The organism is Dysgonomonas sp. UBA7710 (assembly GCF_002482385.1).
Lineage (GTDB): Bacteria > Bacteroidota > Bacteroidia > Bacteroidales > Dysgonomonadaceae > Dysgonomonas.
In genome coordinates, this window is sequence record NZ_DLFW01000009.1 from 1 (window position 1) to 85,862 (window position 85,862).

The 85,862-nt window shown below is 40.3% G+C and carries 62 protein-coding genes and 3 pseudogenes; 38 read left to right on the plus strand and 27 right to left on the minus strand.

What is annotated here, in order from left to right:
• Positions 1-83: 83 nt before the first annotated feature.
• Both istB and istA read right to left on the minus strand, forming a co-directional pair.
• Positions 84-887, minus strand: a complete 804-nt coding sequence (istB, locus tag B3317_RS03890) for an IS21-like element helper ATPase IstB (RefSeq protein ID WP_291108834.1) — start codon at positions 885-887, stop codon at positions 84-86.
• 9 nt (positions 888-896) lie between these two features.
• Positions 897-2,501, minus strand: a complete 1,605-nt coding sequence (gene istA / locus B3317_RS03895) for an IS21 family transposase (protein ID WP_291108836.1) — start codon at positions 2,499-2,501, stop codon at positions 897-899.
• A gap of 139 nt (positions 2,502-2,640) precedes the next feature.
• On the opposite strand from istA, the gene B3317_RS03900 reads away from it, so the two are divergent.
• The 4 genes from B3317_RS03900 (at position 2,641) to B3317_RS03915 (ending at position 5,126) form a co-directional block, all read left to right on the plus strand.
• Positions 2,641-2,865: a helix-turn-helix domain-containing protein gene (locus B3317_RS03900; protein ID WP_291108838.1), complete on the plus strand. Its 225-nt coding sequence runs from the start codon at positions 2,641-2,643 to the stop codon at positions 2,863-2,865.
• Positions 2,866-2,943: 78 nt separating this feature from the next.
• Positions 2,944-3,504 carry a sugar O-acetyltransferase gene (locus tag B3317_RS03905; protein WP_291108840.1) on the plus strand — a complete coding sequence of 187 codons (561 nt, stop codon included), beginning with the start codon at positions 2,944-2,946 and terminating at the stop codon, positions 3,502-3,504.
• 11 nt (positions 3,505-3,515) lie between these two features.
• On the plus strand, positions 3,516-4,010 hold the full coding sequence (locus tag B3317_RS03910; protein WP_291108842.1) for a cyclophilin-like fold protein: 495 nt from the start codon (positions 3,516-3,518) through the stop codon (positions 4,008-4,010).
• 147 nt (positions 4,011-4,157) lie between these two features.
• Positions 4,158-5,126 carry an alpha/beta hydrolase gene (locus B3317_RS03915; RefSeq protein WP_291108945.1) on the plus strand — a complete coding sequence of 323 codons (969 nt, stop codon included), beginning with the start codon at positions 4,158-4,160 and terminating at the stop codon, positions 5,124-5,126.
• Between the two features lie 58 nt (positions 5,127-5,184).
• Here the strand turns inward: B3317_RS03915 and B3317_RS03920 are convergent, their stop codons facing one another.
• On the minus strand, positions 5,185-6,084 hold the full coding sequence (locus B3317_RS03920; protein WP_291108843.1) for a helix-turn-helix domain-containing protein: 900 nt from the start codon (positions 6,082-6,084) through the stop codon (positions 5,185-5,187).
• A 234-nt stretch (positions 6,085-6,318) separates the two neighbouring features.
• On the opposite strand from B3317_RS03920, the gene B3317_RS03925 reads away from it, so the two are divergent.
• The 3 genes from B3317_RS03925 to B3317_RS03935 all read left to right on the plus strand — a co-directional run bounded on the left by B3317_RS03925 (position 6,319) and on the right by B3317_RS03935 (position 9,703).
• The gene (locus B3317_RS03925; protein WP_291108845.1) at positions 6,319-7,407 is read left to right on the plus strand and encodes an alpha/beta hydrolase; all 1,089 of its coding nucleotides are present in this window, start codon (positions 6,319-6,321) and stop codon (positions 7,405-7,407) included.
• A gap of 96 nt (positions 7,408-7,503) precedes the next feature.
• The gene (locus B3317_RS03930) at positions 7,504-9,177 is read left to right on the plus strand and encodes a carboxymuconolactone decarboxylase family protein (RefSeq protein WP_414647437.1); all 1,674 of its coding nucleotides are present in this window, start codon (positions 7,504-7,506) and stop codon (positions 9,175-9,177) included.
• Positions 9,178-9,193: 16 nt separating this feature from the next.
• Positions 9,194-9,703: a cupin domain-containing protein gene (locus B3317_RS03935; RefSeq protein WP_291108847.1), complete on the plus strand. Its 510-nt coding sequence runs from the start codon at positions 9,194-9,196 to the stop codon at positions 9,701-9,703.
• A gap of 144 nt (positions 9,704-9,847) precedes the next feature.
• Here the strand turns inward: B3317_RS03935 and B3317_RS03940 are convergent, their stop codons facing one another.
• From B3317_RS03940 to B3317_RS03950, 3 genes are all read right to left on the minus strand, one after another.
• Positions 9,848-10,957 (minus strand): ABC transporter permease, encoded by a 1,110-nt coding sequence (locus tag B3317_RS03940; protein WP_291108849.1) that lies wholly within the window; start codon positions 10,955-10,957, stop codon positions 9,848-9,850.
• A gap of 32 nt (positions 10,958-10,989) precedes the next feature.
• The gene (locus tag B3317_RS03945) at positions 10,990-11,730 is read right to left on the minus strand and encodes an ABC transporter ATP-binding protein (protein WP_291108851.1); all 741 of its coding nucleotides are present in this window, start codon (positions 11,728-11,730) and stop codon (positions 10,990-10,992) included.
• 278 nt (positions 11,731-12,008) lie between these two features.
• Complete coding sequence (locus tag B3317_RS03950) at positions 12,009-16,268, minus strand: two-component regulator propeller domain-containing protein (protein WP_291108854.1); 4,260 nt, start codon at positions 16,266-16,268, stop codon at positions 12,009-12,011.
• Positions 16,269-16,588: 320 nt separating this feature from the next.
• Here B3317_RS03950 and B3317_RS03955 point away from each other — a divergent pair, with 320 nt between their 5' ends.
• From B3317_RS03955 to B3317_RS04030, 16 genes and pseudogenes are all read left to right on the plus strand, one after another.
• The gene (locus B3317_RS03955; RefSeq protein WP_291108856.1) at positions 16,589-19,840 is read left to right on the plus strand and encodes a SusC/RagA family TonB-linked outer membrane protein; all 3,252 of its coding nucleotides are present in this window, start codon (positions 16,589-16,591) and stop codon (positions 19,838-19,840) included.
• Between the two features lie 13 nt (positions 19,841-19,853).
• Complete coding sequence (locus B3317_RS03960) at positions 19,854-21,827, plus strand: RagB/SusD family nutrient uptake outer membrane protein (protein ID WP_291108858.1); 1,974 nt, start codon at positions 19,854-19,856, stop codon at positions 21,825-21,827.
• Positions 21,828-21,838: 11 nt separating this feature from the next.
• Positions 21,839-24,199 carry a family 43 glycosylhydrolase gene (locus B3317_RS18170; protein ID WP_324354360.1) on the plus strand — a complete coding sequence of 787 codons (2,361 nt, stop codon included), beginning with the start codon at positions 21,839-21,841 and terminating at the stop codon, positions 24,197-24,199.
• A gap of 10 nt (positions 24,200-24,209) precedes the next feature.
• The gene (locus tag B3317_RS03970) at positions 24,210-26,336 is read left to right on the plus strand and encodes a hypothetical protein (protein WP_291108948.1); all 2,127 of its coding nucleotides are present in this window, start codon (positions 24,210-24,212) and stop codon (positions 26,334-26,336) included.
• 72 nt (positions 26,337-26,408) lie between these two features.
• A complete protein-coding gene (locus tag B3317_RS03975; protein WP_291108860.1) occupies positions 26,409-30,038 on the plus strand; it encodes a DUF4450 domain-containing protein in 3,630 nt (1,209 codons plus the stop codon).
• 87 nt (positions 30,039-30,125) lie between these two features.
• Positions 30,126-31,205, plus strand: a pseudogene (locus B3317_RS03980) (glycoside hydrolase family 88/105 protein); the annotation flags it as partial.
• A 17-nt stretch (positions 31,206-31,222) separates the two neighbouring features.
• Positions 31,223-32,908 (plus strand): glycoside hydrolase family 28 protein, encoded by a 1,686-nt coding sequence (locus B3317_RS03985; protein ID WP_291108862.1) that lies wholly within the window; start codon positions 31,223-31,225, stop codon positions 32,906-32,908.
• 70 nt (positions 32,909-32,978) lie between these two features.
• Entirely contained in the window at positions 32,979-34,295 is a 1,317-nt protein-coding gene (locus B3317_RS03990; protein ID WP_291108864.1) for a rhamnogalacturonidase, read from the plus strand.
• 146 nt (positions 34,296-34,441) lie between these two features.
• Positions 34,442-35,737 carry a glycoside hydrolase family 88/105 protein gene (locus tag B3317_RS03995; RefSeq protein ID WP_291108866.1) on the plus strand — a complete coding sequence of 432 codons (1,296 nt, stop codon included), beginning with the start codon at positions 34,442-34,444 and terminating at the stop codon, positions 35,735-35,737.
• Positions 35,738-36,342: 605 nt separating this feature from the next.
• The gene (locus B3317_RS04000; RefSeq protein ID WP_291108868.1) at positions 36,343-36,912 is read left to right on the plus strand and encodes an RNA polymerase sigma-70 factor; all 570 of its coding nucleotides are present in this window, start codon (positions 36,343-36,345) and stop codon (positions 36,910-36,912) included.
• 69 nt (positions 36,913-36,981) lie between these two features.
• Entirely contained in the window at positions 36,982-37,950 is a 969-nt protein-coding gene (locus tag B3317_RS04005) for a FecR family protein (RefSeq protein ID WP_291108870.1), read from the plus strand.
• Positions 37,951-38,110: 160 nt separating this feature from the next.
• Positions 38,111-41,485: a SusC/RagA family TonB-linked outer membrane protein gene (locus tag B3317_RS04010; RefSeq protein ID WP_291108872.1), complete on the plus strand. Its 3,375-nt coding sequence runs from the start codon at positions 38,111-38,113 to the stop codon at positions 41,483-41,485.
• A gap of 20 nt (positions 41,486-41,505) precedes the next feature.
• Positions 41,506-43,122 carry a RagB/SusD family nutrient uptake outer membrane protein gene (locus tag B3317_RS04015; protein ID WP_291108874.1) on the plus strand — a complete coding sequence of 539 codons (1,617 nt, stop codon included), beginning with the start codon at positions 41,506-41,508 and terminating at the stop codon, positions 43,120-43,122.
• A 25-nt stretch (positions 43,123-43,147) separates the two neighbouring features.
• The gene (locus B3317_RS04020; RefSeq protein ID WP_291108876.1) at positions 43,148-44,149 is read left to right on the plus strand and encodes a glycoside hydrolase family 18; all 1,002 of its coding nucleotides are present in this window, start codon (positions 43,148-43,150) and stop codon (positions 44,147-44,149) included.
• Positions 44,150-44,183: 34 nt separating this feature from the next.
• A complete protein-coding gene (locus B3317_RS04025; RefSeq protein WP_291108878.1) occupies positions 44,184-45,191 on the plus strand; it encodes a BT_3987 domain-containing protein in 1,008 nt (335 codons plus the stop codon).
• Positions 45,192-45,207: 16 nt separating this feature from the next.
• A complete protein-coding gene (locus tag B3317_RS04030) occupies positions 45,208-46,362 on the plus strand; it encodes a DUF1735 and LamG domain-containing protein (RefSeq protein WP_291108880.1) in 1,155 nt (384 codons plus the stop codon).
• A gap of 102 nt (positions 46,363-46,464) precedes the next feature.
• Here B3317_RS04030 and B3317_RS04035 read toward each other — a convergent pair whose 3' ends face one another.
• The 5 genes from B3317_RS04035 to B3317_RS04055 form a co-directional block, all read right to left on the minus strand.
• Positions 46,465-47,460: a helix-turn-helix domain-containing protein gene (locus B3317_RS04035; RefSeq protein ID WP_291108882.1), complete on the minus strand. Its 996-nt coding sequence runs from the start codon at positions 47,458-47,460 to the stop codon at positions 46,465-46,467.
• A 179-nt stretch (positions 47,461-47,639) separates the two neighbouring features.
• On the minus strand, positions 47,640-48,545 hold the full coding sequence (locus B3317_RS04040) for a hypothetical protein (protein WP_291108884.1): 906 nt from the start codon (positions 48,543-48,545) through the stop codon (positions 47,640-47,642).
• Positions 48,546-48,553: 8 nt separating this feature from the next.
• Positions 48,554-49,357, minus strand: coding sequence for a hypothetical protein (locus B3317_RS04045; protein WP_291108885.1), 804 nt, complete (start codon positions 49,355-49,357; stop codon positions 48,554-48,556).
• 8 nt (positions 49,358-49,365) lie between these two features.
• Complete coding sequence (locus B3317_RS04050; RefSeq protein ID WP_291108887.1) at positions 49,366-50,211, minus strand: hypothetical protein; 846 nt, start codon at positions 50,209-50,211, stop codon at positions 49,366-49,368.
• Between the two features lie 880 nt (positions 50,212-51,091).
• Positions 51,092-51,835 (minus strand): alpha/beta hydrolase, encoded by a 744-nt coding sequence (locus B3317_RS04055; RefSeq protein WP_291108889.1) that lies wholly within the window; start codon positions 51,833-51,835, stop codon positions 51,092-51,094.
• 226 nt (positions 51,836-52,061) lie between these two features.
• Here B3317_RS04055 and B3317_RS04060 point away from each other — a divergent pair, with 226 nt between their 5' ends.
• From B3317_RS04060 to B3317_RS04075, 4 genes are all read left to right on the plus strand, one after another.
• Entirely contained in the window at positions 52,062-52,667 is a 606-nt protein-coding gene (locus tag B3317_RS04060; protein WP_291108891.1) for a hypothetical protein, read from the plus strand.
• A gap of 19 nt (positions 52,668-52,686) precedes the next feature.
• Complete coding sequence (locus B3317_RS04065; RefSeq protein WP_291108892.1) at positions 52,687-54,105, plus strand: DUF5723 family protein; 1,419 nt, start codon at positions 52,687-52,689, stop codon at positions 54,103-54,105.
• 203 nt (positions 54,106-54,308) lie between these two features.
• Entirely contained in the window at positions 54,309-54,746 is a 438-nt protein-coding gene (locus B3317_RS04070; RefSeq protein ID WP_291108894.1) for a VOC family protein, read from the plus strand.
• A gap of 110 nt (positions 54,747-54,856) precedes the next feature.
• Positions 54,857-55,411, plus strand: coding sequence for a DUF1697 domain-containing protein (locus B3317_RS04075; RefSeq protein WP_291108896.1), 555 nt, complete (start codon positions 54,857-54,859; stop codon positions 55,409-55,411).
• Positions 55,412-55,518: 107 nt separating this feature from the next.
• Here B3317_RS04075 and B3317_RS04080 read toward each other — a convergent pair whose 3' ends face one another.
• Positions 55,519-56,073 carry a porin family protein gene (locus B3317_RS04080; RefSeq protein WP_291108898.1) on the minus strand — a complete coding sequence of 185 codons (555 nt, stop codon included), beginning with the start codon at positions 56,071-56,073 and terminating at the stop codon, positions 55,519-55,521.
• 442 nt (positions 56,074-56,515) lie between these two features.
• Between B3317_RS04080 and B3317_RS04085 the strand changes: the two genes are divergently transcribed.
• Positions 56,516-57,409, plus strand: coding sequence for an AraC family transcriptional regulator (locus B3317_RS04085; protein ID WP_291108900.1), 894 nt, complete (start codon positions 56,516-56,518; stop codon positions 57,407-57,409).
• Between the two features lie 143 nt (positions 57,410-57,552).
• On the opposite strand, the gene B3317_RS04090 is transcribed toward B3317_RS04085, so the two are convergent.
• From B3317_RS04090 to B3317_RS04100, 3 genes are all read right to left on the minus strand, one after another.
• Complete coding sequence (locus B3317_RS04090) at positions 57,553-57,846, minus strand: hypothetical protein (RefSeq protein WP_291108902.1); 294 nt, start codon at positions 57,844-57,846, stop codon at positions 57,553-57,555.
• Between the two features lie 23 nt (positions 57,847-57,869).
• A complete protein-coding gene (locus tag B3317_RS04095; protein WP_291108904.1) occupies positions 57,870-58,115 on the minus strand; it encodes a hypothetical protein in 246 nt (81 codons plus the stop codon).
• A 438-nt stretch (positions 58,116-58,553) separates the two neighbouring features.
• Positions 58,554-59,507 (minus strand): alpha/beta hydrolase, encoded by a 954-nt coding sequence (locus tag B3317_RS04100; RefSeq protein WP_291108906.1) that lies wholly within the window; start codon positions 59,505-59,507, stop codon positions 58,554-58,556.
• 295 nt (positions 59,508-59,802) lie between these two features.
• Between B3317_RS04100 and B3317_RS04105 the strand changes: the two genes are divergently transcribed.
• The 7 genes and pseudogenes from B3317_RS04105 to B3317_RS04135 form a co-directional block, all read left to right on the plus strand.
• On the plus strand, positions 59,803-60,399 hold the full coding sequence (locus tag B3317_RS04105) for a LemA family protein (RefSeq protein WP_291108908.1): 597 nt from the start codon (positions 59,803-59,805) through the stop codon (positions 60,397-60,399).
• Between the two features lie 39 nt (positions 60,400-60,438).
• Complete coding sequence (locus B3317_RS04110; RefSeq protein WP_291108910.1) at positions 60,439-61,206, plus strand: TPM domain-containing protein; 768 nt, start codon at positions 60,439-60,441, stop codon at positions 61,204-61,206.
• Between the two features lie 855 nt (positions 61,207-62,061).
• The gene (locus B3317_RS04115; RefSeq protein WP_291108911.1) at positions 62,062-62,820 is read left to right on the plus strand and encodes a hypothetical protein; all 759 of its coding nucleotides are present in this window, start codon (positions 62,062-62,064) and stop codon (positions 62,818-62,820) included.
• A gap of 27 nt (positions 62,821-62,847) precedes the next feature.
• A complete protein-coding gene (locus tag B3317_RS04120; protein WP_291108912.1) occupies positions 62,848-63,747 on the plus strand; it encodes a hypothetical protein in 900 nt (299 codons plus the stop codon).
• 11 nt (positions 63,748-63,758) lie between these two features.
• Entirely contained in the window at positions 63,759-64,652 is an 894-nt protein-coding gene (locus tag B3317_RS04125; RefSeq protein WP_291108914.1) for a hypothetical protein, read from the plus strand.
• 21 nt (positions 64,653-64,673) lie between these two features.
• The gene (locus B3317_RS04130; RefSeq protein ID WP_291108916.1) at positions 64,674-65,633 is read left to right on the plus strand and encodes a hypothetical protein; all 960 of its coding nucleotides are present in this window, start codon (positions 64,674-64,676) and stop codon (positions 65,631-65,633) included.
• 151 nt (positions 65,634-65,784) lie between these two features.
• Positions 65,785-65,901: pseudogene (locus B3317_RS04135) on the plus strand (aspartate dehydrogenase); the annotation flags it as partial.
• A gap of 15 nt (positions 65,902-65,916) precedes the next feature.
• Here the strand turns inward: B3317_RS04135 and B3317_RS04140 are convergent.
• Positions 65,917-66,219, minus strand: a pseudogene (locus B3317_RS04140) (dihydrofolate reductase); the annotation flags it as partial.
• 108 nt (positions 66,220-66,327) lie between these two features.
• On the opposite strand from B3317_RS04140, the gene B3317_RS04145 reads away from it, so the two are divergent.
• Complete coding sequence (locus tag B3317_RS04145) at positions 66,328-68,343, plus strand: AAA family ATPase (protein ID WP_291108918.1); 2,016 nt, start codon at positions 66,328-66,330, stop codon at positions 68,341-68,343.
• A gap of 24 nt (positions 68,344-68,367) precedes the next feature.
• On the opposite strand, the gene B3317_RS04150 is transcribed toward B3317_RS04145, so the two are convergent.
• The 8 genes from B3317_RS04150 to B3317_RS04185 form a co-directional block, all read right to left on the minus strand.
• Positions 68,368-70,302, minus strand: coding sequence for a heavy metal translocating P-type ATPase (locus tag B3317_RS04150; protein WP_291108920.1), 1,935 nt, complete (start codon positions 70,300-70,302; stop codon positions 68,368-68,370).
• 80 nt (positions 70,303-70,382) lie between these two features.
• Positions 70,383-70,709: a YnfA family protein gene (locus B3317_RS04155; protein WP_291108922.1), complete on the minus strand. Its 327-nt coding sequence runs from the start codon at positions 70,707-70,709 to the stop codon at positions 70,383-70,385.
• Between the two features lie 180 nt (positions 70,710-70,889).
• On the minus strand, positions 70,890-71,312 hold the full coding sequence (locus B3317_RS04160; RefSeq protein ID WP_291108924.1) for a Fur family transcriptional regulator: 423 nt from the start codon (positions 71,310-71,312) through the stop codon (positions 70,890-70,892).
• Between the two features lie 135 nt (positions 71,313-71,447).
• Positions 71,448-72,635, minus strand: coding sequence for a DUF418 domain-containing protein (locus B3317_RS04165; protein ID WP_291108926.1), 1,188 nt, complete (start codon positions 72,633-72,635; stop codon positions 71,448-71,450).
• Between the two features lie 336 nt (positions 72,636-72,971).
• Positions 72,972-74,123: a PepSY-associated TM helix domain-containing protein gene (locus tag B3317_RS04170; RefSeq protein WP_291108927.1), complete on the minus strand. Its 1,152-nt coding sequence runs from the start codon at positions 74,121-74,123 to the stop codon at positions 72,972-72,974.
• Positions 74,124-74,143: 20 nt separating this feature from the next.
• Positions 74,144-75,232: an alpha/beta hydrolase gene (locus tag B3317_RS04175; RefSeq protein WP_291108929.1), complete on the minus strand. Its 1,089-nt coding sequence runs from the start codon at positions 75,230-75,232 to the stop codon at positions 74,144-74,146.
• A 76-nt stretch (positions 75,233-75,308) separates the two neighbouring features.
• Positions 75,309-77,669 (minus strand): TonB-dependent receptor, encoded by a 2,361-nt coding sequence (locus B3317_RS04180; protein WP_291108931.1) that lies wholly within the window; start codon positions 77,667-77,669, stop codon positions 75,309-75,311.
• A gap of 404 nt (positions 77,670-78,073) precedes the next feature.
• Positions 78,074-80,083, minus strand: coding sequence for an FISUMP domain-containing protein (locus B3317_RS04185; RefSeq protein WP_291108933.1), 2,010 nt, complete (start codon positions 80,081-80,083; stop codon positions 78,074-78,076).
• A gap of 639 nt (positions 80,084-80,722) precedes the next feature.
• On the opposite strand from B3317_RS04185, the gene B3317_RS04190 reads away from it, so the two are divergent.
• The gene (locus tag B3317_RS04190; RefSeq protein ID WP_291108935.1) at positions 80,723-82,126 is read left to right on the plus strand and encodes a cation:proton antiporter; all 1,404 of its coding nucleotides are present in this window, start codon (positions 80,723-80,725) and stop codon (positions 82,124-82,126) included.
• 86 nt (positions 82,127-82,212) lie between these two features.
• Here the strand turns inward: B3317_RS04190 and B3317_RS04195 are convergent, their stop codons facing one another.
• From B3317_RS04195 to B3317_RS04205, 3 genes are read right to left on the minus strand one after another with little or no spacing between them, the layout of a single operon-like run.
• Positions 82,213-82,575, minus strand: a complete 363-nt coding sequence (locus tag B3317_RS04195; protein ID WP_291108937.1) for a terminase small subunit — start codon at positions 82,573-82,575, stop codon at positions 82,213-82,215.
• Positions 82,576-82,620: 45 nt separating this feature from the next.
• Positions 82,621-82,875 carry a hypothetical protein gene (locus tag B3317_RS04200; RefSeq protein ID WP_291108939.1) on the minus strand — a complete coding sequence of 85 codons (255 nt, stop codon included), beginning with the start codon at positions 82,873-82,875 and terminating at the stop codon, positions 82,621-82,623.
• Positions 82,872-83,150, minus strand: coding sequence for a hypothetical protein (locus B3317_RS04205; protein WP_291108941.1), 279 nt, complete (start codon positions 83,148-83,150; stop codon positions 82,872-82,874). Before B3317_RS04205 ends, B3317_RS04200 begins: the two co-directional genes overlap by 4 nt.
• A gap of 593 nt (positions 83,151-83,743) precedes the next feature.
• Between B3317_RS04205 and B3317_RS04210 the strand changes: the two genes are divergently transcribed.
• The gene (locus B3317_RS04210; RefSeq protein ID WP_291108943.1) at positions 83,744-85,051 is read left to right on the plus strand and encodes an alpha-L-fucosidase; all 1,308 of its coding nucleotides are present in this window, start codon (positions 83,744-83,746) and stop codon (positions 85,049-85,051) included.
• Positions 85,052-85,862: the final 811 nt, after the last annotated feature.

Below are 85,862 nucleotides of genomic sequence, written 5' to 3' on the forward strand. Positions count from 1 at the left end.
TGTATAATATAATTGAAAAGTAGTCCACTTAGTAATTGAAAAGTATACCACTAAGTGTCTCGGCTGAGATTGTTTAAAGATATCTATTCTTCATTAGATTGTAACATTTTTTGAGTTTCTTTAACACGATAAGACTGTCCGTTCATGTTAATCAGATATGCTTTATGAGTTAGCCTGTCTACCATTGCAGCTACCAGAACTTTGTCCTTGACGATCTCCCCCCACCTGCTAAAAGCCAGGTTTGTAGTAATAATAGTTGTTTTCTTACCAGCCCTTAGCGATAAATGATTAAATAATAGTTCCCCGCCTTCTTTATCACAACTGACATATCCGAACTCGTCACAGATGACCATATCATACCTTTGGAAGCGTAGTTCAAGCTGGCGTAGGCTTTTCTGTGAGCGGCATTCCCTGATTTGCGTAAGCAGGCGAGGCACGGAAGTAAAAAAGACCGTATAACCCTCCAGGCAAGCTTTAATACCGAGCCCTATTGACATATGCGTCTTGCCTGTTCCCGGGTTGCCGCAAAATACGATATTGCGCCCATCCTTGATAAATTCCAGCGTTTCAAGTTCCGGCAGTGCTGTTTGTGCATCTTTAGGCAGCTCTTCCCTTACCAGTTCCTGAAGGTACTTTAGTTCAGGGAACCCGGCTATCCTGATTCGCTGCTTGCGGCGTGCCTCGATCCGCATGTCCATTTCCTTGGTTAAGAGCCGGCATATCAATGCCCGGTATGACCAGTTTTCATCGGTTGCCAAGGTGATAAAGTCATCGAGTTCATCCCGCAGGACAGGCAACTTAAGCTCTTTGGCATAGTTAAACACTTTTTCTTTTTCGTTCAGATTTTCCATTTGCATACTATTTATATTAAATACTTCTTGTCTCATAACTGATTATTAATTTTTGGTGATTATTTTTATATTGTTCTCTGTGTCCATTATGCGTGACAGATCCATCAGTATCCTCATGGCTCCGTCTTCAATCAGGGCAGAGCCGCTCTTATGGCTTTCATCCAGATAGATGGGTTCATCCTGGGTCGCCAGGGGCTCGTCATTGGCATAGAGCATGGCTTTGATCTGGTCTGCCGATATACTTCTCAGGCCTCGTGCTTTTAATGATGTGTATGCTTCTATTATATCGTTGTCGCTAAAATTGTTTTCCCTGGCATACTGTAAAAGGAAGACAAAATCCCTGGCCTTGTCCGTAAAATGTTTATTGAATAAAGCCTGTATCTGCTGTGGCATTTGCTTTAATGCCAGCGAAGTGTTCAGTGCTCCGGGTTTGCGCAAAAGGGTGTTCAGGTAGTGTTCCAGTTTGATAGACCATCCCTTTTGCCTTGAGTAGATGCGTTCATGTACGGCTATCTTGTCATTATTATAGAGGATGACAATCTTCTCGGAGTACATCTTAACGGTAACCATTTTGCCTACCAGCGTATCGGGAACCGAGTAGTGGGAGCAGTTCATACAGATGGTCGACCACTTGTCCACCTTGTACTCAGCCATCTGGAAGCATCCCATCTCATTGGTATAGGGTTTTAGTGCAGCAAGATCGGCTGCCAGTTCTTCCACTTTATTGATCGTTGAAGGACTGCCGCTGCGTGAGTTAATCTTTTCACAGATAGCCAGCAGGTGCTCCTGGGCATCTTTTAATGAAGCATAATGCAGATTGATGCTGAAAGCCTTACGCCTGACATACTCTACCGAACGTTCCACATGACCCTTTTCCCAACCGGCACGGGCATTACAGAAGCGATAGTGGTAACGGTAGAAGTTGCTCATGCGAAGAAGTGTTTCTGTGGGCTTCTTCTCCTCTCCTGCAAACTTTTTGATGGCCACACGCATATTATCATAGACCATAATCGAGGGAACACCTTTTACCTGGCGAAAGAAGTTGCGGTGCGACTCCATGAAGGCTAACTGGTCCTGATGATGGAATAGCCAGGCATAACGCCCGTTGCTATGGCTCAGGGTAAAGACGGCCATCTGGATACGTTGAAGCTTACCGTTTAAGTAAAGCTTGACTTCACCCCAATCAAACTCACAGGACTCTCCCGGAGGATAGTAACCACGGATAAAGGCTTCCTTGGATGATTTATCTTCTTTCTTCTCGACAGCAACAGAGGCGATGTATTTACAAACTCCCGTATAGCTGACCTGAAAGCCTTTGTCTATCAACAGTTCGTAGATATCCTTACCCCGCATACACTGCTTCTTCAGGCCCATAGCGCGTTTACGGACGTTCTTCTCTAAACAATCATCTATTAAATCTTTCAGGCTACCGGTAATAACACGGCGGCCTCGTTTGGAACAGTTATATCGGGGTTGTACGGTTAATACCGATTCCAGTGAAGCTTCAGGATCTGGACAGTTTAAAGCGGCTTCATACTCGGATATGACTTTATGAACGGTCTTACGGCTGATATCCAACTCCCTGGCTATAGCACGTTTGCTGTACCCAACCGTACGGTACATGTGAATAATTGCTTGTTTTTCCACCATTGTTATCATTTTAACCTCTGTGTTAGTGTTCTATACACAAAGGAATTTATAATGTTAATATTTGTTAGTAAAATACAGAGCTTTATTACATGTGCTCTCACATTTTACTTAACTGGTGGTATACTTTTCAATTATTTTAGTGGACTACTTTTCAATTATATTATACAAAATTACCGGTAAATCAACCACTACACACATCACCGAACGCATTATTGCCGAAGCAAAAGCCCTCTTGCAGCATACAGACTGGAATATTGCAGAGATCGCTTACGCGCTCGGTTTTGAATATCCTACCTACTTCAATAACTTCTTTAAAAGGCAAACAGGCACTAATCCGAAGTCACTTCGACAAGAGATGGTTTGAATATCTTAATTATCGGTTTGAATATTGTTAACAGGTAAAGCCGATAAGCCCCGATCTTTGTATCAAAAAAATACAGAGATGGATAAAACAGATATTTTTGAACGGCTCAGAGACGGAGAAACCATTCCGTCCGGCGATCCTCAGCGATATAAAATGAGGGAAGCATCATACAACACTAAAGAATTGTTGATCCAAATGAATAATTCTGCCGATCCGGCAGAAATAAGGACTCTTTTAAGTCAAATTACAGGCAGTGAAATCGACGAAAGCGTTGCCGTATTTACCCCCTTATATATCAATTACGGGAAGCATACTAAAATTGGTAAAAACGTATTTATCAACTTTAATTGCACTCTTCTGGATTTGGGTGGCATCACCATCGAAGACAACGTACTGATAGGTCCCAACGTCAGCATATTATCCGAAGGGCATCCCATTGAGCCGAAAGAACGGCATTCACTCAAACCCAAATCCATCCATATCAAGAACAACGCTTGGATTGGCGCAGGAGCAACCATTCTGCAAGGGGTAACAATCGGAGAAAACGCTATTGTAGCCGCAGGAGCAGTTGTATCTAAAGATGTTCCCAATAATGTGATTGTCGGTGGTATTCCTGCTAAAATCATCAATACAATTTAAACAGAACAATTATGAAAAAGCTTATAATAATAATTTTCTCTTTGATGGTAATAACAGGACTTTCAGCCTGTGATACCGATGAGATAAGAAGTCCCGAACCACCTCAGCAACCGGAGAACACGGGCAACGATAATGAAAACGAAAATCCGCAAGAGAATATGAAAATGAAAATAACAATAGGCTCAACCGTATTTACCGCCACCCTTGAGAATACTGCTACGGCAACCGCTTTCAAGAAACTGTTACCCATAACAATCACAATGTCCGAGTTAAACAATAATGAAAAGTATTACAGCCTGCCAAACAGCTTACCTACCAATCCTACTAATCCGAAAACGATACAAAACGGCGATTTAATGCTGTACGGCTCGCAAACATTGGTATTGTTCTACAAAAGTTTTTCTACATCGTACAGCTATACCCGATTGGGAAAAGTAGATGATACAACAGGCTTAGCCTCCGCATTAGGTTCGGAAAATGTCACCGTAATTTTTGAAATGGAATAAAAAAAAGAATCATATATAACAGATAAATAGTTACAGAAAATGAAGAAAATAATACTCATGGCTTTGCTCGTAATAGGAACAATCACAGCAGAAGCAATAAACGGAACAACCGTATTAACCGAAAATAATCAAGCAAACGATAAAAATATGGATAAGCCAGAATTAACAATTGAATGGGACAAAGTATTCCCCAAAAGCGATAAAGTCGATCATCGCAAAGTAACCTTCCGCAACCGTTACGGTATCACCCTTGCTGCCGATATGTATATACCTAAAAATCCAACCGGAAAATTGGCAGCTATTGCCGTGAGTGGACCTTTCGGCGCAGTAAAAGAACAATCATCGGGACTCTATGCACAGACAATGGCCGAACGTGGTTTCCTGACTATTGCTTTTGACCCCTCATATACAGGTGAGAGTGGCGGTGAACCCCGCTATGTAGCTTCACCCGACATTAATACGGAGGATTTCAGTGCTGCCGTCGATTTTCTTTCCACACGTGATGATGTAGACTATGAACGGATCGGAATCATCGGTATTTGTGGCTGGGGTGGTCTGGCTATCAACGCAGCCGCTATGGATACCCGAATCAAGGCAACTGCCACATCTACCATGTACAACATGAGCCGTGTAAATGCCAACGGTTATTTTGATTCTATGGATGCGGACGCACGTTATAAACTCCGTGAGCAACTGAATACCCAGCGCATAATCGACGCAAAAAACGGCACATATGCACTTGCCGGAGGCGTTATTGATCCGTTACCGGACGATGCTCCTTGGTTCGTGAAAGATTACCACAGTTACTACAAAACTGAACGGGGCTATCATGAGCGTTCACTCAATTCGAATGGTGGTTGGAATATAACATCGTCTCTTTCGTTTATCAATATGCCGCAACTTTCCTATGCCGACGAAATCCGTAACGCCGTACTGGTTATTCATGGTGAAAAAGCACATTCCCGCTATTTCAGTGAAGATGCTTTCAAAAAGTTAAAGGGCGATAATAAGGAACTGATGATTATTCCCAATGCTACTCATGTGGATTTATATGACCGTATGGATATTATACCATTTGACAAACTGGAATCTTTCTTTAAGGAATATTTGAAATAGAGTGGATATAAACATACGATATATAACGAGAGAATTTTTACGGATTCTCTCGTTTTTATTAATTCATCAACCGATAATCACTTGGCGAACTACCCACAATCTTCTTAAACATCCGGCTGAAATGATGCGGATATTTAAACCCTAATTCATAAGCAATTTCATTTACCGACTTATCCGGGTGGTACAGTTTATCCTTTGCCTTTTCAATAACCTTTATCTGGATATATTCCTGAGCCGATTTACCTGTTTCTTTTTTGATTAAATCCCCGAAATAATTGGCTGACAAATGAAGTTCATCCGCAAAATACTGCACAGAGGGCAAACCTATTGTTTGCGGTTTATCAGAATCAAAGTAACCGTTCAGTAATTCTTCAAACCGAGTAAGTACATCTTTATTAACGTTTTCGCGAGTAATAAACTGACGGTCGTAAAAGCGCAGGCAATGATTAAGAAAAACTTCGATGTTAGCGGTGATAATCGATTTACTGTGTTTGTCAATGGAATGAGCCAGTTCATCCTTTATCTCCTGAAAGCAATTCACGATAATCTGCCGTTCACGTTCCGACATATGCAGCGATTCATTCGATTCGTAAGAAAAAAACGAATAATCATTCATTTTCTGTCCGAGCAGTGTACCCCGAAGCAAATCGGGATGAAAACACAACCCCCAGCCCTGCATTTTAAAAGTATCGCCCGTATCATCTTTTCCGGCCACTTGTCCCGGAGCAATAAAAACAAGCGTACCTTCCTGATAGTCGTATGTATGGCGGCCATAAATCAAATCGCCGCATTTAACATCTTTCAGGAAAATGAAATAGAAACCATATCTTTTACGGATATGATGAAATTCTTTTGTGACTGTGGAAAAGTCGATAGAACTCACCAAAGGGTGCAGTGTTTCTATTCCCAGAAAGCTGTTATAATCGTGTATCGTATCAAAATTCAATATTTCGCTCATAATTCCTGATTTTATGTATAACAAATATAGTGAAAGCCGAAAGCAATCAAATTTATTTGAATTGCTGAGGCACATCCTATATTCTGTAAAAATAAGGCTTCTTGTTTGAAATCTACCATTCCATCTCTCAAATCAGTAATAATGGTAGAAGAAACAGTAATCTGTCTATTTACATGGGGTATTATTCACCGTAAGTTTGTAACATGAAAATTATAAACTTTTAATTGGTAAAATATGAAGCAAAGGAATGGCACCAAAGAGATAGTATTTATAATAAGTATCCTCCTTATTTTCTCGGCTTGTAATCAAAATAAGGAAAAAGATATGAACGGACTACTTGTGATAAAAGAACAGGGCAGTTTTGCCGTAGGCGGTTCGGTTATAATCAACCCCGGCACATTCAATCCCATTACACGTACTCCCGAGGGGCAAACCTACCACGGCGACCATGCCTATATTGTTTATCAGATACCCGATAATGCCCGCAAATTACCACTAGTATTCTGGCATGGCATCGGACAATTTTCAAAGACATGGGAAACTACACCCGACGGTCGTGAAGGATTCCGGAATATATTTCTTAGACGAAATTTCGGTGTATATCTCATTAATCAGCCAAGAAGGGGAAACGCAGGGCGAAGTACTGTAGAAGCCACAATAAAAACAATACCCGACGAACAGGAATGGTTCAGCACTTTCCGGCTGGGTGTATGGCCCGAATATTTTGAAGGCGTACAATTCGATAAAAGTCCGGAAACATTGAATCAGTATTTTCGTCAGATGACACCCAATATCGGAGGATTTGATACCGAAGTAATCACTTCAGCCGCAATTGAACTTTTCAATAAGATAGGTGACGGTATACTTGTCACTCACTCTCATTCGGGCGGTTTTGGCTGGTTGACGGCAATAGGTAGCGATAATGTAAAAGCAATTGCATCCTATGAACCCGGCAGCGGTTTTGTTTTTCCCGAAGGAGAAGTCCCCGAACCCCTTTCAAGTTCAGCAGGAGTGTTAGTAGCCAATAGCGTGCAGATGTCCGACTTTATGAAACTCACCAAAATCCCCATTATTATTTACTACGGTGATTTCATCCCTGAAAAACAAGTAGAAAATCCCGGAATCGACGGCTGGCGTGTACGGCTCGAAATGGCAAGGAAATGGAGAGATGTCGTCAATAAGTATGGAGGAGATGTTACTGTTATACACTTGCCCGAAATAGGGATTCATGGCAATACTCATTTCCCTTTCTCCGACCTCAATAATATAGAAATAGCCGGTTTGCTTTCGGACTGGTTCAAAGAAAAAGGACTCGATAAATAGAACAAGATATGAAGAATTTAATTTTAAGCCTAATCATAATTTTAGTAATATTCCCCGTGTCGGCATATTCGAATAATAAGTAATAGAAATATAACAATGAAAAAGATTATATATATCACAATGACAACCTTGTTGCTGGGAATATCCGTCAACATATATGCACAAGAGAATAATATGCTAAGCAAAAAACAAGAAAAAATAGTAATCATATCTTCCTTTACCGCAAGGGGAGAATTGGAAAAACTGAAACCGGAACTGATTGCCGGACTCGAAGCCGGATTAACCGTAAACGAAATAAAAGAAGTATTGGTCCATCTGTATGCTTACAGCGGATTTCCCCGGAGCCTGCGAGGACTGCAAACTTTTATGAGCGTGCTGGATGAACGGAAAGCCGCAGGAATAACCGATAATTGGGGGCATGAAGCCTCACCCGTTACCGATACCCGCGATAAGTACGAGCGTGGAAAAGAAATCCTTTCCGAACTGCAAGGTATCACACCGCCCGAAGGACGAGAAACCGCAGGCTATGCAGGTTTCAGTCCCGAAATAGAAACATTCCTGAAAGAACACCTTTTTGCAGATATTTTTGAACGTGATGTACTTACCTATGCGCAGCGTGAAATGGTAACTGTTTCGGTACTGATGGGATTAGGAGGTGTCGAACCGATGTTGAATTCCCACATGAACCTCTCGCTGAACGTAGGTATAACCCCTGCCCAATTACAGCAAATAATAAACATCATTGAAATAAACGTAAGTAAAGAAAATGCGGAAGCAGCTAAAGTCGTACTGCATGAATTACTTCAAACAAAAGGATTGAGCACAGAAACAAAAATTTCCGAAATGGTAAACGGTGTGAAAATAGAGAAAGTATCCTTTCCGAACCGGTTTTATAACAACGTGGCAGGTAATCTCTACTTTCCACCTAATTATGATACCAATAAGAAATATTCAGCTATTGTGATCGGTCATCCGTTTGGTGGAGTAAAAGAACAAACGTCAGGACTTCATGCTCAAAAAATGGCGGAACTCGGTTACATTACCCTTGCATTTGATGCCACACATTATGGCGAAAGCGGCGGATATCCACGATATATAGAATCACCCGAAGCACGGGTAGAAGATTTCAGTGCAGCGGTAGATTATCTCAGTAACCATAAAAATATAAATCCACAGGCAATCGGAGTTATCGGCATTTGCGGCGGTGGAGGTTATTCCGTTAGTGCGGCACAAATCGACCATAGGATAAAAGCAGTAGCAACAATCAGCATGTACGACATGGGACGCGCCCGTCGTCAAGGATTAGGCGATGTGATAACGTATGAGCAGCGCATGAAAACATTGGATGATATAGGGGAACAACGCACAAAAGAGCTCGGTGGCGCAGCCAGAAAAGATATCGCGGCTATTCCTACTCAATTGAGCGACAGCGATACGGAAAATACCCGTGAATTTTTCGACTATTACCGTACGTCACGTGGAGGGCATCCAAACTCGACTACCAGCTATTCCTATACAAGCCTTGCACCGATGATGAATTTCTTCCCTTTTGCGCAAATAGAAACTATCTCACCAAGACCCCTGTTATTTATCGTTGGTGAACGTGCCGTGTCAGCTTATTTCAGTGAAGATGCGTATAGCAAAGCAGCAGAGCCTAAAGAACTGTTTGTTGTGCCGGGAGCCTCGCACGTGGATTTATACGACAGGCCGGAATATATGGGTATTTCATTACCTAAATTGAATTCCTTCTTTAAACAATATCTGAAATAATAGTAAACAATAGTATATGAAAAAAATAAAAAGAAACGGTTTTGCATTATTAGCTGTTGTAATATTGCTATTCACAGCATGTAATAACTCAAAAAATAACAACGAAATGGAAACAAACAATAAAGAGATAAATCAGATATTTCCGAAAGGAGATAAAATAAATAACAATTATTTCAGCGGAACAGCATGGCTTCAAATGCTTGTCACCGATAAAGAGAACTTCGACCTCACAATAGGCAATGTAATTTTCGAACCGGGAGTACGGAATAACTGGCATTTACATCCGGGTGGACAAATTCTGCTATGTACTAAAGGACAAGGCTATTATCAGGAAAAAGGAAAGCCGATTCAATTACTTAATGTAGGTGATGTTGTTGAAATCCATGCTGATGTCGTCCATTGGCATGGTGCAACTCCCGATAGTGAATTCGAGCATATAGCAATTAGCCCACAATCCCATAAAGGTGCTGTCGTTTGGATGGAGCCTGTAACTGATGAAGAATACAACAGTTATAGTAGCAAATAGTCCGATTAATAAACAAAAACAGGACATGATTGGATAATCAATTATCCAATCATGCTATTATTTAAGTTATATGCTAGGTAAGTTTATATGATGACATGAATCTATGTTCTGGAGTGCAAAAAATGACTCACGAGAATCGTAAATTCAATTCCACTTAAATAGCTTCATTCCTATAATGAAACAGATAAGTCCAAAAGCAGATAACATACAAGTCGGATAAATCACTTCCATCCATCCGGCCCCTTCATTAAAAATACTCCGGATTCCATCGGTGAGCGCTGTCAGAGGAAGTAACTTAATAGCTCCGATACTCCATTCGGGGAAATTATGGTAACTGAAGAAAATACCCGATAGCAACATCATGGGCATTTGTACAGCATTAATCCATCCGGTACCGACCTCCGTTTTAGTAGTACGGGATGCAACCAAGACAGCGATTCCTGTAAAAGCGAGATTACCAGCTAGAAATAAAACAATCAATGCTCCGATATTTCCCTGGATATGAATATCGAATATTAACCAGGCAAAAAACAGTAGAATCAGAGACTCAACCACATTCATGAGGATACGGACAAACATTAATGCAAATAAAAAATTTGATTTTTTCATCGGAGTCGCAACCATCCGTCTTAATAATTTCTGCGATCGTCGTTCAATGATTGTATAGCTAATGCCCCACATGATAGAACTCATCAACCCGAAAGCAATCAGTCCCGGAATCAGGAAGTCGATATAACGAACACCCATTAATGTCAATGGTTTTATTTCTGTATTCTCAGCATTCATGCTTGAATCAGGTGCTTTTACCAATGCTGAAAGCTTCATATATGCTAATTGTGACTGAGAGTTAAGCGGATCAAAATGATAAGCGGCTTTTCCCAACGAATCCGTAACAATCACATCTGCTTCGCCTCTCTTTAACGATATGATAGCTGAGTTCCAGTCGCTTTGTGAAAACTTAAATATAGTATTACCCAGCGTTTTATTGATAATTTTCCAATTTTGGATGTTCCTTCCTTTACTCTGTGCATTTGTAGCATAAATATTGAGAAGTGAATCTAATTCTGTCTGATTTTTCTCAACAAGTACAATATTAAATTTTGATTCTGTTTGCTGTGTAAAAGCCAAGCCCAATCCAATGGAGATAAGTACAGGGAATATCATACCCCAAAAAAGGACTTCCGGTTCACGGATTGTCAGTAGAAACTGGGTTTTGAAGAGTTGATATAATTGATTGTTTTTGATTGATTCCATTATTGAAATAATTGAAAGTATACAAGTATTTATTACAATATTACATTTCCATTCTCACGGAGAGCTTTTCCTGTGAGATTGATGAATAATTCGTCGAGGTTACGGGAATTTTCGTCCAGCAACTCTTCCAGTTTCCCTTCTTTTAATATTTTCCCTTCATCAATAATGATGATACGGTCACAAAGCGATTCCGCTTCTTCCATGTAATGGGTTGTCAGGATGAGGGAGGTTTCCCCTTTGTCTTTTAATCCTTTCAGAATATTCCAAAGATCGAGTCGTGAATGTGGATCGAGTCCGGTAGTGGGCTCATCCAGAAAAAGAATTTGAGGAGTATTTAATAATGCTACACCTAAAGCAAGCCGTTGCCGTTGTCCTCCCGAAAGTGTTCCCACCATCGATTTTCGTTTACTTTCCAGTCCGGTCAGCTCGATAATTTCATTTGCCCGTTTTTCGCCAAGCCGGAAAAAACTCGCAAACAGGCGTAAGGTTTCAAAGACAGTCAGTTTATCGGAAAAACGTGTTTCCTGCAATGACAGACCAATAATTGACCGAAGTTCTCTTTCATTCTTTTGCCAGTTCTTACCCTGTAACAGAATTTCTCCTGAATCCGGCTTTTTTAATCCTTCCATCATTTCAACCATTGTTGTCTTTCCGGCTCCGTTAGGGCCAAGTAAAGCCACAAATTCTCCGGGATGTATTGCAAAAGAAATACCTTTTACTGCATGTACATCCTTAAATGACTTATATACGTCTTTTACTTCTATCTGATACATTATGTATTTATTTTCCCTGCTAATTTTATTATCGGGTGATAAAAGTAATAACGAATTTTATTACTACAAAGTTTTGGCTTCTGTTAATGCGTATTTAATTATCTGTTTATAAAATTTTGCAACAGAGATATTAAGGTTAAGATTAGAGATATTAAGGTTAAGATTATAGAGAAAGAATCAGCAAAATATAAGACCGTTATAATTGGTTTTTCTATGGAAATATAAGGTAATGATTTATAATAAAGGCGAAGATCAAAGCTGTGGACGGAAGGCTTACATTAATTTTCTCTCCCGCCTTTAAATTGAACGGGTGATATAGAAAATTGCTCTTTAAAGCACTTGCTAAAGTAGAAAGGATCATTAAACCCTACCTTGTAAGCAACTTCAGAAACATTTAGACCGGTTGTTTTGAGTAGTTCAGCAGCTTTTTTCAGGCGTATTATCCGTACGTATTCATTTGGAGAGTAACCTGTAATTCCTTTTACTTTTTTATAGAGCATGGTTCTTCCCAGATTGGTAGATTGAGCGAATGCGTCAACTGAAAAATCAGGATTATTCAGATTTGTATCAATTATCGAGTGTATTTTGTCTATAAAGGCTTTATCCTTGTCTGTCGTACAAATCGTGGTAAGTCCTATTCCGGGTTCCTGTGAAAATTTCTGCTGTAATTTCTCCCGTTGTTCGATAAGTTTAATAATCCGGGCCATCAGATATTTTATACTAAAAGGTTTGATTATATAGGCGTCTGCACCCGATTGTATACCTTCTACCTGATGTTCTACAGATGAATGGGCTGTGAGCAGAATTATAGGAATATGACTTGATTGAAAATCCGATTTCAGCCTCTTTGTAACTTCAAAACCATCCATTTCGGGCATCATAACATCACATATAATCAGGCTGGGTTGTTCATTAACAGCCATATTAAGCCCTTCGATGCCATTTGGTGCGGTCAGAATACTAAAAATAGATTTTAATTGTTCCGTCAGAAATGACCTGATATCTTCATCGTCCTCAATAATAAGAATCTTATACAAGTTTAAAGCTCCGTTCAGGTTATCCTCTTCAAATATATTTTCTTCAATGGAAGAAGGGCTGATTACGGGTTCAGAGTGGATGATGGCCTCATTGTTATAATTGCTGTCGGCCAAAGGAATCGTTACAATGAACGAAGCACCTCCCCATTCGGATTCTGAATATTCGATACGTCCCAGATGTACATTAACCAGCTCATAGGTAAGATTAAGGCCGATACCGATGCCCGGTATGGAATAATTAATCTGTTTGAATCTCTGAAACAGCAAGTCTCTTTTATCCTGAGGAATACCCGTCCCCGAATCAGAAACGGTCAGTTGCCAATAATCATCTTTTTCGTTAAATTCAAGCTTTACTGAAATATTACCGTCGGCCGGAGTATGCTTAAAGGCATTGGACAGCAGATTGAAAGCCACTTTATCCATTTTTCCCCTGTCTAATAATGTTATTTTCGAATCTTTGTCCGATGAGAATGTGAAATTGATATGATTTTTATCCGCTGTCTCAGTAAATATATGATAGATGTCAGAAAAAAAACTAACAGTTTCTGTATATTCCAGAGTGAGTTCCATTCTGTCTTTTTGCATTTTCCGGAATTCCAGTAATTGGTTTATCAGCCTCATTAAGCGGGATGAACTTTTCTCTAAAATCCTGATCTGTTTTTTCAAGGGCGCAGGCAAAGACTTCATTTCACTCATATTCTCAATACTTCCACTGATAATGGTCAGGGGTGTCCTGAATTCGTGAGATATATTGGTGAAAAAGCGTAAACGATATTCAGTCAGCCTTTTTTCTACTTCGACTGCATTATGTAGCCTGTTCATTTTCAGAATAAGTTTGGACGCGAAAAAGCAGAGGATAAGCGCTGTAATAATATATATAGCAATAGCTTTCGACGATGTCCAGAAAGGCGGGACAACGATAATCTCCAACACTGTTTCCTGTTCGGCCATAATACCGGAACTATTGCTCCCTTTTACTCTGAAAATATATTTTCCCGCCGGAATATTCTTGTAAGTTGCTACATTATATTGCGTGATGGGATTCCATTTATTATCATAGTTTTCAAGTATATATGTATACCTGTCGGAATACGCGTCCTGAAAATTTAATGATGAAAATTCTATGCTAAAAGAATTCTGACCATTCTTTAACTTTATGGATTTCGTTTCGGTAATGCTTTTACTCAAAGGCGAATCCTGTCCGTTAGGCACTGCCGGAATACCGTTTATGCGAAGCTTGGTCAATAATACCGGCCGGTCGGGAGCATTGTTTTTGAAGGAAGATGGATCGAGTATATACATTCCGTTATAACTCCCCAGCATAATTTCTCCGTTTTTTCTTTTGTAACTCGAAGACTCACAGAACAGATCACTTTCCCAAGTGTCGGGGAAACTGTAATTCTCGAAAATCATTGTATCCAGATTCAATTTAGAAACTCCGCTTTCGGTACTTATCCATAAATTGCCGTTATTATCTTCTTCTATCGATTGTACTACATTGTTTATCAATCCTTCTTCGGATGAAAAATGTCTGAAGCTGATATCTCCGTTCAGACTGTTTTTCACGGCTAAATTAAGGCCCCCGCCCGATGTTCCTATCCAGATTTGCTCCCGGCTGTCTTCGAATAAGCATTTTACTTCACTATGATTTAATGAAGCGGGATTGTTCCTGTCGAAATGAAAACTTCTGATATCAGCCGGTTGCTTATTCATTTTATCAGGGGTAAAGGTGACGATGCCATTGTTCCCTCCGAGCCAGATCATGCCGGATCTGTCTTGAATGATACACCGGATAAACTTTTGTTCGTTAGATATAGCCGGTATCCTTTCAAAGATTAAATCTTTACCATCCTTCTTACAATAGAGTAATCCTGCGCCGAAAGTCCCTACCCACAGGTTTTCTTTCGAATCGATTAATATCGAGTATATACTGTTATTAGCAAGACTTATAGTATCTGTCGGGTTGTGGGTATATGTTTTATATTCGCCTCTGTTACCGGAGATGATCAACAGGCCGTTTCCTTTGGTACCTACCCATTTATCGCCCTTACTGTCTTCAATCATGCAATACGGCATTCCCTGCGATAATGAGATAATATTCTTTGATTGAAGGTTTTCATCGAAGACGTAAATATTGCCACTTTTCGTTCCTATCCATATATCTCCGGACTTATCCTGGAAAATAGTCCTGATTATTCTGTTTTCAGCGTTGGTCTTATCCATATCCGGAAAAAACACCTCATTCTGGTATTTTGTCAATGAGATTTTAGAAATACCGGTATGTTCTGTCCCTATCCATATCTCTCCGGATTTATCTTCGAATACGGAAAGAAGATAATTGGTTTTAAGCCCGCTGTTGTAGCGGGTATAATGGCTTAATTCTCCCGTGTTCTGATCTAAGGCGAACAGGCCGTTCCCGTATGTTGTAATCCAGATTATATCCCGCGAATCGCAATAAATATCATACCTTTCCAGATCAATAACCGATAGAATGGATTTAGGTATTAGCTCTATACGTTTAAATTTTTGTATAGCCTTTTCATACTTCCATATATTACCCGATTTGTTATATATCCACGGGTTATTATTGTTATCGGTAAGTATCCTCGTTCCGGTCAGTTCCTCACCATTAAAAATATCTTTTGCGTCGGTTACTAAAGATAAGCGGATATTCAATATATATGTACCCTGTTTTCCGGTAATCAGAATTCTGTTTTCATCCAGGACAGCAGTCTGATTGATTATAAATTTACCTCTTTGCGGATAGATGTCGATCATGGAAGAATATCTCTTTTTATTTTTTTCTCCTACAATAATTTTATTGTTATGAGTAAAAAAATAAATGTATCTGCCTGATTCCTCAGCTTTCTGAAAGTTAAGATTATTGTCTCCCGTGATATAATATTCAGGATTATCCCTTGTTATTTTATACAACTCTTTATCCGTCCCCAACCATATCTGATTACCCGAATCTTCATATACGAAGTTTACTATATTGGTTTGTATGTTATTCTTATCGAATAATGTCGGCAGAAGCCCGTTATTCACGTATTGAATGCGGCATGCGCCTTCTTTTGTTCCCCACAGCCAGATATCCCCGTTTCTTGTCACCAGGATATCCAGATAACTTCTCGCCTCATTCTTTCCGGTATAATCGACAAACGATTCGGTATGAGTATCGTAACAGTCGACAATCCCGGATGTAGAGAGTATCCATATACGCCCGTTGTTATCCTCGACCGCTTTTTTTATTTTGCTTTCGGTAAGTGAAAATGAATTGAATTGAGGGAGCATTATATCAAACTCACGACCATCATAGCGGTTCAGCCCATTTATGGTGCTAACCCATATAAAGCCCCTTTTATCCTGCATGATACTCCTTACAGTATTGTGGGATAGTCCGTTTTTATTAGTAATATTCTCAAATTTCAGACCGTCGATGGCATATACAGGGAAAGTCAGAAAATACAGGAATATACAGATTAGATTTAATTTACTCATTTAATCAAAAGGCAACAATACAAATTTATACAAGTTCAGATAAAGTGATGCTCTTTTATTCTGTTTTTACAGGTGCTGTAAACATTTATCCATGCAATTTAACGATTATTCCATATGATGGGAACTGCGACAAATATAAAATCGATTTTACTACACAAAAATACAGGTATAACGTCGAATCTTCAATGCGCGGTTCTTGAAACATCAATACATTTGTTACAAATATTTTTTCACATCTGAAACTACATTATAAATAATACTATTGAAAGTTCAAATTTTGGTTCCATAACCTAACTAAATTTAATATCATGAATAATTGTATGAAAAAAGAACGAAAGCCAATTCTTTTCAAGGTATTGCTATTCTTTGCTTTATTGCTTGTGAATAGCAGTATCATTTTTGCACAAAATGGGATTACAGTTTCCGGTACAGTGCAGGACGAATTAGGAACACTCGTGGGAGTGAGCATCGCGATTAAAGGAACTACTACAGGTACATTGACCGATGTGGATGGTAAATTTTCATTAACCGTCCCAAATGATAAGGTAGTTCTTACTTTCTCCTTTATAGGCTATGTTTCGCAGAACATAACAGTAGGTTCCGACAGAATTTTCAATGTAACGATGAAGACTGAAGATAATTCTTTGGATGAAGTAGTAGTTATCGGTTACGGCACCGTGAGAAAAAAAGATCTGACCGGATCTACCGTATCGGTCAAAGGTTCCGATCTGGCCAACATTCCGGTAACTACAGCAGCTCAGGCCTTAGCCGGTAAAGCTGCCGGTGTGAATGTTATCCAGCAAAGCGGCGCACCGGGTGCTAATGTTCAGATTACTGTACGTGGCGGCACATCTATTACACAAGGTACAGAACCATTGTATATTGTGGACGGTTTTCAAATGGAAAACGGTTTGCAGAATGTAGATATTAATGATATCGAAAGTATCGACGTGATGAAGGATGCTTCCGCAACGGCTATTTACGGGGCAAGAGGATCGAACGGTGTTGTGTTGATTACTACAAAATCCGGGAAATCGGGAAGAACAGAAGTCTCCTATAATGCTTATGTCAGTTTCAACCGTCTGGGTAAAAAACTGGATTTATTAGGAGTCGAAGACTATGTGAAATATCAATATGAATATAACGTGCTTCGTGGTAATGCGGATAGTTTTGCCAATTTTTTCGGAGGTGATGTCAATGCAGCAGACTTTTATTCCGGAGCTTATTCCAGAATCTCTCAAGAATATGGGAATCGCGCGGGAATCGATTGGCAGGATATTGTATTCGGTGATACCGGAATTACCCAGAATCACAATATAAATATAAGTGGTGGCACCAATAAAACCAGGTATATGGTGAGTTATAACTATACCGGTGAAGACGGTATCATGGAGAAACATGGCTATAAGAAAAACAGTATTCGCGCCAAGATCAATCATGAATTAAGTAAAGGTGTACGTTTCGATTTTGCTTCCAGCCTGCAAATGACCAAGGTTGATGGTGGTGGTTCACTGGGAGGAAAATTAAAGCAGACAATCCTGCAACCGATCACCGGAGGGGCAAGGTGGACAAATGAACAAATGATAGGTTCCGATATAGGTACGGAGATCGGTAATATAATGAATGATGCCAATTATGATGCTCAAAACCCGATTCTGGATAACAGGGCTATTACTAACGAGAAATATACCCGTTTAGCAACTGTCAATGCCGGACTTGAATTTGATCTTATAAAGAACATGACGTTCCGCACGGCCGGCAGCTATACATGGCAGCAGATTCGTAAAGATTATTGGGATGACGGCAGCACCAAACAAGCTAAAGCAAATAAAAGCCCTTATGGTTATGGTTCCCGGGATAATAGTGAAAAATATTCATGGCAGATCACAAATACTTTGAACTATGCATTCAATCTGAAAGAAGTACATCGTTTTAATGTACTCTTGGGACAGGAGACTTATTATACCGAAAATATGATGCTGGAAAATGAATACCGTAGTTTCTCTGATGGTAACTTCGGACTGAATGATGTGAGTATGGGAATCCCTTATACATGGAAGTCTGATAAGGAGAAAGTAGGATTGGTTTCTGTATTTGGCCGTCTTTCTTATAATTTTGATGAACGTTATCTTTTTACGGGTACCTTGCGCGGAGACGGGTCGTCCAAGTTTGCCAGAGGCAAGCAATGGGGATATTTCCCTTCTGCTTCGGGGGCGTGGCGTATTACGGAAGAGTCCTTCATGGAAAATGTAAAAACGATTATGAATAATCTGAAACTGCGTGTGGGCTACGGTATTGCGGGTAACAACAATATTAAAAACAATATGTATGCGACCTCTTACGGATCCGGGCATTATGGATATAACGGAGGAGATTATATTACATACATTCCCGGTACGACATTGGGGAATCCAGACTTGAAATGGGAGAAAACGACCACCACTAATATAGGATTAGATATGGCTTGGCTCAACAGCCGTTTTAACCTCTCTGTGGACTGGTATAATAATGAATCATCCAACCTGTTGATTGAAAACAAAATACCTACTTCCACCGGATATTCTACCCAGATACAAAATATCGGTTCTATTCGCAACAGAGGGGTTGAAATCGTGTTGAATACAACGAATGTTTCCACCAAAGATTTTACATGGTCGACTGATTTTAATATCGCATTCAACCGTTCGAAAGTATTGGATCTGTATGGAAGTGACGAACTCAATTATTTTATAAAAGATTATGAATCCCGTATGGGATACAAAATAGAAGTGGGACAACCTTTAGGACAGTTCTACGGACTTATTTATGATGGCATCTATACTACCGATGATTTTATTCAGAATCAGGACGGAACTTATACGCTGAAGGATGATGTACCCTATCTGAAAGGAAGTACCCGCTCCAGCGTAAAAGTAGGCGATGTGAAATATAAAGCGATTGCCGGTGAAACGGATCAGGACGGAAATCCTGTTTTCTCTGTCAATGACCGTACGGTTATCGGTAAAGCACAGCCCAAATTTACAGGAGGTATGAACAATACTTTCAGGTATAAAGGTTTTGACCTGAACATCTTCTTTAATTTTGTATATGGCAATAAAGTATTCAATATGAGCACACAACGATTTATTGGTCCATATCTGGCAAATCAAAATACACTATCGAAGATGAGCGACAGGTTTACATTGATAGATTCTGAGACAGGCAAAGAGAGTACTAATCTGGCAAGATTGGCTGAGCTGAATCCCAACCAGAACGGAGGTTTATTATGGAATATTTCTTCCAATAATAAGACAGCTATCAGCGACCACAGTAGTTATTATCTGGAAGATGGTTCTTATTTGCGTCTGAATAATATTACCTTGGGTTATACATTGCCTAAGAAACTAGTACAAAAGGCAAGGATCAATAGTGTCCGGGTCTATGGTACGCTGAACAATATCCATACATTCACTAAATATAGCGGTTATGATCCCGAAGTATCGGCAAGCGATAATGCTTTGACTCCGGGTATAGACAATTCTTCATATCCACGGGCAAAAAGTTGGGTGTTGGGAGTAAATTTAACCTTTTAAATAGATAATGAATATGAAAAAGATAATAAATATTTTAGGAATATCTATCCTGTTGCTGATGTTCAGTTCATGTGAGGACTGGTTGGACATGCCCTCCGAATCAAAAGCCGATAGCTCCAGCGTGTTTTCAACGGTGAGCAGAGCCGAAATGGCAGTAGTCGGAGCTTATCCATATATATTTACACAAGAATTGGGATACCAGTTATTGATGGGTACAGACGAATCAAGTTCGACGGAATCAAATTCCAAATACAATGTTTCGAATTATGATTATACGAATCTTACCGGGATGTTAAGTTCTACTTATACCACCATGTATCGCGCTATCGAATATTCCAATGTCTGTATTAAGAATATTCCTTTGATGAGTGCTGCCGAAGCTGAACAAACAAAGGTTAATTCACTGTTGGGTGAGGCTTATGCCATTCGCGCGTATGCATACTGGAATATTGTGCGTTTTTATGGTGATGTTCCTTATACAGACATCCCTACTTCCGATTTGACGACTTTTTCATCTTCACGTGTCAGTCGCGATGAAATATGGGATCATTGTATTGCTGATTTGCAGAAAGCCGTCGAATTACTCCCCTGGAAAAGTGAGGGGATGGTAAGTACAGGAGAACGTTTCACCAAGAATGCGGCGTATGGTATTTTAGCACGTGTAGCCCTGCATGCTGCCGGATATTCACTGCGCTGGGATTTGAATACCGTCCCATACAATAAAAGCACTGTAAAAAATGCACAGCGTGAAGATGCAGCCCGCATCAGAGAACTATATCAGATAGCTGCCGATGCATGTGCAGCAGTCATTGCTAAAAATGAAAATAGCCTGTTAAGCAGCTACGATCAGGTATTCCGTGACCTGGCTTTGAAACAATACAACAATGAAACGATCCTTGAATATGGCTGGTATGGCTCCGAAAGCCCGGATGTACGTACCGGTTATGTGAATGGGGTTGCTACCAGCGGAACAAGCGCTACATTCGGTAAAGGAGGTCCTCAGATGATAACTATGCCGACTCTTTACTTCGAATTTGATGAAGGAGATCAGCGCCGCGATGTATCGGTTTGCAACTATGGCATTCTGTCGGATGACAATTTGCAGATGAGTACTTATATCGGGACTTGCCTGGGTAAATACCGTATCGACTGGAAAGCAGACCGGGGAACATCAGACAGTAAACGGGATATTAATTTCCCATTGTTACGCTATTCGGATGTATTGCTGATGTATGCAGAGGCTTTGAACGAATTGAATAATGGACCTACGGAAGCTGCTGCAAACGCATTAAAAACAGTTCGTCTGCGTGCTTTTAATAAGGACGCTTCTAAGGTAGGTACTATTCCCTCAGAATATAACGGGTTCAAGGATGCCATTATCAAAGAGCGCAAACTGGAGCTTTCCAACGAATCGTTACGTAAGAGCGACCTTACACGCTGGGGTATATTATACGAATATTTAACAGCGGAAAAAGAGAAGCTGTACCAATTGGCAAAGCACGAAGGTCAATATGCAGATGTAGGTGTATACCGTGCATATAAGAAGGTGAAAGCTGTCGTTAAAAATCCGCTTATAGCTGTTCCTTATATTTCTATGGATGACACGGATATCAATTCTATGAACCTTACAGAAGGGGAAATTACGACTCTCAATACGATAAATGCCTCCGGCAAAGGCTATCTGGATAAAACTTTCTACGAAAATAGCGCCACAGGCAAAGTCTACTTTACCAAAAGCAGCGTGCCCGCCGGAACAGACGTTACAGAAGTATCATATACTATATTAAATATGTTTGGTTGCCATTCGGTGAAGCAGATGGGCGGGCTTTCCGTAGAGGACGTGCCGGGATTAGCTTCGGTTAATAAATGGATCGAGAATATGTTTTATGGCATGCAGAAGAATATGGTAGAAATCCTTCCATTCAATACTACGAATATAATTGATGTAAATCCCGGACTGATAGGTCAACAGCATCCAATGTATTAATCAGAAAGCCTATGCGTAATTTACTTCTTATACCGGTATGCATATTAGGATATATCTGTAATTTATCCTCGCAACCTCTTGCATTTCCTACTGCTGAAGGCTATGGTAAATACACTTCCGGCGGAAGGGGCGGACGTGTGATTACAGTTACCAACCTGAACGATTCGGGTACGGGAAGTCTGCGGGATGCCATAGAGCAGCAGGGAGCACGAATAATAGTTTTCGCGGTAGACGGGTCTATCGACCTGCAATCGAAGCTGATTATTGAAACAGACAACATAACCATTGCCGGGCAAAGTGCGCCCGGTGATGGAATCTGTCTCAAAGGTTACCCTCTCTATGTGAGGGCTAATAATGTGATTATCCGTTATATCCGAACCCGTATGGGAGACCTTCACGCGATAGAAGACGATGCGATGGGCGCTATGCGGGTAAAAGATTTGATTATAGACCATTGTTCCGTTTCGTGGTCGGTAGATGAGTGTCTTTCAGTTTACAGGTCTGAAAATGTAACCGTGCAATGGTGCATGGTTACACATAGTCTGGCTAAATCTGTTCATTCAAAAGGTGCGCATGGTTTCGGCGGAATATGGGGCGGCAGCAAAGCTACTTTTCACCATAACTTGTTGGCTCATCACAGCAGTCGGAATCCCCGTTTTGCGTCGGACGGATATTCTCCTGTAGATTTCCGGAACAATGTAGTTTATAATTGGGGATTTAAATCTGCTTATGGTGGAGGACAACACGGAAAAATAAATTTTGCGGCAAATTATTATAAGCCCGGCCCTGCAACTTCGGACAGCAAGAGGGCATGGTTTCTTGATCCGGCAGAAGATGGGACGGGCTCATATTATATTGCCGGAAATGTAATGGAAGGCAGCGATGAAGTTACTGCCGATAACTGGAAAGGAGTGGGTGCTGAAAAGAGGATAAAAGCCGGACAGCCGTTTCCTTATGAGCCGATTATGGAAGACATCCCTGAAATAGCTTACGAAAAGGTACTTGCCTACGCGGGTTGCAGCCACCGCAGAGATGAATATGATAAACGGGTGATTGAAGAAGTAAAGACAGGGACGGCCATAGGTGGGGAAACATATGGTGGAGGCAATAAAGGTATCATCGATTCGCAAAATGCAGTCGGTGGATGGCCCGGATTGAAACAAGGAAAATATTCCGCGGACAGTGACGGGGACGGAATACCCGATACATGGGAGACAGCACACGGATTGAACCCGAATGATCCTAAAGATGGAAATCTGTACAATCTCAATGAAGATTATACAAATATTGAAGTGTATCTCAATTCTTTAGTAAATTTAGACAACTATCATTATTCTGTGATAAGGAAAAATACAAATTCGAAAATAACGGGAAAATACCCTCAGGATAAGATTTCTGATTTTAGTAAAAAATTACAGCCGATTGGGCGTATTCTTGAATCGGAAGGATACTATGTATGGTGCTGTGCTCCGGTATTCGATAAAGAAGGAAAAGTCCATGTCTTTTATTCACGCTGGCCTGAAAAATATAAAATGGGAGGATGGATACATAAAAGTGAAATCGCACATGCTGTAGCAGATAAGCCGGAAGGGCCTTATACCTATGTGGAAACTGTTTTGGCTCCCCGCCCGGGATATTTTGATGCGATGACCTGCCATAATCCGCATATGCAGTATGTGGACGGGACTTATTACCTTTTTTATATGGGTAACAGCGATGGAACGGTTTACACCAAACGTATCGGCATGGCGAAATCCGGGTCATTGGACGGACCTTGGGAAAGATGCGAAAAACCGCTTCTGGAAGCAGGGAAGAGCGGTGAATGGGACGATTGCAATACGACCAATCCCGCATTCGTTTCACATCCCGACGGACAAGCATGGCTTTACTATAAGTCATGGAACAAAGAGGCTTACCAAAATGAAAAAGGAACTATCCGTGCCAACCGGAAATACGGACTGGCTATAGCTGACAACATAGAAGGAAAATATAAGAGAATAAAGGAAAATCCGGTTGTCGATCTTTCAAAATACGGTGACAATAAACAGGTTGAAGATGCATATGTGTATATAGAGGATGGCAAATTTAAAATGCTGATGCGCGATATGGGATATTTCGATCATGAGGCAGGATTGATTTTCGAATCGGAAGACGGGATAAACTGGTCGGAGCCTCAGATAGCCTGGTTTGGCGCGGATGCCTATTTGCAGGAGCCGCCTGCTCCCAAACACCTCAAAAGATACGGACGGTTTGAGCGTCCGCAGTTATTAATGAAGAACGGAAAACCTGCATACCTTTTCAATGCTATGCAAGGAGGAAAATATGAAACAGCCTCCGGGTTTGTATTTAAAATATTATCTGATAATGAATAATACCTTTATGATGAAAAAATGGGCAGTTCTGCTTCTGGCAGGCTTACTGGTTGGCTGTGGGAATAATACTCCTGAGAAGATAGACCGTTACGCCCTGGTAGAGAGAAATAATCCGAAGGTGACGGAGTTCGAAGAATTATCTTCACTGTCCGTCGGCAACGGTAATTTTGCCTTTACGGCAGATGCTACCGGATTGCAGACATTTCCCGGGTTGTATTCTGCCGGAGTACCTCTGGGCACACAATCCCAGTGGGGGTGGCACAGTTATCCGGATACGGAAAATTTCAAACCCGAAGAGACCCTCAGAAATTACAACTTTAGAGGATGGGACGAGCCTTATGCCGTTCAGTTTAATGAAAAAGGCCGTCAACAGGATGCTGCGAATTATTTCCGCGTCAATCCTCACCGTCTGCATTTAGGTTATGTCGGGTTAGAGGTGACCGGTGATAACGGCGAAAAAGTCAAGCCCGAAGAATTTAAAAATATTAACCAGACACTCGATCTGTGGAAAGGAATTATCTCCAGCCGGTACACAGTAAATTCCGATTCGGTATCTGTACAGACAGCAGTTCATCCTGATCGGGATCGCTTAGCTGTAAACCTGAATTCACCTTTGATCGGAAAAGGAAAAATGAAAGTGAACTTCCGTTTCCCCTACCCTACCGGCAATCATTCAGACGACGCTACGGATTGGACTGTTCCGCAAAAACATAAAACGGAAATCATTTCCCGGGATGACCATTCTTTCGTCTTGAAAAGGACATTGGATACAACCGTATATTATATTTCGGTAAAATATGAAGGTAAAGCTGCTCTGTCGGAGAAAGAAGCGCATTATTTACTCCTGACACCTGAAAGTGATAAATTCTCATTCGTATGTGAGTTCACGGATAAAGCTCCCGCGAAACTGGATGACAATACAGATGAAACGTTCGGGGCTTCATCACGGTATTGGACTGCATTTTGGGAAAAGGGGGGAGCCGTCGATTTTTCGAAATGTACAGACCCCCGGGCGAAGGAGCTGGAGCGCAGGGTTATCCTGTCACAATATCTGATGGCAATACAGTCGGCAGGAATGTATCCTCCGCAAGAGACAGGTTTGACTTATAACAGCTGGTTTGGAAAATTCCATCTCGAAATGCACTGGTGGCATGCCGTACATTTCGCATTGTGGAACAGAACCGATTTGCTGGAACGTAGTATGGACTGGTATGCGCAGGTTTATCCCGTTGCTAAGCGGATAGCCGAAAGGCAGGGATTCAAAGGCGCGCGCTGGATGAAGATGACAGACCCTTCAGGTACGGAAGCTCCGTCGAAAGTAGGATCTTTCCTAATTTGGCAACAGCCTCACTTCATCTATATGGCGGAACTTATTTACAGGAATAACCCTTCGGAAGAGGTGGTTAAAAAGTATGGTTTCCTTGTTAATGAAACTGCTGAATTTATGGCGTCATTTGCCACCTACGACGAACTGGAAGGACGTTATATACTGAAAGGAATTATTCCGGCTCAGGAAACGTTGAGAGCTTCGGAAACGATCAATCCGCCTTTCGAACTCGCATATTGGCATTACGCCATGTCTGTGGCGCAACTGTGGAGAGAACGCGCAGGCGAAAAACGTAAACCGCAATGGGACGAACTGATTGATAAGCTTTCACCGTTGACGGCTTCAGATGGTTTATATTTAGCTTCCGAAGACGCTGTGGATACTTACAAAGATATCCGTTTTACGTCCGACCATCCGGCTGTATTGGGTGCATTGGGTATATTGCCTCAATGTAAGCTGGTACGCCCCGATTATATGAAAAACACATTGAACTGGATATGGGACAACTGGAACTGGGGTAAAACATGGGGATGGGATTATCCGATGACTGCCATGAGTGCGGCTCGTCTTGGCGATCCGGAAAAAGCGGTTGGCGCCCTTCTGATGGAAAAGCGTACCAATACATATCTTCTTAACGGTCATAATTATCAGGATTCCCGTCTGCGGGTATATCTTCCGGGGAATGGGGGCTTACTTACCGCGGTGGCAATGATGTGCGCAGGCTGGGACGGAAATGGAACTGAAAACCCGGGATTCCCTAAAGATGGTACATGGAATGTCGTCTGGGAAGACCTGAAACCGATGCCTTAAATGAATGAAAAGTGAAAAATGAATAATTAAAAATGCAGGGGCAGAGTTTCTCTCTGCCCGTTTACTTACAATATGAGATATTTTGCGTTGATATACTTTCTGTTTGCAATTTCCTGTTTGCATGTTTCCGCTCAGCCGAAAGGCTATTGGCATGGAAAGGAACGGCAGTTACGCTATATGCCCGAAGACGGGGATTTCGTTATTGTGAATGGAAATAAGAAGTTTAACCGTGCCCTATATGGTACCAATACAGCCTTTCGCTTAGAAACGGGAGACCTGCCCGAATTCGGATTCTTTATGCCGGATATGGGAGGTAATATGCAATTAGGACTTATTAGAAACGGAAAAAGTATCTGGTTGAACGATGCGGAATATATCAAATCTGTTTACAGGGCGGGAAGCCGTATTTATGAAATAAAAGACCCGTTTATAGCTCATGGGGAAATTATTATTACTGCTTTGGCTATGGCCGGAACAGAAGGGATGATCCTGAAATTGGAAACTGTAAATTTACCTGCGGACGTGGAGTTGATATGCATGTATGGCGGGGCAAGTAACAAACGTTTCTCCCGGAACGGGGATTTAGGTGTTGATGATCCGGATGCCTTCGCTCTAAAGCCTGACGCTTGTGAGAATAACCGTTATACGATAAATCAGAATTCTTTTTCATTGGAATACGGGCAAGGGACAAAAGGTGGGCCACTTAAAATAAAAGGAGTTTTTCCTGAAAAATCATTACTGAAAGAGGCTTCGCCTTATGCTGTAATGACTCCCCTTGGATTGTGGGATTCTTCTGTGCCTGGCAATAAGCCGGTACTCGTCTCTAAAACTATTTTGGATAAATCGGAAGTATATTACTTTTCTATAAAAAAAGAAGATAATAACAGTTTGAATTATACCCGGCTGAAAAATGAGTTCGATAAGGCTGAAACCAAACGTAAAGAAATAGCGGAAACGGTAAAAATCAATACTCCGGACCCTTATTTCAATACACTGGGAGGCGTATTGAGCATTGCCGCCGATGGTATTTGGGATGATGCCTCCAATACATGGCAACATGGCGCAGTCGGCTGGCGCATGCCACTGAATGGTTGGCGGGCAGCGTATGCCGGGGATGTCATAGGCTGGCACGAACGGAGCCGTAAGCATTTCGACGGATATGCAAATTCGCAGATTACCAATATCGAGCCGGTTATCCCCCACCCTGCGCAAGACCGGAAATTAAATCTCGCCAGAGCCGAAAAAACATGGGGGACGCAGATGTATAGTAATGGCTATATCTGCCGCAACCCTGATAATACAAGCCAGATGCACCATTATGATATGAATCTGGTGTACATAGACGAACTGCTCTGGCATTTCAACTGGACCGGCGATATGGATTATGTCCGTAAAATGTGGCCTGTATTGAAGCGGCACTTAGCATGGGAAAAACGGAATTTCGATCCTGACGGCGACGGTTTATATGATGCTTATGCGGGAATATGGGCGAGTGATGCGCTACAATACAACAGCGGAGGTGTAACGCATTCTTCCGCATATAATTACCGTGCCAATAAAATGGCTGCCGGAATAGCTGAAAAGCTGGGAGAAGATCCCGAACCTTATAAAACTGAAGCCGGAAGAATACTGAAAGCCATCGATAATCAATTATGGCTGCCGCACAAAGGGTGGTGGGCTGAATACAAAGACCTTATGGGCAACCGGATGATACACCCGGATGCAGCTGTATGGACGGTATATCATGCTATCGATTCTGATATTCACACGCCTTTTCAGGCCTATCAGGCAACACGTTATATAGATACGGAAATACCTCATATACCTGTATTGGCAAGCGGTTTAGAGGATGAAGGTTATCAGACGGTTTCTACTACGAATTGGCTTCCTTATTCATGGTCTGTAAATAATGTGGCCTTTGCCGAAGTTGCACATACCAGTCTGGCTTATTGGCAGGCGGGCAGAGCAGACGAAGCATACAAGCTGTTTAAAAGTTCCGTTTTGGATGGGATGTATCTGGGTAGCAGTCCGGGTAATATAGGGCAGGTCAGTTTTTACGACGCTGCGCGGGGAGAATGTTACCGTGATTTCGGCGATCCCATCGGAGTATATTCGAGAGTGCTTATTCAGGGACTTTTCGGGATATTACCCGATGCAATGAATAATCGGTTGGTTATCCGTCCCGGATTTCCCACACGATGGGATTATGCTTCCCTTTCTACTCCCGATGTCGTTTTTGATTATAAACGAAACAAACTGACAGACACCTATCTGATAAAAAACCGGTTTGGAAAGCAATTGAATATTGAACTGTTAATCAGGGCTAACCGGGAAAATATAACATCATTAACCGTAAACGGTAAAAAACAAGAATGGACGTTGGTTGAAAATATCGGCAATCCATTAATAAGAATAGACTGTACGGATGCCGAAGTGTTTGAGGTTGTTATCGAATGGTCCGGTAATACATTGAGTGATGCCGTCAGTCAGTATATAGGAGTAAAGGGTGAAAAATGGAAATTAAATTCTTCACGGGAGATAATGAAAATTTATGATCCCCAGCATGTTTTGCTAAATGTCAGGCAGAAAGAGAATAGCCTGTCCGGAATATTGAAAGGAGGAACAGGACACCGGACATTGTTTGTACAGGTAAAACAAGGCCGGATGTTGTGGTGGCAGCCCGTCCATATCGAAATGCGAGAGCCGTTTTCCGTAGAATTTGACGCGGAAACGGACAAGTTGCAATTCAGGTTGAAGAACAATCAACAAACCCCGGCCAATATAAAATTATTTGTGAATAAGGATTCTGAAAATTATACCCGGTCTTTAACCTTAGGAAAAGGAGAAATATCGGCACTGATAACTATACCCGATGATAAAGTGAAGACCGGAACAAACTCCTTGCAGATAGAAAAAGAAGGGGAAGTTATTTACGATACAAATCTTATAAACTGGAATATCAGGAACAGCCAGCCTGTATACGAAACCATAGAGATAGATAAATACCTGAATGCTCCGGTTTCGCAGATATTCAGGAATGAATATCTGACACCCCGTTCTCCTTATACAACATTGCAGGTTCCGACGCAGGGTATGGGAGAATGGTGCCATCCTTTACTCACCGCCGCTATTGATGATGCAGGCCTGAGAAAATCCCTTGTAAACAACGAAGTCGCAACGCCTTTTGATATTCCTTTCCGGACAACAGGAGATACAAATGCGAACAATATAGCATTTACAACACTTTGGGATAATTACCCTGCCGAAGTAAGGATACCCCTTTCGGGTAAATCGTCACACGCCTATCTGATGATGGCGGGTAGTACCAATCATATGCAATGTCATGTGGTGAATGGCACGGCAACAGTTAAATATACCGATGGAAGCCAATCTGTTTTGCAGCTTATTCCGCCTGAAACATGGGCTCCTATTGAGCAGGACTTCTATATGGACGGTCAGGCTTTCGGATCGAAACAACCCCGTCCGTACCGGGTAGCCTTTAAGACGGGTATAATCAGCCGGAATATGGAAAAGGATATGAAAATAGACTCCGGTGAAGTTTACGGAAGAAGTATCGATGGCGGAGCAGGAATAATTCTGGATTTACCGTTGGATAAAAGGAAAGAACTTCAGTCACTCGAACTGAAATGTATAGCCAACGAAGTGATTATAGGTTTGATAGGAATTACCCTTTTACGATAATAAGACAAGTTTATGAGAAAATTGGTATTAATTTTTATTTCGTTGTTTATTTTACAGTTGGCGCAAGCCCAGAAAACAGGAATCCTTTTTGCTGATTCCGAGATGAAGCGGTTTCCACAGGCATGGCAGTTAGACCATGGGAAAAGATTGTATTTCGGATATTCGCAAGGGGTAGGCTGTACAGCCATGCTGAAAGTGTGGAAAAAGACCAACGATCGCAAATATCTCGATTATGTAGTTAATTGGGCAGATACTGTTATTAATGATAAAGGTGAAATCCATCTCTACAAAGTGGAATCCTATAATATAGACTATATAAATTCCGGTAAGGTTTTATTCGATGTTTACCAGCAAACCGGAGATGAAAAATACAAGCTGGCAATGGACAGGCTGGCTACCCAGATGAAGATGCATCCACGTACACTGGAAGGCGCTTTCTGGCACAAACTGATTTACCAGCATCAGATATGGCTCGATGGTTTGTATATGGGATCGCCGTTTCTGGCACAATATGCAGTGACTTTCAATCAGCCCGGTATAATAGAAGATGTAATCAGCCAGTTCCTTATTTGCGCCCGGCATACCTATGACGTTAAAACAGGCTTGTATTACCATGCCTGGGACGAAAGTAAAAAACAACGCTGGGCCAATAAAGAAACCGGGCAATCTCCTAATTTCTGGGGGCGTGCTATGGGCTGGTGGTTTATGGCATTGGTCGATGTTTTGGATTTTGTTCCTGCAAATCATCCTCAAAGGGGAGAATTAATTAAAATGATAAACGGTCTGGCAGAAACATTACCCAAATATCAGGACAAGACAGGCCTTTGGTATCAGGTGTTGGACAAAGGGTATAAAAGCGGCAATTATCTTGAGGCATCGGTTTCGTCCATGTTCATGTATTCGTATGCCAAAGCTGTAAATAAAGGATATATCGATGAGAAATACAGGGAGATAGCGGAAAAGGCTTATGACGGGCTGATGAATACATTGATAGTGAAGAACGCGGATGGCACATTGACCCTGACCAAATGCTGCGCCGTCTCCGGGTTGGGAGGGAATCCGTACCGAGACGGAAGTTTCGGATATTATGTAAGTGAGCGTATCCGCGATAACGACGCTAAAGCAACAGGCCCGTTTATTATGGGATGTCTTGAATTAGGAAAGTAACTAAATCTTAAAGAACCATGAAATACTATTATTTACCAGCCCTGCTGCTGGCTGTTATAAGTTGGGGTACGTCTTGTACGGATAGCCGGACGGAGAATAAATACGCATATCTCTACAAAGACTTGCCATTCGAAATGCCCTCATTTTCTCCTCCCGTGTTTCCGGATAATGAAGTATCTATCAGAGATTACGGAGGAATAGGCGATGGTACCGGATTGAATACTGAGGCCTTTAAGAACGCGATTGAGGCACTTTCCCAAAAAGGAGGAGGCCGTCTGATTATTCCTTCGGGAATATGGTTTACAGGGCCTATTGTTCTGAAAAGCAATATCAATCTCCATTTGGAAGACCGCGCTATCGTGTTATTTTCTCCCGACAAGGATTTATATCCGCTGGTGGAAACTTCGTTCGAAGGTTTGGATACCCGCAGATGTCAGTCGCCGGTTTCGGGAAAAGATCTGGAAAATGTAGCAATAACAGGAAGTGGGGCTATCGACGGGAACGGCCATTACTGGCGGCCGTTGAAAAAGCAGAAAGTTCCGGAAAGTCTCTGGAAAAAAGCGACTTCCAATGGCGGCGCATTTAAACGGGACGATTACTGGATGCCTTCGGCCCAGTATCTGCACGGGGATACTATCAGCGACATGAATGTTCCCCGCCATTTGAAAACTGAAGAAGAATGGGCTTCGGTAAAGGATTTCTTACGTCCTGTAATGGTAAGTCTGCAAAATTGCAGGAATGTATATCTGCAAGGCGTTATCTTCCAGAATTCCCCTGCATGGAATATACATCCGCTGCTGTGCGAAAATATAATTATAGACGGAGTACAGGTGCGCAATCCTTCTTATGCACAGAATGGGGATGGTCTGGATCTGGAATCGTGTAAAAATGCTATTATAGTAAACTCCACCTTCGATGTGGGAGATGACGGAATCTGCATCAAGTCGGGTAAAGATGAAGACGGACGCAGAAGAAACCGTCCTTGCGAGAATGTGATAGTTGACAATTGTACTGTCTTCAAAGGTCACGGCGGATTTGTAGTAGGTAGTGAAATGTCGGGAGGAGTGCGTAATGTATCTGTGTCTAGTTGCCAGTTTCTGGGTACAGATGTAGGGCTTCGTTTTAAAAGCAGCAGAGGACGGGGCGGAATTGTAGAGAATATTTATATTTCAAACATCAGCATGTTCGATATTGCGACAGAACCGCTTCTGTTCAATCTTTATTATGGAGGAAAATCTGCCGTAGAAACGCTCGAAGAAGGGATTACCCAGCCCCGGGAGGAAGTTTTCCCTCCTGTGGATGAAACCACGCCTACATTCAGGAATATTTATATAAAAGATGTGATTTGCAGTAAGGCACGCCGGGCTATGTATTTCTACGGATTACCCGAGCATCATATAGAAAATGTCAATATAGAGAATGTGACTGTTCATTCGCAGGTAGGCGCGGAGTTGATGGAGTCCGAGAATATCAGGTTGAAGAACGTAAATATTTATTCGGAGCAAGCACCTGCATTGTTACTTAGAAATGTGAAGAATGTGAGTGTGGAAGGCTTTAATACAGATGAGAGCTTAGAGACAATTTTTGAAATCGCGGGAAACAGGTCCCAAAATATAAACTTCTCATCATTTTATGGAGAAGATAAATTAAAAACCGGAAAGGATACTCGACCGGATATTGTAAAACTGAATAAACCGGATTAAGTTGCAGGCTCTTTGATTGCTTTGAAAAGCATAAAAAATAAATTAGTTGCGATAAAAAACGTATTATAGTATGAGAAAGATAATCTTAGCCTTATTCTTTTGTGCAGTTGTGAATTTGCAACTTTCTGCAAAAGATGTATTTCCTGACGGATCACCTGTTCCTGAATGGTTCAGGCAGAATGAAGTTGCAGACATCAAAACATTAGGTATGACTTACCGGATTACAGATTATGGAGTAGTAAATGACAGTACCATAATACAGACGGAGGAAATTCAGTCTGTTATAGATAAAGCTTTTCAGGCAGGTGGCGGGGTAATCCTTATCCCGAAAGGAACATTCCTGAGCGGCTCCCTTTTCTTTAAACCCGGAACACATCTGTATTTAGAAGAAGATGCAGTATTAAAGGGAAGCGATGATATCAGCAATTTTCCTGTCCTGCCAACCAGAATAGAAGGGCAAAGCATAAAATATTTTGCAGCACTGGTCAATGCCGATCATGTGGACGGATTTACTATCACGGGAAAGGGAACTATCGATGGTAACGGATTGCGGTATTGGAAATCTTTCTGGCTGCGCAGGGAGGTCAATCCCAAATGTACAAATATAGAAGAGCTGCGTCCGCGCCTGGTTTATATTTCGAACAGTAAAAACGTGCAGTTATCGGATGTCAGGCTGGTTAATTCTCCGTTCTGGACTACACACCTTTATAAATGCGAAAATGTCAAGTTGCTGAATCTGTATATTTATTCTCCGAAAGAACCTGTAAGAGCGCCAAGTACGGACGGTGTAGATATAGATGTATGCACCAATGTGCATATCAAAAATTGCTATCTGTCGGTGAATGACGATGCGGTTGCCCTGAAAGGTGGAAAAGGGCCGAAGGCAGATAAAGATCCGGATAACGGGGCAAATCATAATATAATAATAGAAGATTGTACTTACGGATTTTGCCATGCCGTGTTAACACTCGGCAGCGAGTCCATTCACAATCGCAATATCATTCTTCGCCACTGTAATATAAATAGCGCCAAACGCCTTCTGTGGTTGAAAATGCGTCCCGATACTCCTCAGAAATATGAGTATATTTTAGTTGAAAATATCAAGGGGGACGCGGACAGCTTCTTGTATGTAAGGCCCTGGGTACAGTTTTTTGACCTGAAGGGAGAAAAAGAAATTCCCTTTTCATATTCGGACCATGTAACCATGCGCAATATTACTCTGGAGTGCGCCTCGTTCTTCGATGTACAGAAATCGGACCGGTACGGTTTGTCGGACTTTACTTTTGAAAATCTGGATATCCGGGCTGAGAAGGCACTTGATATTCATTCTGATTTTGTAACCGATTTCACTTTGAAAAATGTAAAAGTAAATGGTAAAGAGCAATAATATATAAAAATATAAGAGTATCAAAAGACCATAATGTAAATGAATGGTAAAACTGTTACCCATGACACCTGCCGGTCACAAGGTAGATTACATTATACGAAAAGATTCGAAACATTAACAGATAAACAATAAAAAATTATTATAAGATGAATGTAAAAAGAATATTGTGCTTTGTATTTGGAGTGTTTTGTCTGGTTCCTGCTTTTTCACAGGCCACCCTCCCACCCGGGAAGTTAGCGACAGTTATTGCAGAACGTATTATATCGGAAACACCTTATACTTTTGTAAATACCAGAACAAGGCAAACTTATGCCAGCCTTAAAAATATTCCTGTGACACAGGATATTCAGGTTGCCAGTGAATACAACGAATGGCATTATACCAATGGTGTTTTGAATATGGCTCTTTTAGAACTCGCAGATAAGACGGGTGATAAGAAGTATCAGGATTATGTTTTCAAAAATATGGACTTCGTATTCGACAAAGATAATCTGGGTTTCTTCGAAAAACAATATAAAGAAGCATTCGAAAACGGAGGGTGGCGTGCCATCCGTAATTTGAGCTGGCATATGATATTCCGTAACAAACGTTTGGATGATAACGGGCCTATGGGCGCAAGCCTTATCGAATTGGTGATGAGAAGGCCTACCCCGGTATTTATGAATTATGTGAATATTACAGCCGAACATCTGCTGTATGCAGAACCTCGTCTGGGAGACGGAACAATAGCGCGTATATGGCCCCATGAAAACACTATCTGGGCAGACGACCTGTTTATGGGAATATCCTTCCTTTGCCGCATGGGTAAGATGACAGGCGATGTCAGGTATTTCGATGATGCGGCCAACCAGGTATTGAATTACCACAAATATCTATGGGACGACAGGAGAGAAATATATTACCACTGTTATCATACAGATGTAAAAGAGCATGGAGTCGCGCATTGGTCGAGGGCAAATGGCTGGATGTTGATGGCTCAGGCGGATTTGTTAACTATGATGCCTGAGAATCATCCGAAGCGTGATGCCGTTATTGAGAATTTTAACCGTCAGGTGAAAGGTGTCCTGCAATATCAGGGTAAAAATGGATTGTGGCATCAGGTATTGGATAAAACAGACTCGTATGAGGAGATAACCGGAACAGCTATGTTTGTTTTCGGTATTGCCAGAGGTGTACGCGAAGGCTGGATTAATAAGGATTATATCTATGCCGCTGAGCAGGGGTTGAAGGGGATGATGACTAAAATGACGGATAGGGGCGACGTAACAGCCATATGTGTAGGGACAGGAATTATGCCGTCCTTAACGTTCTATTACAATCGTAAAACGCAGGAAAACGCCCCGATGGGTGAAGGGCCTGTACTGAGGGCGCTGATAGAAATGTCGGATGCTAAGAAATATTCTGAAATATCTGCAGATGTACAATATGATAAAATACATTAAAAAAAGAAGTAATTACTTCTTTATCGAATATGAAAATGAATCATATTCGAGGAGGAAGTGTTATTGTTAGAGTTACAGTCCAGGATAACTGTATTAAACCTTCGGGATACAGTGTATGTGAAACTAATGTTTGTGTAGAATCACTTGCTTGTGGAGGTGGGTTCCCTACAAACAATGAGCTATGTCCGGTAATAAGACCAGATACAGAGTATGGATGTGGATACAGCCACGAATGCGTAATAAAGGATACAGGTACATGTGATACCCTCCAAGAATGTCATACAATATAAAGAGATCAATCTCTATTGGTTTCATATGATAAATATTTTGTATATATGTGATATAGTGACACTACTCTAAGAAAAACTCCCTTATATACGAATATGAGGGAGTTCCTTGTATATTATATGCAAGTTCCGATTTATCATGGCCCTGTTCCGGATATATCTTTCAAAGCCAATAAATTATTCACCTTAAACCTCAATTGTAATGAATGATTTATATTGGGTGTTTATTGAACATTCCCTTTCTATTTTTCAGATATTGTCCTGGTTTCTTACAATTTTTGTATATTTGAGTTCTACAACCACCTAACCAGGATATTCATGTTGAAAGATGAGTTAATTATGCAAAACTTCAATGAACTGTTTTCCGTATATAGAAATCGTTTCATTCTTTTTGCCATTAGCTATGTCGACAACAAAGAAGTTGCAGAAGATATCGTTATGGATAGTTTTATGTATTACTGGGAAAAACGTACAGAATTAGCCGATACATCAAATATACCCGGATATATACTCACCACAATAAAGCATAAATGCCTGAATTATCTGAAACATAAGTTACATGTAGAAAAGACACACTCAGAAATTAAATCTCATCAAAGCAGGGTAACAGAATTAAATATCTCATCACTGGAAGCCTGTGAACCTCAAGAGCTGTTCGCAAGAGAACTTGAGGCTTTAATAATGGATACACTTAAACAATTGCCGGAACCCACCCGAACTATTTTCATAAAGAGCAGACTTAACAATAAAACTTATAAAGAGATTGGATATGATTTGAATATTTCAGAAAAAAGTATTGAGTATCACTTAACTAAAGCGGTAAAAATACTAAAAGAAAATCTTAAAGATTATCTCCATCTTCTCATATTGTTATCATTCTTCAAATAAGAAAAAGTTAATATTAGTTAAATAAGCTAATCCTGACAGGGATTTGCCTTTTATAAATGCTTTATATATATGAACCAAGAATTTGACAAGAACATAATGTATAAGTTCTTTTCCCGGGATATCACAGCCGGTGAAGAACAAAGATTGTTGGATTGGATAGATGAGTCTGAGGATCATAGAGACATATTTTTATCCGAGAGGAAAATATACAACCAGTTAATTCTAAATATTGGAGAAAAAAATCTTATAGATCCGATTAATACTGAAGAATACAACAAAGTCAGAAAAATACCGGTGTGGATAAAGGAAGTATTGAAGATATCCGCAGTAATCCTCTTGGTTTTAGGAAGTACATATTTCTTTAACAAGCATAAGTATAACAATTTGCAAACTCTTTCAAATGAGATTGTTTTACCGGCAGGAGAAAGAGTTAGCCTTACTCTTTCCGATGGTACAAAAGTATGGGTGAATGCGAAATCAAAATTCACTTATCCTGCTTTGTTTGGAGAAAAAGAGAGACGGGTGCTCTTGGATGGTGAAGCCTTCTTTGATGTGACAAGTAATAAGAAACTTCCTTTCATTGTGGAAACGCCGAAAGGAGAAGTAAAAGTATTAGGTACGGAATTTAATGTGGATGCTTACTCTCATTCTCCGAAGATGACTATATCATTATTTAAGGGTAAAGTTGAGTTTTCCGGCGTAATGTTACCGGAACCTGTTATATTGAGTGCTAACGAATATTTTGAAAGTATAGATAATGAATACACCATAAAAATACTGGAAAATTATTCTGCTTCGATGTGGAAAGAGGGAATAATAGCATTTAAGGATACTCCGTTTACGGAACTTATAAAAACCTTTGAGAAATATTACGATGTGAAAATCTATATCCAGAATCCGAATTTATCAGATACAGAGCTTACCGGAAAAATCCGAATCAATGACGGAATAGAGCATGCTTTAAAAGTTATTCAGAAAAATGCAAACTTTAAATATCAGAGAGACAGTGAAGAGAATAATATTATATATATAAAGTAGAAAAACACTGATTATTAACCTAAAAATCTAATCGCCTATGAAAAAATGAAAAACCTGAAAAACATTAGAATCTAAAAAATCTGTCGATGCGACCACACCGACAGATAAGAGAAAAAGATTTTATCATTATTTCCATAAAAACCTTTAACAATGTAAATATATGAAAATTATAACAAAAACAGATGTTTTTGCTACTAAAAACGTCTGTCATAAACAATTATTAAGAGTGATGAAACTTACTTCTTTCTTTTTAATCGTTTTTGTTTTTTGTCTAAATGCAGGGAATCTCAGTTCACAAAACATAAAGGTAACCTTAAATCAAAAAAATGTCACGTTAGAAACAGTTTTAAACAAGATTGAATCTCAAACGGATTATTTATTTGTTTATGACAAGTCAATAAACAAAGACCGCATCGTATCTGTAACGGAGACAGAACAAACATTAGCTGATGTTCTGGAAAATCTATTTAGATCTACCAATATTTCTTATTTTGTAGAAGGAACCAATATTGTCCTTAGCACAAAAAAAAGCGGATCGAAGGACACTCCTCAGCAGCAGCGTACTATAACAGGTACAGTTCGCGACGAAAATGGAGAGGCTATAATAGGTGCTTCGGTTTCCATAGAGGGAACAACCAAAGGAACCTTTTCAGATATTGACGGACGATTCGAAATTTCCCTGCCGGCCGGAACTTCAAAACTGGTCGTATCCTTCATCGGAATGGTAACATATGAATTTACTGTAGGTGCACAAAACAACTACAATATTATTCTTAAAAATGCAACCGTGACAATGGATGAAGTCGTAGTTACAGCCTTAGGTATCAGAAGAGAAGAAAAGGCCCTTACTTATAACGTACAAGAAATCAAAGCTGAAGAATTAACGACCGTAAAAGATGCCAACTTTGTCAATTCTCTTGCAGGTAAAGTTGCGGGTATTACCATCAATCAGAGCGCATCGGGTATAGGAGGTTCTTCCCGTGTAATAATGCGTGGAACCAAATCATTGCTTGGTGATAATAATGCGCTCTATGTTATAGACGGTATCCCGATTTATAACACAAAGAACGATCAGCCCGAAGCCGCTTACGAATCGCCCGATGGCGGAGACGGAGATGTCATGTCATTTCTCAATCCTGAAGATATCGAGTCCATATCTGTCCTGTCCGGGGCTGCCTCAGCCGCGTTATATGGCAGCCAGGGGGCGAACGGGGTTATCTTGGTAACGACAAAAAAAGGTAAAGAAGGCCGGGTACGGCTTAATTATTCGAATAGTACCATGTTTATGGCGCCATTCGTTAAACCTCAATTCCAAAATACTTATGGAACAAAGGGTACAGAATTTAATAGTTGGGGGGCAAAACTCGATAAACCGACATCATACGATCCCATGGACTTCTTCCAGACAGGATATACAGAAACAAATTCATTAAGTGTATCGGCAGGAAACCAGTATAACCAAACTTACGCTTCGGCATCAGCTCTTTTAGCCCGGGGGATTATCCCGAATAATGATTTGAGACGTATAAACCTGACAGTCAATAATACTACCAGCTTAATTAAAGATAAGCTAACACTCGATCTCGGCTTTTCATATGCAACCCAAAAAGATAAGAACATGTTGATTCAGGGGCAATATCACAATCCCCTCGTACCTCTTTACCTGTTTCCGAGAGGTGATGATATCAACAAGTATAAAGTATATGAAAGATATGATGAAGGCCGTAATTTCTCACTACAATACTGGCCATATGGTAATCAGGGTTTAGGAATGCAAAATCCGTACTGGATAGTTAACCGGGAAGCATTTGAAAACAAAACAGACAGGTATTCCATCAATGGCGCTCTGATTTATAAACCGGTAAACTGGCTGACATTGACCGGACGGGCATTGAGTACATTTACATCTAACACGTTTGAAAGAAAAATTTCCGCTTCGGCTGATCTGCTCTTTGCCTCCGAAAAAGGAAATTATATGCACAGGCAGACAAGCAATAAGCAGTTATATGCGGATTTCTTGGCCACAGTTGACAAGCGGTTTAGTGATGATTTTAGCTTAACCGGAGTATTAGGAGCTTCCGTTCTCGACTTTAAATATCGTCAGAGCGGAGCCGAAGGCCACTTGAGTATAATCCCCGACTTTTTCTATTTAGGAAATTTAGACCTTACCCATCCCGAATCAAGACTTCTGCAGAATGATTATAACGAGCAGACTCAATCTGTTTTCGCGACAGCCCAGTTAGGTTACAAGAGTATGCTTTATCTGGATCTGACTGCACGTAATGAATGGTCTTCCGCACTGGCATATACAGACCACGGAACAGCTTTTTTCTATCCTTCTGTCGGCTTGTCGGGTATAATAAGTGAAATGACGGATTTAAGTTCCGTAGTCTCATTTCTGAAAGTAAGGGGGTCTTATAGTGAAGTGGGAAATGCCCCTATCAGATATATCACGATGATAAATTATGGACTGAAACAAAATGGCAGCCTCGATCTGCTCCCGTTTTATCCGGCCCGGGGTCTGAAGCCGGAAAGGACAAAAGCTTATGAAGTTGGGTTGAACACGAAGTTTTTGAATAATATGCTAAGGTTCGATATAACATATTACAATACGAATACTTACAATCAGCTATTTAAAATCGATGCGTCTACGACTTCGGGCTTTTCCTACTATTATCTGAATGCCGGAAAAGTAAACAACCAGGGTGTAGAAATTTCATTAGGACTGGATAAAAGATGGAGGGATTTCCAATGGAGCTCAAACTTTACTTATACTCTGAACCGTAACAAAGTAAAGAAAATGGTAGCAGCCGGGACAATAGATCCGACAACTAACCAGCCAATGGAAAACGGAATGAATGAAATTATAGCCAGCGAACAGGATGCATACCGGATGGTAATAAAAGAAGGAGCCGCTATGGGAGATATCTATGTATATACACTAAAAAAAGATTTAAATGGAAATGTATATGTAGACCCGGTTAACGGAACTGTAAGCGCCGATACCAAAAATTGGGTCAGAGCAGGAAATCCGGCTCCAAAATATAACCTTGGATTCCAGAATACCTTTAGCTATAAAGATTTTTCTCTGGGCTTTTTATTCGATGCCCGTGTCGGAGGTGTCGGAGTATCGGCAACTCAGGCTTTGATGGACCGCTATGGTGTGTCAAAAGCTTCAGCAAATGCCAGAGACGCCGGAGGGGTTGCCGTTAATGGCGGCCTGCTGAACCCCGAAAATTATTATTCCGTAGTTGGGGGAGGTACGACAGGTATTCTGTCCGAATATGTCTATAGTATGACTAATGTCAGGTTGCGGGAAGCCAGTCTTAGCTATACCCTTCCGGCAAATCTCTTCAAAGGATATGTTAAGAATGTGACCCTGTCTGTGATCGGACGCAATCTGTGGATGATATATAACAGAGCTCCGTTCGACCCTGAAATCACGGCTTCCACAGGCACGTACTATCAAGGATTCGATTACTTTATGCAGCCAAGCCTTCGTAGCTTCGGGTTTAATGTGAAAGTAGAATTTTAATAACTTAAATGAAAAACATTATGAGATTCTATAAAATCCACAATATCACACATAATCTGTGTTTAGCATTCTTACTCTGTTCTGCTTTTCTTTTTTCTTGTACTGACGATTTTGAACGCAAGAATACCGATCCGAACAGAGCCTTAGAGGAGGATATAAAAAAAGATTTATTGGGTGTCGGAGGATTTATTCCGACAATGCAGACAGATGTAATTCCAACGAGCGACGTGGGTGCTAATGAATACCAGCGTGCCCAAAACCTGACAGGAGATATCTTTTCGGGATACATGGCTGCTATCGGCCAGTGGAACGGCTCAAGTAACAATAGTACCTACAATATGGATTTCAGCGACTGGAATGATGTCGGATTTAATGTAGCTTACCGCTCTGTAATGTCTCCATGGAGCCAGATAAAGGTAAAATCCGGAGAATACGGGGTGCCTTACATTTTCTATCTGGCACAGATAATCAAAATTGCCGGTATGCACCGTATAACTGATAATCACGGACCTATCCCCTACTCTCAATTTGGTAAAGGAGCTATGGGGGCAGCGTACGATTCCCAAGAGGCTATTTATAAATCTTTTTTTGAAGAACTGGACGAAGCTATTGCTGAATTAGACAAATTTGTCTCGGCTAATAGTGATTCCGGGCCATTAGCAAAATACGACTTAGTATATAACGGTAATATCCGCAGTTGGATAAAATTTGCAAATACATTAAGGCTTCGTCTTGCTATACGGGTAGCTTATGTAAATCCGGATTTGGCAAAAGAAAATGCGGAAAAAGCTGTGAATAACAGCTATGGCGTCCTTACCGACAATATGGAAAATGTCACCGTGAAGTCAGGTAAAGGCTATACAATATCCCATCCGTTAACTGTCATATGGAGTTCATATAAAGATACTAAAATGGGGGCCAGTATAGAATCCTTCCTGAAAGGATACGAAGATCCCCGGTTAAGTAAATACTTTAGGCCAGCTGTTTCAGGATCTTATAACGGGGTTCGCAACGGGGTAGTGATATCGAATAAATCAAGATATGAGGATCTTTCAAACCCGAATGTAGAAGCTTCAGCTCCTATACAATGGATGTGCGCAGCCGAAGCCTATTTCCTTAGAGCAGAAGGAGTGCTGCGGGGATGGAATATGGCAGGCACAGATAATTTATCTTCGGCTGAAGATCTATATAATAAGGGAATAGAGGCCTCATTCGCTCAGCATGGAGTCTCATCCTCATATACTTCATATATTAGTAATAACACATTTGTTCCCGCCCGGTTTAGCGATGTAGTAGCTTCCAATAGTATCAATCCTCTTTCAACGATTACTATAAAATGGGACAACTCGGCATCATTTGAAAAGAAACTGGAGCGTATTATTACTCAAAAATGGCTGGCTATGTATCCTGAAGGACAAGAGGCCTGGAGTGAATTCAGAAGAACCGGTTATCCTAAGATATTCCCCGTAGTAACTAATAATAGTTCCGGGAAAATAAACACTGATATTCAGGTAAGAAGAGTCCCTTATCCTAAGACTGAATATACATCGAATCTGACCAATGTTACAGAAGCTGTAAGCACTCTTCTCGGAGGGCCGGATAATGGCGGCACCAAAGTTTGGTGGGATAAAAAATAATGTAGAATAACAAAATACGAAAAGCATGAAAAAATATATATACATATCTATCTTTTTATTTGCTGCAATTGCATTTGCCACTTCGTGTGACAATGAATGGACGGAGCCAAAAACAATAGATGTGGATCAGCCTGAAATTGGCTCAGACGCTTATTTTGCCAATCTGAGAGATTATAAACAGTCTGACCATCAGATTGCGTTTGGTTGGTTTGGAGGCTGGACAGCTGCCGGCCCGTCGATGGTTACCCGTCTCTACTCAATACCCGATAGTGTAGATATGATAGGCTTATGGGGAAATATGTGGCATAGGGATAAAATGACTCCTGAAAAAATTGATGATTTGCTACTTACCCGGGAAGTAAAAGGAACGAAGATACTGGTGACAACCCTTTTAGGCTGGACCGGAAAAGAGTTGCCAAACATACCTGAAGAAAATTGGGGAACCGACCGCCAGGAAGGATTACGTAAATATGCAAAGGCACTCGCTGAAGAAATTATCGACCTCGGTTTTGACGGACTGGATATCGACTATGAACCGAATGTCGGAGGCCAGACAGATGTCAGAGACTGCCCCAGAGGGGAGGACATGATTGTTTTTGTTCAGGAGCTTGGAAAATATTTAGGGCCGAAGTCCAATTCCGGTAAATTATTAGTTGTTGACGGAGAATTGGATGCACTGCCTGAAGAAACGGGTCCTTATTTCGATTACGCGATAGCCCAGGCATATTCGACAACCAGCGGCAGTAACCTGCAAAACAGATATAACAGAATCAGTTCTATATTCAAACCCGAACAATTCATTGTTACGGAAGACTTTGAAGCTCACTGGAGGACTGGCGGGGTTAACTATACCGAAACGAATGGGAACAAAGTACCATCTATCTTAGGCATGGCTAAATGGAACCCGGCCCAGGGGGTAAAAGGAGGATGTGGTACTTATCATATGGAATATGAATACAGGAATACGGAGATGGAGTATAAATATCTTCGTCAGGCGATTCAAATAATGAATCCTGGAGTAAAATGAATATTGTTGTATATTCCCTAATAACTGATTACATATGAAAACATATAAAATACATACATTTATTTATCTCTTCATAGCTTGCCTGTTTTGGGCAAGCTGTAGCTCGGACGACGATACGGAAACATTAGACCCGATTATTTATCTGAACACCAAGCAGGGTGACTCTCAGGTGGCCGTGAATATAAACTATAAACGGCTAAAAGAGTCGTCTGACCTGAACTATATATTATTGCCTGTAAAAGCTACGGGAAGAGTCAATCAGGAAACAAAAGTTATCCTTGAAACGGATGAATCTTTAGTGAAGAGTTACAACGATGCAAAAGGAACAGAATATGAAGTACTTCCGTCTTCAGCATATTCTATAGGTAAGAATTCTTTAAGTATCGCTTCCGGGAGTAATATTTCGGTCGATTCAGTACAAATTGCTTTTAATAAGACATTTATAGAAGAACATTTTACCGGATTTATAAATACAACATTTATACTCCCAATAAAAATATCCTCTGTTCAAACAGGAGATAAAAATATAAGAGTGAGTTCAAACTTAAATGTAGTCTATGCTATTGTAGATTTTTCCCTGACCGGATTCGTATCAGAAACATCTGTAAAACCAGGCGCATCTATCGATCGTTCGGCATGGACATCCGAGTCCAGGCACAGTTATGCTTACGGTCCGGCGCAGAATTCATATGACGGAGATCTTTCTACCTCATGGGTTATTCAATCAGGTAATTCATCCCATGGTATATATTATGATATGAGTGAAGTGCATAAGGTGAAAGGTTTCAGTTTGGTTTCTTCATATATTTTATACGGATACTATAATTGTGTATTGGCCGGATTCAGTATTGGAGTAAGTGCCGATGGTGTGAACTGGACCGATTTAGGCAGTGTGGAGCCTGTTATTGAGAATAACGAAAAGGTAGATGCTATTTATCAATTTGCAGAGCCTTTAGAGGGCAGGTATGTACGCATTCTTCCGGATAAATTTTCGAACAGCTACAATCTGGCCAGTATTGCCGAAGTCTACTTTTATGAATAACAGAAAAGAGTGAAATATGAAAACAAGAATAATATTATTTATAGCTGCTTTGCTGAGTGTTTTATACTCGTGCAAAGAAGCCGATGAATTTCAGAACGTAATTTATTTTACAGGCACTGAAAACAGTCCGGTACTGAAGATGTCTATCGAGGAACCGACGGATTTAGGAATAAGTGTCAGAGCCTCTGCCATAACAAAAAATGATATTAACGTTACTGTTGCTGTAAATGAGGCGCTGGTAGATAAATACAATAAAGAGAACGGAACAAATTATAAAACTTTATCTACGGATATATATAGTATCAGCAATACAAGTCTTCAGATAAAGGCCGGAAAATACATCTCGGAGCCTCTGAAATTATCCATTAAATCATTAAATGAATTTACGGACGAAGATATTTATTGTGTCCCTATGGAAATAAAGAATGTTCAGGGAGGTGACTTCCCTGTTTTAGATGCTTCAAGGATTATATATCTGGTAATAAACAAAACCATTATAACAAAAGCGGCCGACCTGAGCGGAAACTACTTTAAGGTAGATTTCGAAAATAAAGACTTGGGCAAAGGTGATCTGTCGGCAGTGAATGAATTGACTATGGAAGCCAGAATTTATGTGGACAGATTCCAAACAGCGAATCCGTTTATTAGTACCATAATGGGATTGGAAGAAAATTTCCTGCTCAGGATCGGCGACGTTACTATCGATAATAATCAATTGCAATTAGCGGGAGGAGGATATCCGGTAACATCAGTAAACGGATTATCTGCAAATGCCTGGACTCATGTGGCTGTAACATATGATGGAAGCCTGATAAAACTTTATGTCAACGGAGAACTGGAATCATATGTTGAAGCGCCCAGAGGGCCTATCAACCTCACAGGTCTGGATGGTGACCGTAAGTTCTATATAGGGCAAACTGCTCTGTATGGAAGGTATCTGTATGGAAAAATAAGTGAAGTCCGCGTTTGGACAAAAGCTCTGACTAAAGAAGAGATACAGAATGGTATATGTGCTGTATCTCCGGCATCTGAGGGGTTGCTGGCATACTGGAAATTTAACTCGGCAAAGAGTGACACTGAGCTAAATGTTGTGCCTGACCTTACAGGGAACGGTTATCATGCAAAGGGTATAAGAAATGTAAGTTGGGTTGAAGGAGTAAGATGTCCTTAAACAAGCATTAAATCAAAAGGATACATTAATGTTTAGTTATGGCCGGAAGAAGAATCTTCCGGCCATTTTATTCAGAACCATCCGGTGTAAGATACCAAACTGTTAATATGTTTGCAGAAGATCCCTTCCTATATTTTCTATATATTCTTTTTGCTTATCGAGATACAAGGTTCGTTGCAATTCATTACTACCCGTAATCAGGGTAGAGTATTTTTTCAAAGATTCGAGCCTTTTCCTCATTATATCACAAACCTTAGAATCTGATATTATAGCCGGAATTTCTTTATATATACATAGTTCCACTATTTTTTGGTCGTTAAATTGTAAGTATGAATAATTTGTTTCTATGTCAAGTTTAGATAAGTAGCAGATATTTTCGGCTCCAAGATCATTTTTTCCTTCCATCATAAATTTTTCAACAAAGCTGACCAGATCGAAGAGTTCGGTTTGCAGTATAGCTATATCTGTATCGGTTATGAGTTTTCTTCTATAAAAATAGGTTATTTCTTTTATCATGGATAACAGTGTATTATCATCTATGATTAATTCAATACGTTTTATTTTTCTGTGATTATTTATATAATCCCTCATCATCTGTTTATTTTCCGGACTCAAATCAATCTCGGAAAATTTCATGTTGAAAGCCTTTGTCGCTACCTGGTGTCTTCCTATAAAATATTGAAATTTGGTAAGATTTTCATATCTTAATAAGAGATTGAGAGGCAACCTGTTCCTTGCGGAAATAAGTAATGCGTTCGGGTCGTTCTCTATATATATCATTTTATCTATTGATTTAGTAATTAAATCGTTATAGACACCTACAATATCCATCTCATCCTCAAGAAGCCATTTCATATCGAGGAACGTACCTTTAATGCGGTGCTTTCCTATAATCTCATCCAGAGAAAAACTAAAGGCCAGCGAGATTTTCATGACCTCTTCAAAGGTGAATGGAATCTCGCCTCTTAATCTTCGGGATATAGATTGTTGACTGATGTTCAATATGTTTTTCAGGCGTGAAATAATATTTACATCATTCGATTCTTCTTTTTTTATAGTCTCCACTAATTTCGAATAAATACCCTCCCTGTTTTTCATAAAATTATATTTATAGCTAAACATCTGACATTATATATTGTTTATTACATTCCAGAGCTTCTTTTCAGGAAATAAACATCTATCTACTAAAGCTAAAAATGGGTATAACGCTTTAAGCCGCACCTCGAATAATTCATTGATCGGACAAATGGCAAAGACATATTCGCAAACTATTTTTGTTAAAAGCTTCCCATATACCGACCCGCAATGCTGGCATCAGAAGTAATGGTATATTTTATTGTATTTCCTGATTTAGTTCTATTCGTCGCATTATTGTTTGCGTCTTCCCCAGAAGGATCAATATAGTCAAGCCCACAGTGAAGGCTTATGATGTCGCCTTCATTTAGTTTTACAGGAGCCTGACTTACGATTGTCTGCGATTGATTTTGAATTATACCGCCACTGGCATTAACCACTCTACCGGGAAACGAAGTTACTGCTTTAAACGGAGTAATACCATCTTCTAAAATAACAGCTTCATAAGCACCCAGGGAATTCTTCCGTAGCAACTCCACATACAATACATCCCTGATACCGCACGGATTTGCATTTTTTATCAATGTTATAGATAACTGAATATAATACCAGCCTGTCTTTTTAATTTCAAGCCGCCCGTCGCTGGTAATTAGACAAAGGTCTTCATTATTAGCCGTTCTGTCAGTCAGATAAACTTCATCCTCCGATTTACCCTCCAAATCGGCAATACGATCAAATGGAGCATCCATAAAGGATGTGCCGCTTGCGTAAAATACCAGCGGAGGGGCCAACAGGGAAGAATAGCGGGTAATAAAAGGAATCCATTTATGAAGTAATCCATCCCAATAGTAAAAGCCATTTGGTTCTGCCATATCCTGCGGGGTGGGATTGGCTAAATAAACAATCATTCCGTCAGGTTTTTCCAGAGTTGACTCCAAAGATTCAACTCTGGGTATAAGTACTCCGGACTTATTATCCGGATTCGCATAACTACTTGGCCTTACCAATAAATTGCCATTAGGTACGTTATTGGAATTTATAGCAACCTGGGACCACAAAAGGGGCTGGAAAGCCAGTAGAAACAATAATAGAAAATACAGTTTTTTCATTATAATATTTAATTATTATCTTTTACACGTTGTAAATAAATGGTAGCAGGAGTATTTAATGTAGCTCTCACATTGTTACCTGTAGAGAAATCCCTGCTAATCTTTATTATAAGGTCATCTCCTTCGTCCAGATCAACCAAGGCATTCAATGCCAGAATCCCCGAACGCCCATTGGCAAAGGCTATGGTAGTCGATGTCGTCAAAGCCGGAGTAAATGATACACCATTTTTTAATATTTCGGCAGTGTATGTCATGATACCGGTAACCTGATCCTTATACAGACCAGCACTCATAATCAGCAGATACAAACCGCTTTTCCCAATCTGCAGTCTATGATTGCCTAAAAGTTTATAGCTGGAATCCAAGGCTTCTTTTTCTGTAAAATAGACATAGCATGCAGAATTTGAAAGATTTATAAATGATGTACTTGTTGATGTTCCGTTTAAATTCAGGTACAATCCGCTGCCACTGGCTACAACTTTGTTAATATCCTCTTCGATTGTATATTCATCTAAAAATTGATCCCAGAGGGTCTTATTGTTATCCCAAAAATAAAAACTGTTTTTTGAGTAATTATTTGTATCGGTATTACTCAAAAAAGCAATCATGCTGTGCTGTTCACTGGTTGGATTCGCTGCAGGAAAGGACTGAAAACATGGAACTATCAAGCCCACATTCTTTTCAGGATTGCTGGTATTAGACGCTCTAATGTCAAGTATTGCTCTCGGTTCATCATCGGCATTTATCGTAACCTGTGCAGTCATCGTTCCATAAACAAGAGCGGTTACAGATGCTAATATAATCTTTTTCATGCTTTTTCTTATTTATGTAAGTAATATAAAGTAAGGGAATTGACACCAAGTCCATTGTAAGGATAATTACATGGGGCTCCTGTTGACGTACTATCGGCGCTTACCTGCCGTACATATGCAGTAAGTACATTACCTTTTATCAACTTAACAATGACGTTTACCAATATTTGCGAGCCACTTGTCGTTTCTGAAGAGGTATTAGTTATTCCTTGTACAATAGGTGTCGTATTATTGTTTACCAATACCTTCGCCGTAAAATCTGTCTGAGCATCACAGCTGGCATTTGAAGCTGGTGTACGTTTAAAAGTTATTGATAATGAAACAAGGTATGTACCTGTTTTTCCGATTGTCAGCTGATTATCGCTGAGAGTGAATTTTTTATCATCCGATACATTTAGATCATTGTATACCAATTTATTAAAAAGAACTTGCCTGTCAATGTTATTATAAGAAGAACCTGTTATAGATTTAAAATCTTGTCCGTAGACACAATAAATCTGCTCCATTACTTCCGAAGACGGCGCTGTTATCAAATGTACCCATTCATTACCGTTCCAATAATAAAAGCCATCAGTTTTTGACTGGAATTCTTCTTTGGTTCCGGCATCTTTGCGTAATAATACCAGATTCCCTGTTTCGGTGGGACTTGAAGGCGGGTTCTCCTCGGGGAAATTTGTAACCAAGGGCACCAATATACCATCGATAGCCGTTGGAATAGACGGATTTGCTGAACGGATGTCTAAAGTGGCTTTCGGCTCTTCCAGTACGCCGATTGTTACTTGAGCAAATACTGAGTTTGAACCTATATAATTTGTTAATAAAATTAACAGTGAAATTGTTATCTTAAATTTCATTTTTATTTGTGTTATTGGTTATTAAGTAGGTCAAATCATTCGATGACCAAAATTTATACATTTTCTTCGATATTAATCTATTTTCGAATTTTAACAAAACATCTTACGAGGAAGCTCCTTTTGCTTCCCGGACATATATAGATGGAGTAGATACTAGTACCCTACAAATAGAAAATAGAATAATTTCCAAAGATTATCGCGGTCGACAGAGGCTGTTTAATATTTTTTGCCTGCAGTATCTTTGTTTAAAGCTTACTTGTCCCATGTAGTTTTTAGTTGATAATAGTTTTTTCGTTTTGGTAAATAATTATTTGCTTATTGTCTGTTGTAAATTCCAATATTTTTCATAAAGCTATTCCACATATAAACTTCGATACTCTGCATTATCAGGAGTTCTCTGGAATGGCGGTTTTTAAATGAAGACTATTATATTATTTTGATTGTCTGAATATTAATCAATAGTAATAATTATAATAGTCCTATCGTTTGTGTAAGATCGATCCATTTAGAGATTACAACTATTTTATTTCCCGGAGTAATAAACCGATTAACCTCTTCCCTACTGTTATAAAAGAGTTCTCTGGATTAAAGAGTCCCATTTTGTATCAAAGATACATTGGAATAAAAGAAAGATATATCACAAAAACAGTATATTACTGATGATTAAACCCGCAATACCCATCAAATTTTGACTATCATAATGGACATCACACAGTAATAGTCATTTTTTGTTATAAAACAAAGCCATTCATACAAACAGGACAATATCTGATAACTTATCAGAATAATATAAATAAACCATGCAATATTTCACCTCTATAAATAGAGATAATTCAAACAGTAGAAATTACAAATACAGATATTATGTAAAAGTTTTGTCCTATTCGTCTTCTTCCTTCATTAGCAATATCCCACTGAGAATAGAACTTACAATATCAGCCTTTTTCAACACCATCAGATGATCCCCATCTTCGACAGGAAAAGCATTCTTGATATGTTCGTAGGGAAATATCTGGTCCAGAGTGCCATGTATATGATATAAGTGTTTGTGGCTGCCTCCGGGTACCCATTCCGTAATTTGCTTCACAGCCCATTTAATATATGCAGGATCGGTATATGTCATTACCTGTGCCAGTTCAGATGTAGGCATATTATATACAAATCGGTTGAATGCATTGGTTATGAACTCGGTAGACGAATATACCCGCATGGGAACCCTTTCCACCAGATTAGTCCTTCTCACAGCACGGAACAGGTTCGGAATTTCATCTTCACTTTTGAAAGACGAGATCATTATACTTTTTACAGGGTTTAAAAAGCGGTCTATTTCCTGCATGATAACTGCCCCAAAGGAGTAGCCCACCAGTACAAAAGGGTGCGAGGGATCTATCTTTCCGGCCATTGTATGTGCATATTCATCCAGCGATTCATCGGGACGGGGAATATGCCACTCTATATATTTCTTCTTGAATCCTTTAGGCAATTTTAGCTTGTCAAACACACTGCAATTGTAGCACATGCCTGATATGAAATATACATTGACATCATTTTTCTTCGTTCCCACGATACTCTGCCAGATTGTTTTCAGCAGGTTTCTCCTTTTACTATTTTTCTCCTGTGCCATATGCCGCTTTACAGTGTTATATTCAGGTATATAAAGGTAGTAATTTTAATTTAAAATAACCGGATAACCGGTTAAGTTAATATTGGGGCAGAACAGTGTTAAAATTCGGTTTTGTATATTATTTACGCTTTGCTTTTCCGTTAAAAAATAGGATTCCCGATTTATAAATTTTAAATTTGTTATAACATTGGGGAATATTACAGTAAATTACAAATAATCGGCCAATATGAAATTTCAGAACAGCTATATACTGCTGGCTTGCATGCTTCTGTTCAGCTTACAGGCTTGTGTCGACAAAGATTATGACTGGGGTAATATGGATAAAAGCGGAGTAATAAGTATTCCTCCTATTCCGTTAGGCGATATTGATACAATATATATAAAAGGATTGCCACAATTAAACGAATCGTGGGGCATCCCGATTCCTGATGGCTCTATAGCTTTGAGTGATACAATACGAGGCCTGTTTGATGATAATGCTATCCGGAAATTCTTCTATGAAGGGAATGAAACTGTAGAAATATCAGCCAGGATCGATATCTATGTGGCAATTAAAGGAGTCTCGCTCGACGTTTATTTTAATATCATCGATACCGGAAAGCAAAGAATAACCAATGTAGTTATACCTAAACAGACACTGACTACCGGAAAAATGCAGGAGTTCTCTGTTAAAATTACATCCGAATATATGCAATATATGGAAGCAGCATCAGATTTGCAGCTTGTCATCGTCCTTACTTCCAAAGATGCTACTCTCTGGCTGGGCGATAAGGATTATCTGTATATCTGGGGAGCTATTGTGAAAACAGGCGGGTTCTACTATGAACTTTAAATACAGGTTGACCGGGAAAATGAGATTTATAACAAGACTACATGCCATATTGATAGCCATTCTGGGCATTTTCTCCATAAATGGAGGATATGCGCAGGTTACTCAATCAGACTATTTTATGGAGACATCCTATCTCCGGAATAGCCTTAATCCGGCATTGCGTCCCGAGCAAGGATATCTTGTAGTTCCGGTATTACCTGCGATAGGTGCAAACGGACAGACGAACAAAATCAATTTACACAACTTTACATTCAAAGGGCCTGATGGGAAGCGTGTTACCTTTATGCATCAGAGTGTCGGAGTAGAACAGTTTTTGTCCAAATTATCTTATGACAATTATGCAAATGCAGATGTAAATATAAAATTTTTCGGCTTGGGATTTTATAAAGGTGACCATTTCTGGAATATAGATCTGGGTGTAAGAACCCATGCCGATATTAATATACCAAAACCCTTTTTTGAATTACTGAAAAGAGGGTTCGGGCAGGAAGAGCAATCGACATATGACCTTTCCGACCTGCACGCCACAGGGTATTCCTTTATCGAAATCGGTGTTGCGCATTCACGCATGTTTATGAATAATAACCTGACACTGGGGGCACGGGTCAAATTGCTGGGAGGACTTGCCGATTTCAGATTCGATACCAAAAGCCTCAATATAGATGCCGGACCCGATTACTGGAAAGCAAAATCAAAAGCCTCATTAATCGGTTCTGCACCGGGAGTTGCACCAAGGTATGATGAAAAAGGAAATCTGGATGGCTTCACTTTCGGGAATTTTAACCTGCCCGGTTTAGGTTTGGGTATAGATTTAGGTGCAGTCTATGATGTCAAAGAATTGTTTCCTACCCTCGAAGGATTGAAAGTTTCGGCAGCAATAAATGACATCGGTTTTATATCCTGGTCCAAGGCTAATACTATAAATCTGCAATCACCTGAAACGGAAGTAATTGTTTCTCCCAACGATTACTCAATATATGAAAGAGACGGTTCGTCTGTATTCGACGTGTTCGAAGATGCTCTGGATGATATAAAAAAGGCCGTAAACCTGAAAGGAGAGACAAAAAGAGGACGTGCTTCCATGCTCCGGATGAATATGAATCTGGGAGCTGAATATGAATTGGTCAGAGATAAACTTTCGGCGGGGGCATTATATGCTATACGTTTTGGTAGCTATTCCAATATTTCGGAATTTACACTTTCGGCTAACTATCGTCCTTGTACATGGTTTGCAACCAGTTTGACTTATTCGGTCAATCACAGCCAGTTCGATACATTTGGTCTGGCGCTTCATATTGTACCGTCCAAAGGTTTGAATTTGTTTCTTGCCAGTGATTACGCAACGCCTCATATTTCATCCGATTTTGTCCCTACCACCAGCCGGGCGCTTAATTTTCAGTTTGGAATAAGTATTCCTTTAGGAGAAAGACGAAAATAACCGGCCTTATTTAAAGTATAAAATATTGATTATCAATATTTTGATTATTTTGTAAAATAATTATTAAGTTTTGAAAACTTTCTTAACCCCAAAAATGTTTATTATCCTAAAGACAGATAAGATATATAATACATTTAATCGTAAATCTATGCTGTCATATCGTTAATGTGCAAGTAGCAAACAATTTAATACTTTTAAAATAAATGGCAGCAGTTAATCCCTACCTATCTTTTAATGGCAATTGTGAGGCTGCTTTCAATTTCTATAAATCCGTATTCGGTGGTGAGTTTACATACCTGAGCCGCTTCAAAGATATGCCTTCGGAACAACCGATACCGGATACAGAGAAAGAAAAGATACTGCATATGTCGTTGCCTATTGGAAGCGGAACCATTCTTATGGGCTCCGATACATCCGAAGTTTTTGGTATCAGGACTAAGTTTGGAGACAATATATCTTTATCCGTGAATACGGATAGTGAAAACGAAACTCAGCGTATATTTAATGAGCTTTCGGCCGGAGGACAGATTATAATGCCTTTGGAGAAGATGTTTTGGGGCGCATTATTCGGACATTTTACAGATAAATACGGAGTCTTGTGGATGATAAACTATGAATATAACGGAGAAGTAAACGAATGAACAGACTTTTCAACCTTTAGATAAATTGAACAAAATTTTTGCTCCGTACCCTCCAGAATGATTTTTCAGGCGAGGGTACGGAGTTCTGTTATATTTTATTACTCATAGATATGATTTACATAGCACTATTGCGGGGTATCAATGTCGGCGGAAAAAATATTATAAAAATGGCCGAATTGAAAAAAGTATTTGAAGATATGGGTTTTCAGAGCGTACAGTCATATATTCAGAGCGGCAATGTATTGTTTATTTCCGACAAGGAAGAACAACAACTCCGGATGGAGATAGAAACAATTATAGAAAATACTTTTGGGTTTCCTGTTGCCGTAATATTGAGGACGTTAAGTGAACTGGAAACTATTGTAGCGGGGTGTCCGTTTACCCGGGAAGAAATAGCCGGAGCTATGAATGTATCGGAAGGAGAAGTGTTATATGTATCTATGTTTGTCCGCGATCCATCATCAAAAGATATAGAGCGGCTGGCAAAATACAATACACTGCAAGATAAATATAAAATAGCAGGGCGAAATATTTATTTTCTGTTTTATAACAGTATCCGCAATTCCAAACTGGCCGGCAGCTTACAGAAAACGGATATTCCATCCACATCACGTAATTTTAAAACGATAAGCAAACTGGCGGAACTGGGAAAAGCCATGCAATAAATTAAATAGCAGACTAATAAAGCGAGAGGCCACTTCCATCCCGGGAGCGGCCTCTCAATGTTTTGAAGAGATTTTTGAGTAATTTAGAGTAATTGTTTATGTAGTATTCAGAACACGAAATTTAAACCTAATTGTATCTGGCTGAGGTCGAAATCGAAACCGAAAGTATTGATTTTCTGGCTTCCGAATTTCTCATACTGATAACCTAAGAACCCGAATCTTCCGGTCAGGGTCAGATTGTCGGAAACATTGATGGCAACGCCGGGTCTGAAGCCGACTTCCAATTCATGTACCTTCGTATCAGTAGATTTTACCTTACTGTAAGTATATCCGGCGCCACCATCAACAAATAAACCACCTATATTTCCTTTGAGGAATGAGTAACGTGCAAACGGACTTACTGTGAACCCGTCAGACTTAGCCTTACCATCCAGTATATTGTATTCCTTATGTGCGTATCCCAGTTTCATCCCTACTCCCCAGTTGTCCGACCACATATAGCCCACCTCAGGTGTAATGTTGTAATTTGTCAATCGTTCGCCATCTGTTATTTTGCTTGTGTTAAAACCTGCGCTACCGCCTATCCATACCTTGCCTGTCTGGGCATTAACAACCGAAGTCAAACCGAACATAATTGCAAGTGTAAAAAATAACTTTTTCATAATCTTTCATTTTAAAATTGATAACCTAACTAATCTTTATTTACCTTATTAATCTTTATTTTGTATTCATCTTATATTGCTTTCGAATACATGACAAAGGTCGTGCAAAACCAAAGGCGAAAAAAGCCCCGTATGGCGGTAATAATGTCCTATTATTCTTATTTGACAAAAAAATGAAGAAAATGTGTTTCCGGCTAATGTTCTGATATTCGCGTGGTATGTCCTGAAATTCTTATAAGAAAAAAAGGAAGCTTTTGAATAAAAAACAGTACGTTTGTAAAAGTGAGGTTATTCCGGCCTTTAAGATTTAGAGACATTGTAATGCAATAAGTCTCTTTGTTATCCCGACCGAGTGAGAAATCACATAAAATTCATCAGGGTGTCAATAATTATTTATACCTTTTATGTCAATAGATAGTATGAAGAGATAAAAACAAACTATATGAACTTATCCAAAGTACAGATCAAAGATATTTCGGAACAAATAGATCCGTCCGCTATCAAAAACTTTATCGTATCGGATAAAGCGGTGCATTTTCCGTCTATGTCATCGAACTATCCTATCGTTATCGACGGGGTGGTATTTGCCATTTGTATTAGCGGTGTGGGAAAGATAAAGATAAACTTTAAGGAATATGAAACCAGGAAAGGAACTATACTGACCATTTTACCTGGTTATGTGCTCGAAGTCATTGAACAGAGCGACGATATGATGACCGAATTCCTTATTTTTTCACCCGATTTTCTGACCGAAATACCTGTTTCAAGTAATTTTGATATCTCGATGAGCATAATACAATCGCCTTGTCTTCAGATATCGGAGGCGCAAGCAGAAAAATTACTTGAGTTCCATTCTTTTATTGTAACCCAGTATAAACGCAGGGATCATCCGTTCAGGGAACAGATGGCAAAAAGTCTCCTTTATGCATTATTGATAGAAGTCGGGGCTATTTATTATAATAAAATAAAAGAATCGGAAAGTAATCCCGGGACGGATACGATGTCTGATGCTAATTCATATCAGAAAGAGCAGGTTTTTACATTTTTCAAGTTATTGTTACATAATCATAAAAAGGAAAAAACGCTTCAGTTTTATGCCAATAAGATGTGTCTGACACCCAAATACCTTTCCACCATCATAAAAGAGCGTACAGGCCGCACAGCCTTCTCGTGGATAAATGAGGTACTCATCTCATCCACAAAGTATATGCTTAAAACTACAGATATGACTATATTACAGATTTCGGAAGAACTGAACTTCCCCAATCCGTCTTTTTTCGGACGCTTCTTCAAGAAGCACACAGGAATGACGCCTATACAGTATAGGGAAAGCTGAACTTTATAGTCGCAGCTTATGAGATATATTTATTGTGATATTAAAAAATCTAGGGGTAATTTGTGCGGAATTTGTTCTGGAGCGCGGAAAAGTGAAATTCTTTACACCTGAATATGAGACTGTTGACCGGACTGGATATTCCATCAGGATATAAACTGTTTCAAAAGAGGATTTTTTTCGATGTCGTCAAATCTTTTGACTGCAACGCCTAATTTTTCGAACAGCCTTTTCACCAGAGGATCAATATCCGTTACATATACTTCCTTGATGCGATTGGTCAATAACCAAAGCGCTACATAATTGACGTCTTTCTTCACGATAATATCCTTTTCTACTTCCGTCACCGATTTGCTGTCTATATGTAGTACTATAATAGGTATTGTATCCGGGCAGGATTCGTCTATTATTTCGTTTTTTAGAAACAGTGCTATTTTCATATTCTAATTATTTTGTTCAGAAACTACCGTTCCCATAATGTATCTGATTGTCTGACCTTTTTGATATGGTCGGTTAGCATTACAATTGCCTGATTGCCGATAAATCTTTTTTCCGGCATTTTAGTTTCATTTTTTCTTGCCAGTTTGGTCCTTACGGAGAGTAAAGCAGCAGATATCCTGTTTTCCTGCATATTATCGATTTTCCTATTTTTAGAGAGCCGTACCATTTCCATATATGATTTATTCTTTAATTGTTTTGTAAAGTTCATCAATGAAAGCGGTTTAGAAAAGCCCTATTGTGAGGAATAAATGTTCCGATAGTCGGATTTAGAGATTTCAGATTTAAAAAACAGGCATATGGAAGAAAAATAAAAAACGGCTTTTTCCCGGAGAGCAAATTAGGTAATTAATCGGGAATAGCATAAGAATGGTATATAAACAAAATTGACATTATAGTATTCGCAGTATCTGTTTCATACTATTTACAAGTGATTTATCCTTTAAAATCTTTATTTAGTAAGGCTTTTTATATTTCAGGCTTTAAATAATATATAGGATTAAATGGGGAATCACAGATGAGAACAATATATTTTTGTATAAATATAATACATATTCGTATATTGTAATACATTTATTATAAGATATTTAAATAATAAATCTATCCGAAAAGAATTCATATGAGAACCATTTACAAGGACCTACCTTTATCACAACCTATTTCGTTTTATCCAGTCAAATATTATATTGTAGACGTTATTACGTACTTCCGTCCCCGATAGAATCAGGTCATGCAACCCTCCCTGTATAGAAAGGACTTCCACATCACCCTTTATATTATGCGCTATACGTTCAATGTCATTTACATTCAAGATAGCATCGCGGCTCGAAACCTGTTCCATATTTTTGATGTCTGCCACCGACCGGGCTGAATGCAAAACCAATGTAGGCTTAGATATATAGAATGTCTTTTTCAATTCACTTTGTGCTTTATGAATTGCACGCAACCAGCCCAGATTAATTTTAGGAGCTAGATTAGGTTTCCAATCCAGTATGTAGTCCCATTCTCCCCTGTAAGATCTATGGATACTCTTGCCATATTCTTCACTGAACCCTCCCGAAATGGTTACTTCAGGCATAAACCGTCCTACAATGGAAACAAAGGGTAAAAGCGTTTTAGTCCGTTTTGCCAGATTAAATTCATAAAAAGGGCTGTTGAGTATCAGTCCGTCAAATAATTTGCTGTCTGCATAATCTTTGGCAAATAAGGTAACAATAAGTCCGCCTGTGGAATGGCCGGACAAAAGGGTTTCTTTATTTCCTTCACTACGGATAATGCTCAGTGATTGGAGTATTTCTTCGTAATAATCTTTCAGATTGCGTATATCATTAAATTTCTGATGCGGCAGAAACGAACGTCCGTATTTTCGCAGGTCGACGGCATAGAAATTAAATCCATGATCGTTGAAACGGCGCGCCATTTCCGATTGAAAGAAATAATCGTTAAAGCCGTGTATGTATAATATCGCTTTGTCGGATTTTCTTTCTGACAGGCGACGTATAAGTGTTGCAGTTACCGTACCTTCGTAATCATCTCTCAATTTGAGAGTTTGTGCTTCGAACCGGTCTTTCAGTATATCTTCTTTATATGGAGGATTGCTCATAGATTTTATTTTGTTTTTTTATTTTTCACAATTAACGCTACCATACGGGATTTGTTCACCCATCCCGGGGATATTGAATTCTTGAAACCTGTTTAAAGTTATAAATTATTATTTACAGATATGACGATATAATAATATTCTCTCTGTTCCCCTGTTATTTGCTTATATTACTTAACCGGAATATCCGCATAATTTAATACTTTTACGGCTTAAATATACAACACGGCAACAAAACATTCTCTCTTGTTGTTTTAGACATAAATATATTTGATATTAATTCAAAAAAATAAAAACAATGAAATTAACGAAAGGTATAATCGCCATTATTGTAGTTGTAGTTCTGGGACTGATTGTATTTATGTATGCAAAATCGCTTCAGAACAGTATGGTAGGAAAAGAAGAAGGTGTAACTTCTCAATGGGCTCAGGTGCAGAATGCTTATCAGCGCCGTGCCGATCTTGTCCCCAATCTGGTAGCCACTGTGAAAGGTTATGCCACACACGAACAGGAAACTCTTCAGGCTGTTGTAGAAGCCCGTGCAAAAGCTACACAGATGAATGTAAATGCAGACCAGCTTACAGAAGAAAATATCAAAAAATATCAGGAAGCGCAGGGACAACTGGGGGCTGCACTCGGCCGTTTGCTGATGGTACAGGAAAACTATCCCGACCTGAAAGCCAATACAAATTTCCTTGCCTTGCAGGATGAACTTACAGGAACAGAGAACCGCATCTCCACAGAGCGTAATAAGTTTAATGAAAAAGTAAGGGACTATAACACCTACATTCGTATGTTCCCTAAAAATATCTTTGCCGGCATGTTCGGTTTCGAAAAGAAGGGATATTTCGAAGCTGATGCATCGGCTCAGAGCGCACCAAAAGTAGAATTTTAATCAGTTAACAGTCAACCGTTAGCAGTACATATTATAAAATTGAAACGGATATTAAATATATTCTTGTTATTGCTTGTAACTGTTTTGTTACAGGCACAGGACGATTTACCCTCTCCAATGTCGCCTCCGAGACTCGTCAACGACTTTGCACAGACATTCGACACCTCGCAGCGTAACGAATTGGAGCTGATACTCAAAGCCTACAATGATAGTACATCTACACAGATATACGTAGTAACAGTAACCGATCTGCAGGGCTATGCCGTATCGGACTATGCAGCCCGTCTGGGTGAAAAGTGGGGCATCGGACAGAAAGACAAGAATAACGGCGTGCTTATACTCATAAAACCACGCATAGGCAACGAACGTGGCCAGGTATTTATCGCCACAGGCTACGGAGTAGAGCATATACTTACCGATGCCCGTTGCGGCCGCATCATAGACCAGTATATGATCCCATACTTGCAATCAGGGGATTACTACAATGCAACCAAAGCTGCCGCCCTAGCCATAATCAAATATCTGGCAGGAGAATTTCAGGCTGATGAAGAGAATTATTCCGGTAGTTCACTCATCGCGAATATAGTGCTTGTCGTCGTTATATTGCTTATTCTCTATATCGCTTTCAAAAACAATAAAGGAGGTCCTTCGTCCGGAGGTCGCTGGCGTGGCGGAGGTTTTGGTGGCGGCTTCGGCGGCTGGAGAGGAGGTAGTTCTTCCGGCGGTGGCTGGAGCAGCGGAGGAGGCAGCTTTGGTGGCGGAGGCGGAGGAAGTTTCGGCGGAGGTGGTGCCGGACGTAGCTTCTGAACAAAGAACATGATCGTTAATAAATATGCAGGCAGGTATAAAGATCGGATTTGTACCTGCTTTTTATTAGCTTGGAAAAGGGTTTATTTTTGTATTCCGGAGGCATAAGCGGAGCGATGAAACAGGATAAAATCAAAAGAACTTAGGCTACAGTTTATATGATTACAAGTAGCACCACCCACCTTGTACTCAATCTGTAGCCCGCTCCTTTACCTAAATGTTGCAGTTATTTATCAGGTTATTCAGGTCATTTTACCGTCACAAGTATACAGTCATACACTTTTGCAGGTATGACATATCCCCTATTACACACTCAATAAGATTCTTTCCTTGCTAAAAAGTTTGAAGAATTGTTTTTTCATGAGACTTAGCGTGTACCTTGTGATCTTACCGGTTGCAAATATATATAATATTTGGAGAAAAAACTTCAATATATACTAAAACTCATAATACAATTTTATCTATAATATGAAGTTTGTATTGGTCAAACCGAATGTTTTTTTTAACTTTGGGGCATCAAAGTATTTAGATGTGGCTATAGAAAGACAGAAATTGCAATACAAAAACACAACTTTTCCTACCATTTTTCCCCTTGAAAACTTGGAAGTTAGCTTCGTTTTGCTAGAGAGAGAGAGAGAGAGAGAATCTAGCTACTACTCTTAAAAAAATAATCCACTATCATCATTTACGCGGTTTAATTGATTGCGCTCGTGTATGGGTGCGCAAAATCTACACATTTATTCCGAAATCACAACACAGGGCATATTCTGTTTTCCGGCAGAATATGCCCTGTGTTATTTCCCTTTCGGGAAAAGATAAATCCTATATTATAATTTTAATTATGAAACTACAATTATGGAACGAAAAACTTTAAACCTATTGGTCATAGGCGTATTATGTCTTATGACTTTACAACTGCATGGACAGGTAACGATCGGTTCGGGTGAACCTCCTCAAGATGATGCCCTGTTGGATCTGAAAGAAAATAGTAGCGGAACGGCAACGAAAGGGCTATTGCTGCCACGTGTTGAATTGGTAGCGTTAAATGATAATACTCCGCTGTCGACACATGTCAGGGGAATGCTCGTTTATAACACGGCAGATGTAGATACCGACGTCTTCGAAGGATGTTATTACAATGACGGCAACCGGTGGATACGGGTAGGTGCCGGATCAGGTTCTATTACGATACCCGATGTGGTACTGGCTAATCTCTGGCAGGCTTCTGCCGGCTGGTCGGTAATAAGCCAGGAATTCAGGTGTTATGGTAAAGCCGTTAACTTTATTGTCAAACTACAACGGATCGGAGCCGATATTAATGTCTGGAATACAGCCCATAATTCCCGGAAAATAGCTGAAATGCCAGCCGGTACAGATAAAGATACATATAAGCCCTTTGCTTCTGCGACTGTTACCAGCCAAAGTGACATGAATCTAAGCTGTCTTGTCAATTTTCCCGCAAGAACCATCTCTACTACGGCAGAATGCGAAATAGACTTCGACGGGAATATATATATACAAAATGTGAGGGAAAGTGTAGGAACTTTTATGAACAAGGGTATAATCGCGGCTAACGACATCATTGTGGTTTCGGGATCATATTTTATTAAGTAAAACGAATAAAATTTAAACAAAATCCAGATGAAAAAATATATTCTTTGTAGCATACTCCTGATTTTCAGCATTTATCCCCTTTGTTCCCAGATAGGGATAAATACAGAATCTCCCGAAGGAGCCCTGCATTTAAAAAGTCCTTTATTGCCTGCGGGCAATAAAGGTGTTCTGGTCGACGGTGACGGAAATAACGGGATATCGATTGCCATAGGCAATACCGGGCATCCTTCCGCATCAGTGAGCCTGGGCGCTAATAATAAAGCGTTTATGCCTAATTCGGTCGCGCTTGCTGATGCACGGGGAAATGCGGCGGGCAATCCCATTAAGAACCCCGTAGACGGAATGGTTGTTTATAATACAGCAAGGGCCGGGGTTGTTCCCGACAATGTCATACCGGGTTTGTATGTTTTCAATGCCGGGCAAAACAGATGGATGTATTGTATTACCGGATCGGCAGGCAGCAAGGATGTCAGGTTATATACCATTGACAATCAATTGACTTTACCAACAACAGGAGCTTACAACACAACAAACGGGACAAATGGCTATGCTACTTTAAACTTAGTCTCTGCCGGATCACCCGCTACTCCCGCCAACTATATAGAGATCAGGTCGAATGCGGCTTACGCTATGATGCTCACCTTATCCGGTTCCATATCTCCGGTTTCCTCATTCCAAAGAATGGTCATATATGTCGCTGCCGTCTTACTGAAAAATGATGGAACGGTAGATAGAATCTTGGATATAGCTGAAATTAATCCCGTAGCTTTTCCCCAAGGCAGCAGGAACGGTGGTGTGACATATCCCCTGACTTTAGGTTTTGATGCTCAAAGAGGAGATAGAATATCAATACACATTGCTTCATATAGCGGTGCAACATGGACATTACTATCAGGTGAAACATCAATTATCTTTTTCAAAATTTAAAAAGGAAACCTATGAACAGACACATATATCTTTTATGTCTTGCCTTTTTATTGGCAGGAACATGTACGGCTCAGGTAGGTATAGGAACCACCAATCCGGTGGGAATTCTCAACATTGACATACTGAAAAATAATTCACCAATTCCTACAGGCAGCCAATTGAAGGACGACCTGATATTCAGACTTAATACAAACAATGAAGCCAATCTGGTTATAGGCGGAGAGCCTCTGAACAAGGAAACATCCCTTGAACTGAACGCGCCGGATAAAGCATTGCTTCTCAACAGGGTGGCTTTAACGGACGTTTCGGATATAAATACAGTACCTTCCCCTCGCGACGGGATGATGGTCTATAATACCAATGCCGGAGGGTCGGGGGAAGAAGATGTTATGCCGGGAACCTACCTGAATATGAACAATGAATGGATGAGACTTACCGATTATACAGCCAGCGGAACAAGTACGGTTTCAAAGATCGGAGCATTGACCGGTAACGTATCAGCAACTCCGGTTACCAATAAAACAACAGGTGCGGGAGCAAGTCAGTTTCCCCTCAGCCAAAGCATTATTATTAATAATGCCGGGCGATATGTGTTTTCTTTCAGGCTATACGGAGGTATGAGCATTACCGGCCAGGTTTGCGACGATTACTATCTGTACTTATTCAGGAAAACCGGTTCTACTGAAGTTTTATTGAGCAGAATCGACATGGTTGTAGGAAAAGGTAGCAGCAACAGTGCATATAACACTTATTTCCCTATAATGCAAACGCCATATCTTAACCTAAATGATGAAGTCATTATAAAGATAGGACGCCGGAACGGAGCGCAGAACTGGACACTTCGGGGAAGTATCAATGTAAACGAAGCAAACCGTACCACTTTTGTATATTGGAAAATGCAATAACTTTTAAACAGACTCTTAATCATGAAAATAAAAATAATAAGCTTACTGATTGCCGCCATAAGTATCTTACATCTACATGCGCAGGTAGGGATTAAGACGGAAAATCCGAAGGGTGCCTTGCACATCGACGGAAAAGGAGACAATCCCCAAAACGGTGTAATACCGGATACACAGAAAAAAGACGACCTGTCTGTTCATTATTCTTCGGGAAGCATGAATATAGGCATAGGCGCCATCCCCGAAGATAACTCCGCCGCGCAGTTAGAATTGGGAGGAACTGCCAGCGCATTCCTACCCAACAGGGTGGCTTTAACCGGCATTTCGGATATTGTTACGGTTTCCAATCCGGAAGACGGGATGATTGTTTATAATACGACTAACAATGCGGGAGCAGGACTTGCCGCGGGTCTGTACACATTTTATAATAACAAATGGAATGAAATATTGACGAAAGAAGTGGCATCCGTTATCGAACGGAGAGATTTGTGGGTTGCATCGGGAAATCGCGTACAACCTGTGACAAATTCAAGAGCCCATGAAAGACCTGCACGGTCTACTATTTTACTTTGGGCCGATCCTGCCACAGGTAGCACAAACCAGCCGTTTATCACGTTGCCGGAAACCGGATCGTACGTATTCTCATTCAGGTTCTACATGGATCAATCGGCCAATGCTTCATCTAATCGTTACAGGTCGTTATTGTATTTATGGGCGCTTAAAGGCAACAATAATTTTGCTTCGGCCGATAATCTGCCATCAGGGATTACTGTTGAAGACGGGGCCGAGATAAATATGATTGCTTACTCCAGCAGTAGTCAGTTGACCGCTACGCTGACCCTTACGGCCAGTGGAAACAAAGGAGACAAAATTTCGTTTCGGATTGGAGCCACAACAACTTCCGGCATATATACCGGTTATCCGAGAGCAGCCGCCTTGCAAATGGTACCATCGAGGACTAGTCTGCTTTTTTGGAAACTGTAAATCCTTACATTGAGTGCATTATCCGATCTTGGCGCAAGTTAGCGTTATATAATTGCACCAAGATCGGATAATAAATTTTATGTATCCATAAAACAGCCGAACAAACAGAAACATTTAGGAAATCATACATTTAAGAGGTATCTTTGCCCACATGAAAAAGTTAGTGATTGTCGGATGCGGGTATCTAGCCGAAATTGTAGCAGATGCCGTTATCAATGGCTTATTACCTGAATATGATTTGGTTGGGGCTTATTCGCGTACAGCTTCAAATACCACCCGATTTGCCTGTTACCGTAATACCCCGTTCGTCAGCATAACGGATATCTACGTTGGCGCTTTCGGGAGAATACAGGGAACAGCACATTCCGATATATTTAATATCGGGACATCTTTCCAATACATAGCGGTTAATCTGTGAGGTATAACTCAGCAGTACAGCATCTGCATTGCCTATACGCGCAATTATCTCATTATCGCCGACGGGTACATCCTGATGCATAACAACTTCCTTAGCAAAAGAATGCAACTCCTTCTCAGCGGACGGGATCAGGCTCACCGGCTCTATAGCCACAAGTTTCTTGAACATAATTTAAAAGAATTAAAAAATAAAGATAACAAAAGAACCTGTGGGGTAAAATTTAAACAGGCTCTAAGATCATTTATTCTCAAAAAAGTTTACTTTTGCTTCATCATTATGATTGCGTCAATAGATACTTCCAATAAAGAATTTAAGAATGCTCTCGACCTGATTGAACGGAGCAACCAGTCTGTATTTCTCACAGGAAGAGCAGGTACAGGTAAATCGACTTTTCTGAAACATCTCTGCCAGACGACACGTAAAAAATTCGTTGTTCTGGCTCCCACAGGGATAGCAGCGATAAATGCAGAGGGATCAACATTGCATTCGTTTTTCAAATTGCCATTCAGGCCCATGGCTCCCGATGACGCAGATTTGAGTCTTACCGGCGGCCGCATTTTTGAGTTTTTCAAGTATAGGAAAGAACACCGTAAGATCATACAGGAGGTAGAGCTGATAATCATTGACGAAATATCGATGGTCAGAGCCGATACAATAGACTGTATTGACAGGATTCTCCGGGTCTACTCAAATAATATGCGTATTCCTTTCGGGGGTAAGCAACTTGTGTTTGTCGGAGATGTATTCCAGCTCGAACCTGTGGTTACTCCCGATACAAGAGAGATAATCAACAAATTCTACAAAAACGCTTTTTTCTTTTCGGCGAATGTTTTTCGCGAAATAAACCTTGTTCCGATAGAATTTACAAAAATCTATCGTCAGACAGATGAAAAGTTTATTTCTATCCTGAATAACATAAGGAACGGAAAATCGAACAGCAATGACCTTGGCTTGCTCAACAACCGGGTAGATTCCGGTTTCAACCCGAGAGAAGAAGATATGTATATCACGCTGGCTACCAAACGTGATAATGTTGACTATATTAACGAGAAGAAGATGTCGGAACTCGATACCTTTGAGTTTGTCAGCTATGGTATCAAAGAGGGCGATTTTCCGGAATCGTCTCTTCCCACTGCACAGGAATTGGTACTTAAAGAACATGCACAGGTCATGTTTATCCGCAACGATATGCAATGGCCCCGCCGCTGGGTTAACGGCACTATCGGCATTATATCGGGAATAGATGAAGAAGGGCATGTATATGTTCTCAAAGAGGATGGATTTGAGGTGAAAGTAGAACTGGAAACATGGCGGAATTACAGGTACAGATATAATGAGCGGGAAAAGAGGATCGAAGAAGAAATCATCGGTACTTATACCCAACTGCCATTGAAAGCTGCGTGGGCAATTACAATCCATAAGAGCCAAGGACTTACGTTCAATAATGTGATTGTAGATTTTAGCGGGGGAGTATTTGCCGGAGGACAGGCTTATGTAGCCCTAAGCAGATGTACCTCGCTGGACGGGCTTGTCCTTAAAAAGAATATCAATAAAGCAGATATATTTGTGCGGCCTGAAATAATGGAATTCAGTAAGCAATTCAATAATGAGCAATTGATTAATAAAGCGCTGAAAGAATCGGACGCTAATTATCTGTACAAGGAAGCGATAGAACAATTCGATGAAGGGAATTTCGATAATTTCCTCAACCATTTCTTCAAAGCTATCCATGCCCGCTATGACATAGAAAAGCCATTGCAGCAAAGATATATACGGAAGAAGCTGAATATAATAAACAGCCTCAAAGAAAAAAACACGGAATTAAAGGACAGGCTGTATGAACAGACTAAAGTCCTGAAGAAGTTAGCGAAGGAATATTATCAGATGGGTAATGAATGCATCGTTTCATACAAGGATTATCGTGCAGCTCTGGCAAACTTCAACAAGGCACTGGATTTAGACCCTACCTATCTCGATGCATGGATCAGGAAGGGTGTAACCTTCTACGATCAGGAGGATTATTACGAATCTATGAAGTGTTTCAACAGGGCTTTAGAACTAAGTCCGCTATCATTCAAAGCTCTCTACAACAGAGGAAAAAACAAACTTAAAGTGGATGAGCCGGAACTGGCTATAACCGACCTGATGAAAGCCTCCCAACAGAAGCCCCGTCATGCCGCCTGCCATGAATATCTTGCTGAAGCTTATGCAGCTATTGGCAATACCGAATTAGCGGATAAGCATTATCAGATTGCGCAGGAATTGAAGAATCCGAGGGGTAAAGACTTGTAAATTGACCTATAAAATACGGCGCAATCAGAATTTCATTTTCAATATCCTCACTGCATTTAAGATAGCCAGCAAAGAAACACCCACATCGGCAAAAACCGCTTCCCACATATTCGCTACGCCAAATCCCCCTAAAATCAGAACGGTCAATTTAATGGAAAATGCTAAAGCAATATTCTGATAAACTATTTTTTTGGTTGCCCCGGCTATTTTTATCGCAGTAACGATTTTGGAAGGCCGGTCGGTTTGTATAACGACATCTGCGACTTCAATAGCCGCGTCACTACCCATTCCGCCCATTGCGATACCTACATCGCTCATGGCAAGAGATGGCGCATCATTTATGCCATCGCCGACAAAAGCCACTATATTTTCATTATCAGACTTTAATTGTTCAATATGTTTAACTTTATCCTCAGGCAGTAAATTTCCATAAGCCTTACCAATTCCTAAACGGGAAGCAACACTCTCTGTAATGGATGACTTATCGCCACTTAGCATTACTACCTGATTAATTCCATTTATATACATGTTTCTTACGGCGCCGGCAGCATCTTCCTTCACTTCATCCGCAATCCTGATATAGCCGGCATATGTGTTATCTATTGCAATAATAACAGTTGTTTCAGGTATTAAATCGATAGCCTTATCATAACTTATATGATGCTTTTCCATCATATTGGCATTACCGGCCAAAACTTCATATCCATTTATGTTACCTTTCAATCCCTGCCCCGGAATTTCTTCTATATCGGTTGCCGGATAGTCTTTAACCGTGTCTTTTCCGTAAGCAACAATTGCTTTCGCAATGGGATGGTTCGACTTTTTCTCTAATGCTGCGGTATATTCAATTAATTCGTCTTTCTCCATAGCTCCGGATGAAACTATATCCTGTACATTAAATACTCCTTTGGTTAAAGTTCCTGTTTTGTCCATGACTATGGTGTTCACTTTTGTCAACAAGTCCAGGTAATTTGCCCCTTTGAAGAGGATACCGGCTCTGGATGCAGCTCCGATACCGCCGAAATATCCTAACGGTATGGAGATGACCAATGCGCATGGGCAGGAAATAACCAGAAATACCAAGGCCCGGTACAGCCAATCCTGAAATATATAATCCGTTACAAAGAAATAGGGAATCACAGTAATCAGTAACGCAAAGAAGAATACCACAGGAGTGTATATCTTGGCAAATCTGCGGATAAGTAGTTCTGTCCGGGCTTTTCTGGATGTCGCTTCCTGTACCATTTCCAATATACGGGACAAAGAACTGTCCTCGTATTTTTTCGTTACTCTTATGTAAATCACTTTATCCATATTGAGCATACCTGCCAAAACGGGCTCTCCTTCCCGTATCGTTTTAGGTTTACTCTCGCCTGTCAGGGCAGATGTGTTGAAACTGCCCGATACGGAAATCATTATTCCGTCCAACGGAACTTTTTCTCCCGCTTTGACTTGTATTGTCTCTCCTGTTTTTACATCTCCGGGAGCAATAGTTATGTAATTGCGGTTTCGTTCTACGGTTGCCGTATCGGGACGGATATCGAGAAGGGATTTTATATTCTTCCTTGCTTTATTTACTGCCGAGGCCTGGAATAGTTCCCCGATAGAATAGAAAAGCATAACAGCAACGCCTTCGGGATATTCGCCAATAAAAAAAGCGCCTAATGTAGCCACAATCATCAGGGAGAATTCCGTGAAAATATCTTTTTGCCGGATTGTCTGCACAGCTTCTCTGAAAACAGGGTAAGCAACCGGAATATATGCCAGTATATACCAAACGAGCCGGTAATAAGAATTAAAATACCGGCTGATAAGATTGTCCATAATTATCCCTGCCAGAAGTGCAGCAAGGCTTAAACCTACGGGGATATATATTTTCCGGTTTTGTGTATTGTTATCGGGTGATTCTTCGGGGCAAGAATCACAGCAGGTACATTTATATTCTTTATTTTCGTCCATCTCTTAATTTTTTATACAAAGGTACGGACTATAGCTTGCAACTGAGTTGCAAATTTACAGGCTCCGGTTTTTAATTCCGGTTAATTACGCGGGAAATAATATATGATACAGACTCCCAACAGTGCTACCAATGCACCGATAATATCATATTTATCAGGAGAATAGTTATCAAATTTCATAGCCCACAGTATAGACATAACGATAAAAAAACCGCCATAAGTAGCATATACCCGCGCAAAATTTGAGGTCTGCCATGTTGCTACTACTCCGTAGAAAGCAAGAATCAAAGCGCCCAGAACTCCGTACCACCACGGTTTCCCTTCTTTGAGGCATAGCCAGACTAAATAGCCCCCTCCTATCTCGCATAGTCCCGCAAGAATAAATATTGGAATTGATTTGAGAATCATAGTCAATTGAATATTTTGTAAATTAAGTAAATGATAAGATTTATTGTCGTATTTGTCATGCTGAGGAACGAAGCATCCCGTGCCTCTTTTTAGGGTCGGTATCCTTCCCTATGGTCAGGATGACAGGCGACAGTAAATATTTTAGACTACTTAATATTTAACAAAGAAATAAAGTCTTTGCTAGATATCGATCTTACTACACCGCCCGCAATACCCCTTGATGACAAGATTTACACTTTCTACCTGCATTATCGGCGACAATGCAAATCTGGGGATAGAAATATTTTCCAGACAGAATGCATCCTTGCAGTAATTACAATAAAAATGAGCGTGAAGGTCGTCCATGCTGCAATGGCAATCCCTGTTGCATACCGAATATTTTATGGAACCCGACCCATCGTCGAAACTGTGTATGAGCTGATGATCGTGGAACAAATGAATAGTTCTTGATATAGTCGATTTATCGACGGTATCAAGCTTTATCTCCAAATCTGACAAACTGAATGCCCTGTGAAACTCAAGCATCGTTTTAAGTATTAATATCCGGATAGCTGTCGGTTTTATTTCACGTTCTTCCAGCAGGTTTATATAAGAGCTGTTCATGCTATAATTTTACTTCCGTTATTTTTAAGACTACAACAAAAGTAATGATTTTAAATATAATATGCGCGCAAATGGAATCAGATAAGGTTGATTTTAAATCCTGATTATATATGCAAAACAAAATAATTCCGGATATTATCCTTTTCCTATTTTAATCCAGGTTGCCTTTTTCCATAACCATTCCAATGGACCCTGACGATGTGACCGAAGCCACCAGCGACAGAAAAATAACTGAATTAAAAACATTCCGATGCCCATTAAGAAACAGGCTGTGATACCTGTATACTGGTAAAGCCCCAGTCCCCAGTTATAAAACAGGAATCCCCCGATCAAAGACTGCGACAGGTAGTTTGTCAAACTCATGCGTCCATAAGGCGCTAACTGATGAAGTACACGTTTAAACTTTGTCAGGTAATACACAAGAATTACCCCGGCAAACAGTATTCCTGTGAATGCGATATTTGAAAGTGATTTGAGTATAAGGATAGAAGGTACAAGTAATGCCTCCCGGTTTATAAAGTCGGGAAGTACAGCCATCAAACCATATATAGGGAAAAAGGCCAGAGTGACTGCGATGAATACTTTAATCCATAACTTCATGTTTTTTTCCGAATAGATAAACACATTGCTACGCCCTATTAATATACCTATCATAAATAATGCCGCGGTTTGCGTAACCCTTCCATGTAACAGCATCCAGCCCATATTAGCAATATTGCCTGTCCAGATTGCAGTTTTACACATTTCGAGGAAAGAACCTTCTTTCTGCACTGTATTGACTATCTCCCAGTACGGACCATCAAACTCAGCATTAATAATGTATTCGGGGCTGATGACTGCATAAATTATTTGCCCCCATTCAAGAGGTTGCAGTAAAAGGATAATCGCTATAATCGCAATTGTGCGGGTAGAAAGGCGGCAGACTGCTATCATTACATAACCAAGTAATGCATAGAGTACTAATATTTCGCCGGGAAATAAGGTCGAATTGATACAGGCGATGAAAAAAAGTAATACTAACCGCCATGCAAACCGTCCGCGAAAATCTCTCCCTTTTTCTTTTTGTGAATTGTCCTGAATAAAAAAACTGAATCCGAAAAGCAACGCGAAAATGCAGTAGGCTTTACCGGAAAAGGTGAAAAATATACTGTCCCAGATTACTTTGTCCGTAAATATCAGAAAGTTGCAGGTTTCTTCCGGAAAGCTATTGAGACTGAACCGTTCGATGAAATGGATAAGGGTAATTCCCATTACTGCAAAACCTCGTAATACATCTGCTATTTCTATGCGATTATTATTGGTTAGAGTAGTAGAAGAGTGCATGCTTTTTAGAATTTAAAATGTTAACGTATTCTTTTATTTGACGTGCAAACTTAACACAAACCTTTTATGTCCTTTAAAAATTGCTATTCAATAAACAATAAAATATGACCAATAAGGGCTTTCTCCTATTGATCGTATTTTCGGGTATTTAAAATAAATACTTTATAATCAGTTAACTATACGATAACATTAAAATAATAATGGCCAGAAGTCTCTGTTTCTGACCATTATTACTTATTTATGGAGATTAATTTACAATCAAAATGCTCCGGAACAATAATGAAACGGTATTTTGCGGCAGGCTCCTACTTCACCGTTATTCTTTTTTGTTATATTTTACTCGAAAGCGTTCCTATTTTGTTCCGCTTTGGGATTGCGTTCATTTTTTTTGCGTTTCCCCCACCAGATATAAAATCCGGTTACAGGCAGGCTGGTGGCAATAAGCCCTCCCAGAAATGTGATAAACTTCCCTATCTGTCCCATCCAGTTACCCATATGCAATACCCATATTGCATTATCTACCTTTTCGTGTTTAAGCGCGCTTTCCGGCAATTTTATTTCATCTCCCGAAAAACGGTCATATATAACATATTCCGGGCTTTGCGCACTCTTCAATCCCACCTGATTTGCGACACGCATCATATAATATCCGCTCGAGTCCATGCGATAGGTATATATCTGCATTTCTTTTTTATCCGGATACTTCTCAAATGATCTTTCTATAAACGGGTTAAGTTCCAACGGTGCTTGCCCTTCCTTATATTTGGGCAATTCTTTTTGCCAGTCATGGGTTGTGTCTGCCCCGAAGGCTTTCATCAGCGATTGTGATAACGGCTCGAAGGCGATCAGTAATCCGGTGACAGATAATAATAAGATAACAGCGGCAGCATAAAAGCCCAGGACTTTATGCAAATCATAGTTAAGGCGTTTTTTTGTTGAACCGGTTTTTATTTTAAAGGCAGCATCCATAGCCTTTTTATTCCTCTTCTTGGGCCACCATAAATAAAGGCCCGTAATTATTTCAAGGACAAATATTATGGTTGCAATATCGATGATCCATTGCCCCGTTTTACCCAATAGGAACGAATTGTGGAGGTGTACAGTAATATAAAAGAAATAGATAGTACCGTCATCTTTCAATATCTCTCCTGTGTACGGATCAATATATACCATGCTCAAACCTTCCTCCCTGCTGAATGTATTGAACCTGACGCTGCGTTCCGGGTCTTTGTAACTGACCATGTAACTTGGCGTATTTCGCTTCGGAAACTCTTTTTTAATGATATCTATCAGTTCTTCAGCCGGCTTCCGGGTTTCTTTCACTTCTTTGACAAAACGTGCATCCCCGGCCGACAAAGCCATAATCTCATCGCAATAGACAGCTATAGTTCCTGTTATACATACAAAAAAGATTATCGCCGCCGATATTAGCCCCGGCCACAGATGCAGCCATAAGATGAGTTTTTTGTTGGATATCCTTCTATTCATGACATTTTTGGTTGATATATTTACTTATTCATTAGTTTCTCACGCGTCTCGGACAGGCTCTTTTTAGCATTGGGGCTATCCGGGTAATTTTTAAGGTTATACTCAAATATTTTAATGGCATTTTCTGTTTTCTTTACAGACACAGCATATTTGCCAATATTATCTATAAGGTTCTCGTCGGGAATGAATGTAAATCCCAGCCGTTCCGATAATTTGCCGTAATATTCTTCTATCAGCCCGGGATTTTCGGGGATCTCTTTCACGGGCAATTCTATTCCGTCGAAAATAGTCCTGAGAGCGTCGAACATGCCGGGCATCAGTATGGTTCCATGATTTTCATCTTCATAGTATTTCCATGCCCCGTTCAGGTTATTGCCGGGTGCGGACTTTAATACTTCGGTACAAAATCTGTCTATCGTTTCGGAATGTTTTTGTATGTCATCGGCTTTGTTTTCATCCTTTGCCATTGCGATATATAAGTATCTTTTTTCGAAATCCGTTTTATTCCATATGGCCTGGGCTTCTTTATAGATTACTTTATTGTCCCACCAAAGACTGGGGTCGAGCGCAATATAGGCATTAAAAGAACCGGTATGGCGCACCAGTGTTGTTACAACGTATAGTCCTCCGAACGAGTGTCCTATCAGCATATTATATCCATTTGTCCTGTAAGCGGAATCGATAGTATTTCTTAATTCGGAAGTCAGGAAAGAAGTAAAATGGCTACTGCCGCCACTATTTGTAAACAAATCCTGTCCGTTGTGCTTCAGCGAAGATCTGGTAGGAGTCAGGTCCCTCGCTCTGTCTGTATTGGGTATAGCTACAATTATGCATTCGGGCATATTATTGTACATCCCTCTGGTAAATGTACTCTGTATGGCTGCCAGTGCCATAAAATTAGTATCGCCATCGAGAAGGTAAATTACCGGATACGAAGCTTTGCCATATCGGGCATCATCATATTTGGGTGGGAGATATACCCAATAGGGCCTGTCTTCTCCCAGAGCAAGGGAATGCATTGAAAATTTTTGCCCTATACATATATTATCCTGCGCCAAAAGATTGGAGGATAGAAGTGTTATAAGCAATACATAAAATAGTTTTTTCATCATTTCGGTCTAAACAGGAAAATTCGTTTTGGCCTGATGACCAAAACGAATTTGTGAATATTCTTTTTATCTTTCCTTAGAAACGGTATGTCACGTTTCCTATAAACTGTCTGGGAGCCTGGGTTTCTCCATAATAATCACCCAGCCAGTACCTTTTGTCGGTGAAGTTGTTCACCTTTATTCCGACACGGAATTTAGAGTATTCATAGAATACCGTAGCATCGAGTTTTCCATAACCTGATGCCGTAATTTTATTATTCGCATCTATATAGCTTCTGCTGGCAAAATTACCTCCCAGCCCCAGGCCAAATCCTTTTAATGATCCTTCGAGCAATTTATGGCTTATCCAGAAGTTAGCCAGATGTTTTGGAGTTCCGCATTCGCGCAAGCCTTCGAAAGAACCTTTTGTAAACTCATTCTGGTTGAATCCGTAACCGGCTATAATATGCATCCCCGGTAGCGGATTTGCAATCAGGTCTATTTCAAATCCTTTGCTAACCTGAGTCCCGTCCTGTACACTATATGAAGCCACTGCCGATCCCGAAGGTGCTGTTACAGAACGGATACGGTCATCCACTTTGATATGGTAGAAACTGATCGTACTATTCAGTTTTCTATCAAGGAATTCAAGTTTAAAACCGCCTTCCCACTGGAAAGCATGCTCCGGTCTGAAGGCCTTAATATCCCCGTCTTCATTTGCCGCAGCCGGCCCTTTATTTTTAAAGCCATTCATATAATTGGCAAAAACAGATGCTTTATCTTTTATAAACTGATAAACAACCCCAAACTTGGGAGACCATGCCGATTGCATATAATCACTTGCCACATCATCGAATCTGTCGAAGCGTACACTTGCCATCACATCCAGTTGTTCGGTCAGATTAATAACATCGGACACATAAGCGCTGTATGTACGGGTAAAGCGATTGGTTGCCACCGATCTGTTTGGCGATCCCATTGCCTGATTGTATTTGTCCGGATATATAGCCGGAGCATCTTCATGGATATTCAATGTAGCACCATCATAATTATTAACGGTAGAGCGGGTGTCGTCTGTAGTCAGTTTGGTATAATCCAGACCGAACAGAAACCTGTTTCTGATATTTCCCAGTTTGAAGTCCCCATTGAAATTCTGTTGGAGCTGTTGCGTTGTGAAAACACTTGGTATATGCATCATACGCCGCGTGAGAGTGACCGGAGTACTTACATCAAGGAAAATATAGTTTGCATCATTGTCGGTTCTGGCATACGACGCAAGGGTTTGAGATGTCCACTTATCAGATATTTTGTATTTTGCCTCGGCAAAGATATTTAACACTTCGGCTTTACTTGTCACATCATTCGATGCAAATGACCTGTCCCAATCCCAGTTTAACTGGTTCATATTAGTGATTTCCGGGGCCGTAACATTAATATAGGCGGTTGTACGGTTCGATTTGAAATATTCTCCATCAACAGTGAACGACAGCCTGTCACTGGCGTTATAGGTGAAAGTCGGGGAGACCATAACTGTTTTGTTTATACCATAATCCTTAAAGCTATTCTCGGTATGTACAGCCGAATTTATACGGAATAAAGACTTATGCTCCTTATCCAATACAGTATTATAATCAATAGTGGCACGTCCTAATCCCCATGCTCCGGCAGAAAAGCTGACCTCACCGCCTTGTCCGTCATAGGCTCTTTTTGTAACCCGGTTGACGAGACCTCCGTATGAAATAAGGGTTGTGCCGAATAATGTTCCCGACGGGCCTTTAATGATTTCAATACTTTCCAGATTGGCCGGATCGGATAGTGAAACGAAGTTTGTTGCCATCCCGTTACGGATAGAACCTGCTCCGTCGGCACCTGCAAATCCACGAAGACGCATACCTAAGCCTGTTCCTCCCGAACCAACACCAAGAGTAGCAGAACCCACACCCGGAGAAGCTGTCAGAACATTTCTGAAGTCAACAGCAATCTGCTCACTCAGCAATTCTTTAGGTACGACTGTATAAACCTGTGGATTTTCCAGATTAGAGATAGGCATCCGGGCTACATATTCAGATTTCTTTTGTGCAAATTTCGTAATCATTGCACTTACAACAACTTCATTCAGAACGTTGTCGGAAACATCAAGTTCTACATCTCCCAGATCAGCAGTCTTGTTTGCAACAACGTTTACATCCACTTCTTTATTCTTATGTCCTAAAATCGAAAAATGAACAATATGTTTTCCGATAGGGACAGTAAGAGAGAAGTTCCCGCCTTCATCTGTATAATTACCTGTTCTTGAACCTTGTATTCCTACCGAAACCAGTTCTATCGGCTCTCCTTCTTTATTGATTACACGACCTGATATTTTCCCATTGTTCTGGGCAAATACCGGAGATAATGATATGATTGTTATTATCAAAGAAAAAACAATCCGTAATGGATTTAGTGAGTTTGCTTTCATTTATACTTAATAGTTTTATATGTGAAGAAAAATCATGCGAAGATATAATGGCAGCATTTAGCAAACAATCGCTAATAATGATTAAAATATGTATAATACATACCTATATATAATGAGGTAAAGCTTGTGATTATGCCTTGCAAAGACGATTCCGGATTTATAGGGTGCATCCGGAGCCACTGCTAAATATGACCTGTTGCAATCTGTAAGGATAAAGGAAGCGGCCGATGCCTCTCGGAAACGGGAATCTGGTAATGGACGTCAGGACTGCAATAAAAAAAGGACAAACCAAAGCCGAATGCATTGCTAAAACCATTAATATACGGAACAAAACGGTGAAAATTTTTATTAAGGTTTTATCTCGTACTTTCGGAACTTTGGCTTATCTGCTATAATTAAAATGTTTAGCCCTTCTTGCAACGCACAGACATATAATTAGTCTGGCTATTTGTAAATGCTGCAACTCCGGCATCCCCTATACCGGTCGACATTACCCGGTAATATGCTTGATTTATGGAATATAAACTACTGCTCCAGTAAGTTGCAGTTTCTCCGAAGTCGTTTGGTGCTGCATTCACTATCTCTCCGGCAAAATAAGCCCCAAAGCCACCTTCGGCGATACTCTTCGATGTGCCTTTTACATTACCCTGGTATATTTCGCAAGCATTAGTCATGGCGGGAGCATGTTTGCCCCTGTAATTTCCTCCGGAAGTGGATGGAGGAACGAGACTTCCGCCGTCGTCGATTATATTTTTAGATACATGGGCATATTTTGCAGTGTTAGTGATTATTTCATTTTCAAGCTGGGTCCATTCATAATCACTAGGCAAATGCCATCCGTTCGGGCATACACCCTGAACTTTAGTTTGGGCAGGATTGTTCGGCTCATCCAGATTCAGCCCGATCTTTTGTCCGGCTGTTGCTCCTGCAAAATTGTAAAGCAAACCTAAATACGGATTATCCAGATATGCCTGCAAACTATTGCCCGGATAAGCATAATGACCTACTGTCAATGTTGATACCAGACTTTCAGTCATATGGGGAAATCCATTGGGGGTAACATCCGAATCATAATCTACTGCGGCAAGGTTTGTAACCATCCATCTGCCTGCCTGCCCGAAATCCGCTGAATAAAATTCTTCGTAAACACCCGGCTTTTCAAGGTGGCGGACGACTTTATCCCCCCAGTCTGATAAAGGGCTGGAGGTTTGGGTCGGAGTTGCATTCTCAGTCACACTTGTGAGGTCTTCATTCCCTTCGCATTGCATAATAGTTATACCAAAATCAGAGGCCCTGTTGTTTACATCTCTCAGATTAACCTTGACATATTTGAAACGGCTACCGGGAGCACCGGAAGCCCCGTTGTAAGTAAAAAATGTTTCCGGGCCGTAATTCCCGTCACTCAGATTTATCCCCTGTGGTGTTTGTGTATAATTGCCAAGCACTTCGGATATATTTCCGCCCGAAGGTTCTACAAAAGCCTGCCAGCGTACGTTTGACAACACTTTTACTGTCCCGTTTAAATTTGTATTTCTGATTGTTATCATATCCAGAATGTCTTCTTCATCCGTGGTATTATTATTACTGGTGGGGATTCTTCCGGAAATAGCATAATTGGTTTGATTCAAAAGAACATTTTTTATTGTTATGCCACCACAAGGTGCCTGATCGAAAGACAATGTTACCGAAGACTGTCTGGTATGCCACGGTTTTAGTTTTGTAACCAGCGAAGACGTCATTTTGTCGGGTTGAATAGAAAAGACAGCGGGGCTGGTTGACCATGACGCCGGATTATTAGGCTGTATCTGAGTGGACTGATCTGCAAATTCCAACCCATTATACGAAGGACTGGAAACCAGACTGCCCCACGTCGGGGATGTCTGGGAAAGATATTCAAAACTCATTGTTCGAGCTGTCCACGATCTGTTATCCATGCCGCTGGGAATGTGCAAAGTGTCTGGTAAAGCCGATAATGTCGAATAACCTTCGGGGAGTATCTTTCCCAGCGGTATCCATTCTTGTCCATTCCATACATAAGATCCTCTTCCGAAAGGGCTGCACGGATTAAGATTGTATACATATAACCCGGTATGAAGCTCGTCTTGTTGCTGTTTATCCTGAATACTGGCATAATCGGAATTTGGCTGGCCACTGTTGTTCCGGTCTTCAAACATTGGGTAGAGATTATTTTTATCGGATAAGTATACACGAGGCAGCATCATGCCCTTTGTAGCATTAGCCCCTGCATTGTCATTTTCCTTTAGTTGCAGTAATACCCCTTGTGCCGGAGGACTTCCACTACCTATAGTTACCTGGGACTGAACTCCGGAAACTCCGCTGAATAAACATACGGCGATTAAGTAAGCATGTTTATTGATAATGCATTTGATATTCAATAGATTTATTTTATCCATAATTTTGTATAAATGTTTATATGTAATATTATTGTGAGTTTTAGATACAATTAAAAAAAATGTCATGCAGATATATACTGTCTCCGTCCGGTTTAAATCGTTTATTCCGATTTACGGATAAATATTAAACCTTGGACAACTGAAAATCATTTTCAGCTATCTTAAATTCATTATTCCGGCTTTCCCGCTATAAATTATATGGGTGCAAAGAATGAGTAAATATTATTTTATCTCCACACGATCTATTTCGATGCAAAATTAATTCTATAAGATTAGAAGTTTTTTAGATATGGATTAAATAAATATTAGAGGCAGATTAGAAATAGATTAGAAATCAGTATGTCTATATGGTGAGTCCGGTTCACATACGGGCAATCTATCAAGACAAGATCAAGCAAGGCAACCGGTCCGATATATTTAGTTAAATACAGGAAAGATTTGGCTGAAGAATGTTTTTGATATATTTATTTCTGTACTTTTGTAGTCTGTAACCGATTGTTTTTAACATTTTCAGTTAAACAGCATTTATTATTTAACTGTTATAAAACATATGCGGAAAAATATGTAAAGCTTACGGAGCGAATCTTCACTTCTTTTTCCACATGAAAATCACTAATAATAAAAACACGCACAAAAACTATGGAAATTGTGAAAAAGTTCAGGACAGCATTCTTCTACATCCTCATTATCGGAGGATTTTCTTTTCTCGTTTACTGGATTATCACCGCAGGCAAAAGCCTTGAAGCCGGACGTCACGTTATAGAAAATGTAGCTGCGGGAAGTTCATTTCAGGAATTTTTGGATTCATTCGTTTCTAATATCCAACACCCTGCAGGCATTCTGTTGCTGCAGATAACTATCATTATCGTTTTTGCCCGTGTATTCGGCTGGCTCTTCAATAAGATAGGACAACCGGTGGTCGTCGGTGAAATAATTGCCGGAATCGTACTCGGGCCTTCACTATTGGGGTTGTATCTGCCGGGAGTAGCCGAATTTATATTTCCCATAAAATCACTTGCCAACCTACAGGTATTAAGCCAGATAGGACTTATACTATTTATGTTTATTGTGGGTATGGAACTCAATCTGAAGGTATTGAAGACTAAGGCTCACGAAGCTGTTGTTATCAGCCATGCCAGTATTATAATCCCTTTTGCGGCAGGTATAGCGCTTGCCTATTTCATATATTCGTCATTCGCCCCTGACGGTATATCATTCATGTCGTTCGGCCTGTTTCTGGGTATTTCGATGAGTATAACCGCATTTCCCGTACTGGCACGCATCATTCAGGAACGCGGGATACACAAGACCAAACTGGGTGCAATCGTTATCACCTGTGCCGCAGCCGACGATATCACGGCCTGGTGTCTGCTGGCAGCTGTAATTGCCATTGTCAAGGCAGGTTCATTTGTCAGTTCTATTTATACCATCCTGCTGGCTATAGCATATGTGGCGTTTATGATAAAGGTTGTGCGTCCCTTCCTCAAGAAGACGGCAGAATCCTTAAAGACGGAAAAAGGTTTTAAACAATCGGCTATTGCCATATTCTTTCTTGTTTTGCTCTGTTCATCGTTTGTCACCGAAATAATAGGTATCCATGCCTTGTTCGGCGCATTTATGGCAGGTGTTATCATGCCAAGTAATCCTCGATTCAGAAGTATGTTTATAAACAAAATAGAAGATGTGGCTCTGGTACTCCTGTTGCCGTTATTCTTTGTCATCACGGGGCTGCGTACCGAAATAGGGCTGCTCAACGATTCTTATCTCTGGATAGTGACAGGCGTGATAATCTTTGTGGCTGTATTCGGTAAATTTGTAGGTAGCGCAGTGGCTGCCAAGTATGTGGGGCAAAGCTGGAAAGACAGCCTTACCATAGGCACATTGATGAATACGCGCGGACTGATGGAGTTGGTGGTACTCAATATCGGTTATGATCTGGGCGTGCTCAATGCCGAAATATTCGCTATGATGGTGATTATGGCATTGGTGACTACGTTTATGACAGGGCCTGTTCTTAATATTATCGGGAAAGTGTTTAAGTAATTAAAAATGAAGAATGAAAAATGAAAAATACGAGTGGCTTGCGCCATTATTAATTCTTCATTTTTCATTCTTAATTCTTCATTTTTCTAATACAAATCTTCGAGCAGATTCGCCACAAATGTTGCGTTATATTCTCCCAATATAGCACCTTCGATACAGTTTTGACGGATTATACTTAAGATGTATGCCGCCGCGTCGCGCATTTCTTCGCTCTTGCCGTACTTCATAAATGCGGACTCGCTGATACCACAGTACACGCACATGCCCGCCAGTGTAAATGGTCTTTGTATGGGCGTTTCGATGAATTCACCTTTTTTTTCGCCCGAACGCATCAGTTCTTTTTTCATCCACGGATTTTCTTCACACCAGGCAAAGTATTCGAATGCCTTGGATAGCAGCATGTCGGGGTCGGTGTATATCTGTTGTTTACTTCTTTTTTGTCGTGTCATAATAAAGGGTATTAAGTGATAAGTGAAAAATTATGGGTTATGAGGTTACTGCATATTTTTCATTCTTCGTTTTTCGTTTTTAATTTTTGATTTTTCTTCGCTTTCCTGTTTCCGGGTATCAAGCCAGTTCCTTAATTCCCGAACTTTGCGTATCAGGCAACTTGCACACGACTGCGGTATTTCTTTTCTATCAAATACCCTATTCGCAAGGTCGTAAATCTTACTCATCGAATAACGATGGGTTTTGTCAATTTCAGCCAAAAGCTGTTCCACTTCTGATTTGAGATTTGTTTCATTCATTTTGTTATCTTTTTATTATCTATATATTTTGTGACAAAAAACAGTGCGAACGACACAACTATACCTATAAATATAAGGCATGCGTAACCCGACACAATCCCTGATAATAAGGACAATAACCATGAAATATGAAAAGTAAAGCAAGGGCGGCAATTGAAAGGTTTACGGTCAAACCTTTTATCTGTTTCGGGCAGGCGGATAGAAAGTACTTCGCCCCAGTAAAGGGCGGTAATCGCGGTCAATATCAGGGTGACGCTTATCATTATTGCATCCATAGCTGTTTTTACAGTATAGATAAATGAGTTTGAAAAAAATGCAGATTAATATAGGAGTTATGAGTTAAGAGAATCAGTAGTTGGATTTTAATGTTCTATTTTTAGTTACAAGTTACTGCGCCCTGCGGGCAGTTACAAGTTACGAGTCGGCTGACGCCATAGTAAGGGCAAAGCCCTCAAGCTCAATATGCGCTAGCCTTATCGTGCGTCAGCCTGCGCCGTTAGCTTCATGGACGGGGTACCCGTAGGATGAAAAGACGAAAAAAACGGAAACGTGTTTGAGCTGATTGGCTGATTCGCGTTATGCAATCTTTAGAGCGAGTTTTTCCGTTTCGTCTTTTAGTCCGTTACGGGTCGGCCTATGAAGCGGGGTGCTAAAGCGTTTTTGGTTCCTTTTGCGGCTTTGGGCAAAAGGAACACAAGCAATCTCTGATTGCGCGTAGCATTAAATAATCCAACATTAAAACCCAACTATTGAGAATTAATGAAGAATGGTACAAGCCACTTGTACTTTCAATTTTTAATTCTTAATTCATAATTCTTAATTCTTATTTCCTTACCTTTATACCTGTTAATTTTTAATCAAACAACCCATGAAAAAAGTATTATTCAGTTTATTGCTCATTTTGTTTATAATTCCCCGCATGAATAGTCAGACAACACCACAGAAGCCCGACACCAAATGGTTCGAAGACGCCCGTTTCGGCATGTTCGTACACTTCGGTCCATATAGCGTGCTGGGAGCCGGAGAATGGGTGATGAACACCCGTCCGGTAAAAGGAAAAGATTATATGCGCCTGCAAACGCTCTTCAATCCGCAGGCCTTCGATGCCAAAGAATGGGTAAGAATAGCCAAAGGCGCAGGAATGAAATATATTACATTCACTTCGCGCCATCACGACGGTTTCAGCAACTGGGACACGAAACAGTCGGACTGGAATATAATGAATACACCTTACGGCAAAGATCTGATAAAGCAATTGGCGGACGAGTGTAAAAAGCAGGATATGAAACTGGTGCTTTACTATTCCCTGCTCGACTGGATGCGTACCGATTACCAGTACGAAACAGGACGCACGGGAAAAGCGGCGGGACGTACCGAAAAAAGCGACTGGCAGTCGTATATCAACTTTATGAAAGCCCAGCTGACAGAATTACTGACCAATTACGAAATTGCCGGCATATGGTTCGACGGACACTGGGACCAGACCGAAGATGAAAACCGTACAGACCATACCACACATGTAGACTGGCACTATCCCGAGATATACGAGCTTATTCACACCCTGCGTCCCGGATGCCTTGTAGCCAACAACCACCATCTGCCGCCATTTGCAGGAGAAGACTATCAGATCTTTGAGCGCGATGTGCCGGGTGAAAACAAATCGGGATATAGCGGGCAGGAAGTCTCACGTCTGCCGCTGGAAACCTGCGAAACAATAAACGGTGCATGGGGATTCAATATTACCGACGATAAATTCAAATCCACTAAAGACCTGCTCCACCTGCTCATACGCACTGCCGGAACCGGGGCAAACCTCCTGTTGAACGTAGGACCTATGCCAAACGGACAGATACAGCCCGAATGCGTACAACGCCTGCAGGAAATGGGCGAATGGATGGATAGTTACGGATATACGATATACGGTACGCAGCAGGGTTTTGTGAAACCGCAGGCTTGGGGTGCCGTAACTAAGAATGGTAAAACATACTATATTCATATTCTGGATAAAGATACAAAATCTATAACCCTGAACATACCGGATATTAAATCGGCAAAATGGATTAACCTTCAGGCACAGCCCGAATGGAAGAAAGACAAAAAGACGGGAGATGTCACTTTTACTTTGACCGGAGAATTAGATGAGACGGATTCTATTATAGAAGTAATGCTAAAATAAAAAGTTATGAAAACGATGGATAAAGAGAAATTTTAATCGTTAAAAGCCTTTTCAGATAACAGAATCCTTAAAATATCTAATAATAATGTTAAATTTCAAAATCCCGTGAACATAATGCGCCCGTTTGCAGTTATAACGGCGTGTAGTTTTGTAAAGTTTGTGTTAAGGTTTAGGAAAGTCTGCGATGTGATGTTGCGGACTTTTTTTTATTCTTCGCGAAACCCGCAAACTTTAATTCAAAGACCGGAAATGTTCCGGGACACCGGCCATTTGCTGCTGATATAGTCTATCGCTTTATCTTTATATTCAGGATTTTCTTTGATGGATATAAGTAAATAATAAGATTTATTGTCGTATTTGTCATGCTGAGGAACGAAGCATCCCGTGCCTCTTTTTAGGGTCGGGACCCTTCCCTACGGTCAGGATGACATGCGACAGTAAATATTTTAGACTACTTAATTTTCATTTTCTATATTTTTAAATAAAATTATCAGATGATAAAAAGAGTTCAATATTAAACTAAAAACTATTTTTTCTTTATTTAATAATAATAAAATCAGTAGTTGGGTTTTAATGTTCTATTATTTTCTGCAATTTTTGCTACGCGCAATCAGAGATTGCTTGTGTTCCTTTTGCCCAAAGCCGCAAAAGGAACCAAAAACGCTTTAGCGCCCCGCTTCAAAGGCCGACCCGTAGGACAAAAAGACGAAACGGAAAAACTCGCTGGAAATATTGTATGATCCGAATCAGCGGATAAGCTCAAACACGTTTCCGTTTTTTCGTCTTTTCATCCTACGGGTACCCCGTCCAT

Excerpts from the sequence above, each read along its gene's own strand:
- B3317_RS04065 (WP_291108892.1), top strand. The coding sequence starts at position 52,687 with ATGAGATTTATAACAAGACTACATGCCATATTGATAGCCATTCTGGGC.
- B3317_RS03940 (WP_291108849.1), bottom strand. The coding sequence starts at position 10,957 with ATGGAATCAATCAAAAACAATCAATTATATCAACTCTTCAAAACCCAG.
- B3317_RS04025 (WP_291108878.1), top strand. The coding sequence starts at position 44,184 with ATGAAAACATATAAAATACATACATTTATTTATCTCTTCATAGCTTGC.
- istB (WP_291108834.1), bottom strand. The coding sequence starts at position 887 with ATGAGACAAGAAGTATTTAATATAAATAGTATGCAAATGGAAAATCTG.
- B3317_RS04160 (WP_291108924.1), bottom strand. The coding sequence starts at position 71,312 with ATGAACAGCTCTTATATAAACCTGCTGGAAGAACGTGAAATAAAACCG.
- B3317_RS04035 (WP_291108882.1), bottom strand. The coding sequence starts at position 47,460 with ATGAAAAACAGGGAGGGTATTTATTCGAAATTAGTGGAGACTATAAAA.
- B3317_RS04195 (WP_291108937.1), bottom strand. The coding sequence starts at position 82,575 with ATGACACGACAAAAAAGAAGTAAACAACAGATATACACCGACCCCGAC.
- B3317_RS04155 (WP_291108922.1), bottom strand. The coding sequence starts at position 70,709 with ATGATTCTCAAATCAATTCCAATATTTATTCTTGCGGGACTATGCGAG.
- B3317_RS04100 (WP_291108906.1), bottom strand. The coding sequence starts at position 59,507 with ATGAGCAATCCTCCATATAAAGAAGATATACTGAAAGACCGGTTCGAA.
- B3317_RS04105 (WP_291108908.1), top strand. The coding sequence starts at position 59,803 with ATGAAATTAACGAAAGGTATAATCGCCATTATTGTAGTTGTAGTTCTG.
- B3317_RS04085 (WP_291108900.1), top strand. The coding sequence starts at position 56,516 with ATGAACTTATCCAAAGTACAGATCAAAGATATTTCGGAACAAATAGAT.
- B3317_RS03925 (WP_291108845.1), top strand. The coding sequence starts at position 6,319 with ATGAAGCAAAGGAATGGCACCAAAGAGATAGTATTTATAATAAGTATC.
- B3317_RS04190 (WP_291108935.1), top strand. The coding sequence starts at position 80,723 with ATGGAAATTGTGAAAAAGTTCAGGACAGCATTCTTCTACATCCTCATT.
- B3317_RS03960 (WP_291108858.1), top strand. The coding sequence starts at position 19,854 with ATGAAAAAGATAATAAATATTTTAGGAATATCTATCCTGTTGCTGATG.
- B3317_RS03930 (WP_414647437.1), top strand. The coding sequence starts at position 7,504 with ATGAAAAAGATTATATATATCACAATGACAACCTTGTTGCTGGGAATA.
- B3317_RS04070 (WP_291108894.1), top strand. The coding sequence starts at position 54,309 with ATGGCAGCAGTTAATCCCTACCTATCTTTTAATGGCAATTGTGAGGCT.
- B3317_RS04005 (WP_291108870.1), top strand. The coding sequence starts at position 36,982 with ATGAACCAAGAATTTGACAAGAACATAATGTATAAGTTCTTTTCCCGG.
- B3317_RS04200 (WP_291108939.1), bottom strand. The coding sequence starts at position 82,875 with ATGAATGAAACAAATCTCAAATCAGAAGTGGAACAGCTTTTGGCTGAA.
- B3317_RS03955 (WP_291108856.1), top strand. The coding sequence starts at position 16,589 with ATGAAAAAAGAACGAAAGCCAATTCTTTTCAAGGTATTGCTATTCTTT.
- B3317_RS04175 (WP_291108929.1), bottom strand. The coding sequence starts at position 75,232 with ATGAAAAAACTATTTTATGTATTGCTTATAACACTTCTATCCTCCAAT.
- B3317_RS03990 (WP_291108864.1), top strand. The coding sequence starts at position 32,979 with ATGAGAAAGATAATCTTAGCCTTATTCTTTTGTGCAGTTGTGAATTTG.
- B3317_RS04040 (WP_291108884.1), bottom strand. The coding sequence starts at position 48,545 with ATGAAAAAACTGTATTTTCTATTATTGTTTCTACTGGCTTTCCAGCCC.
- B3317_RS04180 (WP_291108931.1), bottom strand. The coding sequence starts at position 77,669 with ATGAAAGCAAACTCACTAAATCCATTACGGATTGTTTTTTCTTTGATA.
- B3317_RS04045 (WP_291108885.1), bottom strand. The coding sequence starts at position 49,357 with ATGAAAAAGATTATATTAGCATCTGTAACCGCTCTTGTTTATGGAACG.
- B3317_RS18170 (WP_324354360.1), top strand. The coding sequence starts at position 21,839 with ATGCGTAATTTACTTCTTATACCGGTATGCATATTAGGATATATCTGT.
- B3317_RS04115 (WP_291108911.1), top strand. The coding sequence starts at position 62,062 with ATGGAACGAAAAACTTTAAACCTATTGGTCATAGGCGTATTATGTCTT.
- B3317_RS04150 (WP_291108920.1), bottom strand. The coding sequence starts at position 70,302 with ATGGACGAAAATAAAGAATATAAATGTACCTGCTGTGATTCTTGCCCC.
- B3317_RS03915 (WP_291108945.1), top strand. The coding sequence starts at position 4,158 with ATGGATAAGCCAGAATTAACAATTGAATGGGACAAAGTATTCCCCAAA.
- B3317_RS04145 (WP_291108918.1), top strand. The coding sequence starts at position 66,328 with ATGATTGCGTCAATAGATACTTCCAATAAAGAATTTAAGAATGCTCTC.
- B3317_RS04010 (WP_291108872.1), top strand. The coding sequence starts at position 38,111 with ATGAAAATTATAACAAAAACAGATGTTTTTGCTACTAAAAACGTCTGT.
- B3317_RS04165 (WP_291108926.1), bottom strand. The coding sequence starts at position 72,635 with ATGCACTCTTCTACTACTCTAACCAATAATAATCGCATAGAAATAGCA.
- B3317_RS04000 (WP_291108868.1), top strand. The coding sequence starts at position 36,343 with ATGTTGAAAGATGAGTTAATTATGCAAAACTTCAATGAACTGTTTTCC.
- B3317_RS04095 (WP_291108904.1), bottom strand. The coding sequence starts at position 58,115 with ATGAACTTTACAAAACAATTAAAGAATAAATCATATATGGAAATGGTA.
- B3317_RS03935 (WP_291108847.1), top strand. The coding sequence starts at position 9,194 with ATGAAAAAAATAAAAAGAAACGGTTTTGCATTATTAGCTGTTGTAATA.
- B3317_RS03910 (WP_291108842.1), top strand. The coding sequence starts at position 3,516 with ATGAAAAAGCTTATAATAATAATTTTCTCTTTGATGGTAATAACAGGA.
- B3317_RS04080 (WP_291108898.1), bottom strand. The coding sequence starts at position 56,073 with ATGAAAAAGTTATTTTTTACACTTGCAATTATGTTCGGTTTGACTTCG.
- B3317_RS04185 (WP_291108933.1), bottom strand. The coding sequence starts at position 80,083 with ATGGATAAAATAAATCTATTGAATATCAAATGCATTATCAATAAACAT.
- B3317_RS04075 (WP_291108896.1), top strand. The coding sequence starts at position 54,857 with ATGATTTACATAGCACTATTGCGGGGTATCAATGTCGGCGGAAAAAAT.
- B3317_RS04055 (WP_291108889.1), bottom strand. The coding sequence starts at position 51,835 with ATGGCACAGGAGAAAAATAGTAAAAGGAGAAACCTGCTGAAAACAATC.
- B3317_RS03985 (WP_291108862.1), top strand. The coding sequence starts at position 31,223 with ATGAAATACTATTATTTACCAGCCCTGCTGCTGGCTGTTATAAGTTGG.
- B3317_RS04120 (WP_291108912.1), top strand. The coding sequence starts at position 62,848 with ATGAAAAAATATATTCTTTGTAGCATACTCCTGATTTTCAGCATTTAT.
- B3317_RS03970 (WP_291108948.1), top strand. The coding sequence starts at position 24,210 with ATGAAAAAATGGGCAGTTCTGCTTCTGGCAGGCTTACTGGTTGGCTGT.
- B3317_RS04020 (WP_291108876.1), top strand. The coding sequence starts at position 43,148 with ATGAAAAAATATATATACATATCTATCTTTTTATTTGCTGCAATTGCA.
- B3317_RS04170 (WP_291108927.1), bottom strand. The coding sequence starts at position 74,123 with ATGAATAGAAGGATATCCAACAAAAAACTCATCTTATGGCTGCATCTG.
- B3317_RS04130 (WP_291108916.1), top strand. The coding sequence starts at position 64,674 with ATGAAAATAAAAATAATAAGCTTACTGATTGCCGCCATAAGTATCTTA.
- istA (WP_291108836.1), bottom strand. The coding sequence starts at position 2,501 with ATGGTGGAAAAACAAGCAATTATTCACATGTACCGTACGGTTGGGTAC.
- B3317_RS04090 (WP_291108902.1), bottom strand. The coding sequence starts at position 57,846 with ATGAAAATAGCACTGTTTCTAAAAAACGAAATAATAGACGAATCCTGC.
- B3317_RS03945 (WP_291108851.1), bottom strand. The coding sequence starts at position 11,730 with ATGTATCAGATAGAAGTAAAAGACGTATATAAGTCATTTAAGGATGTA.
- B3317_RS04030 (WP_291108880.1), top strand. The coding sequence starts at position 45,208 with ATGAAAACAAGAATAATATTATTTATAGCTGCTTTGCTGAGTGTTTTA.
- B3317_RS04050 (WP_291108887.1), bottom strand. The coding sequence starts at position 50,211 with ATGAAATTTAAGATAACAATTTCACTGTTAATTTTATTAACAAATTAT.
- B3317_RS04060 (WP_291108891.1), top strand. The coding sequence starts at position 52,062 with ATGAAATTTCAGAACAGCTATATACTGCTGGCTTGCATGCTTCTGTTC.
- B3317_RS03975 (WP_291108860.1), top strand. The coding sequence starts at position 26,409 with ATGAGATATTTTGCGTTGATATACTTTCTGTTTGCAATTTCCTGTTTG.
- B3317_RS03950 (WP_291108854.1), bottom strand. The coding sequence starts at position 16,268 with ATGAGTAAATTAAATCTAATCTGTATATTCCTGTATTTTCTGACTTTC.
- B3317_RS04210 (WP_291108943.1), top strand. The coding sequence starts at position 83,744 with ATGAAAAAAGTATTATTCAGTTTATTGCTCATTTTGTTTATAATTCCC.
- B3317_RS04125 (WP_291108914.1), top strand. The coding sequence starts at position 63,759 with ATGAACAGACACATATATCTTTTATGTCTTGCCTTTTTATTGGCAGGA.
- B3317_RS04205 (WP_291108941.1), bottom strand. The coding sequence starts at position 83,150 with ATGGATGCAATAATGATAAGCGTCACCCTGATATTGACCGCGATTACC.
- B3317_RS03920 (WP_291108843.1), bottom strand. The coding sequence starts at position 6,084 with ATGAGCGAAATATTGAATTTTGATACGATACACGATTATAACAGCTTT.
- B3317_RS04015 (WP_291108874.1), top strand. The coding sequence starts at position 41,506 with ATGAGATTCTATAAAATCCACAATATCACACATAATCTGTGTTTAGCA.
- B3317_RS03905 (WP_291108840.1), top strand. The coding sequence starts at position 2,944 with ATGGATAAAACAGATATTTTTGAACGGCTCAGAGACGGAGAAACCATT.
- B3317_RS03995 (WP_291108866.1), top strand. The coding sequence starts at position 34,442 with ATGAATGTAAAAAGAATATTGTGCTTTGTATTTGGAGTGTTTTGTCTG.